A 113,295-nucleotide genomic window follows, 5' to 3' on the forward strand; every position below is an offset into this window, starting at 1 on the left:
TGAACGTACGGGAGAAGTCGCTGTGCTCGGCGACGATCACGGCAGTGGGCATGTGACGCGGATCGCTGTTGATGGCAAAGCCGAACAGCAGCAGCTGCATGATCGGCAGGCCGACGATCATCCCGAAGGTGACGCGATCGCGCCGCAGCTGCAGGAATTCCTTCAGCACGATGCTCCACCAGCGCTGCACCGAGAACACGGTGCGGGTCCGCGCCGGACGGGCCGGTTCCGGCGAGCCGGGCGGGCTTGCCGGGCCGCTCGGGGGAGGGGGGATGGCGGATGCCGTCATGGCGCCTCCTTGCGATCGGGCGCGGGAGGCGTAGCCTTCTTGCGCGCCGCCGGCGGTGCGGCCATGTTGTCCTGCGCGCCGCCCATCATGTGGATGAACACGTCTTCCAGGCTGGTCTCGGTCTGCAGGATCCGTTGATGCGGCCGGGCATATTGCTTCAGGGTCTGCTCGAGCAGGTCCGCATCCTTGCCGGTGACGTGCAGCGCGGTGCCGAACGCCACGGTCTGGTCGACGCCGGGCTTGCCCTGCAACTGCGCGGACAGCTCGGCCAGCTCATCCCCTTCCACGCTCCACGTCGCGAGGTTCTGGCTCGCCACGACTTCCGCCGATGTGCCTTGCGCAAGCAGCTTGCCGTAGGCGATATACGCCAGCTTGTGGCAGCGCTCCGCTTCATCCATGTAGTGCGTGCTGACCAGCACGGAGATGCCGCGCGCGGCCAGCTGGTGCAACTGCTCCCAGAAATCGCGGCGCGCCTTGGGGTCCACGCCGGCCGTGGGTTCGTCGAGCAGCAGCAGACGCGGGTTGTGCAGCAGGCAGGCCGCCAGCGCCAGCCGTTGCTTCCAGCCGCCCGAGAGCGATCCGGCCAGCTGCGCGGCACGCGATTGCAGGCCCAGGTCTTCCAGCGCGCGGTCCACCGCCTCGCGGCGGTTGGGCATGTCGTAGACGCGGGCGACGAAGTCCAGGTTCTCGCGGATCGACAGGTCTTCCCAGTACGAGAAGCGTTGCGTCATGTAGCCGACGTTGCGCTTGATCTCGGCGGCCTGCTTCAGGATGTCGTAGCCCAGGCAGGTGCCGGAGCCGGAGTCCGGCGTCAGCAGGCCGCACATCATGCGGATCGACGTGGTCTTGCCGCTGCCGTTAGGGCCGAGAAAACCGAAGATCTCGCCACGGGCCACCTGCATGGTCAAGTTGTTGACCACGTGCTTGTCGCCAAAGCGCTTGTTCAGGTCATGCACGTCGATCGCGAGCTCGCCATTCCGTCCGTTCCGGCCGTCGTGGTGATTCGTCTGCGGTGAGGAAGCCGGCGTGTTCATGACTGCGTGACCTCCACGGGCTGGCCCGGACGCAGCTTGGGCGCGTCATCGGTGGCGGGCCGGGCCTCGATCAGGAACACGAGCTTGCGGCGCGTCTCGTTGCTGTAGATGACGGGCGGCGTGAACTCGGCCTCGTTCGACACATAGGTGATTTTCGCCGGCACGGGCGCGGCACAGCCATCGCAATGGATCCGCACGGCCTGTCCGTTCTTCAGCGATCCGACCACCGCTTCGGGCACGTAGAAGCGGACCTTCACATTGCCCGGCGGCAACATCCGCACGACGGCGCTGCCCGCCGGCACCCACTCGCCCGGGCGGAACGGCACGTCGTAGACCAGACCCGCCGCGGTGGCATTGACGAACTTGCGCGACAGTTTCCATTCGGCCTGCGCGAGCGCGGCGCGGGCGGACTCCACCTGCGCGGCCTGCGCGGCAAGCTGGTCCTTGCGGCCCGGCAGGCGGGCCACATCGATATCGCGTTGCAGTTCGCGCACGCGCGCCGCGTCGGCGTCGGCGGTGGCGCGGCTTTCATCGAGCTGCGCCTTCGAAATGCCGCCGATCTCGAACTGCGCCTCGTCGCGCTTGCGCTGCGCCGCGCTGCGGACCGCCTGCGCCTGGGCCTGCGCCAACTGGGCCTGGTTGACCGCCACCTCGACGGGCCGCTTGCCCGTCTGGATGTCGGCCAGTTGCGCTTCGGCCACGCGGACCTGCTCGGCAGCCTGCTGGCGGGCGGCGCGCTCGTCGTCGGATTCGAGGATGAACAGCGGCGCGCCGTTGGCAACCTGCTGGCCGCGATCGACGGCGAGTTTCTCCAGGCGGCCCGCGAACGGCGAGGCCACGGCGACGAATTCGCCTTCGACATAGCCTTGCCAGCTAGCGGGCTTGTCGTTGCTGCAGGCGGCCAGCATTGCGCAGGCGGCGAGCACAGCCAGCGCGGGCAGGGGCCGGGCGGATGCGGGGAGGAGGGGGGACGTAAACATACGGGCTCCGTGGCGGCTTTATCGCAAGGCGGATGGGGAGGCGGGAGTCGATGCAGGAGGCGCGGCGGGCGGGGCGCCGGTCAGCCCGTGGGCGAGCAACGCGGTGACGTGGCGCACGAGCGTTTCCGTATCGATGGCAGCGGCGCCGGGTAGCTGTCGCCAGATATGGGTGGTCGCCAGCGGCAGCAGGGTCAGGCCGATCAGGGACACCATGATGAGCGCTGGCTCCAGGCCAGGATTGAGCTTGCCGTGGGCCTGGGCCGCGGCGAACGGGCCGAGGATGAGCGTGGCGCGCTGCAGGGCCACGCGTTGCAGCATGCGTTCGCGCAACTGGCCGTCGGTGCCGACGATCTCCCGGATCCACAGGCCGGGAAACCACGGGGTCGCGGATGCAACGCGGATCAGTCGGGCGGCCAATCCCTGAATCAGCGTCGTGATATCGGGCGCCCCGCTCGCGGCGGTGCTGAACACCTGCTCGATCAGGGGCTGCAGGCGTTCGTCGAATACCGCGTCGAGCAGTTGATCGCGGTCGCGAAAGTAGTAGTGGACCAGCGCGGGGGTGACGCCGGCTTCCGTGGCAATGGCCTTGACGGGTGTCGCGGCCACGCCGTGCTGCGCAAACAGGGTCACGGCGGCTTCAATCAGCCGGTCGCGCTGGCCGGCATCGGTCGCGCGGGAGGTGGGCCGGCCGGGGCGGCGCTGAGGTGGCGCGGCATCGGTGGGCTGGTCGGGAGGCGCGGCGGGTGGAACCGACGGGGTGGGCGGGGCGGACTTGGCGGACATGGATGTTTTCCTTCACTGTCCTGGAATATTAATTTGTGAGTTAATTAATTCAAGGCTCGTTACAATGTCGGATCGCCAGCACTGCTGCGCCGCAACAATGCGCGGTAGACATGTCATGGCGCCGCGGCTATCCTCGCGCCAGTCCAACGGATGTCCGCATGTGGCGCATCCGCTTTTCTCTCGTTTCCCATGTCGCGTTTTCGTCCCCTGGCCGCCTTGATGCGGCTGCGCCCCGGTTTTGCCCTCTGTCTCGCCAGCGTGCTGCTGACGGGTGGATTGATGCCGCCGGTGTTTGCGCAGGAGACGCCGGCGGCCGACAACCAGGCCGGAGCCACAACCGACATCGGCGCCGATTCGAAGGCCGATTCGAAGGCCGATGGCGACGTGGAAAGCCCGTTCGCGATCCACGGGCAGGCGACCTATATCTGGCAGCGCAAGCCGTCGTTCGGCGCCGCCTATTCGGGCGAAAACAGCCTGACTGCGGCGCGCGCCAAGAGCTATTCCTTCACGGCCACGCTCGATCTCGGCCTGCGGCTCTGGCAGGGCGCGGAGTTTCACTTCAACCCGGAAGTCGCGCAGGGGGTGCCGTTCTCGAACCTGCACGGCCTGGGCGGGCTCTCCAACGGCGAGCTGGCCAAGACGGCCAGCACCAGCCCCAAGTTCTATCGCGCGCGGGCGTTTATCCGGCAGACGTGGGGCCTGGGCGGCGGCGAGGAAAAGCTCGAATCGGACTTCAACCAGTTCGCGCGGACGGTCGACAAGCAGCGCGTGGTGCTGACCGCCGGCAATTTCGGCGTGCTCGACGTGTTCGACCAGAACCCCTATGGATCGGACCCCCGTACGCAGTTCATGAACTGGTCGTTCCTCACGCACGGCTCGTTTGACTACGCGGCGGATTCGCGCGGCTACAACTGGGGCGCCGCGATCGAGTACATCGGCGATGGCTGGTCGGCGCGCTACGGCCACTTCCTGCAGCCGCTTGAGTCGAACGGCCGCGAGCTCGACACGCGCATGTTCGAACACTACGGCGACATCATCGAGCTGGAGAAGCGCTATGCGCTGGCCGGGCGGCCGGGGCAGGCGCGGCTGCTGCTGTGGCGGAACAAGGCGAAGATGGGATCGTTCAACGATGCCATTGCCTTCGGGCAGGCCAACGGCGTGACGCCGGATGTGGGGGATGTGCGCCGCGAACACACCAAGCTTGGTGTGGGCGTCGCCGTGCTGCAGGAAGTTTCCGATTCGTTCGGGGTGTTCTTCCGCGCGAATATGTCCGACGACAAGACGGAGACGTACGCCTTCACGGAAATCGGCCGGCAGGTGTCAGGCGGCGGCACGCTGCGGGGAACGTCGTGGGGCCGCCCCAACGATGAAGTGGGTCTGGCCGTCGCGGTCAACATGCTGGGGTCATCGCACCGCAACTACCTGGCCGCAGGAGGCCTGGGCGCATTCCTTGGCGACGGCGCGCTGCGCTACGGGCCCGAACAGGTGTTCGAGATCTACTACAGCCTGGCGGTGTGGAAGACGCTGAGTCTGAGCCCGGACTTCCAGTACATCCGCAACCCCGGCTACAACCGCGACCGCGGACCGGCGAAGTTCATCGGTATTCGCGCGCACGCCGAGTTCTGACGCAAAAAAAAGCCGGCCCAATCGGGCCGGTTTTTTTTGCATGACTGGCAACTATTGCCGCGCGTTGCGCCGGTTATCCGGCCACGGCGTATTGAAGTTGGTGCGGAACGGGTTGATGTCGAGTCCGCCGCGCCGCGTATAGCGTGCGTAGACCGCCAGCTTCACCGGCTTGCACATGCGCATGACGTCCGTGAAGATCCGCTCCACGCACTGCTCGTGGAACTCGTTGTGGTTGCGGAACGAAATCAGATATTTCAGCAGCCCTTCCTGGTCGATCGGCGCACCCACGTAGCGGATCTGCACGCTGCCCCAGTCCGGCTGGCCCGTCACCAGGCAATTGGACTTCAGCAGGTGCGAGACCAGCGATTCCTCCACCGGCGATTCGTCCTGGTCCGCTGACAGCAGGGACGGGTCCGGCTCGTAGATGTCGGTTTCGATATCGAGCCGATCCAGCAACAAGCCTTCCAGTTCGCCCATCTTCTGCGTGCCGAGATCTGCCTCGGTCACCAGCCGCACCTGCACGGTGCCGCCGGTCGCTTCCGAGAGATCGTGGTGCAGCAACTGCTGGAGCGCCTCCGCCGAAGCCACCTTGCTCTGGTTGAACGAATTCAGGTACAGCTTGAACGACTTGGATTCGACGATGTTCGGCGTATCGGCCGGAATGATGAACGTGGCCAGCGCCACCTGCGGCTTGCCCTTCAGGTTCAGCCAGGAGACCTCATAGGCGTTCCAGATGTCCACGCCGAAGAACGGCAGCGCGCGACCTTCGGCCAGGCCGATCTCGGTACGCTTGGGCTGCCGCGGGATCGGGAACAGCAGCGCGGGGTCGTACTCGGTCTTGTAGGCCGAGGGCTTGCCCAGCGGGGAGTGTTCGGGGAGCGTCATGGTCGGGAATCAGGAAAGGAACAGCTTGTAGACGGGGTTGTCAGTCTCGTCCCAGTGTACGTAACCCAGCGTGGAAAGGAAGGCGCGGAACGCGCGCTTCTCGTTCTTCGGAACCTGGATGCCCACCAGGATGTTGGAGGTGTCCGCGCCCTGGTTGCGGTAGTGGAACAGGCTGATGTTCCAGTTCGGGCTCATGCTCGACAGGAAGCGCATCAGCGCGCCCGGCCGCTCCGGGAATTCGAAGCGATACAGCAATTCGTCATGGGCCAGCGGCGAGTGCCCGCCGACCATGTAGCGGATGTGTTGCTTGGCCAGTTCGTCGTTGGACAGGTCCAGCGTATCGAATCCGTGGCGGCGGAAGTTGGCGGCGATCTTGTCGCTCTCCGCGCGGCTGGCGATCTGCACGCCCACGAAGATATGCGCCACGCCCTTGTCGGCGATCCGGTAGTTGAACTCGGTCACGCTGCGCGTGCCCACCTGCTCGCAGAAACGCTTGAAGCTGCCGCGTTCCTCCGGGATCGTGACGGCGAAGACGGCCTCGCGGGCCTCGCCCACCTCGGCGCGCTCGGCGACGAAGCGCAGGCGGTCGAAGTTCATGTTGGCGCCGCACGCAATCGCCACGAGGTGCTGGTTCTTCAGCTTTTCGCGTTCGGCGTAGGCCTTCAGGCCGGCCACCGCCAGCGCGCCCGCCGGCTCCAGGATGCTGCGCGTGTCCTGGAACACATCCTTCACGCCCGCGCAGATCGCGTCGGTGTCGACAAGGATGATCTCGTCGACCAGTTCCCGCGTGATGCGGAAGGTCTCCTTGCCGACCAGCTTCACGGCGGTGCCGTCCGAGAACAGGCCCACGTCCTTCAGTTCCACGCGCTTGCCGGCTTCCACCGAGCGCTTCATCGCGTCGGAATCGAAAGTCTGCACGCCAATCACCTTGATGTCCGGCCGCACCGCCTTGATGTACGACGCGATGCCGGAGATCAGGCCGCCGCCGCCGATGGCCACGAAGATCGCATGGATCGGGCCCGGGTGCTGCCGCAGGATCTCCATCGCGATCGTGCCCTGGCCGGCGATGACCTCGGGATCGTCGAACGGGTGGATGAACGTGAGCTTGTGCTTCTTCTCGAGCTCCGCCGCGTGGTTGTACGCATCGCTGTACGAATCGCCGTGCAGCACGATCTGGACCCAGTCGCCGCCCCGTTCGCGTACGGCGTCGATCTTCACCTGCGGCGTGGTGGTCGGCATGGCGATGATCGCCTTGCACTGCAGGCGTGCGGCGGACAGCGCCACGCCCTGCGCATGGTTGCCGGCCGATGCGGCGATCACGCCGCGTCGGAGTTCCTCGGGCGACAGCGACGCCATCTTGTTGTACGCGCCGCGCAGCTTGAACGAGAACACCGGCTGGGTGTCCTCGCGCTTGAACCAGACCGCGTTGCCGGTGCGCGCGGAAAGCGCGTGCGCATAGGTCAGTTCGGTTTCCTGCGCCACGTCGTACACCTTGGCGGTCAGGATCTTCTTGAGGTAGTCGGGCTTGGCTGGCGTGCGGGTCATGGTGGGCAGGGGCATCACGCGCGCGCGCATGGCAACGCGGGTGGCAAAAAAAGCCGGAAAAATCGGCGGAAACCGCCAATGATAATGGATGGCGCCCATCCGCGACGCGTTGCGGGGGCGTCCCCCGTGCGTTGGCGATGGCACGCGATACGCTCCGCGACGTGGCGCAAGAGCCACTGGCGACTGCGGAAATCGCGGGCGGCGCTGTAGGACAGCGCCCGGTGGACGCTGGTCAAAGTCACGTGCTACGGTGTACCGCGATGCCCTCGCTACCTCTCATCGAACCCAATACCGCGCTGTTTCTGGACTTCGACGGCACGCTGGCCGACCTCGCGCCGCGCCCCGACCTGGTGCAGGTGGAGCCGGAACTGGTTGGCACGCTGCGTGCCCTGCATACCTGCCTGAACGGCGCGCTTGCCATCATCTCGGGCCGGCCCGTGGTCGAGCTCGACTACTTCCTGCAACCCCTGCGACTCCCCGCTGCCGGCGTGCACGGTGCCGAATTCCGTCATGGCGGCGAGCGGATCATCACGCCGCCGGCGCCGGGCATCGGCCCCTTGCTGCCGCATCTGGAGGCCCTGGTGCAACGGCATCCGGGGCTCCAGCTCGAGCGCAAATCCGTGGCCGTGGCCATTCACTACCGCCAGGTTCCGGAACTGGAGCCGCTCGTGCGCGCCGCCGTGGCCGACGTGCTGCGCGATGCCGTAGGCCTGGAAGGATTGCCCGGCAAGATGGTTGTCGAGATCAAGCCCGCCGGCGTGGACAAGGGCGATGCGATTGCATCGTTCATGCGCTCGCCGACGTTTGCCGGCCGCATGCCGCTGTTCGCCGGTGACGACGTCACCGACGAAGCCGGCTTTGCGGTCGTGCGCGAACTGGGCGGCGTCGGCGTGCTGGTCGGGCAGCGCGCCAGCGCCGCGACGGTCAGCGTGACCGGCCCCGCCGCGCTGCGCTGCTGGCTGCACCGCTCCGCGCACGCGCTGACGCATCGCATGGCGAACCGGGACGCCGATCCCTCCGCCGCCGATGCCGAGGCGCGGCTCCACGCGCAGAACCCATCACATCGACGCTAAGGGAGAATTCGCTGTGACCAACCCTGCCAGCCCGGCCACGCACGGGTCCATCGCGCCGGAGACGCCGGCGGTCAATACCGATTCCGATTGTTCCAGCCGCTACGCCGAGCCTTCGCTGTCGCTCGGCATGATCGGCAATTGCGGGTTCTCGGCGCTCGTCGACGGCCGCGGCCGCATCGTCTGGTGCTGCATGCCGCGCTTCGACGCCGACCCGGTGTTCAACAAGCTGCTGGACCCGACCGAAAACGGCGGCCACTTCTCGATCGAGATCGAGGATTTCCACGAAGCCACGCAGTGGTACGAGCCGAACACGGCCATCCTGCGCACGCACCTGATCGACAAGCACGGCAGCTGCCTCGAGATCACCGACTTCTGTCCGCGCTTCTTCCGGCTTGGGCGCTATTTCCGCCCGCTGACGCTGGTGCGCCGCATTCGCCCGGTCCGTGGCGCGCCGCGCGTGCGCGTGACCGTGGCGCCGCGCTTCAACTGGGGCCGCATCAAGCCGGAGATGACGCGCGGAAGCAGCCACGTGCGCTACATCGGCGATGGCCTGACGCTGCGCATGACCACCGACGCGCCGCTGGCGTACGTGCTGTCGAACACGCCGTTCCTGGTGACGCGCGGCTACAACTTCATCCTCGGCCCGGACGAGACGCTGGCGCACGGCGTGGAAGAAATCGCCCGCGATTTCGAGCAGGAAACCACGTCGTACTGGCGGCTCTGGAGCCGGCGCCTGGCGGTGCCGCGCGAATGGCAGGAAGCGGTGATCCGCGCCGCCATCACCCTCAAGCTGTCGCTGTACGAGGAGACGGGGGCCATCGTCGCGGCGATGACTACGAGCATCCCCGAGGCACCCGGCAGCGGCCGCAACTGGGACTACCGCTATTGCTGGCTGCGTGACGCGTTCTTCGTCGTGCGCGCGCTGAACAGCTTGTCCGAGGTCGGCACGATGGAGGACTACCTGCGCTGGCTGTCCAACGTGGTCATGCAGTCGCAGGACGGGCACATCCAGCCGCTCTATGGCATTGGCCTGGAGCGCGAGCTACCGGAAAGCGTGCTCGACCACCTGTGCGGCTATCGCGGCATGGGCCCGGTGCGCGTTGGCAACCAGGCGCAGGAACACTTCCAGCACGATGTCTACGGCAACGTGGTGCTCGGCGCCGCGCAGGCCTTCCACGACCACCGGCTGCTGCATCGCGGCGGGCCCGCCGAGTATCGCCGGCTCGAGGACGTGGGCGAACAGGCCGTGCGCGTATTCGGCACGCCGGACGCCGGCATGTGGGAGTTGCGCACGCGGGCGCGGGTGCATACGTCCTCCGCGCTGATGAGCTGGGCGGCGTGCGACCGGCTGGCCAAGATCGGTGAAAAGCTCGGGCAGCCTGCGCGCGCCGCGTACTGGCACGACCACGCGGACCGCATGAAGAAGCGCATCCTGGAAGAGTCATGGTCCGAGTCGCGGCAGGCGTTTGCGGAGAGCTTCGGCGGCAAGGAGCTCGACGCCAGCGTGCTGTTGATGGCCGAGGTCAATATCATCGATCCGAAGGACCCGCGCTTCATCGCCACGGTCAAGGCGCTGGAGGAATCGCTCTGCGACGGGCCTTACATGCGCCGCTACGAGGCACCGGATGACTTCGGCAAGCCGGAGACGGCATTCAACATCTGCACGTTCTGGCGCATCGACGCGCTGGCGCGCATTGGCCGTCGCGATGAGGCGCGCGAGATCTTCGAGGCCATGCTGGCCGCGCGCAATCCATTGGGGCTGCTCTCGGAAGACACCCACCCGGTCACCGGAGAGATGTGGGGCAATTTTCCCCAGACCTATTCGATGGTCGGCCTGATCAACGGTGCCATGCGCTTGTCCGCGCCGTGGGAATCCGTGATCTGAAGAAGGGATTGGCAACGACAAAAAGCGATCTATGGGAAGACTTGTAGCGGTATCCAACCGGGTCGCCGATCCACGCAACCACGCGGCGGGCGGCCTGGCCGTGGCGCTGGCCGGGGCGCTCAGCAAGACCGGCGGCCTGTGGTTCGGCTGGAGCGGCCGGGCCGTGGAACCCAGCCACGGCGGCACGCCAGGCGAGGGCGAACTGCACCTGTCGCAGGCCGGCAACGTGACGCTGGCCACGGTGGACCTGAGCCGCGAGGACTATGAAACCTACTACCTGGGCTACAGCAACGGCGTGCTCTGGCCGGTGTTCCACTACCGGCTGGACCTGGCTAACTTCGACGTGGGCAGCAACCTGACCGCCTACCGGCGCGTGAACCAGTTGTTCGCGCGCAAGCTGGCGCCGCTGCTGAAGCCCGATGACGTGATCTGGATCCACGACTACCACCTGATCCCGCTGGCGGCCGACCTTCGCGCGATCGGTTGCGGCCAGCGGATCGGCTTCTTCCTCCATATCCCGCTGCCGCCGCCACTGATCCTGGCCGCGATCCCGCAGCACGAGTGGCTGATGCGCGCGTTGTTCGCATATGACCTGCTGGGCTTCCAGAGCCAGGCCGATCTCGATCACTTCTCGCGCTACGTGCAGGGCGAAGCCGGCGCCGAGCCGATGGGCGAATACCGCTTCCGCGCGTTTCACCGCACCGTGCGCGCGCAGGCGTTCCCGATCGGCATCGACGTGGACGAATTCGCCGAACTCGGGCGCGGCGAGGAGGCGCAGGAAACCTACGAGATGATGCTTGCCCAGTACGCACGGCGGAGGCTGCTGCTCGGCATCGACCGGCTCGACTATTCGAAGGGGCTGCCGCAGCGGCTCAAGGCGTTCCACACGCTGCTGACGGAGTATCCGGAGAATCGCTCCAGCGCCACGCTGGTCCAGATTGCCGCACCATCGCGGGAGTCCGTGGATGCCTATGCGGACCTGCGGCGCGAAATGGAAGGCATCACGGGCGCGATCAACGGGGAATTTGGCGAGCTGGACTGGATGCCGGTGCGCTACATCCACCGCTCCACGTCACGGCGGCGGCTGCCGGGGTTGTGCCGTGCCAGCAGCGTGGCGCTGGTGACGCCGCTGCGCGACGGGATGAACCTGGTGGCGAAGGAATACATCGCCGCGCAGGACCCGGACGATCCGGGCGTGCTGGTGCTGTCGCGCTTCGCGGGCGCGGCGGAACAACTGAAGGAAGCCCTGCTGGTCAATCCCTACGACACGCGCGCCACCGCGCAGGCGATCCAGCAGGCGTTGCACATGCCGCTGGCGGAACGCCGTGCGCGGCACCAGAAGTTGCTCGAAGGCATCCGTCATCAGGATGTGCACTGGTGGAGCAGCGAGTACCTGCGCACCCTGATGGAAGCGGAAGGGGGATAAGGCCTACGTCGGGAGATCCCCCGGCGTGTCGATGTCCCGGAACGCGCCGTCGTCCTCGGTCAGGATGCGTGTGACCGGTTGCGACTTCAGCAGTGCGCGCGCGCCCTCGTCGCCATCGAGCCGCAGCAGGTCGTCGCGCCACGCGGCGCCGAATCCCACCGGATGGCCGCGCTGGCCATTGCGCCACGGCGCGGCAATGGTGTCGGGCGTGGTGATTGTCAGCGCCACGGCGCGCACCAGTTCCATCGGCAGCCACGGCATGTCCGCCAGGGCCACCACCCAGCCGCGCGCGTCGGGGCTGGCCGCCACCGCGGCGCGCAGCGCCATGCCCATGCCGGCTTCGGCATCCGGGGCTTCGATGACGCGGCAGCCACCGCGCCGCAATTCCTCGTTCAGGGCCGGATTGCCCGGACGCACCACGGCAATCGAGTTCGGCAGCGCGGCGGCCAGCGTGCGGGCGCTGCGCCACGCTACCGTACGGCCATCGGGCAAGGTCTCCAGCAGCTTGTTGCGCTGGCCGGCCGGGTCGAAGCGCCGGCCAAATCCTGCCGCCAGAAGGACCCCGGTGGGCAGGTCGGTGGTGGTCAGCGGGGCGCGGGCGGGCCGGGTCATGAGTGTGCCGCGGAGGGGCTCGTCGCCCCCGCGGAAGGAGCGGGGGGAATCGGGCAACTGGCTTCGCCCGCGGCAATCTCGCGCGCCGCCTTGGCGCCTTCCACCTGCAGGATGTCCGGCAGCGAGACGTGGTTCTTGGCGGCGATCACCTCGGCCAGGATCGAGATCGCGATCTCCGGCGGCGTGCGGCTGCCGATATAGATGCCGACCGGCCCGTGCAGGCGCGCGAGCTCCAGCTCGGTGAGGTCGAACTCCTTGAGCCGCTCGCGCCGCGCCTGGTTGTTGCGGCGCGACCCCAGCGCACCCACGTAGAACGCCGGCGTGCGCAGCGCCTCCATCAGCGCCAGGTCGTCGAGCTTGGGATCGTGCGTCAGCGCGATCACGGCGCAACGCTCGTCCATCTTCATGTCCATCACGGTGTCGTCCGGCATCGTGCGCACCATCGTCACGCCCGGGATATCCCACGTCTCCGTGTATTCCTCGCGCGGATCGCAGACCGTCACCTGGAAGCCGAGGCCGACGGCGATCTGGCACAGGTACTTGGACAACTGCCCGGCCCCGATCACCAGCATCCGGTAGCGCGGCCCGTGGATGGTGAGCAGCGTCTTGCCGTCGAACGCCAGGCCGTCCGTGGCCTCGGCATGGCCGAGTGTGGCCGCGCCGGTGGCCATGTCGAGCGTGCGCGCCACCAGCCGGCCGCTTTCGACGAACTCCAGCAGATCGGCGATGCCGCTGGCCTTCGACAGCGGCTCCGCCACCAGTTCGATCGTGCCACCGCACGGCAGGCCGAAGCGATGGGCTTCCTCTGCGCTGATGCCGTACTTGATGGCCTCCGGCCGGTTGGCCTTGATGCCTTCGCGCCGCACACGGTCAATGATGTCGTCCTCGATGCAGCCTCCGGAGACCGAGCCCACCACGAGGCCGTCATCGCGTACCGCCAGCATCGCGCCCTCGGGGCGGGGGGAAGAGCCCCAGGTCCTGACCACCGTCACCAGCAATACGGCGTGACCTTCCTGCTGCCATCGCACGCTGCACTTCAGGACTTCGAGATCCACGCTGTCCATGATCGTTTCCGCTTTGTTTCGCTACCCTGTTCTTCGTTGCCGTCGGCCGCTTGCGCGTCGCCGGCTGCTTCGTTCGCGTCGTCATCGCCCGTCGCGCCGCCGCCCACTGCTTCGGTAAAGCGGGTGAAGAAGGCGTCGGCCATCTTTCGCGCGGCGGCGTCCACCAGCCGCGAGCCGATCTGGGCGATCTTGCCGCCCACCTGCGCCTGCACCGCATAGGTGAGCACGGTCTCGTCGCCTTCCGGCGCCAGCGTGACGCGTGCCGTCCCCTTGCCGAATCCGGCCGCACCGCCCTGTCCATCGAACTGGATGGTGTAGCTGTCCGGCGCCTGGATGTCCTGCAGCGCCATGCGGCCCTTGAAGCGCGCCTTGACCGGCCCCACCGCGGCGGTGAGGGCCAGCAGGTAGGCGTTTTCGCCGTCGGGCTCGATGCTCTCACATCCCGGAATACATTGCTTGAGCAGGGCCGTGTCGTTCAGTGCCTCCCAGGCGACCTGCTGGGGCACGGGCAGGCGCTGGGTCTGGTTCATTTCCATGTCGGCATTCCTTGGGTGACGGGCTGGCGGACATCTTCGGCCAGCAGGGATTCCAGCGCAAACAGGCTGTCCAGGTTGTGCGCGGGGCGCAGCGCGTCCACGTGCGGCAGGATGGCCTGAATGCCGCGCGCGCGGGGCGAGAATTCCGCGTAGCGCAACAACGGGTTGAGCCAGATGATGCGGTGCGCAAAGCGGCGCAGGCGAGCCATTTCCGCGTCCAGCAGGTCGATGTGTTCCAGGTCGATGCCGTCGCTGACCAGCAGCACCGTGGCGCGTCCGGCCAGCGTGCGGCGCGCCCACTGCCGGTTGAAGGTGGCCAGCGCGGCGCCGATGCGCGTGCCGCCGGCCCAGTCGCGCACCTGGCCAGCGATCAGGTTGACGGCGTCGTCGGGGTCGCGCTCGCGCAACGCGCGCGTCACGTTGGTCAGCCGCGTGCCGAACAGAAACACGTGCATGCGCTCGCGCGATTGCATCAGCGCATGGCAGAAATACAGCACGGCGCGCGAGTACTGGCTCATCGATCCCGAGATATCGAGCAGCAGGACGACGGGCGGCTTGCGCTCGGCATGCTTGCGGAACTTCCAGCGCAGCCATTCACCGTGTTGCCGGACCGCCAGCCGCGCGCTGGCGCGCAGGTCGGCACGGGTGCCGCAGGCGGCCGCCCGCAGCCGGCGCGTGCGCTGCAGCGCAAGATGGGTGCGGCGCGTGCGGACCATATGCTGCAGCGCACGCCATTCGTCGGCGGTGAGGGTTTCGAAATCGCGCTGCGCCAGCCGCTCCTGGTCGGAGAACGTCAGCGGGGCGGTGAAGCGTTCCTCGCGGCCCGGCTGGTCACGGGAGGGGGCCGGAGGGTTGCGTGCGGCGAGTGCATCGGCCAGCCGGTTGCTGCGCTTCGGCGGCGGCGCGCCGGCATCGACGCGTGGCAACAGCATCGCGCGCATCTTGCCTTCCCAGTCGGGGTCGCGCCAGAACAGATCGAAGGCGGCGTCGAACAACGGGCGCTGGTCGGGGCCGGACAGCACCAGCGCGGCCAGTGCGGCGCGGACTTCCTCGCGCGCGCCGATGTCGACATGGCACAGCGCGTCGAGCGCATCGACGGCATGCGCGGGCGACAGCCCGAAGCCGGCATCGCGCAACAGCCGCATGAAGTGCGTGACGTTGCGCGCCAGCATCGGCAGCGCGGGTGCGGCGCCTTGCAGGACGGTGGGGGCGGCGTGGGGCATCGGCCTAGGGCTCCGGGGCGGTGCCCGCCAGCAGCTCGGCCACGGTCGGGCCGTCGGCGCGGGCCAGGTCGTCCTGGTATTTCAGCAGGACCCCCAGCGTGTCCCGCACCGATTGCGGATCGAGTTCGGTCACGCCGAGCGCCGACAACGCGCGGCACCAGTCGATGGCCTCGGCGATGCCCGGCGCCTTGAAAAGGTCGATGCCGCGCAAGCGGTGGATGAAATCGACGGCCTGGTGCTGCAGCGCCACGGCGGCCTCGGGCGCGCGGGCGGCAACGATCTGCAGTTCGCGGTCGCGCCCGGGGTAGCCCATCCACTGATACAGGCAACGGCGCTTGAGCGCGTCGTGAACCTCGCGTGTGCGGTTGGACGTGACGATGATCAGCGGCGGCCGCTCGGCGCGCACCATGCCGATCTCCGGAATCGATACCTGATATTCGGACAGCACTTCCAGCAGGAAGGCTTCGAACGGCTCGTCGGCGCGGTCGATCTCGTCGATCAGCAGCACGCGCGGCACGTCAGGCGCGGCGGGGTCGGGCAGCAGGGATTCCAGCAGGGGCCGCTTGAGCAGGTAGTCGTCGTGATAGAGCGATTGCTGCTCGGGCCGCTCGCCGCGCGCTTCGGCAAGCCGCAACGCCATGATCTGGCGCGGGTAATCCCATTCATAGAGCGCGCTGGCGGCGTCGAGCCCCTCGTAGCATTGCAGCCGCAACAGGCGCGTGCCCAGCGCGCCAGCCATCGCCTGCGCCAGCGCGGTCTTGCCGACGCCGGGCTCGCCTTCCAGGAACAGCGGCCGTTGCATGCGCAGCGCCAGGTAGAGGACTGTGGCGGTCTCGCGGTCGGCGAAGTACTGCTGGCGTTCCAGGAGCGAGACGGTCTGGTCGATGGAGGTGGGGAGCATGATGAACAGCACTTTGCCGACAGGCGTGAATGGACCGCAGGGCTCGCCCCATTGCGCATGCGGACGCGGGCAGGCGGAAGGGGAGCAAGGACTCGCGGGGCGATGCGTTGGGGTGGTTGCCCGGGTTGTCGTCCGGGTTGTCGCGCGGTCGTCGCTTCGCCTCGCGGGCGCTGGCGACGACCGTCGACGTGGTGGCTACCCTTTCAGCGCCTGCTCCACCGCGCGCGCCGCCAGTACCGGAATCAGATGCGCGCGATATTCGGCTGACGCATGCAGATCGGCATTGAGCCCCGATGGATCCATCTTCACCGCGCGTGCCGCCGCCGGCGTGAAGCTGGCCACGAGCGCCTGCTCCAGTGCCGGCGCGCGGAACACGCTATCCGCCGCGCCGGTCACCGCCACGCGCACCGTCTTGCCCGTGCGCGCCACCAGCACGCCCACCAGCGCAAAACGCGAGGCCGGGTTGCGGAACTTGACGTAGGCGGCCTGGTCCGGCGCGGGGAAGCGCACGGCCGTGATCAGCTCGTCCGGGGCGAGCGCGGTTTCATACAGGCTCACAAAGAAGTTGTCGGCGGCGATGCTGCGGCGATCGGTCACCACCGTGGCGTTCAGGCCGAGCACCGCGGCCGGATAGTCGGCTGCGGGATCGTCATTGGCCAGCGAGCCGCCGATCGTCCCCATCGCGCGCACCTGCCGGTCGCCAATACCATTGGCCAGGGCCGCCAGCGCGGGGATGCGGCGCATGACTTCCGCATTGGCGGCCACGTCGGCATGGCGCGCGGCCGCGCCGATCACGATGTCGTCGCCCTCCACGCGGATGTCGGCCATGCCGGGAATGCGCGAGACGTCGATCAGCGTGGACGGCGCCGCCAGCCGCAACTTCATCGCGGCCAGCAGGCTTTGCCCGCCGGCCAGGAACTTGGCGTCGGCATCGGCCTGCAACTTCGCCACGGCGGCCTTGGCATCCGTGGCGCGTTCGAACTGGAATGCGTACATGGTTGTGGTCCTCCGTGATCAAGCCGGCTGGCCGGACTGCGCGGCCTGGATCGCCTGCCACACGCGGTGCGGCGTGGCGGGCATCTGCACATCGCGTACCCCCAGCGGCGACAACGCATCGACCAGCGCGTTGATGAACGCCGGTGGCGAACCGATCGCCCCAGCCTCTCCGCAGCCCTTTACCCCGAGCGGATTGTGCGTGCACGGGGTGCCCTTGGCGGTTTCCACCGTGAAGTCCGGCAGGTCGGCCGCGCGTGGCATCGCGTAGTCCATGTACGAGCCGGTCAGCAACTGGCCGCTGTCGGGGTCATACACGCACTGCTCCAGCATGGCCTGCCCGAGGCCCTGGCCGATGCCGCCATGCACCTGGCCTTCGACGATCATCGGATTGATGATGTTGCCGAAGTCGTCCACGGCGGTGAACTTCACCACGTGCGATTCGCCCGTGTCCGGGTCCACCTCCACCTCGCATACGTAGGCGCCCGAAGGGTAGGTGAAGTTGGTCGGATCGTAGAACGCGTTTTCGTTCAGGCCGGGTTCCAGCTTGTCGAGCGGGTAGTTGTGCGGCACGTAGGCGGTCAGCGCCACCTCGCCGAACGTCTTGGTGCGATCGGTGCCGGCCACGCGGAACACGCCGTCCTTGAACTCGATGTCGGCGTCGGACGCTTCCAGCAAATGGGCGGCGATCTTCTTGGCCTTGGCCTCGACCTTGTCCAGCGCCTTCATGATGGCCGACCCGCCCACCGCCAGCGAACGCGATCCGTACGTGCCCATGCCGAATGGCACGCGGCCGGTGTCGCCGTGGACGATCTCCACGGCGTCCAGCGCAATGCCGAGCCGGTCCGCCACGATTTGCGCGAACGTGGTTTCGTGCCCCTGGCCATGGCTGTGGGATCCGGTGAACACCGTCACCGTGCCGGTGGGATGCACGCGAATCTCGCCGACCTCGAACAGGCCCGCACGCGCGCCGAGCGCCCCCGCGATGTTGGACGGCGCCAGCCCGCATGCCTCGATGTAGCACGAGTAGCCCAGCCCGCGCAGCTTGCCGCGCTGCTTCGCGGCCTCGCGCCGCGCGGGGAAGCCGGCCACGTCGGCCAGTTCCTCGGCGCGCGCCAGGCAGGGCTCGTAGTCGCCGGTGTCATAGGTCAGCCCGACCGGCGTGGCGTATGGGAAGGTGCGGATGAAGTTCTTGCGGCGCAGCGTGGCCGGATCCATCTTCAGCTCGCGCGCGGCGGATTCCACCAGCCGCTCCACGACGTACGTGGCCTCGGGTCGGCCGGCACCGCGGTAGGCGTCCACCGGCGCGGTGTTGGTGAAGACGGCCTGCACCTCGGCATAGATCGCCGGCGTGGCGTACTGGCCGGCGAGCAGCGTGGCGTAGAGGATGGTCGGCACGCTGCTGGCGAACGTGGACAGGTACGCGCCCATGTTGGCCACCGTGTGCACGCGCATCGCCAGGAACTTCCCGTCTGCGTCCAGCGCCAGCTCGGCGCGGGTCACGTGGTCGCGCCCGTGCGCGTCCGTCAGGAAGGACTCGGAGCGTTCGGCGGTCCACTTGATCGGCCGGCCGACCTTCTTCGACGCCCACGTCAGCGCCACGTCCTCCGGATAGAGGAAGATCTTCGAGCCGAAGCCGCCGCCCACGTCCGGCGCGATGATGCGCAGCCGGGACTCGGGCAGCCCCAGCACGAAGGCGCCCATCAGCAGGCGTTCGACGTGCGGGTTCTGGTTGGCCACGTAGACCGTGTAGCTGTCGTCCTGGCGCGTGTAGCTGGCATTGACCGCGCGCGGCTCGATCGCGTTGGGGATCAGCCGGTTGTTGACGATCTCCAGCGTGGTCACGTGCGCGGCCTTTGCAAACGCGGCATCGGTGGCGGCCTTGTCGCCGTGGCCCCACGTGTAGCACGTGTTGGCGGCCACATCGTCGTGGACCAGCGTGGAGGACGCCGCGGCGGTGCCCGCGCCGACCACTGCGGGGAGCTCTTCGTACTCGACGTCGACGCGCTCGGCGGCGTCGCGCGCCTGTTGCAGCGATTCGGCGATCACCAGCGCGACCTGGTCGCCGACGTGGCGGACCTTGTCGTGCGCCAGCGCGGGATGCGGCGGCTCCTTCATCGGCGTGCCGTCGATGCTGTGGATCAGCCAGCCGCAGGGCAGGCCGCCGACCTTGTCGCCTGCCATGTCCGCGCCGGTCAGTACGGCGATCACGCCCGGGGCGGCCAGCGCCTCGGAGGTGTTGACCGACCGGATACGCGCGTGGGCGTGCGGGGATCGAACGAAATAGCCATAGCTCTGGCGCGGCAGGGTCACGTCGTCCGTGTACTGGCCATTGCCGGTCAGGAAGCGGTAGTCCTCCTTGCGCTTGACCGGGCTGCCGATGAGCGGGTGATTGTCGGGTGCGTTCATGACATCCCCCTTATTCGGCGCTGGCGGCCGCCTGGCCGCTGCGCATGCCCGACTGGCCTTGCTGCACCGCGCGGACGATGTTGTGATAGCCCGTGCAGCGGCACAGGTTGCCTTCCAGCTGGTCGCGGATGGCCTGGGCGTCGGCGTTCGGACGTTCCTTGAGCAGCGCGGTGGCAGCCATCACCATGCCGGGCGTGCAGAAGCCGCATTGCAGGCCATGGCATTCGCGGAACGCTTCCTGCATCGGGTGGAGCTGGCCGTTGGGGGCCAGGCCCTCGATCGTGGTCACGCTGGCGCCGTCCGCCTGGACCGCCAGCATGTTGCAGGACTTGACCGCGCGGCCGTCCAGGTGGACGGTGCAGGCCCCGCATTGCGCGGTGTCGCAGCCCACGTGCGTGCCGGTCAGGTGAAGCTGCTCGCGCAGGAACTGGACCAGAAGGGTGTGAGGTTCGACCTGAGCGTCAACGGGCTTGCCATTGACCGTCAGGCGGATCGGAATCGCCATGCTTGTCTCCATGTGGGTGGACGCGCATGGCCAGCTCCGCCAATCCCGAACAGCGCGGGACGGGCCACGACGCGGTACTGCCGCTTGGTTGAGACGGCTATTTCGTGATATTGGTGCTGCCGGGTTTGCCCGGTTTGCGATGAGGTCTTGAACGATTGACCGCAACAGGCTCTAACAGTTAATCACAAATCCACCGGTGCTGCCATGCGGGTTCCCCCAGCAGGGCGGGGCTGCCGCACAGACGCCGCCAAACGCCGCTTTTCCCTCGACCCTCGACAATGGAAGCCTTCATCGACTGGCTGTTTGGAACGGTTGCCTTGCCGAAAGTGGGCCTGCCCGCCATCTTCCTGGTCAGCCTGATTTCCGCCACGCTGCTGCCGCTGGGGTCCGAGCCGGCCGTGTTCGGCTATATCAAGCTCAATCCGGAGATGTTCTGGCCGGCGATCCTGGTGGCCACGCTGGGCAATACGCTGGGCGGCGCCATTGACTGGTGGCTGGGCTACGCGGCCAAGCTGGCGCTGGTGCGCTATCGTCAGCGGCGCCAGCATCTGCAGCACGAGCAGGAGCATGCCGAACACCGGGGTCACCCGCGCCATCCGCGCAAGCCGAAGCTGGACGCCAGATACTTCCGGTGGATGCGGCGCCTCGGGCCGCCGACGTTGCTGCTGTCGTGGCTGCCAGCCATAGGTGATCCATTGTGCACTCTTGCGGGGTGGCTGAGATTGTCGTTCTGGCCCAGCCTTGGCTATATGGCCATCGGCAAATTCCTGCGCTATCTGGCCATGACCGGGAGCCTGATGTGGATTCCGGACAGCTTTTGGCACGGCGTGGGCCAGCTCATCCGAGGGTGGTTCTGAGCGCAAAGGCGCAGGCAACACCGGCGAACCCCGCGGAAGTCTGGGGTTAAGGCCATGTTGCGGTGCGGCGAATCGGGGCGTTGCAGTACAATCGCCCTTTAATGACGATAATCGCGCACCGTCCCCGTGCGCAGCAGGAAGCGGTCCCGCCATGAACGCCCCACTCGTGCTCGATGCCAAGCTCGCCGCTCAGGACGCCCCGCCGCGCCTGCGCGAGATCCCTTATAACTACACGTCATTTTCGGATCGCGAGATCGTCATCCGCCTGCTGGGCGAGGAAGCCTGGCGCATCCTGGACGAACTGCGCAGCGAACGCCGTACCGGCCGTTCGGCCCGCATGCTCTACGAGGTGCTGGGCGATATCTGGGTGGTCCGCCGCAACCCGTACCTGCAGGACGACCTGCTGGAAAATCCCAAGCGCCGCCAGATGCTGGTGACCGCGCTGCACCATCGCCTGAACGAAATCGAAAAGCGCCGCGCCGCCGACCGTGCCGAGCACGCCGAGCCCGCCGCGGAAGACCGCTCGCATCGCGTGGAGCAGCTGGTCGCCTTCGCCAAGCAGGCGATCGAGTCGTTCAAGCAGGAATTCGCCGACGCCTACGACCTGCGCAAGCGCACGCAGCGCGTGCTGGGCCGCGTCACGCAGAAGGACAACATCAAGTTCGACGGCCTGTCGCGCGTCTCGCACGTGACCGACGCCACCGACTGGCGTGTGGAATATCCGTTCGTCGTGCTGACGCCGGACACCGAGGAAGAGATCGCCGGGATGGTCAAGGGCTGCTTCGAGCTGGGCCTGACCATCATCCCGCGTGGGGGCGGCACCGGCTACACCGGTGGCGCGGTGCCGCTGACGCCGTTCTCGGCCGTCATCAATACCGAGAAGCTGGAACAGCTGGGCCCGGTCGAAGAGACCGATCTGCCGGGCGTGTCGCGCAAGGTGGCCACGATCTTCTCCGGCGCCGGCGTGGTGACGCGCCGCGTGGCCGACGCCGCCGACCGTGCCGGGCTGGTCTTTGCCGTGGACCCGACGTCGATCGACGCGTCCTGCATCGGCGGCAACGTTGCCATGAACGCAGGCGGCAAGAAGGCCGTGCTGTGGGGGACCGCGCTGGACAACCTGGCCTGGTGGCGCATGGTGGATCCCGAGGGCAACTGGCTCGAGATCACGCGCATGGACCACAACCTGGGCAAGATCCATGATGTGCCGGTGGCCACGTTCGAACTGAAGTGGTCGGACGGCAACCGCGATCCGGGCGAGAAGGTATTGCGCACCGAGACGCTGGTCATCGAAGGGCGCAAGTTCCGCAAGGAAGGCCTGGGCAAGGACGTCACGGACAAGTTCCTGGCTGGCCTGCCCGGTGTGCAGAAGGAAGGCTGCGACGGCATCATCACCAGCGCGCGCTGGATCCTGCACCGCATGCCGAAGCATGTCCGCACGGTCTGCCTGGAGTTCTTCGGCCAGCCGCGCGACGCCATTCCGAGCATCGTCGAGATCAAGGATTACCTGGACGGGGAGTCCAAGCGCGAGGGCGGGGCGATCCTGGCCGGCCTGGAGCACCTGGACGAGCGCTACCTGCGCGCCGTGGGGTACGCCACCAAGAGCAAGCGCAATGCCTTCCCGAAGATGGTGCTGATCGGCGATATCGTTGGCGACGACGAAGACGCCGTGGCGCGCGCCACCTCGGAAGTGATCCGCATGGCCAACGGCAAGAGCGGCGAAGGCTTTGTCGCCGTGAGCCCGGAGGCCCGCAAGAAATTCTGGCTGGACCGCTCGCGCACGGCCGCGATCGCCCGCCACACCAACGCCTTCAAGATCAACGAGGACGTGGTGATTCCGCTGCCCCGCATGGGCGAGTACACGGACGGCATCGAGCGCATCAACATCGAGCTGTCGACCAAGAACAAGCTCAAGCTGACGGACGAGCTGGAGGCCTTCTTCGCGCGCGGCAACCTGCCGCTGGGCCGTAGCGACGACGCCAACGAAATCCCCAGCGCCGAGCTGCTCGAGGACCGCGTACAGCATGCGCTGACGCTGCTGCGCGAAATCCGCGCGCGCTGGCGTTACCTGCAGGACCACCTGGACACGCCGCTGGCCACCGCCCGCGCCGCGCTGATCGGGCACGGCCTGGGCCTGCTGGGTCCGGCATTCGAGCAACGCCTGCAACAGCAGCCCGATGCCAGCGTGTTCCATTTGCTGCAGGACCGCACGATCCGCGTGAGCTGGAAGAGCGAGATCCGGGCCGAACTGCGCAAGATCTTCAACGGCGGGGAGTTCAAGCCGATCCTGGACGAGGCGCAGAAGATCCACAAGCAGGTGCTGCGCGGCCGCGTCTTCGTGGCGCTGCACATGCACGCCGGCGACGGCAACGTGCACACCAACATCCCGGTGAACTCGGACGACTACGACATGCTGCAGGACGCCCACCGCGCGGTGGCCCGCATCATGGCGCTGGCCCGGTCGCTGGACGGCGTGATCTCCGGCGAGCACGGCATCGGCATCACCAAGCTGGAATTCCTGACCGAGGAAGAGATCGGCGATTTCCGCGCGTACAAGCAGCGCGTGGACCCGCAGGGGCGCTTCAACAAGGGCAAGCTGCTGCCGGGCGCGGACCTGCGCAATGCGTACACGCCGTCGTTCGGGCTGATGGGGCACGAGTCCATCATCATGCAGCAGAGCGACATCGGCGCCATCGCGGACAGCGTCAAGGACTGCCTGCGCTGCGGCAAGTGCAAGCCCGTTTGCGCCACGCACGTGCCGCGCGCCAACCTGCTCTACAGCCCGCGCAACAAGATCCTGGCGACCTCGCTGCTGGTGGAGGCGTTCCTGTACGAGGAGCAGACGCGCCGCGGCGTGTCCATCAAGCATTGGGATGAATTCTCGGATGTGGCCGACCACTGCACGGTTTGCCACAAGTGCGTGACGCCATGCCCGGTGAAAATCGACTTTGGCGACGTGTCCATGAACATGCGCAACCTGCTGCGCAAGATGGGCCAGAAGAAGTTCAACCCGGGTACCGCGGCGTCGATGTTCTTCCTGAACGCGACTAACCCGCAGACGATCAACATGACCCGCACGGCCATGATCGGCTGGGGCTACAAGGTGCAGCGCCTGGGCAACGAAGTGCTAAAGAAGTTTGCGAAGAAGCAGACGCAGCACCCGCCCGCCACGGTCGGCAAGCCGCCCGTGCAGGAGCAGGTGATCCACTTCATCAACAAGAAGATGCCGGGCAACCTGCCCAAGAAGACGGCGCGCGCGCTGCTGGATATCGAGGACAACGAGATCGTCCCGATCATCCGCGACCCGAAGGCGACCACCGCCGAGAGCGAAGCGGTCTTCTACTTCCCGGGCTGCGGCTCCGAGCGCCTTTTCTCGCAAGTGGGTCTGGCCACGCAGGCCATGCTGTGGCACGTGGGCGTGCAGACCGTGCTGCCGCCGGGCTACCTGTGCTGCGGTTATCCGCAACGCGGCAACGGCCAGTACGACAAGGCCGAGAAGATGGTCAGCGACAACCGCGTGCTGTTCCACCGCGTGGCGAATACGCTGAACTATCTCGACATCAAGACGGTGGTGGTGAGCTGTGGCACCTGCTACGACCAGCTGGCCGGGTATGAATTCGACAAGATCTTCCCGGGCTGCCGCATTATCGACATCCACGAATACCTGCTGGAAAAGGGTGTAAAGCTCGAGGGCGTGACCGGTACGCGGTACATGTACCACGACCCCTGCCACACCCCGATCAAGACGATGGACCCGACCAGGCTGGTCAACGACCTGATGGGCGGCAACACCGGCTTGGGCAAGATCGAGAAGAGCGAGCGTTGCTGCGGGGAATCCGGCACGCTGGCCGTGTCGCGCCCGGACATCTCCACGCAGGTCCGCTTCCGCAAGGAAGAGGAAATGAAGAAGGGTGCGGACAAGCTGCGGACCGATGGCTTCGACGGCGACGTGAAGATCCTGACCAGCTGTCCGTCGTGCCTGCAGGGCCTGTCGCGCTACAACGAGGACGCATCGGTGACGGCGGACTACATCGTGATCGAGATCGCCAAGCACCTGTTGGGTGAAGACTGGCTGCCCGAGTACGTGGCCAAGGCCAACGCGGGCGGCATCGAGCGGGTGCTGGTCTGATTGCGATCGCCATGACCCGCGAGCCGAATTGCCCACTGTGCGAAACCGACGGCGGCGAACTCGTCTGGATGGGGGATCGCGCCCGCGTGATCCTGGTCGAGCATGACCGCTTTCCCGGTTTCTGCCGCGTGGTCTGGAACGACCATTTGGCCGAGCTGACCGACCTCGACGATGCCGACCAGGCCTGGCTGATGCGCCTGGTTGCGCGGGTCGAGCGCCTGGTGCGCGAGGTCATGGACCCGGACAAGGTCAACCTGGCCGCGTTCGGCAACATGGTGCCGCACCTGCACTGGCACATCATTCCGCGCTACCGCTGGGACACCCATTTCCCGGAAGCCATCTGGGCCGCGCCCCGGCGAGCGGAGGATCCGGTGCGCCTCGGCGAGCTGGCCAGCCGGCTGCCGGCGCTGCGCACGGCACTTTCCGCGCTCGAAACCTCCAGCTGATCGCAATCCCGTAGCGCCCGTACGCGACCTTGGGTAATGTGCGGTTGCAGTCTGATACGGAACCCGCCGATGCGGCGGTGCGTCTGACACCCGTCGAACAACAACACGGCTCGCCGGCCAAAAAAGCGTGGCGGGCCAAACCGCTGGCGCCATGTCTTCCACACCGTCTTCCGTCACCGTGCCGGGTCCGGCCGTTCCGGCCGAGGCCCTCAAGATCCAGAGCCGGCTGCGCCTGGGTGCCACCTGGGCGCTGATCAAGCCCTATTGGAAGTCCGAGGACCGCAAGGCCGGGCTCGGGCTGCTGTTCCTGGTGATCGCCCTGAACCTGGGTATCGTCTACATCAACGTGCTGCTGACCGAGTGGAACCGCGTGTTCTACAACGCGCTGGAGCAGCGCGACTTCGTCTCGTTCAAGGCGCTGCTGCTGCGGTTTTCGTGGATCGCGGCCTGCTTCATCGTGCTGGCGATCTCGCGCCAGTACTACCAGATGATGCTGCAGATGCGCTGGCGGACGTGGATGACCGGCACCTTCATGCAGCGCTGGCTCGGGCACCAGGCCTACTACCGGATCGAACAGACCCACACCACGGATAACCCCGACCAGCGGCTGGCCGACGACCTGCGCCAGTTCACCGACGGCGCGCTGACGCTGTCGATGGGGTTGCTCAACTCCGTGGTGACGCTGGTGTCGTTCATCGGCATTCTCTGGGTCGTCTCCGGCCCGATCAGCTTTGCGCTGGGCGGCACCGACCTGACGATTCCGGGCTATATGGTCTGGTTCGCGGTGGGGTACGCCGTGGTGGGCTCGCTGATTGCCCACTTCGTGGGCCGCCCGCTGATCGGCCTGTCGTTCCAGCAGGAGCAATACGAAGCAAATTTCCGTTTCATGCTCGTGCGCTTGCGCGAGAACAGCGAGCCCGTGGCGCTGTATCGCGGCGAGCCGACCGAGCAGGCCGGGCTGCGCGCGCGATTCGAACGGATCCGGGCCAACTGGAACCAGCTGATGCGCTATACGCGGCGTCTTACCTTCGTGAATTCCGGCTACGGGCAGTTCGCGATCATCTTCCCGCTGCTGGTGGCCGCGCCGCGCTACTTCTCGGGCAAGCTCACGCTGGGCGGCCTCATGCAAATCAACTCGGCGTTCGGCCAGGTGCAGGGCGCCTTGTCCTGGTTCGTGGACAGCTACGCCACGCTGGTGGGCTGGAAGGCCGCCGCCAACCGTCTGATCGATTTCCAGGAAGCCATGCGCGTGGCCGAGCGCCAGGACCTGGCGCACGAAGGCCCGGGCGATATCGAGGTGGTGCAGGCCGATGGCGTGGACCGCGCGCTGAACGGCATCACCATTGCCGGCCTGGAATTGGCGCTGCCGGTGCGCGGCGGGACCAGCCAGGACGATGGCGGGGTCGATACGGAGCGTCACCCGGGGCAGCGGCCGCTGGTCGCGCCGTTTTCGCTCTCGATCGCGCCCGGCGAACGCTGGCTTGTCAACGGACCGTCCGGCTGCGGCAAGAGCGTGCTGTTCCGCGCACTGGCGGGGATCTGGCCGTACGGCAGCGGCCGCATCACCGTGCCGGAGAAACGCCTGATGTTCCTGCCGCAGCGCAGCTATCTGCCGATTGGGACGCTGGCCGACGCGCTTTCCTACCCGGACGCCGGCAACGCCCACTCGTGCGAGACCCTGGAGCATGTGCTGCGCCAGGCCCGGCTGGGCATGCTCACGAAGCAGCTCGACGTCTTCGACAACTGGTCGCTGCGGCTGTCGCCCGGCGAGCAGCAGCGGCTGGCCTTCGCCCGCGCATTGCTGCAGAAGCCCGACTACCTGTTCCTGGACGAGGCCACCAGCGCGCTGGATGAGGAGACCGAAGGCGCCATGTACAAGCTGGTGGTCGACACCTTGCCCGCGGCGGCGATCATCAGCATCGCCCACCGCAGCACCGTCGCCGCGTTCCACGACCGACGCCTGCGCTACCTCCCCGTCGATGGCGGCGGTCGTGACGAAAGCGGCGCCGGGCCTCGGGATGGGCAAGGCGGGGGCGGTGGAGTAAGCTATCGGGTCGTACAAGACGCGTGACGGCGCCGTCGCGGCCTGACTCGCATTGCGGGTGGGGCCACGGCGCGGTGCCGTCCCCACCATCATGGCTGGCCTGGAAAAAGATACCCCTCACCCCACCGCGCTGACCGTCCACACGCAGTCTCGCGTGCTGGAAATCGGCTTCGACAACGGCCGCACGTGGCGCCTGCCGTTCGAGTTGCTGCGCGTGTTTTCGCCTTCCGCCGAGGTTCAGGGCCACGGCCCGGGCCAGGAAACGCTGCAGACCGGCAAGCGCGACGTCGGCATCGCGGCCGTGGAACCCGTGGGCAACTACGCGATCCTGATCCGCTTTGACGACGGCCACGACACGGGCATTTACTCGTGGGAGCTGCTGTACCGCCTGGGCGACCAGCAAGACGTGCTCTGGGCCGATTACCTCAAGCGGCTGGAAGCCGCCGGCGTGGACCGCGACACGCCCATGATCGCCGCCGGCGGCCACGCCTGTGGCCATCACCACTGATTTCTGAATCTGGAGTCCGAGAGATGAGCGAAACCCACTTCGGGTTCGAGAAAGTCGACGAAGCGGAGAAGGCCGGCAAGGTTGCGGGCGTCTTCCATTCGGTGGCGAGCAAATACGATGTGATGAACGACCTGATGTCCGGTGGCATGCACCGGATCTGGAAGATGTTCACGATTGCCCAGGCCAATGTGCGGCCGGGCCAGAAAGTGCTGGATATCGCCGGCGGCACGGGCGACCTGGCCAAGGCGTTCGCGAAGCAGGCCGGTCCGACGGGCGAGGTCTGGCTGACCGACATCAACGAATCCATGTTGCGGGTAGGACGCGACCGCCTGCTGGACAAGGGCGTCGCCACCCCGGTGGCGCTTTGCGACGCGGAGAGAATTCCTTTCCCGGACAACTACTTCGACCTGGTTACGGTGGCGTTCGGCCTGCGCAACATGACCCACAAGGATGCGGCGCTGGCCGAGATGCGCCGCGTGCTGAAACCGGGCGGCAAGGTCATGGTCCTGGAGTTTTCCAAGGTCTGGAAACCCCTGGAAAAGGCCTACGACGTCTATTCTTTCAAGGTCCTGCCCTGGCTGGGCGAGCGTGTGGCCGGGGATGCCCCTAGCTATCGCTATCTCGCGGAATCGATCAGAATGCATCCAGACCAGGGTTCACTTGTCCGCATGATGGAACAAGCCGGGCTCGAGAAGGTCGAATACTTCAATCTGACGGCCGGAGTGGTGGCGCTCCACGTCGGGAGAAAGTACTAATTCGCCATGTCCGGCCCTCGATGGGCTGGAAATGACAGGGGATCACAGAATATGTCTTCTTTACGTGGAAAATTCCTGGCCATGTCGCTGATTGCGACGCTGGCCCTCGGGGTCGCGCTGGACGCCAATGCCAAACGGCTGGGCGGCTCGCGCAGCGTTGGCAAGCAGTCGTCCAGCGTGACGCAGCAACGCCAGCAGGCACCGGCGCAGAATGCGCCAGCCCAGCAGCAACCGGCTCAGCAGCCCAATCAGGCAGCGCCCGCCACGGCTGGTGCAGCCGCCGGCGGTGCCGCCGCCGCGGCGCCCAAGCGTAACTGGGGCGGCATGCTGGGTGGCCTGGCGGCCGGCCTGGGTCTCGGCTACCTGCTGTCGCACTTCGGCCTGGGCGGCGCAGCCGCCAGCTTCCTGGCCAACGTGATCATGATCGCGGCCATCGCCCTGCTGGCGCTCTGGCTGTTCCGCAAGTTCCGTGGCGGCAGCGCCCGCCCGCAGCAACCGGCCTACGCCGGCATGGGCAACAACGGATTGGGCGGCGGCATGCCGCGCAGCGCCGAGCCGACACTGCGCGAGCCCGAGCCGGCGCAACCGGCGTCTTACGGTGGCGCGTCGTCGGCACCGGTCATGGCCGGCGCGGCGGCCGGGGCAGCCGGTGTGGCAGCGGCTCCGCAGCCTTGGGGTGTGCCGGCGGACTTCGACACCGAATCCTTCCTGCGTAACGCCAAGGTTCACTACGTCCGCCTGCAGGCCGCGTGGGACGCCGGCAACCTCGACGATATCCGGGAATTCACCACCCCGGAAATGTTCGCCGAGATCAAGATGGACCTGTCCGAACGGGGCGCCGAGGTCAACAAGACCGACGTCGTCACGCTGGATGCGCAACTGCTCGGTATCGAGTCGACGGCGGCCCAGCACATCGCCAGCGTGCGCTTCTCGGGCATGATCCGCGAGCGTGCGGGCGATCCGGCCCAGCCGTTCGGGGAAGTCTGGAACCTCGCCAAGGCCACGTCGGGTACCGGCGGCTGGCTGCTGGCCGGCATCCAGCAGGAGTCCTGAGCATGGCCGCGCCTGCCCGCATCAGGTGATGCGGCGGGCGAGTAGCTTAGAATGGAGGCCCACGCGTGCGTGGGCCTTTTTTATTGGGCATGATCCCCGCAATCCGGACGCCATGAACGCTCTGCCTACCTCGCTGGCCTCGCCGATCGTCGCCGCGCTGAACCACCTGATTGAACAGGAGCCCTGGGCCTGCAGCCTGCTGGCGCCCTTTGCTGGCCGCGTGATCCGCTTTGACGCGGCCGCCTTTGCGCTGTCGCTGAAGGTGACGGAGCAGGGCGGCATCGAACAGGCCCCTGCGGCAGATGGCGCCGCCGTGACGCTGATCGTGCCGCTGCAGCAATGGCCACTGGTGGTGGCCGATGTGGCGGAAGGCGGGCAGGCCGCGGCGATGCGCCATGTCCGGATCGAGGGCGATGCCGAACTGGCCAACGTCGTCTCCACGCTGGCTCGCAACCTGCGCTGGGACGCCGCCGAAGACCTGTCGCGCGCGTTGCGCGGCGTCATGGGCGGCCCGGTCAGCGACAGCGTGGCCCAGCGCATGGTCGACGGCGCCCGTCAGGTGCATGAAGGCGCCACGCGCGTGGGCCGTGCGTTGCTCGACAACGTGACCGAATATTTGCTCGACGAACAGCCGACCCTGGTGCGCCACGCGGCGCTGGATGGGTTTGGCGCCGACGTGGCTCGCCTGCGCGACGACCTGGCGCGGCTGGAAAAGCGCCTGGAGCGGCTGGAGCGGCAATCGCCGGCCACCGGTAGTCCGGGCGCGCTGCCATCCGCCCACCGCTGATCCCGCCAACGCCTTCGCCATGTTGCTTCCCGTTGCCGCGCCGCGCGGCTCCGCTTTCTGAAGACCCCGCATGACCCGCCTCCTGCGTCTCTGCAAGATCATCTTCGTCATCCTGTACTACGGGCTCGATGAACTCGTCCTGTCCGGCTTCAAGAGCCGGCGCATCAAGTTCCTGGTACGCGTCATCACCATCGGACGCAAGCTCGAGCAGCCGCGCGGCGAACGCCTGCGCATGGCGCTGACCGCGCTGGGCCCGATCTTCGTGAAGTTCGGCCAGGTGCTGTCCACGCGTCGCGATCTGATGCCACCGGACATTGCCGACGAACTCGCCAAGTTGCAGGACCAGGTGCCGCCGTTCGATTCGGTGGTGGCCGTGAAGATCATCGAGAAGTCGCTGGGCCGCCCGCTTGCGCAACTGTTCGAGAACTTCGAGCACCAGCCCGTGGCCAGCGCGTCGATCGCCCAGGTGCACTTTGCCACGCTGCGCGGCGGATCGAACCATGGCCGCGAGGTAGCGGTGAAGGTGCTGCGCCCCGGCATGTTGCCGGTGATCGACAGCGACCTCGCGCTGATGCGCGACATGGCCACATGGCTGGAGCGCGTCTGGGTGGATGGCCGCCGCCTGAAGCCGCGCGAAGTGGTGGCCGAGTTCGACAAGTACCTGCACGACGAGCTGGACCTGATGATCGAGGCGGCCAACGCCAGCCAGCTGCGCCGGAATTTCGCGGACAGCAACCTGCTGCTGGTGCCCGAGGTGTTCTGGGACTGGTGCACGAGCAGCGTGTTCGTGATGGAGCGCATGCATGGCATTCCGATCTCGCGCACGGAATCGCTCAAGGCCGCCGGCGTGGACATGCACCAGCTGGCCGAGGAGGGGGTGGAGATCTTCTTCACGCAGGTGTTCCGCGACGGCTTCTTCCACGCGGACATGCACCCCGGCAACATCCTGGTGTCGATCCGGCCGGAGACGTTCGGGCGCTATATCGCGCTGGATTTCGGCATCGTCGGCGCGCTGTCCGAGTTCGACAAGAATTACCTGGCGCAGAACTTCATTGCGTTCTTCCGCCGCGACTATCACCGTGTGGCGCTGCTGCACGTCGAATCCGGCTGGGTGCCGCGCGAGACGCGGGTGGAGGAACTGGAATCCGCCGTGCGCGCGTGCTGCGAGCCCTATTTCGACAAGCCGCTGCGCGAGATCTCGCTGGGCATGGTGCTGATGCGGCTGTTCCAGACGTCGCGCCGCTTCAACGTGGAAATCCAGCCGCAGCTGGTGCTGCTGCAGAAGACGCTGCTCAATATCGAAGGGTTGGGCCGTCAGCTCGATCCCGAACTCGACCTCTGGAAAACCGCCAAGCCGTTCCTGGAACGCTGGATGTACGAGCAGGTGGGCTGGCAGGGCGCGTGGGAGCGCATCAAGGTGGAAGCCCCGCAGTGGGCCAAGATGCTGCCGGATTTTCCGCGCCTGGCGCACCAGTTCCTGGAAAATCGCGCCATGCAGAACAACGGCGAGCAGGAGCGGCTGCTGGCGCAGCTCGTCGTCGAACAGCGGCGGACCAATCGCCGGCTGTCCACGGCGCTGCTGCTGGTCGGCGGCTTCCTGGTGGGTATCGTGCTCGTGCAGGCGCTGGCCTGGGCCGGCTACTGGTAACGGACGATGAGCGCCACCGAGGATTCCAGGCCAGTGTTTGAAACCCGCAATGCCGCCGATGCCGCATTCTGGGACGAACGCTTTGCCCGCAACTTCACCCCCTGGGATGCGCGCGGCGTGCCGGCGGAATTTCAGGCGTTTGCCCAGGCGATGGCGCCGTGCTCGACGCTGGTTCCGGGGTGCGGGAATGGCTGGGAAGCGGGCTGGCTGGCCGAGCGGGGCTGGCCGGTGACGGCCATCGATTTCTCCGCCGAGGCGGTGGCCTCGGCGCGCCGCGCTCTCGGGCCGGCGGGGGCGGTGGTGCAGGAGGCGGATTTCTTCGACTTCACGCCGGAGCCGCCTTGCACGCTGATCTACGAACGCGCCTTCCTGTGCGCGCTGCCGCCGGCCCTGCGCGAATCCTACGGCGAACGGGCGGCGGCGCTGCTACCGCCGGGCGGCCTGCTGGCCGGCTACTTCTTCATTGGCGATGCCCGTGGCGGTCCGCCGTTCGCGATGCCGGAATCGGATCTCAACGCCTTGCTGTCGCCAGCCTTCGAGCAAATCGAGGATCGTCCTTCCGCAGCGCCCCTGCCGGTGTTCACCACCGGGCAGGAGCGCTGGCAGGTCTGGCGCCGTCGTCAGGCCTGAGGCGCCGCTCCCTTAGCCACGCTGGCGGCCGTTGTGCTTTTCGCGGTAAATGCCGCCGCTGGCGTGGTTCTCCGTCCGATCGATGGCGCGCTGCTCGCCCGCGCCGACATGGCCGTTGCGGCCGGCACGTGCCTCCGTGCGATCCACGTGCGCCTGGCCGCGCTCCAGCCGCGCCGTCTCCCGGTTAGTCAGCGAGCCGTTCTGCACCCCGTTGCGAATCCGCGTCTCCTGGTTGATGTTGCGCTGCACATCGGCCTGCGTCCTCTGCGACGACGCGCTGTCCGGATTGCCAATCCTGCCGTTATGGGTGTCGCGGGCGATGTCCTGGCTCACGCGGTTCTGGGCATTCTGGATCCGGGCCTGCTCCTGCGGCGATACCGAGCCGTTCTTCATGGCGTTCGCTTCCATCCGGTCGACCTTGGCGGTCTGCTTTTCCAGGCTGGAGGCTTCCTTCGTGGTCAGCGCGCCGGACTGCAGGCCATTCTCGATGCGCTGCTGCTGGTTCACGTCGCGTTGCACTTCATGGGTGACGGCGCCGGTCTGGGCGCTGGCAATGCCGGACAGGGCGGCGGCCATCAGGCCGGCGAGCAGCAGGGGGGTACGCGTCATGGTGGATTCCTCCGTTGTGGGTTTGCGTTCGGGCCGCCCGCCGCAGGCAAGACGGCGGTGGCCTGCCTGCACTAATGCGGGAGGCCGGATGCCCGCCGACCGGAGGTTTGTAAGCCGTGTAACCGGCGGTTTCGGCGCCCGCGCAACAAGGGGCGCGCCTCCGGTGACCCCGGCGATGCACCGATGTGGGGAAATGCCTGCGTCCGGGAATTTTTTTCTCCCACGAAGGTCTGCGTCGCTATAATCCGCGTTTTGATTCGGCTACGACCGCATTTGCCCGCCCCGGGCGCCCGCGGCCCCGACCGATGAATTGGACTCCGGCTGGTGCCGGCCGCTCAGGTTGCGGCGCACCCGGCCGGCTTTCGGTTTTTCGCCACCAGGGCATTTCTGGGATAGGGCAGCGGCATGCTGATCTGGTTCGTCATCGTCTATTGGGTTATCTCGGTCGGTATCGGCCTGTGGGCGGCGCTGCGCGTCAAGGGCACCGCAGACTTCGCCGTCGCCGGACGCAGCCTCCCGTTCTATATCGTCACCGCCACGGTGTTCGCCACGTGGTTCGGCTCCGAGACCGTGCTGGGCATTCCGGCCGTATTCCTCAAGGAAGGGCTGTCGGGCGTGGTGTCCGATCCCTTTGGTTCCTCCCTCTGCCTGATCCTCGTGGGATTGTTCTTCGCCCGGCCGCTGTACCGGATGAACCTGCTCACGATCGGCGACTACTATCACAACCGCTACGGACGGCTGGCCGAAGTGCTGACCACGCTATGTATCGTGGTGTCGTACCTTGGCTGGGTGGCCGCGCAGATCAAGGCGCTGGGCCTGGTGTTCTATACGGTGTCCGACGGCGCGCTGTCGCAGGACGCCGGCATGATGATCGGCGCAGCCAGCGTGCTGGTCTATACGTTGTTCGGCGGCATGTGGTCGGTGGCCGTGACCGACTTCATCCAGATGATCATCATCGTGGTCGGCATGCTCTACATCGGCTACGAGGTCAGCGGGCAGGCCGGCGGCGTGGCGGCCGTGGTGTCGCATGCGGCGGCGGCTGGCAAGTTCGAATTCCTGCCGTCGCTGGACCTCGTACAGATCATTGGCTTTGCGGCGGCGCTGTTCACGATGATGCTGGGCTCGATTCCCCAGCAGGATGTGTTCCAGCGCGTCACCTCGTCACGCACGGAGCAGATTGCCGGCCGCGCCTCGGTTCTGGGCGGCGTGCTGTACTTCTTCTTCGCCTTCATCCCGATGTTCCTGGCCTACTCGGCCACGATGATCGACCCGACGATGGTGGAGAAATACATCAACGCGGATTCCCAGCTGATCCTGCCGCAGCTCATCCTGACCCACGCGCCGATGTTCGCGCAGGTGATGTTCTTCGGGGCGCTGCTGTCGGCCATCAAGAGTTGCGCCTCGGCCACGTTGCTGGCGCCGTCCGTGACCTTTGCCGAGAACATCCTGCGCCCTTATTTCCGGCACCTGAGCGACAAGCAGTTCCTGCGCGTGATGCAGTGTGTGGTGCTGGTATTCACGACGCTGGTGACGTTGTTCGCGCTGAACTCGCACCTGTCGATCTTCCACATGGTCGAGAACGCCTACAAGGTGACGCTGGTGTCGTCGTTCGTGCCGCTGGCCTTTGGCATGTTCTGGAAGCCGGCCACCCGCCAGGGCGGACTGGCCGCGATCCTTCTGGGCCTGACGTCATGGCTGACGTGCGAGGTGACATTCGCCGACGCGACGGTGCCGCCGCAGATGGTGGGGCTGCTGTTCTCGATTGGCGGCATGGTCGTGGGATCGCTGATGCCGCAATGGATCAGCGATCGGCCCGGTGTCCGGGAAGTGCATATTGCTTAACTTGTGGCGCGTCGGCTGGTCCGGCGCGCAGGCAGGAACCCGATCCGAGGCACTGGAACTCTCGTCCCGCGGCGTCGCTGTGCGATGGCAAAACAGGGCGCGCGACAGCCAACTCGCACCCGGAGACGCTCCAATCGCCGTCCGGGAAGCATTCAAGAGGCGTATGCGCCTCGGAATGGCATCTTTTCCCGGCGATGGTCGGGCCGCCGACAGTTTATAATCCGAGGCTTTGCATCGCCGTGCGGGTTTCTTCCGCGTTTTTGCCATGGCTGCCATTGCAAATGGTGCCGGCGCTGCCACCTTTAGTTTTTCCGATCCAGATTTCCGCGAAAGAACCACGATGCCGATCTATGCCTACCGTTGCGACGCCTGCGGCCACGGGCGCGATGTGCTGCAGAAGATGAGCGATGCCCCGCTCACGGACTGCCCATCCTGCGGCGCTGCCGGGACCTTCAAGAAACAACTGACCGCCGCCGGCTTCCAGCTCAAGGGCTCGGGCTGGTATGTCACGGATTTCCGTGGCGGCAGCGGCGGCACCAGCGCTCCGGCCACGGCCGGCGGCGCGGCAGCGACGGCCGCAACGTCCTCGGCGGCATCGGCTGGCGAGTCGACTGGCGGCAGCACCGCCGCCGCGGCTCCGGCTGCCGGGGGCTGCGCTGGCTCCTGCGCCTGCCACTGAACCCGGACACGTCGTGGTCGCCAAGAAAACCGTCGTGGTCAAGAAGACCTCCGCCCTCAAGACCTGGTTCCTGACCGGTCTGCTCGTGCTGGTGCCGCTGGGCATCACGCTGTGGGTGCTCAACCTGATCATCGGCACGATGGACCAGAGCATGGCCCTGCTGCCGGTGGCATGGCAGCCCGAGAACCTGTTCGGGCGCCGCATTCCGGGCCTGGGCGCCATCCTCACGCTGCTGTTCATCCTGGTGGTGGGCGTACTGGCCCATAACTTCATCGGCCAGCGCCTGGTGCGCTGGTGGGAAGCCCTGCTCGGACGCATCCCCGTGGTGGGCCCGATCTACACCAGCGTGAAGCAGGTGTCGGACACGCTGCTGTCCTCGTCCGGCAACGCTTTCCGCAAGGCGCTGCTGGTGCAGTATCCGCGCGAGGGTTCCTGGACGATCGCATTCCTGACCGGCCGCCCCGGCGGAGACGTGCAGAACCACCTGCAGGGCGAATACGTCAGCGTCTACGTGCCGACCACGCCGAATCCGACTTCGGGCTTCTTCCTGATGATGCCCAAGGCCGACACCATCGAACTCGACATGACTGTCGACGCCGCCCTCAAGTACATCGTCTCGATGGGGGTGGTGGCGCCGACGGAACTGCCCCGCAAGAACGGCATCGCGAGCCGTCCGGCGGATGCGGTGGCCCCTGCGGCCGTGGCCGGCGACGCCGGCGACGACGAAGCGGTCGCGGCCACCGATCCCACCCATACCAATTGAGCGCGGGCCGCATCGCGGCCGCGCATTACCGGGAATCTCTCCTATGTCCTCCATGCGTACTCACTACTGCGGTCTGGTGACCGAACAACTGATCGGCCAGGAAGTGGCCCTGACCGGCTGGGTGCAGCGCCGGCGCGACCACGGCGGCGTGATCTTCGTCGACCTGCGTGACCGCGAGGGCCTGGTGCAGGTGGTGTGCGATCCGGACCGCCCGGAGATGTTCAAGGCGGCCGAGGAAATCCGCAACGAGTTCTGCATCCGCATTACCGGCAAGGTGCGCCCCCGTCCTGCCGGCACCGAGAACGCCAACCTGACTTCGGGCAAGATCGAGGTGCTGTGCCATGAGCTGACCGTGCTGAACCCGTCGGTCACGCCGCCGTTCCAGCTGGACGACGACAACCTGTCCGAGACCACGCGCCTCACGCACCGCGTGCTGGACCTGCGCCGTCCGCAGATGCAATACAACCTGCGCCTGCGCTACAAGGTGGCCATGGAAGTGCGCAAGTTCCTGGACGCCCAGGGCTTCATCGACATCGAAACGCCGATGCTGGGCAAGAGCACGCCCGAAGGCGCGCGCGACTACCTGGTGCCGTCCCGCGTGAACCCGGGCCACTTCTTCGCGCTGCCGCAGTCGCCGCAGATCTTCAAGCAGATGCTGATGGTCTCGGGCTTCGACCGCTACTACCAGATCACCAAGTGCTTCCGCGACGAGGACCTGCGCGCCGACCGCCAGCCCGAATTCACGCAGATCGACTGCGAGACGTCGTTCCTGACCGAACAGGAAATCCGTGACCTGTTCGAAGGCATGATGCGCACCGTGTTCAAGAACGCCATCGACGTGGACCTGGACGCCAAGTTCCCGGTGATGGAGTTCCGCGAGGCCATGGCCCGCTTCGGCTCGGACAAGCCGGATCTGCGCGTGAAGCTGGAGTTCACCGAGCTGACCGACGTGATGAAGGACGTCGACTTCAAGGTGTTCTCGGGCCCCGCCAACAGCGACAACGGCCGCGTGGTCGGCTTGCGCGTGCCGGGCGGCGGTGCGATCTCGCGCGGCGAGATCGATGCCTACACCCAGTTCGTGGCGATCTACGGCGCCAAGGGCCTGGCCTGGATCAAGGTCAACGAAGTGGCCAAGGGCCGTGACGGCCTGCAATCGCCGATCGTGAAGAACCTGCACGACGCGGCGATCGCCGAGATCCTGAAGCGCACCGGCGCTCAGGACGGCGACATCATTTTCTTCGGTGCGGACAAGGCCAAGGTGGTCAACGACGCCATCGGCGGCCTGCGCCTGAAGATCGGCCATTCCGATTTCGGCAAGGCCAGCGGCCTGTTCGAGGACGTGTGGAAGCCGCTATGGGTGATCGACTTCCCGATGTTCGAGTACGACGAGGAAGATGCCCGCTGGGTCGCGATGCACCACCCGTTCACGAGCCCGAAGGACGAGCATCTGCAATACCTGGAAACCGATCCGGGCAAGTGCATCGCCAAGGCCTACGACATGGTTCTCAATGGCTGGGAAATGGGCGGCGGCTCGGTGCGTATCTACCGTGAAGACGTGCAGAGCAAGGTGTTCCGCGCCCTGAACATTGGCGAGGAAGAAGCCCGTGCGAAGTTCGGCTACCTGCTGGACGCGCTGCAGTACGGCGCGCCTCCGCACGGCGGCCTGGCCTTCGGTCTGGACCGTATCGTCACGATGATGGCCGGTGCCGATTCGATCCGCGACGTGATCGCCTTCCCGAAGACCCAGCGCGCACAGGACCTGTTGACGCAGGCCCCGAGCTCGGTGGACGAGAAGCAACTGCGCGAGCTGCATATCCGCCTGCGCGCGCAGGAGCCGAAGACCACGGCCTGAGGACCGGCCCCGTCACAGTCGGCAGTCCGCTGCCGCCGCAAGAAAGCCGCGCCGATGCGCGGCTTTTTTGTTGTCTGAGCAAGGATGCGTTTCCATTTGTTACGACTCGGAACGAAGCCCGATTGCCCAAGGTCTCCTCCTGATGCGCGTGATGCGGGCACACTACGAAGGCCGCCGCGACGTGGGAGGAAAAACCGTGAATATCGATATCGAACAGATTCGCCAGTTCCTGCAGCTGCATGCGGAAACCATCCTGACCTGGCTCGTCGCCGGATTCCTGATGATGCTGCTGGCGCGCTTTGAACTGCGCCGGGCGGTGCGCAAGTCCGCCCTGGCGATGTCCGAATCCGTGGCAACCACCGTGGCCGCCTGTGTGCCGGAAATTGCCCATGCCGCGCAGACGGCGCATCCCGCGCCTGTGGGCGGCGCCGATGCCGTCGAGCCGGTGGCGGCGCAACGTGCCGACGCCCTGCGTCGCCTGGCGCTCGATACGGTCGCCACCGTGATGGCGCGTGGACGGTGGCTCGAGGATGTGGGCAACCTGCGCTTGCCGGAAGATGCGCTGCTGTCCGGCAGCCGCGCCGGCGGCGCCGATCCCTTGCTGGTGGTGGCGCCACAGCCCGTGGTGCAGGCGTACCTGGCTGCGCAGCGCACGTTCGAGGGCGAGGCGACGCGGCTGCAGACCCATCGGCGCGAGGCGTTGCGCCTGCAGGAAGCGCTGCAGGACCTGGCGGCCGAGGCGAGCCACGTCGAACAGGAGACCGCCAGCATCGTGATGCGTTTCGAGCAGGTCAACGCCCAGGCGGCGCAGGGTGTCGAAGCCGGCGACTATCAGCGATTCCTGATCCAGAAGTACAACCAGCTGGGCGTGCGCGAAAAGGAAATCGGCCAGGAACGCGCCGCGCTGGCAGCCCAGGTGCGCGAAAGTGCGGACGCGCTGGCCGAACATGCGCATGTGGCGTCGCAGCGCTACACGCAGTCGCTGGCGCCGCTGATGCAGCAATTGCGATCGGCGTGGGGCCACGGGGATTCTCCCGAGGTCTTCGACACCTGGCTGCGTTCCACGCCTTCACCGGAGGCCGCCACCCCGACGGCCGCGGTCCAGCCGGGCACCGCACGCAGCGCGGCCTGATCGCCCGATCTCGGGATTGCCGATATCCCGCGATACTGGCGAGATTCCACATCCTGGGAAAAGTCTGCAACGTCTTATCGCCGATGCCCCGCGCGGAGTGGAGCCAGGGTCATCGGGCGCGTCACGGGCGTGGCAACGCCACCGGGCTGCGTTATGCTTGGGTTTGTCCTTTTCACTCGCCCCATGCCCTACAAGATTCCCGAATCGGTGCTGGTCGTCATCTACACGCCAGACCTGCAAGTCCTGCTGATCGAGCGCGCCGACCGGCCAGGCTACTGGCAATCGGTCACGGGTAGCCTCGATGCCGACGATGAGCCCCTGCTGGTCACGGCGGCGCGCGAGGTGGCCGAGGAAACCGGCCTCATCGCCGGCAATCACGCGCTGACCGACTGGCAACACACCATCGACTACGAAATCTATCCCCAGTGGCGGCACCGCTATGCGCCCGGTATCGTGCGCAACACGGAGCACTGGTTCGGCCTGTGCGTGCCGGCGCCGGTGCCCGTGACGCTGGCGCCGCGCGAACACCTGCGCTACGAATGGCTGCCCTGGCAGGCGGCTGCGGAGCGCTGCTTTTCCAGCAGCAATGCGGAAGCGGTGCGCCAGCTGGCATGGCGCGCCGCGGCGGGGCTCGACGTCACCTCCGGAGCCGCATGATGAAGTTGCGCGTGGTTACCTACAACATCCACAAAGGGGTGCAGGGGTTTACCGGCAAGCCGCGTATCCAGAACGTTCGCACGGGCCTGCAGGCGATGGACGCCGACATCGTCTTCCTGCAGGAAGTGCAGGACCGCAACGACCGGCTGGTTGCCGCCGAACTGTTCGATCCCGACCACACGCAACTGAACTACCTGGCCACCGACGCCTATCCGCACTCGGTCTACGGCCGCAATGCGGTCTATGACCACGGACATCATGGCAACGCGATCCTGTCGCGCCACCCGATCCTGATGTCCGAGAATCTCGATATTTCCGACCACCGCTTCGAACAGCGCGGCCTGCTGCATGCCGTCGCCGATATCAACGGTGTGGAGGCACACCTGATCTGCGTGCACTTTGGCCTGTTCGCCCGCAGCCGGGCCCGGCAGGCCAGTGCGCTGGTGGAGCGCGTGCGCAGCGTGGTGCCGTCCAATGCGCCGCTGGTGATCGCAGGGGATTTCAACGACTGGAATCACCGGCTCGATGCGCAGATCTGCAATACGCTCGGTGCCGTGGAGTCCGCACACGCGAAGAGCGGGCGGATTCATACGTTTCCCAGCCACATGCCGTGGTGGCAACTCGACCGCATCTACGTGCGCGGTTTTGAGATCGAACGTACGCATGCATTGACGGGCCGCGAATGGGCGCAGCGCTCGGATCACGTGCCGCTGGTTGCCGAACTGGCGCGGCACGTGGCGATTCCGGAAGTCTAGACGCGGCTCAGCCCTTGAGAGCGTCCCGGACCCAGCGGTAAATGGCGTCGACGTCGGCCAGGTCCATGACCGGCAGCGAAGTTTGCGCGGCCACTTCGGCCGGCGCATCGGTCGCCACGGCCACCACGCCCGGCACGTCGTGCCATAGCGGCGCCTTGCCATTGGCGGGCCGATAGATTTCCAGCTTCGGGAAGTCGCTCCACTTGTAGCCTTCCACCAGCACCAGGTCGGTATCGGGCGGCAGCACGGCCAGTGCCTCGCCAATCTCGGGCGAAGCCTTCGATTCCGGATAGTGCCGCATCAGCGTCAGATGCCGCGCACCCACCAGTACCACGTTCTCGCAGCCAGCCTCGCGCATGCGCCACGAGTCCTTGCCGGGCGTGTCGGGGTCGAATCCGTGGTGCGTATGCTTGATGCCGGCCACCCGCAGGCCGTCAGCCACGAAGCGCGCAATCAGTTGGTCCAGCAGTGTGGTCTTGCCGCTGCCCGACGAACCGGCAATGCCGAATACCTTCACAATACTTTCCGTTTTGTGGCGTCAGAATCTAATGACAATAGCAGAGATGACTGCGGCGATGTGCAGGAACCGCCCGTTGGTCGATAATCGAGCCATGTCACGGATCTACGACCGGGTCGACCCCGCTCCCCCGTCCCCCCCGTCTCCTCAGACGCCCACGTCAGGCCTGACGGAGCCTGCGCCGGCGGACGCCGCCACGCCCGCCCGCCTGATGCGCTGGGTGCGACGCCGTGGCAGTCCCGTGCCGGGCAACCTCGTCCATCTTCTTTCCAACGGGCAGGCCTTTTTTCCCGCGCTGATTGCTGCAATCGACGAGGCCAGCATCCATGTTGTGCTGGAGACCTACATCTACGCCGACGATGACGTCGGCGCGCGCGTGACCGATGCGCTGGTCCGCGCCGCGCAGCGTGGCGTGGATGTGCGGGTGGTCGTCGATGGCTTTGGCGCGGGCGACATGTCTGATTCCCTGGCCACGCGCCTGCGCGAGGGAGGCGTCAAGCTGGAGATCTATCGCCCGGTGCGCGGCTTCAAGCTGGCACGGCGACATCTGCGCCGGTTGCATCGCAAGCTTGCCGTCATCGACGGCGAAGTGGCCTTCGTCGGCGGCATCAACATCATCGACGACCACAATCACGGCCCGATCGACTTGCCGGACCTTGGGCCGCGTTTCGACTTCGCCTTGCAGGTACGGGGGCCGCTGGTGGCGCAGATTGCGCTGGCGTCCGCGCGGCTCTGGTTCCGCATTGCACAACGCCGCGGCCTGCGCGAAACCGCCGAGGCGTTCGAGGAAGTCGAGACCCTGGCCACGGCTGCGCGCCAGGCGCGGCGCAGTGTGCAGCCGGGTGGCGTACCGGCCGCGTTGCTGCTGCGCGACAACCTGCGCAATCGCCGCACGATCGAGCGGGAGTACCTGTATGCGCTGGGCTCGGCGCGCCAGGACGTGATCCTGGCGAACGCCTACTTCCTGCCGGGGCACAAGATGCGTCGCGCCTTGCTGGCCTGCCGGAAGCGCGGCGTGCGCGTGCGGCTGCTGTTGCAGGGCATGGTCGAATACCGGCTCCAGCACTACGCCACGCACGCGCTCTACGCCACGCTGCTGGCCGCCGGCGTCGAGATCTACGAGTACGAGGCCAGCTTCCTCCATGCCAAGGTCGCCGTGGTCGATGACACGTGGGCGACGGTGGGGTCCAGCAACATGGATCCGTTCAGCCTGTTGCTGGCGCGCGAGGCCAACGTGGCCGTCTATGACGCGACCTTCGCCAACGAACTGCGCGCCCGGCTGGAGCGGGCCATGGCCCAGCGCAGTGCGCGCGTGATGCCGGAGGTCCATGCCAGGCTTCCCCGCCTGCGCCGGTTTGCCAATTGGGCCGCGTACTACGTGTTGCGCGTGGGCGTCGTCATCGCGGGTGTGACAGGGCGTTACTGAGGCTGCCCGCGCTACCATGCTGCCCTGCCGCACGCCATGTCCCCCGCGTGTTGGCGCAAGACCGTTTTAAGCCGATGCTGCAATGCGCTGCCGTTGCCGTCCGTTTAGAAACCAAGGTCTAATTAATTGCTTGATGCCAATCGGCCCCGCCAGAATAATCTGAACGACCGTTCTTTTTTGGCTTAGACTGCGTGCATTCGCGGTTGTCACGGCATCCGCAATGCCTGTTTCAAAGCAAAGTCAGGGTCATATGCAGCCCCTCGGGGAGGGGCTGCGAGAACGGAGAGAAAACCATGCGACACCAGTCAGTTCGTCTTGAATCCGCCGCCGCACCCACGCCCTTGCGCAAGGGCGAGATGACGCGCGTGGCGATTCTCGATGCCGCACTGGAACTGTCGTCCCGCGACGGGCTGGAAGGGCTGACCATCGGCCTGCTCGCGGAACGCATGCAGATGAGCAAGAGCGGCGTGTTCGCGCATTTTGGTTCGCGCGAAGACCTGCAGGTGGAAGTGGTGCGGGAGTATCACCGCCGGTTCGAGCAAGAGGTGTTCTATCCCTCGCTGCAGGAGCCACGCGGTCTGCCCCGACTGTGGTCGATGGTGCGGCGCTGGATGGAAAAGCGCATCCAGGAAGTGACCACGGGCTGCATCTACATCAGCGGGGCGGTCGAATACGACGATCGCGCGGAAAGCCCGGTGCGGGACGAACTCGTCAAGAGCGTCACCATCTGGCGGGCCGCGCTGATGCGCGCAATCGACCAGGCGAAGGAAGAGGGGCACCTGCGCGCGGACTGCGATCCGCGCACGATGCTGTTCGAGATGTACAGCCTTGAACTAGGCTTGCATCACGACGCCCGTTTCCTGCGCCTGCCCGACAGTGCCGAGCTTGCCATGGTCGCGCTCAACAAACTGATTCAGTCCTACCGTACCTGAAGCCGCCCCCGGGCAACGGCCTCGACCCCTGGTGGCGAGGCATGCGCGTGTGGCGGCATTGAAAACCTCCAAGGAGTCTTTGATGGGCCAGTACACCGCACCGTTGCGCGACATGCAGTTCGTGCTCCATGAACTGCTCGGCGCAGAAGCCGAACTCAAGGCGATGCCGCAACACGCGGACGTCGACGCGGACACCATCAACCAGGTCATCGAGGAAGCCGGCAAGTTCTGCGCCGACGTGGTCTTCCCGCTCAACCAGCCGGGCGACCGCGAGGGCTGCACCTATGTTGGCGACGGTGTGGTGCGCGCGCCCAAGGGCTTCAAGGAGGCCTACCAGCAGTACGTCGAAGCCGGCTGGCCCGCCCTGGCGTGCGATCCGGAATTCGGCGGCCAGGGCCTGCCGATCATCATCAACAACGCGCTGTACGAGATGCTGAACTCGGCCGGCCAGGCGTGGACGATGTACCCGGGCCTGTCGCACGGCGCCTACGAGGCCCTGCATGCCCACGGCACCCCCGAGCTGAAGCAGGCTTACCTGCCGAAGCTGGTCTCGGGCGAATGGACCGGCACGATGTGCCTGACCGAGCCGCATTGCGGCACCGACCTCGGCATCCTGCGCAGCAAGGCCGAGCCGCAGGCCGACGGTTCGTACCTGATCACGGGCACCAAGATCTTCATCTCCGCCGGCGAACACGACCTGGCCGAGAACATCATCCACCTGGTGCTGGCCCGCCTGCCGGACGCGCCGCAAGGCACCAAGGGCATCTCGCTGTTCGTCGTGCCGAAGTTCATTCCCGATGCCAGTGGCAATCCGGGCGAGCGCAATGGCATCAAGTGCGGCTCGATCGAGCACAAGATGGGCATCCACGGCAACGCCACCTGCGTCATGAACCTGGACGGCGCCCGCGGCTGGATGGTGGGCGAGCCCAACAAGGGCCTGAACGCCATGTTCGTGATGATGAACGCCGCGCGGCTGGGCGTGGGCGCACAGGGCCTGGGTCTGACCGAGGTGGCGTACCAGAACTCGGTGGCCTACGCCAAGGACCGCCTGCAGATGCGCGCGCTGACCGGCCCGAAGGCGCCGGAGAAGCCCGCCGATCCGATCATCGTGCACCCGGACGTGCGCCGCATGCTGCTGACGCAGAAGGCCTACGTCGAAGGTGGCCGCGCGTTCAGCTACTGGACCGCCCTGCAGATCGACCGCGAGCTGTCGCACCCGGACGCCGACGTGCGCAAGGAGGCCGGTGACCTGGTGGCGCTGCTGACGCCGGTGATCAAGGCATTCCTGACGGACAACGCCTTCACGTCGACCAACGAAGGCATGCAGGTGTTTGGCGGCCACGGCTACATCGCCGAGTGGGGCATGGAGCAATACGTGCGCGACGCCCGCATCAACATGATCTACGAAGGCACCAACACGATCCAGGCGCTGGACCTGCTGGGCCGCAAGATCCTGGGCGACATGGGCGCGCGGATGAAGGTCTTCGGCAAGATCGTGCAGGCCTTCGTCGAGGAAGAGGGCACCAACGAAGCCATGCAGGAGTTCGTCAATCCGCTGGCGGACATCGGCGACAAGGTCCAGAAGCTGACGATGGAAATCGGCATGAAGGCCATGGGCAACCCGGACGAAGTGGGCGCCGCCGCCGTGCCGTACCTGCGTGTGGTGGGTCACCTGGTGTTCTCGTACTTCTGGGCCCGCATGGCCAAGATCGCACTGGAGAAGGAAGCCAGCGGCGACAAGTTCTACACCAGCAAGCTGGCCACGGCACGCTTCTACTTTGCCAAGCTGCTGCCGGAAACCGCCGCCGAAATCCGCAAGGCGCGCGCCGGTTCCGCCACGCTGATGGCGCTGGACGCAGACCTGTTCTGATTGGCCGGAGGGACGCCCGACCTGCCGCTTCGCTCGATCGCCGCTCCCGTGAACCGGGGCGGCGCGAATAACGAGCGGCGGCCCGGCGCCCCCGGCACACCTCTCATCTCAACGCTCACGACTCAAGGAGCGCGCATGTCCAATTTCATCGTCAAGAAGGTCGCCGTGCTGGGTGCCGGCGTCATGGGCGCGCAGATCGCCGCCCACCTGGTCAACGCCCGCGTGCCCGTGGTGCTGTTCGATCTCCCCGCCAAGGAAGGCCCGAAGAACGGCATCGCCCAACGTGCGATCGAGAACCTGAAGAAGTTGTCCCCGGCGCCGCTTGGCATCAAGGACGAAGCCGGCCTGATCCGTCCCGCCAACTACGAAGACGATATCGCCCTGCTGAAGGAGTGCGACGTTGTCATCGAAGCCATCGCCGAGCGCATGGACTGGAAGCACGACCTGTACAAGAAGGTCGCTCCGCATCTGGCGCCGAATGCGATCTTCGCGACCAACACCTCGGGCCTGTCGATCACCGCGCTGTCCGACGGGTTTGATGCCGATCTGAAGGCGCGCTTCTGCGGCGTGCACTTCTTCAATCCGCCGCGCTACATGCACCTGGTGGAGCTGATCCCCACGGCCACCACGCAGCCCGAGATCCTGGACCGCCTGGAAGCGTTCCTGACCACCACGCTCGGCAAGGGCGTGGTGCGTGCCAAGGACACGCCGAACTTCATCGCCAACCGCGTCGGCATCTTCTCGATCCTGGCCGTGTTTGCCGAAGCCGAGAAGTTCGGCATCCCGTTCGATGTCGTCGACGACCTCACCGGCTCCAAGCTGGGCCGCGCCAAGTCGGCCACGTTCCGCACCGCCGACGTGGTCGGTCTGGACACGATGGCGCACGTCATCAAGACGATGCAGGACAACCTGACCAACGACCCGTTCGCGCCGGTGTACAAGACCCCGGCCGTGCTCAAGGGCCTGGTCGACGCAGGCGCACTGGGCCAGAAGACCGGCGCCGGCTTCTACAAGAAGGAAGGCAAGGCGATCAAGGTGCTGGACGCGAAGACGGGCCAGTACGTGGAGTCGGGCAAGAAGGCCGACGAGATCGTCGTACGCATGTTGAAGAAGGACCCCGCCGAGCGCATCAAGCTGCTGCGCGAGTCGACCAACCCGCAGGCGCAGTTCCTGTGGGGCGTGTTCCGTGACGTGTTCCACTACATCGCCGTGTACCTCGAACAGATCGCCGGTTCGGCGGCCGATATCGATCTGGCCATCCGCTGGGGCTTCGGCTGGAACTCGGGTCCGTTCGAAGACTGGCAGGCCGCGGGCTGGAAGCAGGTGGCCGAGTGGGTCAAGGAAGATATCGATGCTGGCCGCGCGCTGTCGAACGCGCCGCTGCCGGCATGGGTGCTGGACGGTGCCGTGGCTGCGAACCAGGGCGTGCACAGCGCGCAAGGTTCGTGGTCGCCGGCGGCCAGCGCCTTCGTCAAGCGCGCCGCGCTGCCGGTCTATGAGCGCCAGGTGTTCCGCGCCGCGCTCAAGGGCACGGATGCCGCCGATCCGCGCAAGGCTGGCAAGACCGTCGAAGAGAATGATGGCGCGCGCATCTGGACCAGCGAAGGCGCTGACGATGTGCTGATCATCTCGTTCAAGAGCAAGATGAACACGGTCGGCCCGGACGTGCTCGATACGATCGTGCGTGCCGTGGAACTGGCCGAAGCCGACTACAAGGGCCTGGTGGTGTGGCAGCCGACGTCGCTGCAACTGGGCGCGCCGGGCGGCCCGTTCTCCGCCGGTGCCAATCTGGAAGCCGCGATGCCGGCCTTCATGATGGGCGGTGCCAAGGGCATCGAACCGTTTGTGAAGAAGTTCCAGGACACCATGATGCGCGTGAAGTACGCCGCGGTGCCGGTGGTGCCAGCGGTGTCGGGCATCGCGCTCGGCGGCGGCTGCGAGCTGATGCTGCAGTCGGCCAAGCGCGTGGTGGCGCTGGAAAGCTACGTGGGCCTGGTGGAAGTTGGCGTGGGCCTCGTGCCGGCCGGCGGCGGCCTGAAGGAAGCCGCGATTGCCGCTGCCCGGGCCGCACAGGCCGCCGGCAGCACGAACTACCTGAGCTTCCTCACCAACCGCTTCCAGGCGGCGGCGATGGCCAAGGTGTCGACCTCGGCGCTGGACGCCCAGAAGATGGGCTATGTGCAGCCGACCGACACCATCGTCTATAACGTGCACGAGCTGCTGTACGTGGCGCAGAGCGAAGTGCGCGCGCTGGCCAACGCCGGCTACCGTGCGCCGGTGCCGGGCGCGCTGGTGCCAGTGGCGGGCCGTTCTGGCATCGCCACGATCAAGGCGTCGCTGGTCAACATGCGCGACGGCAATTTCATCTCCGCGCATGATTTCCTGATCGCCTCGCGCATTGCCGAAGCCGTCTGCGGCGGCGATGTGGAAGCCGGCTCGCTGGTCAGCGAGGAATGGCTGCTGGCGCTGGAACGCAAGGCATTCATCGAACTGCTGGGCACGGGCAAGACGCAGGAGCGCATCATGGGCATGCTGCAGACCGGCAAGCCGGTGCGCAACTAAGAGGCCAACGAGGAACCGACATCATGAAACAACTGCAAGACGCTTACATCGTCGCGGCTACCCGTTCGCCGATCGGCAAGGCCCCGAAGGGCGCATTCAAGAACACGCGTCCGGATGACCTGCTGGCCACGATCCTGAAGGCTGCCGTGGCCCAGGTACCCGGCCTGGACCCGGCCCTGATCGAAGACGCCATCGTCGGCTGCGCGATTCCCGAAGCGCAGCAGGGCCTGAACGTGGCGCGCATCGGCGCGCTGCTGTCCGGCCTGCCCAACACCGTGGGCGGCATCACCGTGAACCGCTTCTGCGCCTCCGGCCTGTCTGCCGTGGCGATGGCCGCCGACCGCATCCGCGTGGGCGAATCCGACGTGATGATCGCCGCCGGCATCGAATCGATGAGCATGGTGCCGATGATGGGCAACTCGCCGTCGATGTCGCCGTCGATCTTCGAGCGCGACGAGAACGTGGGCATCGCCTACGGCATGGGCCTGACCGCCGAAAAGGTGGCCACCCAGTGGAAGGTCAGCCGGGAAGATCAGGATGCGTTCTCGCTGGCATCGCACCAGAAGGCGATCGCCGCGCAGCAGGCCGGCGAGTTCAGCGACGAAATTACCCCGATTGAGGTAGTCGAGAAATTCCCGGATCTGGCCACTGGCGAGGTCAGCGTAAAGACGCGTACTATTTCGCTCGACGAAGGTCCGCGTCTCGATACGTCGCTGGAAGGACTCGGCAAGCTGCGCCCCGTGTTTGCCAACAAGGGCAGCGTCACGGCCGGCAACAGCTCGCAGACTTCGGATGGCGCGGGCGCACTGATCCTGGTTTCGGAAAAGATCCTCAAGCAGTTCAACCTGGTGCCGCTGGCGCGCTTCGTGTCGTTCGCGGTGCGCGGCGTGCCGCCGGAGATCATGGGGATCGGCCCGAAGGTGGCGATTCCTGCCGCGCTGGCCGCGGCCGGCCTGACCCAGGATCAGATGGACTGGATCGAACTGAATGAAGCGTTTGCCGCGCAGTCGCTGGCGGTGATGCGCGACCTGGAGCTGGACCCGGCCAGGGTCAACCGGATGGGCGGTGCGATCGCACTGGGCCATCCGCTCGGTGCGACGGGCGCGATCCGCTCGGCCACCGTGGTGCACGCGCTGCGCCGCCATAACCTGAAGTACGGCATGGTCACCATGTGCGTGGGAACGGGCATGGGTGCAGCCGGAATCTTCGAGCGCGTCTGAACGCGCCGACGGGACAGCCAGCCGCTGGCTGTCCCACCCTCTGATCAGGTGAAGAAAGTAGTGCGATGGACACGGAGATGCCAACACACTTGAAACGGAGGAAAACAACAATATGCAGGAGACAGCAATTCTGGCCGACGCGGCATGCGACATGCCGCGCGCAATGATGGACGCCCTGGGCGTCCGCACCATTCCTTTCCGCATCCGCGCGGGCGACCGCTTCGTGGTCGACACCCGCGACGAGGAAGCGCTGCCCGATCTGTATCAGCAATACCTGGTCGGCAAGCAGGACCACTACGCCGAATCGATTCCCCTGCTCGAACGCGAGCTGGAGGACCACTTGCTCAGGAATGTGGTGGCCGGCTGCGATCGCGCCATTCTGCTGACCATCGCGAGCACGCGCAGCAAGTTCTACGCGAACGCCACGGGTGCCGTGGTCGGGACCGTCGCACGCAGTTTCAAGCTGCGCAAGGACGCCGGCCGTAGCGGCCTGTTCGATCTGACCGTGATCGACACCGGCGCGATCGGGCCGGGGCAGGCGCTGATCGTGCGCGAGGCCGCGCGCATGCTGGCCGATGGCGCCGATGCCGCTGCCGTGTCGGACGCCGTCGAAACCCGGTTGCGCGACGCCGCCCACATGTTCCTGATTCCCAACGAACTGCTGTACATGTACACGCGCGCCAAGCTCAAGGGCGAGAACAGCATCACATGGAGCCGCTACATGCTGGGTAGCGCGTTCAATATCCGTCCGGTGATCCATATGCACCAGGGGGACACCGCGGCCATCGCCAAGGCGCGCGGCCCCGAAGACGGCATCCGTCGACTGCTGGCCCATACCGAGACCTGCATCCGCAACGGCTGTCTGCTCACGCCGGCGATTTCCGCCGCCTACGCGGGCAATATCGGCGACGTGCGGGCATGGCCCGCGTGGCAGTCGCTGGCCCGGACGGCGCAGACGCATGACGTGGAGCTGATGCTGGCCCCGATGAGCCTGACCGTCGCGCTCAACGTGGGCGCGGGCGCGTTTGGCCTGAGTTACCTTTCCGAAGTGCCGCCACCGTTCGTCTGAGCGGCGCACGATAACCACCGAGCACGATAGAGACGAGGTTTGACATGAGCATTGCCACCCGCATCGACCAGGGCATCCTGACCATTGGCTTCGATCGCATCGACAAGAAGAACGCCATCACCGCGGCGATGTACCAGACGATGGCCGACGCCCTGCGCGCCGCCGAGACCGATACCGCCGTGCGCGTGATCGTGATCGAAGGCAAGCCGGAGATCTTCACGGCCGGCAACGACCTGGAGGACTTCATGAAGCGTCCGCCGACGCACGGCGCGGATGGCACGCCGGCGCCGGTGTTCCAGTTCCTGCACGCGATCAGCCACGCGAGCAAGCCGGTGGTGGCATCGGTAAGCGGTGCAGCGGTGGGTATCGGCACCACGCTGCTGCTGCATTGCGATCTGGTCTATGCGTCGGATTCCGCCAGGCTGTCGCTGCCGTTCGCGCAGTTGGGCCTGTGCCCGGAGGCAGCGTCGAGCCTGTTGCTGCCGCGTCTGGTCGGCTACCAGCGTGCCGCGGAGAAGCTGCTGCTGGGCGAGGCGTTCAGCGCGCAGGAAGCCCACGCGATGGGGTTGGTGACCAAGGTGCTCCCCGTGGCCGAACTGGCGGACTACGTGCGTCAGCAGGCAGCGAAGCTGGCCGCGTTGCCGGCGTCGTCGCTACGGGAGACCAAGCGGCTGATGAAGGGGGATGATGTGGCGGCCGTGGAGAAGAAGATGGCCGAGGAAGGCGAGGTGTTCCGCCAGATGCTGGGAGCGCCGGAAGCGAAGGAGGCGTTCTCGGCGTTCTTCGAGAAACGCAAGCCGGATTTCTCGAAGTTCAGTTGAGCGGCGCGCGCCTCGGTGTTTTCCCGGGCGCCCAAAGCCGATGCTTCGGCGGCGCGCGTCGAAGGCTGAGGTGTGGCCTCGCTCTCCCGCTTGCGGGGCGGCGAGGCCACAGCCGGCGAAGTTCAGGCCGTCGGCAGCGTGCGCGGCTGGCGGCTCTCATCCGTTGCCACGTACGTCAACGTGGCTTCCGTGACCTTCACCACCGCGTGCCTGTGGCGCATGCGTTGCGCGTACACCTCCACGGACACCGTGATCGAGGTCCGGCCCGTCTTCACGATCTCCGCATAGAAGCTCACGAGGTCTCCCACGAACACGGGGTGCTTGAACAGGAACGAATTGACCGCCACCGTGGCCACGCGGCCCTGGGCGCGTTCCACCGCGGGGATGGACCCCGCGATATCCACTTGCGACATGATCCAGCCGCCGAATACATCGCCGTGCACATTGGCATCGGCCGGCATGGGCACGACGCGCAGGGCGGGGTTCTTGCCGGCTGGCAGTTCGGAGAGGGGGGCAGGTATGGTCATGGCGGGCAGGTAGGGTACGGAGGGCTTGATCTGCCGGGCTGTGCGATCTCTGCGACAATCGCGGCATTGGCCCGAATTCTAACGTATGCGCCGCTATTCCACGACCGCCGAGCCCGCCCCCGCCGACCCGGCCAACACGCTGTTCCATAACACCGGTGCGCCTCGCAGCGACTGGCAGACCGTCCGTAACCTCCTGCCCTACGTCTGGCACTACAAGTGGCGCGTGATGCTGGCGCTGACCTGCCTGGTGGCGGCCAAGGTGGCCAACCTGGGCGTGCCCGTGCTGATGAAGAAGCTGGTCGACAGCATGAACATCGGGCCGGGCGACACGGCTGCCTTGCTGGTGGTGCCTGTCGGGCTGATTGTTGCCTATGGCGTGCTGCGACTCTCCGGCACGTTATTCACCGAGTTGCGCGAGATCCTCTTTTCCAAGGTCACGCAGAGCGCCGTGCGCGAGATCGCGCTGCAGGTGTTCCGGCATCTTCATGCCCTGTCGCTACGCTTCCACCTGGAGCGGCAGACTGGCGGCATGAGCCGCGACATCGAGCGCGGCACGCGCGGCATCCAGTCGCTGATTTCCTATTCGCTGTACAGCATCCTGCCCACGCTGGTGGAGATGTCGCTGGTGATCGGCTTCTTCGTCGTGCGCTACGACATCTGGTTCGCGGCCATCACCACCTGCGCGCTGGTGGGCTACATCGTCTTCACGATCGTCGTGACCGAGTGGCGCACGCACTTCCGGCGCAAGATGAACGAGCTCGATTCGCGTGCCAACCAGAAGGCCATCGACTCGCTGCTGAACTTCGAGACCGTGAAGTACTTCGGCAACGAGGAGTACGAGGCGCGGCGCTATGACGAGAACCTGCGCACCTATCGCACGGCGGCCATCCGCTCGCAGAACTCGCTGTCGTTCCTGAACTTCGGCCAGCAGGCGATCATCGCGGTGGGGCTGATCCTGATCCTGTGGCGCGCCACCGTCGGCGTTGCGGCCGGCAAGCTGACGCTCGGCGATCTTGTGCTGGTCAACACGCTGATGATCCAGCTCTATATCCCGCTGAATTTCCTGGGCGTGATCTACCGGGAAATCAAGCAGGCCACCACGGACATGGATCGCATGTTCGTTCTGCTGGGCACGAACATGGAAGTGGCGGACGCGCCCGACGCGCCGGCGCTGCAGGTGACGGGTGCCGAGGTGCGCTTCCGCCACGTTGGCTTTGGCTACGAAAACAATCGCGTGATCCTGAATGATGTGGACTTCACGATCGCGGCGGGCACGACGACGGCCGTGGTCGGGCATAGCGGTTCGGGCAAGTCGACGCTGGCGCGGTTGCTGTTCCGCTTCTACGACGCCAGCAGCGGCGGCATCGAGATCGACGGGCAGGATATCCGCAGCATCCGCCAGGCGAGCCTGCGTGCGTCGATCGGCATCGTGCCGCAGGACACCGTGTTGTTCAACGACAGCATCTACTACAACATCGCCTACGGCCGTCCCGAAGCCACGCGCGACGAGGTCATCGACGCCGCGCGCGCCGCGCAGATCGACAGCTTCATCCGCGAACTGCCACAGGGCTACGACACGCCGGTGGGCGAGCGCGGCCTGAAGCTGTCGGGTGGCGAGAAGCAACGCGTGGCCATCGCCCGGACGCTGCTGAAGAACCCGCCGATCCTCGTGTTCGACGAAGCCACGTCGGCGCTGGATTCCCGCACCGAGCAGGCGATCCAGGCCGAGCTCATGCGGCTGGCGCAGAACCGCACCACGCTGCTGATCGCCCACCGACTGTCCACGGTGGTCCACGCCGACCAGATCCTGGTGATGGATCACGGCCGCATCATCGAACGCGGTACGCACGCCGCGCTGATGCGGGCCAACGGGCGCTATGCCGAGATGTGGCAGATTCAGGCGCGCAGCGCGGCCGAAGGGGCGCCACACTCGGACGCGCTGGCCATCGACGTCGGTGACGCCACGCAGGACGCCTGAGACCGTCCTCGCATCGACCGCGATTGTCGACAATTGCGGTCGGCAACTGCGCTCCACACGCACCTGCGCACAATCATGGTTCGTCAATGGACCACGTTCACGCCCTGCATCGGGGCGCGACGGCCATGTGAATAGCTGGCACGCGCCTTGCGAAAAGCCTTCTCCAGAGAGATCAACTACTGGAGAAGGTTCATGCCGCAATCCCTCGCGCGCCGTCAATGCCTGAAGCTGAGCGCCGCCCTTGGCACTGCGATGGTGCTGTCGACACTCTGCGCAGGCACCGCACAGGCGCAAGCCACCACCAGGATCCGTTTCCAGCTCGACTGGCGCTTCGAGGGCCCGTCCGCGCTGTTCCTGCTGGGCGAGCAGAAGGGCTACTACAAGAGCGAGCGCCTGGATGTGTCGATCGACGCCGGCAACGGGTCCGGCAACGTGGTCAACCGCGTGGCCACCGGCACGTATGACATGGGCTTTGCCGACATGGCGTCGGTGATGGAGTTCTACGGCAACAACCCGGACGCGAAGAACAAGCCGGTGGCCGTGATGATGGTCTACAACAACACGCCCGCGGCCGTACTGGCGCTGAAGAAGTCCGGCATCCGCGCGCCGAAGGACCTGGCCGGCAAGAAGCTCGGCGCCCCGGTGTTTGACGCGGGCCGCCGCGCATTCCCGATCTTCGCCAAGGCCAACGGCTTGCAGGCGTCGTCGTTCAACTGGCAGGCGATGGATCCCACGCTGCGCGAGACCATGCTGACGCGTGGCGATCTCGATGCGATCACGGGCTTCTCCTTCACGTCGATCCTGAACCTCAATGCGCGCGGCGTGAAGGACGAGGACATCGTCGTGCTGCCGTATCCCCAATACGGCGTGAAGCTGTATGGCAACGCGGTGATTGCCTCGGAGTCGTTCCTGAAGAGCAATCCGGAGGCCGTCAAGGCGTTCCTGCGCGCGTTTGCCAAATCCGCGCGCGACGTGATCGCGCATCCGGAGGAGGGCATCAAGGCGGTCAAGGCGCGCGACGGGATCATCGACGAGAAGCTGGAGGTGCGCCGCCTGAAGCTCGCCCTTGATAGCGTGGTGAAGTCGCCGGATGCCAGGGCGGAGGGCTTTGGGCGGGTGAGCAAGCCGCGGCTATCGCTGATGGCGTCGCAGGTGGCCGATGCCTTCGGCACCAAGGGCCGCATCAACCCGGACGCGTTGTGGACCGACGCCTACCTGCCGCCTGCGGCTGACCTGGATGTGCTGCGATGATGGCAAGGCAGGACATTTCCCCCGCCACGGGCGGGGCGCCTACCGAGAGCAAGCCGTTCGTCGATTTCAATCGTGTCTGGCTGGCCTATGACGACGAACTCGCCCGCCGTGGCGAGTTCGCGGTGGAAGACATTTCGCTGCAGGCGGCGGCGGGCGAGTTCATCGCCATCGTCGGCCCGTCCGGCTGCGGCAAGTCGACGTTCATGAAGCTGGCCACCGGCCTGCGTCCGGCCACGCGCGGCGCGGTGAGCATTGCCGGCGAGAAGGTCCACGGCCCGCTCAAGCAGGTCGGCATGGCCTTCCAGGCGCCGACGCTCCTGCCGTGGCGAACCACGCTCGACAACGTGATGCTGCCGCTGGAGATTGTCGAGCCGTACCGGTCGACCATGCGCGCGAAGCGCGATGCATACGTGGCGCGTGCGCGCGAATTGCTGAAGACCGTGGGGCTGTCCGGATACGAGGACAAGTATCCGTGGCAGCTTTCGGGCGGCATGCAGCAACGCGCGTCAATCTGCCGGGCGCTGATCCACCGGCCACGCATGTTGCTGCTGGACGAACCGTTTGGCGCGCTCGACGCGTTCACGCGTGAAGAACTCTGGTGCGTGCTGCGCGATCTCTGGCAGGCGCAACGCTTCAACGTGATCCTCGTCACGCACGATCTGCGTGAGGCGGTGTTCCTGGCCGACACCGTCTACGTGATGAGCGCCCGGCCGGGCCGCATCCTGTTGCGCAAGGAAATCGACCTGGCGCGCCCGCGACCGCTCGAAGTCACCTACACCGAACCCTTTGCCGAACGCGTGCACGAACTGCGCGAGAAGATCGGCCACGTCCGGCAGCATTGATCATGACGACACTGACGTCTTCCCAGGCGAGGCGCGTGCAGCGCGTCGCGCCGTGGCTTCTGCTGGGTGCCTTCCTGCTGCTGTGGCAGGGTGCGTGCCTGATCTTTGATATTTCCGACTTCATCCTGCCGAGCCCGTCGGCCATCGTGTCGTCGCTGACCGAATATGGCGACGTGATCGCGGGCCATGCGTGGCGCACGTTCTGGACCACGATGGTCGGCTTCGGGCTGGCCATCGGCGTAGGCGTGGTGCTGGGGCTGCTGATGGGTTCGTCCAGGCTGACCTATGCGGCCACGTATCCGCTGATGACGGCGTTCAATGCGCTGCCCAAGGCGGCATTCGTGCCCATCCTGGTGGTGTGGTTCGGCCTTGGCGCAGGCCCGGCCATCCTGACCGCGTTCCTGATCTCGTTCTTCCCGATCATGGTCAACATCGCCACGGGCCTGGCCACGCTGGAGCCGGAACTTGAGGACGTGCTGCGCGTGCTCGGCGCCAGGCGGCGGGACGTCCTGTTCAAGGTCGGCCTGCCGCGTGCCATGCCATTTTTCTTTGCGTCGCTGAAGGTGGCGATCACGCTCGCGTTCGTCGGCACGACGGTGTCCGAGATGAACGCGGCGAACGAAGGAATTGGCTATCTGCTGGTGTCCGCCGGTTCGGCGATGAAGATGCCGCTGGCGTTTGCGGGGCTCGTGGTCATCGCCGCGATGGCGATGGGGATGTACGAGCTGTTTTCCGTGCTGGAGAAGCGAATGACAGGATGGGCGCATCGCGGCTGATGAGGCCCGCGATGCGCCGTTCGCGTCTTTGGCGGCTCAGGCGTAGTCGAGCGGCAGTGCCGTGGTGTATTTGATTTGCTCCATCGCGAAGCTCGAGCTGACATCGGCCAGCTCCGCGCCCTGGATCAGCTTCTTGTACACGGCGTCATAGGCGGCGATGTCCGGCACGACCACGCGCAGCAGGTAGTCGGTATCCCCGGCCATCCGATAGAACTCGGTGACCTCGGGAATCGACGCGACCAGCCCGTGAAAGGCCTTCAGCCACTTCACGTTGTGCTGGTTGGTCCGGATCGAGACGAACACCGTCACGCCCACATTGAGCTTGCCGGCATCCAGCAGCGCCACGCGCTTGCGGATGACGCCGGATTCTTCCAGCTTCTGCACCCGGCGCCAGCAGGGCGTGGAGGTCAGTCCGACCTGTTCGCCGATCTCGGCGACGGGCACGGTGGCATCTTCCTGCAGGATGCCGAGGATCTGGCGGTCATAGCGGTCCATGGCGTCTCGCGTCAATGGGTAATGGGCCCCGGGGCGCTGCACACCCGCCGGGGCCCGGCGCCGCGAGTGTCAGGTCGTGACGGTGTCGATCAGCAGGTTGACGCCGGTGGCGATGCGGTCCTGCTCCACGCCGTAGATGTGGAGCGAGATGGCGACCTCGTCGCTGGTGTTGCCCAGCGCGTGGATATGCTGCAAGCCGGCCGGCACGCTGAACGTCGCGCCGGCCTCGCGCGTTACCGCGTTGACTTGTGTGGCGGTCCGGCTCTCGGGATTCCAGCGGTAGTGCCGCTCGGACAGCGTGCCGCGCAGCACGCGGTACGCGCACCAGGTGCGATGGCCGTGGACGGGGCTGAACTGGCCGGGACGCCAGATCAGCAGCATGACGGAGAACCGCTCGTATGGATCGGCATGGACCAGATGGCGCGTGTAGGTCTCGGGGCTGCCGTCCAGCGCGCCGGGCGGCAGCGCTGCCAGCAGCGTATCGGCATCGGACAGGCTGGCTGCCACGTGGGCGGCGACCATGCGGGCGCTCTGGGCCAGCGTGGCTTCCATGCCGGTGGCCAGCAGGTTCAGGGGAGACGTCGTGGGCCCACTGGGGACGCATGGTTGAACGGCGGACGTGTGCGGGGCGGGCATGGCTGGCTCGGATTCGATGTGGTATGCCATCCATCATAGAAGTGCCTCCGGAGCAAGATCATGCATTCTTTGGTCGGAATCGGTTCCAAATTGTAATCCTGTTCTACAGGCTGGCAGAAAATTGGAATCAGCTTGCTCATCGTGCGCTACGACGAGCGGCAAGCGATAATTCGCGCCATGGAAATCAAATGGCTTGAAGACTTCGTCAGCCTGGCCGAGACGCACAGCTTTTCGCGCTCGGCGGAGCTGCGGCACGTGACCCAGCCGGCGTTCTCGCGCCGCATCCAGTCGCTGGAGGCGTGGGTTGGCACCGAGCTGATCGACCGCTCCAGCTATCCCACCAGCCTGACGGCGGCTGGCAAGGTGTTCTACGAGCAGGCCCTGGCGATGCTGGCGCAGGTCAGCGAAACCCGCGCGCTGATGCGCGGCCAGCGTTCCGCCAACGCGCAGGTGCTGGAATTCGCGGTGCCGCACACGCTGTCCCTGACATTCTTCCCGGAATGGCTCAAGGGCGTGGAGCGCAAGGTCGGCACGCTGCCGTGCCGGCTGCGCGCGCTGAACGTCCACGACGCGGTGCTGATGCTGGTGGAAGGGGGGTGCGACCTGGTCATGGTCTATCACCACGCGCGCCAGGCGATCCAGCTTGATCCGGCGCACTACGACATGCTGGTACTTGGTACGGAAAGGCTGTCGCCCTTCAGCGTGCCGGATGCCACCGGGCGGCCATTGTTCCGGCTGCCGGGCACGGACAAGAAGCCCGTGCCGTTCCTGAGCTATACCCCCAATGCCTTCCTGGGCCGGATGGTGGACATGCTGCTGGCGGAATCGGGCGACACGCTCAAGCTCGACAAATGCTACGAGACCGATATGGCCGAGGCCCTCAAGGTGATGGCGCTGGCGGGGCACGGCATGGCCTTCCTGCCCGAGAGCGCGGTGCGCGAGGACGTGGCCGCCGGCCGGCTCGTGCGGGCCGAGGCCGCGCGCGGGTTGCCGCGGTCCATCGACATGGAGATCCGGCTTTATCGGGAACGGCCCTCCGAGGCGTCCAACGACCGGCGCGGTGGCCAGGTCCGGCGCAAGCGCCAACTGGTGGACAAGATCTGGGCGTCCCTGACGGCGTAAGACGCGGCAGGCAAGGTTATGCAAGGGTTGCATAACCGTTCGGGGGCGGATGAGCAATCGGCATTGGATTCGGGGTGCGGGGCGCCGATATGCTCCGTGTCACCTTCACTCGGAACCCAACGATGTCTTCCGCAGCACCGTCCAAGTCGTCCGTCAACTCCCATATCCTGCCTTCCTACCTGAACGCCGAGGCGCTCGGGCCCTGGGGCATCTACCTGCAGCAAGTCGACCGCGTCACGCCCTACCTGGGCTCGCTGGCGCGCTGGGTCGAAACGCTGAAGCGCCCCAAGCGTGCGCTGGTCGTGGACGTGCCCATCGAAATGGATAACGGCACGATCGCCCACTACGAGGGCTATCGCGTGCAGCACAACCTGTCGCGCGGCCCGGGCAAGGGTGGCGTGCGTTTCCACCAGGACGTGACGCTGTCGGAAGTGATGGCGCTGTCGGCGTGGATGTCGGTCAAGAACGCCGCGGTCAACGTGCCGTACGGCGGCGCCAAGGGCGGCATCCGCGTGGATCCGCGCTCGCTGTCGAAGGGCGAGCTGGAACGCCTGACCCGCCGCTACACCAGCGAAATCAACATCATCATCGGACCGAGCAAGGACATTCCTGCGCCGGACGTCAATACCAACGCCCAGGTCATGGCCTGGATGATGGATACGTACTCGATGAATTCGGGTAGCACGTCCACCGGCGTGGTGACCGGCAAGCCGATCTCGCTGGGCGGCTCCCTGGGCCGTCACGAGGCCACCGGCCGCGGCGTGTTCGTCGTGGGCTCGGAAGCCGCCCGCAACCTGGGTATGGACATCAAGGGCGCGCGCGTGGCCGTACAGGGTTTCGGCAATGTGGGCGCGGTCGCCGCCAAGCTGTTCCATGAGGCCGGCGCCAAGGTCGTGGCCGTGCAGGATCACCGCACCACGCTGTACAACCCGGCTGGCCTGGATGTTCCGGCGATGATGGAATATGCCTCGCACAGCGGCACCATCGAGGGCTTCCGCGGCGAGGTCCTGGCGACCGGGCAGTTCTGGGAAGTCGAGTGCGACATCCTGATTCCGGCCGCGCTGGAAGGCCAGATCACGGCGGAGAACGCGCCAAAGATCACCGCCCGGCTGGTGATCGAGGGCGCCAACGGCCCGACCACGCCGGAAGCGGATGACATCCTGCGCGAGCGCAACATCCTGGTCTGCCCGGACGTGATTGCCAACGCCGGCGGCGTGACCGTGTCCTACTTTGAATGGGTGCAGGATTTCTCGAGCTTCTTCTGGACCGAGGAGGAAATCAACGAACGCCTGGTACGAATCATGCAAGAAGCCTTCCGGGCGATCTGGCAGGTTGCCCAGGAAAACAAGGTCACGCTGCGTACGGCTGCGTTCATCGTCGCCTGTACGCGAATCCTGCAGGCGCGCGAGATGCGCGGCCTGTATCCCTGATTGAGGCGGGACTTGGAGCGGAGATAGTGCTGCGATGCAGCATGACTCCGCTTCGGCAAATGGCACAACGCGGCGGCCGGAGAGTTCCGGTCGCCGCGTTTTCGTACCTGTGCGGCCCGCAGCCGAATGGCGCAAGCGTTCGCAGTTGTGTCTCATTTTGACGCATCGCCGCGAAACCATGCCCGAAACGGCACCACTTAGGGGAAAAACCCGTTGTTTTGGGTCACGAGCTAAGCAATACTGTTTCGCTGGTGGGACCTTTTTGCTAGAGTCCCGCCTTTCTCTTCATGGTCAAGGAGATGTTATGAATGTAGCCAAGCTGGCTAGCCTGATGATCGCGGCGGGCGTCCTGTGCGGTACCGCGCAGGCAGCCGAGCCGCTGACGGGCACACTGCAGAAGATCAAGGATACGGGTGTTATCACGCTGGGCGTGCGGGATTCTTCGATTCCGTTCAACTACAACCTGGGCGGCGTGCGCCAGGTGGGCTATTCCTACGATATCAACATGAAGATCGTGGAAGCCATCAAGGACCAGCTGAAGCTGCCGAACCTGCAGGTCAAGGAAATCCCGATCACCTCGCAGAACCGCATCACGCTGCTGCAGAACGGCACGATCGACATCGAGTGCGGGTCCACGACCAATAACCTCGAGCGCCAGAAGCAGGCATCGTTTACCACCAGCATCTTCATCATCGGCACCCGCATCATGGTGAAGAAGGATGGCGGCATCAAGGACTGGGCCGACCTGAAGGGCAAGAACGTGGTGACCACCGCCGGTACCACGTCCGAGCGCCTGCTGCGCAAGATGAACGATGACCAGAAGCTGGGCCTCAACATCATCAGCACCAAGGACCATGGCCAGTCGTTCCTGACGCTGGAATCGGGCCGTGCCGTGGCGTTCATGATGGACGACGCGCTGCTCTACGGCGAACGCGCCAAGGCCAAGAACCCGGCCGACTGGATCGTCGTGGGCAAGGCGCAGTCGCGCGAGTCGTACGGCTGCATGATCCGCAAGGATGACGCACCGTTCAAGAAGCTGTCCGACAACGTGATCACCGGCCTGATGAAGGACGGCTCGATCAACACGATGTATGCCAAGTGGTTCATGCAACCGGTGCCGCCGAAGGGCCTGAACCTGGACTTCCCGCTGTCCGAAGACATGAAGGCGCTCTTCAAGACCCCGAACGACAAGGCACTCGACTGATCTCCGCGATCAGGGCAGTGCGAAACGGAAGGAGAAGTCCTTCCGTTTCTTTTTGAGGACGCAACATGGATTACATCTTTCACTGGGGAGTCTTCCTCGAGCAGGCGGCGCAGAACGAAACGTACCTGGACTGGATGATCTCCGGTCTCAAGGTCACGGTCGCGCTGGGCCTGTCCTCGTGGGTGATCGCCCTTGCCATCGGGTCGGTGCTGGGCGTGCTGCGCACCGTGCCGAACAAGTGGCTGTCGGGGCTGGCAGCCACCTACGTCGAAATCTTCCGGAATATTCCGCTGCTCGTGCAGTTGTTCATCTGGTATTTCGTGATGCCGGAGCTGTTGCCCGGCGGCGAGACGATCAAGCAGATGAACCCGTTCGCGCAGCAGTTCGTCGCTGCCATGCTCTGCCTGGGCACGTTTACCGCCGCGCGGGTTTGCGAGCAGGTGCGATCGGGTATCAATTCGCTGCCGCCAGGCCAGCGCAATGCAGGTCTGGCGATGGGCTTCTCGCTGGCGCAGACGTATCGCTACGTGCTGCTGCCGATGTCGTTCCGCGTGATCGTGCCGCCGCTGACCTCCGAGTTCCTGAACATCTTCAAGAACTCCGCGGTCGCGTCGACGATCGGTCTGCTGGAGCTGGCCGCGCAGGGCCGCCAGCTGGTGGACTACACGGCGCGCCCGTACGAGTCGTTCATTGCGGTCACGCTGATGTATGCGCTGATCAATGTGACGGTGATGCTGATCATGCGCTGGGTGGAACGCCGTACCCGCGTGCCGGGCTTCATTGGCGGCAAGTAAGGGGACGATCATGGCATACGAATTCGATTTCACCTCCATCAATCCCTCCACGCTGCACGTGCTGGGCGAGGGCATGCTGGTGTCGCTCAAGATCACCGTCACCGCGGTGGTCGTCGGCATCGTCTGGGGCACCATCCTCGCGATGATGCGCCTGTCCTCCATCAAGCCGCTGAACTGGTTTGCGCAGGGGTACGTGACTATCTTCCGCTCCATTCCGCTGGTGATGGTGCTGCTGTGGTTCTTCCTGATCATTCCGCAGCTGCTGCAGAAGGTGTTCAACCTGTCTCCCGCGGCCGATTTGCGGATGACCTCCGCGCTGGTGGCGTTTGCGCTGTTCGAGGCCGCGTACTACTCGGAAATCATCCGTGCCGGTATCCAGAGCGTGTCGCGCGGGCAGATGTTCGCCGCACAGGCGCTGGGCATGACCTACGGCCAGACCATGCGGCTGGTGGTCCTGCCGCAGGCGTTCCGCAACATGGTGCCGCTGCTGCTGACCCAGGGCATCATCCTGTTCCAGGATACGTCGCTGGTGTACGTGAGCGCGCTGGCTGACTTCTTCGGCCAGGCCTATGGCATTGGCGAGCGCGACGGCCGCATCGTGGAAATGCTGCTGTTCGCCGGTCTCGTGTACTTCCTTATCTGCTTCTCCGCTTCGCTGCTGGTCAAGCGTTACCAGAAAAAGGTGGCTGTATGATCGAAATTAATGACGTTTCCAAGTGGTACGGCGCCTTCCAGGTGCTGACCGACTGCACCACCAAGGTCGCCAAGGGTGAAGTGGTGGTGGTGTGCGGCCCGTCGGGCTCAGGCAAGTCCACGCTGATCAAGACTGTCAACGCGCTGGAGCCGTTCCAGAAGGGCGACATCCTGGTCGATGGCACCTCGGTGGGCAATCCGAAGACCAACCTGCCCAAGCTGCGATCGCGCGTGGGCATGGTGTTCCAGAACTTCGAGCTGTTCCCGCACCTGTCGATCACCGAGAACCTGACCATCGCCCAGATGAAGGTGCTCGGCCGTTCGAAGGAAGAAGCCACCGCCAAGGGCCTGAAGTACCTGGAGCGCGTGGGCCTGAAGAGCCAGGCGGCCAAGTTCCCCGGCCAGCTGTCGGGCGGGCAGCAGCAGCGCGTGGCCATCGCCCGTGCGCTGTCGATGGACCCGATCTGCATGCTGTTCGACGAACCGACGTCGGCGCTGGACCCGGAAATGGTCAACGAGGTGCTGGACGTGATGGTGCAGCTGGCGCAGGAAGGCATGACCATGATGTGCGTGACCCACGAAATGGGTTTTGCACGCAAGGTGGCCAACCGCGTGATCTTCATGGACGCCGGCAAGATCGTCGAGGACTGCGCGAAGGAAGAATTCTTCGGCAACATCGATGCGCGCTCGGACCGCGCCAGGCAATTCCTGTCGAAGATCCTGCATCACTGATCGACGGCCGGCCTGCAAGGCCTGGAAGCAAGAAGGGACGCCTGCTGGCGTCCCTTTTTTCGTTCCGGCACCCGCATCCGCCGCGGCGCGGGATCAGGTGCAGGCGGTGTTCGCCGCGTTCTTCGCCTGCACCTCAGGCGGAATCGGCACGGTCAGCGTCATCGTCGGCAGGCCGTTCTCGAACATGATCAGCTCTCCCGGCGCAAAGCGCGTCCAGGTCTCGTTGTCCGTCAGCGGCGCGGTGGCGATTACCGCCACGCGGTCGTCGGGCGTGGTCACCTGGGCAAAGTCGATCGACAGGTCGGCATCGATCAGATGCGCCTTGGAGAACGGCCACTGCCGCACGATGTAATACAGGTGCGTGGAGCAATGCGCGAAGAGCGCCTGACCGTTGCAGAGCAGGAAATTGAAGACGCCGTGCAGCGTGATGTCGCGCGTGATGTCCGCCAGCGCATGGCCGAGTTCGTTCAGCGGCGGCTGGGATCCCGGAAACCGCTTGCGCAGGCCCTGCATCAGCGTGCAGAACGCCAGTTCGCTGTCGGTGTCGCCCACGGGCTGGTAGACCCCTGAGAGGAACGGCGCAAAGTTCTTCAGGTCGCCGTTGTGGGCAAAGATCCAGTGCCGGCCCCAGAGCTCGCGCATGAACGGGTGGCAGTTCTCCAACAGGACCGTGCCCTGCGTGGCCTTGCGGATATGCGAGATGACGTTCTTGGACTTGATCGGATATTTCTTGATCAGATCCGCCACGGGCGATGTACCGGCCGACTGGTTGTCGATGAACAGCCGGCAGGCCTTGTCTTCGAAGAACGCCACGCCGAAGCCGTCGGAGTGATGGTCGGTCACGCCGCCGCGGGCGGCGAAGCCGGTGAAGGAGAACGTCACGTCGGTAGGCGTGGCGCAGTTCATGCCTAGCAGCTGGCACATGGCGGGGCACCGGTGCGGCAGGGGGCTGCCGCTTTGCAATAGAATGCGGACATTATCCCGCGCGTGCGGGACGCTGCCAAGCGCGGCGCCCGGGCGCCCCCTCAAGCTGTTCAGCCCCGACCCTTCCCAGCCATGAGCCAATACAAGATCGCTGTCATTCCCGGAGACGGAATTGGAACGGAAGTGATGCCCGAAGGCATCCGTGTCATGGACGCCGCCGCGCGCCGCTTTGGCATCGACTTCCAGTGGGACCACTTCGATTTTTCCAGCTACGCCTACTATGAGCGCCACGGCAAGATGCTGCCGGACGACTGGTTCGATACGCTGACGAAGTACGACGCCATCTACTTCGGGGCCGTGGGCTGGCCGGAAAAGATCCCTGACCACGTGTCGCTGTGGGGTTCGCTACTGCAGTTCCGCCGCTCGTTCGATCAATATGTGAACCTGCGTCCCGTGCGGCTGATGCCCGGGATCAAGAGCCCGCTGGCCGATCGCAAGCCCGGAGATATCGACTTCTACGTCGTGCGGGAAAACACCGAGGGCGAGTACTCCAGCATTGGCGGCCGCATGTTCCCGGGCACGGAGCGGGAAATCGTGGTCCAGGAAACGGTCATGAGCCGCACCGGCGTGGATCGTATTCTCAAGTTCGCGTTTGAACTGGCGCAGAAACGCCCGAAGAAGCACCTGACATCGGCCACCAAGTCCAACGGCATTTCGATCACGATGCCCTACTGGGATGAGCGCGTGGAGGCCATGGCCGCCAACTATCCGGGCCTGAAGGTGGACAAGTACCACATCGACATCCTGACCGCACACTTCGTGCAGCACCCGGACTGGTTCGATGTCGTGGTGGCCAGCAACCTGTTTGGCGACATTCTTTCGGACCTGGGACCGGCCTGCACGGGCACGATCGGCGTGGCGCCTTCCGGCAACATCAACCCGGATCGGACCTATCCGAGCCTGTTCGAGCCGGTGCACGGCTCGGCACCGGACATCGCCGGGCGCGGCGTAGCCAACCCGATCGGACAGATCTGGTGCGGCGCGATGATGCTCGAACATCTTGGCCATGCCGAAGCGGGTGCCGCCGTGCTGAGTGCGATCGAAAAGGTCCTGGCCGCGGGCCCGGGCCACGCCCCGTTGACGCGGGATATTGGCGGCACGGCCAGTACCGCCGACCTGGGCCGCGCGATTGCGGAGGCGCTGTGAGCCTGCATATCGATCCCCGTACATTGCTGCTTGATAGCTTCCGCGCAGCGGTTGCCGCCGCCGATCCGCTCCAGATCGTGGCTGACCATCTGCCGGAACCCCATGCGGGTGGCCGGACGCTGGTGGTCGGTGCAGGCAAGGCCGCGGCGTCGATGGCGCTGGCCGTGGAGCAGGCCTACGCGGGCCGAGCCACGCTGGAAGGCATCGTCGTCACGCGCTATGCCCACGGGTTGCCGACCGCGCATATCCGCGTGATCGAGGCGGGCCATCCGGTTCCGGACGAGGCGGGAGAGCAGGCTGCCGCGGAGATTCTCGCGCGCGTCCAGGCGCTGGGGCCCGATGACCGGCTGATCGTGCTGGTTTCCGGCGGTGGCTCCAGCCTGCTGTCGCTGCCGGCCGAGGGTATTCCGATGGCGGATCTGAAGGCCACCACGCGCGAATTGCTGCGCTGCGGCGCGCCGATCACCGAGATGAACATCGTGCGCAAGCACATTTCGCGGATCCAGGGTGGACGTCTGGCGCAGGCCAGCCGCGCGCCGGTGACGACGCTGATCGTCTCCGACGTGGCGGGCGACGACCCGAGCGCGATCGCCTCGGGCCCGACGGTGGCCGATCCGAGTACCTATGGTGACGCACTCGCCATCCTGAAGCGTTATGGCGCGACCGTGCCGGCCACGGTGCAGTCGCATCTGGAGCGCGGTGCGCGCGGCGAGATCGATGAAACGCCAAAGCCTGGCGACCCGTTGTTCGCCCGCGTGGACAATCGCATGATCGCCACGGCGCACGGGAGTCTGGATGCGGCCGCGGCGCTGTTCCGCAAACAAGGCATCCAGCCGGTGGTTCTAGGCGATACCGTCACCGGCGAAGCCCAGGAAGTCGCGCGCGTCTACGCCGCGCTGGTGCGTGAAATTCGCGCGTACAATGCGCCGTTCGCCGCGCCGGTGGCGCTGATTTCCGGGGGCGAATGCACGGTCACATTGCCGGGCGAAGGCGCGGACAAGGCCCGCGGCGGGCGTTGTTCCGAATTCCTGCTGTCGCTGGTCATCGAGCTGGCGGGGGCGGAAAATGTCCATGCAATCGCGGCCGATACCGACGGCATCGATGGCTCCGAGGACAATGCCGGTGCCCTGGCGGCGCCGGATTCGCTGACGCGGGCCGAGGCCGCGGGCATCTCGGCGCGGCGGCAGCTCGATGCGCACGATGCCTGGGGGTTCTTCGACGCGATTGGCGATCTCGTCGTGACCGGCCCGACACGCACCAATGTGAACGATTACCGCGCCATCCTGATTCTCTAACTTCGCACAGTCCCGTCGCTGCCCTCGCGGTTTCGGGACGCATACCAGCAATGACCCAGAAGCTCACGATCACCCGCCCGGACGACTGGCACCTGCACCTGCGCGACGGCGCGGCGCTGGCCGCCGTGCTGCCTGACACCGCGCGCCAGTTTGCCCGCGCGATCATCATGCCGAACCTGAAGCCGCCCGTGACCACGGTGGAGCAGGCCCGTGCCTACCGCGCCCGCATCCTGGCCGCGCTGCCGACCGGCATGACGTTCGAGCCGCTGATGACGCTGTACCTGACCGACAACACGCCGCCCGAGGAAATCGCGGCTGCCAGGGCCAGTGGCTTTATCCATGCGGTGAAGCTGTATCCGGCCGGCGCCACGACCAACAGCGATGCCGGCGTGACCGATATCCGCCGGTGCTACGCCACCCTGGAAGCCATGCAGCGCGAAGGCTTGCCGCTGCTGGTGCATGGTGAGGTGACCGATGGCGACATCGACATCTTCGACCGCGAGGCGGTGTTCATCGACCGCGTGATGCGCCCGCTGCGCAAGGATCTTCCGGAGCTGAAGGTGGTGTTCGAGCACATCACCACGAAGGACGCGGCCGAATATGTCGCCGAGGCCGAAGGTCCGGTCGGCGCGACGATCACCGCTCACCACCTGCTATACAACCGCAACGCAATCTTTACCGGCGGCATTCGTCCGCACTACTACTGCCTGCCGGTGCTCAAGCGCGAAATCCACCGCGAGGCGCTGGTCAAGGCGGCCACGTCGGGCGATGCGCGTTTCTTCCTGGGCACCGACAGCGCGCCGCATGCGCGTGGCCTGAAGGAACATGCCTGCGGCTGTGCCGGTTGCTATACGGCCCTGCACGCGATGGAGCTGTATGCCGAGGCGTTCGACATCGCCGGCGCGCTGGACAAGCTCGAGGCGTTCTCCAGCTTCAACGGCCCGGCGTTCTACGGCCTGCCGCGCAACACGGGCACGCTCACGCTGGCGCGCGAGGACTGGGAGCTGCCGGCGGAACTGCCGTTTGGCGACACCACGCTGGTGCCGCTGCGTGGCGGCGAAACGCTGCGCTGGAAGGCGCGCTGAGCGCATTGTTTGACGGCATCGATTGGACGCGGCCGTGGTTCCGGCCATTTGCCGCGTCCGGCATGGCACTGGACGGCGGCGATGTCCGGCAGGCACTCAGCCGGCAAGCTGCTGGCCTGACCAATGCCCGGGGGCTGCCCCTACGGTTCGTACCGCAGGCCGCGCTGCCGGACGGTCAGGCCTACGAATCCCACATCTTCGCGACCGGTGAGGTGCCGACGCGCGACAATCTCCACGACGTGTTCAATGCGCTCGTCTGGCTGCATTTTCCCGAGACCAAATCGCTGCTGAACCGGCTGCAGGCCGACGCGATTGATCGGGACGGCATCCAACCCGTGCGCGGAGGGGTGCGTGATGCGGCAACGCTGTTCGACGAGAACGCGGTGATCCTGGTCACAGAGGACGCTGGCCTGGTGGCGGCATTGCGCGGGTTTGCATGGCGCAGTCTTTTTATCGACCGCCGGGCGGCCTGGCCCGAAGCCGTCACCGTAGTGCCGTTCGGCCATGCGTTGCTGCAAAAGCTCGTGCGGCCGTACAAAGCCGTGACGGCTCATGCCTGGTGGATCGCGGCGCCCCCGAATACCCCGCGAGAGGAACTGGACCGGCTGCTGGCGCGGTCGCTCGCCACGGCGGCGGATCAGGGGACATTGCAGGGCGGGCGCTGCTTCGCGCCGCTCCCGGTACTGGGCATTCCGGGCTGGTGTGACGAAAACGCCGAGCCGGCGTTCTATGACGACGTCTCCGTGTTTCGCCCGGGCCGGCGCGGGTCGGCTGCAGTGACGGGCTGACCTGCCGATCCATCAGTGTTAGACTGCGGCCCGCAAAGCAGGCCAGACAACCGCTGCTTGCGTCGCAAGGCGCAAGGGGAGGAAAGTCCGGACTCCACAGGGCAGGGTGTTGGCTAACAGCCATCCACGGCAACGTGCGGAATAGGGCCACAGAGACGAGTCTTGCCGCCAGGTTCGCCTGGCGGGAAGGGTGAAACGCGGTAACCTCCACCTGGAGCAATCCCAAATAGGCAGGCGCTGAAGCGGCCCGCTGAGCCTGCGGGTAGGGAGCTGGAGCCGGCCGGTAACGGTCGGCCTAGAGGAATGGTTGTCACGCGTCGTCCGCCGCAAGGTGGGCGGGGTGCACAGAATCCGGCTTATCGGCCTGCTTTGCTTCTGTTTCCCAAGCCACCCGGCGCGGCCGGGCGGCGTCTTCGGTCGGGGCGTTCAGCCCTCGACGATTTCCATCGTGTGCGTGATCTCGGCGGTCTTGGCCAGCATGATCGAGGCCGAGCAATACTTTTCGTGCGACAGCTCGATCGCGCGTTCCACCTTGACGGGGTCCAGGCCGCGGCCGGTAACCGTGAAGTGGAAATTGATCTTCGTGAAGACCTTCGGATCGGCGTCGGCGCGCTCGGCTTCGAGCCTGACCGAGCAGCCGCGCACGTCCTGGCGGCCGCGCTTGAGGATCAGTACCACGTCATAGGCCGTGCAGCCGCCCGTGCCGAGCAGCACCATTTCCATGGGGCGCGGCGCAAGGTTGTTGCCGCCGCCATCGGGTGCACCGTCCATCGCAACGATGTGACCGCTACCGGTCTGGGCCACAAAGCTCATGCCCTCGGGGCCCATCCATGTCACTTTGCATTCCATTTTGTTCGTTCCTTGGTTCCTGATTGTGTGTTTTCGCTCACGTCCGCGTGATCACGAATCTTGCATTTGCTGAGTATATGACATCGGGGTGCGGCGTCGCGGCCAAGGGATTTCCCGCGCAAATCCGAGGGTTTCCTCTAAGTCGGCGTCTGACTGTCATCCGATGACTTTCCTCAAGCGGTTGTTTTTAAAGAATATTGTGTTCTTGTGTGTATCGTGTAGGGCATTTCGTAATATGCAATGCGATTTCGCAGTGCAAATTTTCTTGCATCCGCGGGACCTGCATGTATAATTCCAGTCATTGAACGACGGCGCATGCAGCGCGCCAGAGTGCGAAAGCGAAAGTCAGGTAATCAACACCTCCATCGCTCGCCGCACCGCCCGCCACGACCGGCACCGTCGATCACCCAGTGTCTCCTCCACCCTCCTCCTTTGGTGGATTCAAACCCAAGTCCAACCGACTTGGGTTTTTTTTCGTCCGTGCTTTTGTCCATGCTTTCGTCGATGGCAAGCGGTGACAGATCTCGAAGACAGGGCTCGCGGAGGCAATTATCCAGGCCCGGCGCACATCGCGTGGCGCCGGAGCCGCATGTTTGCGCGGGTTGCTCGGCATCGGGTCGGACATCTTGACGAAAAGCCACGACTTTGCTTGTGCGTTCCAGTCGTCCGCCAGTATAATCGACGGCTTTTCCGGTCATTGCCCCCGGGAAAGAAGTCAGGGAGAGCCTGCAAATACAAGCAGGAAGGTCAGGTCCAAAGGGCCGGCCGATCGACAGGACGCTAAAACGGCGACCGTCAAATCGGGCAGTATTCAATAGTCAGGAAAAATCATGAAGACCTTTTCCGCCAAGCCTCATGAGGTAAAGCGCGACTGGTACGTGATTGACGCGACGGACAAGGTCCTCGGCCGTGTTGCCAGCGAAGTGGCACGCCGACTGCGCGGCAAGCACAAGCCGGAATTTACTCCGCACGTCGACACCGGTGATTACATCATCATCGTCAACGCAGCAAAGCTGCGCGTCACGGGTACCAAAGAAACGGACAAGAAGTATTACCGCCACTCGGGTTACCCGGGCGGTATCTACGAAACGACGTTCGGCAAGATGCAGCAACGTTTCCCGGGCCGCGCCCTGGAAAAGGCTGTGAAGGGCATGCTGCCGAAGGGTCCGCTGGGCTATGCGATGATCAAGAAGCTGAAGGTTTACGCCGAAGCCGAGCATCCGCATGAAGCGCAGCAGCCCAAGGTGCTGGAAATCTAAGGGGGCCAATCCATGATCGGTAACTGGAATTACGGTACTGGCCGCCGCAAGAGCGCTGTGGCACGTGTCTTCATCAAGTCGGGCAAGGGCGACATCGTCGTCAATGGCAAGCCCATCAATGAGTACTTCGCTCGCGAAACCTCGCTGATGATCGTGCGCCAGCCGCTGGAACTGACGGCTCACGCCGAGACGTTCGACATCAAGGTCAACGTCACCGGTGGTGGCGAAACCGGCCAGGCCGGTGCTGTCCGTCACGGCATCACCCGCGCCCTGATCGACTATGACGCCACGCTGAAGTCGGCGCTGTCGAAGGCTGGCTACGTCACGCGCGATGCACGTGAAGTGGAACGTAAGAAGGTCGGTCTGCACAAGGCACGTCGCCGGAAGCAGTTCTCGAAGCGCTGATGCGCATTCGCAGGTTCGCTCTGGCGAGCCTTGCGAATCCGGAAAAACCGCACGATTCGTCGTGCGGTTTTTTTTTGCCCCGACTCGCGCTGTGGCTCGTGATTCGACTCGAATACGTTACAGAGATGGGTAAGTGTTCCAGTTGTCATACTTGTCATTCGCACAATGACCGTCCGGAGATACAATCACGGGCCTGCGAATGGAGAGGCAAATCATGGAGCACTGGATTGCCGGGCAGTTTGGCGGCCACCGCGCGTCGAGCCGGGTAGCCAGATGGGCCTGAAGTACCGGCCGTTGCGGCCTCGCAAGGGTTTGCGGACGTCGCGCGCGATGCTTCGCGGGCATCGCTCGTGGCGAACATGGGCGCTGAGCGTTGCGCTGTTGCTGTTCGTCGGTACGTGTCTGGCCTTCTGGGCCTACACCGCCAACAGCCGAATGACCGGCGGACAGGAACTGGCCGCGGTCAATGCACAACTGCGCACGCAACTGGCGGACGTAACGGCCGAGCGCGACCGGTTGCGGGCGGGTGCGGACACGGCGGAGGCGCAGCTGGAGATGGCGCATGCGGCGCAGGATCAGCTCGCCCGGCAGTTGAAGACCGCGGAAGCGGAGGCCGGGCAGTTGAAGGAGGACCTGGGATTTTTCGAGACACTCCTGCCTACGTCCGGCGATACCTCGGGCATTCACGTCCGGAGTTTCCGGGTCGCGATGGATGAAACTCGACCGCATGCCATGCACTATCGTTTGCTCGTGATGCAGGGTGGCTCCAAGGCTTTTGTCGAGCAGCCGGAATTTCGGGGTGAATTGCAGTTCATAATTTCAGCAATTCGGAGTGGGAAGCCGTTAACGCTCACGGTGCCTCAGCCGAGCGAGCCGCCCTTGCCGGCGGTTCGGCTCACGCATTACCAGCGCATCGAAGGCGATCTGGGGATTCCCCAGGATGCCGAAGTCCGCGCCGTATCAGTCCGTGTTCTTCAGAACGGGCAGGTGCGCGCGACACAGTCGGTAACGCCGTAGTTCGCGAGAACAAGGAGAAGAACATGCTGTTTTCGAAGAAGAAAGGCCTGTCCATCGATACGCTCGTGGGCCAGGATACCGCCATCGAAGGCGATGTGACGTTTTCCGGCGGGCTGCGGCTGGATGGTCGCGTGCGTGGCAACGTGGTTGCCGCCGACGGTAAGCCCAGCATGCTCGTCATCAGCGAAAAAGGGATCGTCGAAGGGGAGGTTCGCGTTGGCCACCTGATCCTCAATGGCACCGTGACGGGACCTGTTCACGCTGGTGAGTTGCTCGAGCTGCAACCGCATGCTCGCGTCCATGGTGAGGTGCACTATGCTGCGCTTGAAATGCATCAAGGTGCCATCGTCGAAGGTCGTCTGGTGCCGCTGGTCCAGGGCGAAGTGAAGGCACTGCCGAACTTCTCCGGCTCCGCCGAGGCCAAAACAGGCAAGGCGGACAAGGCAACGGATCAATCCCCCGACGCGGCGGCGATGCAGGACGACGACAACGCCCCTGAACGCGCGGGTGTGCCCGCATGAGCATGTGGCGTTAGCGCCCAGAGCCCCTTGAAAACAAAGGGCTTCGGCACGATTTGTGAGTAGCGCTTAGAATACGAGCGTATCTAAACAGGAGAACCCCCATGAACGCAGTCGCAGAGGCACCCGTAACCGAGGACGTGCCGGCACCGTTCGTCTTTACCGACAGCGCCGCCGACAAGGTCAAGCAGTTGATCGAGGAAGAGGGCAATGCCGAGCTGAAGCTGCGCGTGTTTGTGCAGGGCGGCGGCTGCTCTGGCTTCCAATACGGCTTCACGTTTGACGAAGACGTCAACGAAGACGACACCACGATGGTCAAGAACGGCGTCACGCTGCTGATCGACTCGATGAGCTATCAGTACCTGGTAGGCGCTGAGATCGACTACAAGGAAGACATCAACGGCGCCCAGTTTGTGATCAAGAACCCGAACGCTTCGACCACCTGTGGTTGCGGCTCGTCGTTCTCGGTCTGAGACCGCAGCCTTGCTCAGCAAAAAAGCGCACTTCGGTGCGCTTTTTTGTTTCTGGATGCTGACGGGGCCTGAGGGGCTGGCACTCGGCCAGGCAAGCACTGCACGCAGACCCATGTGCAGCGCTTCGCGCGCTCGGTTCAACGCGGGTAAATCGCCCCGAGAACGCGCGAGCCCGTGGCACCAGTGACCGTGGGGACGTTGCCCGGTGCCCGAAGCAGGCACTGGCGCGCCAGCCAGGCGAAGGCGAGGGCCTCCACCTGCGATACGGGCACGCCGAAGTCATCCGTCGTTTGTACGCTGACGCCCGGCAGCAGTCGCGCCAACGTTGCCATGACGAAGCCGTTGCGCGCGCCGCCACCACAGACGATCAGTCGACTCGCATCGGCGGCGTACGCCTGCACATCGCGCGCGATGGCCGTGGCTGTCAGCGTGGCCAGCGTGGCCTGGATGTCCCTGGTCGCCGGCTGCTGTTCGCCGAGTGGCGTGAGTAATGCCTGCAACCATCCGGGATGAAAGAGATCGCGTCCGGTGCTCTTGGGAGGCGCCGCGCGGAAGTACGGCTCCGCCAGGCATTGTTCGAGGAGTGTCGCGTCGACCTTGCCGCTGGCCGCCCATGCACCGTCGTCGTCGTATGGCAGGCCGCGATGGCGAAGGATCCAGTCGTCGAGCAGCGCATTGCCGGGGCCGCAGTCGAAGCCGGTCACCGGACGGCCCGTGCTGGCCGCCGGCAGGATGCTGATGTTGGAGATGCCGCCGATATTGCAGACCACTCGCGTCTCGTCAGGCACGCCGAACAGCGCTGCATGCACCGCGGGCACCAAGGGCGCGCCTTGGCCCCCGGCGGCGATATCGCGGCTGCGGAAGTCCGCCACCACGTCGATTCGCGTGAGCTCTGCCAGCAATGCCGGATGCTGGCTCTGCCGTGTGTAGCCGATGTTGTCGTATTGACCGGGCCGGTGACGGATAGTCTGGCCGTGCGCGCCGATCGCGGCCACCGTTGCGGCGGAGACGCCGGACAGCCGCAGCAGCGTGGCCACGCAATCGGCATAGACGCGTGCCAGGGCGTTGGCTGCCATCGCCTCGCGGTGAATCTCATCGTCGCCGGGCTGCTGGAGCGCGCCAAATGCCTCGCGCACCGCTGCCGGAAACGGCTCGTGGGCCGCTGCCAGTACCAAGGGCTGCTCACCCGAGAAATCGACGAGCACGCCGTCCGCGCCGTCCATGCTGGTGCCCGACATCAGGCCGATGAATCGCTCGCTGGGCACCGGGGGCACGGACATGGTTAGTTGCTGGCGGTCAGGACGTTGTAGGTGCGCAGCATGTTGATGCGGCTCAGCATGGCGCTGGTATAGGTCAGGAACTGCGCGCGTGACTTGCCGGTCAACGTCGGCGCTTCCATCAGCGTGATGGTGAGCGGGTTCTGCGGCACGTCGTTGAAGCGGAACTCGTAGTGCAGGTGCGGGCCTGTTGCCCAGCCCGTGGAGCCGACGAACCCGATCACCTGACCCTGGTTCACGTGCTGGCCCTGGCGCACGCCGGAAAAGCCGGACAGGTGGGCGTAGTAAGTCGAATAGCCGCCCGCATGTTGCAGCACGATGATATTGCCGTAGCCGTTCTGCTGGCCAACGAACTCCACGGTGCCGTCACCGGACGCAAAGACCTTGGTGCCTTGCGGCGCGGCAAAGTCCACGCCCTTGTGCTGCGCCCACCTGTGGTGCAACGGATGATCGCGGCCACCGAAGCCCGACGACACGCGTGAAAACTCCACCGGCGATCGCAGGAACGGGCGCTTCATGCTGCGGCCGTCGAACGTGTAGTAGGCGCCCGGCTCGCCGTCTTCCGGCGCGTACCAGAGCGCCTGGTGCAGGGCGTTGCGGTTGATCAGTTCCACGGCCACCACACGGCCGTTGCGCACGAAGCTGCCATCGCGGAAGCCAGCTTCGTAGATGATGCGGAAGCGGTCGCCGCGTGCAATGTCGTGATGGAAGTCGATGACACCCGAGAAGATCGAGATCATCTGTTCGACGATTTCGTCCGGGACGTTGGCCGCGTCCATCGACTTGAAGAAGCCTGCCGCATCGATGGCGCCGGACGCCATCTCATAGTGCACGTCGTTGTCGACGGTCTGGATGCGGGCCTTGTAGGTGTAGTCGCCGCCTTCGGTCTTCGGCGCCACGCGCTCGATCACCAGTTCGCGGGAAGCGGCGGCATCGCCGCCTAGATTGGCCTGCAACGACACCAGCAGGTTGCTGTCGTCGATTTCCGCCTGCAAGGCCTGGCCCGGGTTCAGGTTGAACAGGCCGCGGGCGGTGGGGTTCTTGAGGATGAAGGACTGCGCATCGGGATCGTCGACGCCCAGGCGGCGCAGCACGGTGGCGATGGTGTCGCCGCGCTGCATGCGATCCTGCCGCACATAAATGCTGGAGTCGGTCTCGGTCAGCTGATCCAGCTGTGCGCGCAGGTCTGGCATGCGCAGGGGTTGCAGCACGCGGGGTGCCTGGGGATCTATATAGGCGTTGCGGGGGGCGACGCCCATCGCCGCTGCCATGCCGAGCGTGAAAACCGTACCGACCGCAACGGTCAGTTGCTTCCGGCGCCGGGCATGCTGGGGGTTGGTCGGGTCGACAAGCACCACCAGCTCGCGCGCGAAAACTTCGCGGAGTCTGGACCACATCACGTAAAATTCAGCCTTAAATTCGGGCTCCGCTGCCGCGACGATGTGTATCGCCTGCCTTCCTCCCCCGAGGTGCGGCGCGGGCCGTGTTGGTTTGCCGCCTGCGTTGCCGCCTACAATGACGGTTTGGCGGTTGGCCGGCGGGTAGTCCCACCAGGCGCAAAGCGCGAATTATACCAGAACGCTGCCAGCCATACTTCGAAGATTTCCTATTTATTTCAACGACTTACGTCATGACTGAAGTGTCCCCGGCCGCCGCGGCCAAATATCCACTTACGCCGTCGGTGATGCGCGCACTTGAGGTCACGAGACGTGGCTGCGACGAGCTGCTGATCGAATCCGAATGGCTGCAGAAGCTAGCCCGCAGCGAAGCCACCGGCGTGCCCCTGCGGATCAAGCTCGGCCTGGATCCGACCGCGCCCGACATCCACCTCGGCCACACCGTGGTCCTCAACAAGCTGCGCCAGCTGCAGGACCTTGGCCACCAGGTCATCTTCCTGATCGGCGACTTCACGTCCACCATCGGCGATCCCTCGGGCCGCAACGCCACGCGTCCTCCGCTCACCCGCGAGCAGATCGAGGCCAACGCCCAGACCTACTACCGTCAGGCCAGCCTGGTACTCGACCCGTCGAAGACCGAGATCCGCTACAACAGCGAGTGGAGCGACCCCCTCGGCGCGCGCGGCATGATCCAGCTGGCGGCCAAATACACGGTCGCGCGGATGATGGAGCGCGACGACTTCACCAAACGGTTCCGGTCTGGGATTCCGATTTCGGTCCATGAGTTCCTTTATCCGCTCATGCAGGGCTACGATTCCGTCGCGCTGAAGTCGGACCTTGAGCTCGGCGGCACCGACCAGAAGTTCAACCTGCTGGTCGGCCGCGAACTGCAGAAGGAATACGGGCAGGAGCCGCAGTGCATCCTGACCATGCCGCTGCTGGTGGGCCTGGACGGCGTGGAAAAGATGTCGAAGTCCAAGAACAACTACATCGGCGTGACGGAAGCCCCGAACGACATGTTCGGCAAGCTGATGAGCATCTCGGACGACCTGATGTGGCAGTACTTCACGCTGCTGTCTTTCCGCCCGATGAGCGAGATCGACCTGATGAAGGAGGAGATCGCGCTGGGCCGCAATCCGCGCGACTGCAAGGTGGCGCTGGCGCAGGAGATCGTCACGCGCTTCCACAGCGCCGCCGATGCCGAGAAGGCCCTGGAAGACTTCAATCACCGCGCGCGCGGCGGCGTGCCGGACGACATTCCCTCGGTAAGCCTCGCCGGCGCGCCGCTGGGCATCGCCCAGCTGCTCAAGCAGGCCAACCTGGTGCCCTCGACCTCCGAGGCCAACCGCAACATCGAGCAGGGCGGCGTGAAGATCGACGGCGCCGTGGTCGGCGACAAGGCGACCAAAGTGGCGGCCGGCACCTACGTGGTCCAGGTGGGCAAGCGCCGCTTTGCGCGCGTGACCCTGGCCTGATGGCGCGATGATTGCCTTGATCCAGCGCGTGGCCCAGGCCCGCGTCACCGTGGAGGGCCGTACCACCGGCGAGATCGGCGCGGGGCTGCTGGCGCTGGTCTGCGCCGAACGCGGCGACACCGAGGCCCAGGCCGAGCGCCTGCTGGCCAAGATGCTCGCCTACCGCGTGTTCTCGGATGCCGACGGCAAGATGAACCTGCCCGTGCAGAACATCGACGGCAATGGGACCGCCGGTGGCCTGCTGGTGGTGTCGCAATTCACGCTCGCGGCCGATACCAACAGCGGCACGCGGCCCAGCTTTACACCGGCGGCGTCCCCCGAGGACGGCCGCCGGCTGTACGACCACTTCGTGACCCGCGCCCGCGCCGCGCATCCGTCGGTCCAGACCGGCGAATTCGGCGCGATGATGCAGGTCAGCCTGACCAACGATGGCCCGGTGACGTTCTGGCTGCGCGTAGCGCCGGCCGGCACGGCATGACGCCACGGCCATCGATACCCTGAAGGAGATCCCCATGAAACTCTGGAGCAAGGCCTTTGCCGACAATGCGCCGATTCCCGGCGAGTTCGCCTTCTGCGTGCCCGATGCGGCGAACCACGTGGCGTTGTCGAACAACCGCAACCCGGACCTGCATTGGGACGACGTGCCGGCTGGCACGCGGTCGTTCGCGCTGATCTGCCATGATCCCGATGTGCCCAGCAAGGGCGACGACGTGAACCAGGAAGGCCGTGAAGTGCCGGCGTCGCTGCCGCGCGTGGATTTCTTCCACTGGGTGCTGGTCGATATCCCGCCCGGCCTGAACACGATCTCGGCCGGCTCGCACAGCGACGGCGTGATCGCGCGCGGCAAGCCGGGGCCGGAGGCGCTGGTCGGCACCGCCACGGCTGGCGGCCTGCGTCACGGCCTGAATGACTACACGGGCTGGTTTGCGAACGATCCGGACATGAAGGGCGACTACTTCGGCTATGACGGCCCGTGCCCGCCGTGGAACGACTCGATCGTCCACCACTATGTGTTCACCGTGTATGCGCTCGATATCGACCGCCTGCCCGTCGAAGGCAACTTCACGGGCGCCGACGCTCGCCGCGCCATCCAGGGCCACGTGCTGGCGCAAGCCAGCGTGACCGGCACGTACACGCTCAACCCCAACGTCGCCAGGTAATTCAACCGTCGCCGGGCGAGAGACCCGGCGCGGACGTCGCCCCAAGGAACCGGCATGTCGCAAAGCACCGGGCCGCAGTCGCTGGCCTTCACCCACCTGATCGTGATCCGCCATGGCGAGACGGCCTGGAACAAGGAACGGCGCCTGCAAGGCCAGATCGACATCCCGCTGAACGACACGGGCCGTGCGCAGGCGCGCGCGCTGGCCGAGGCGCTGGCTGGCGAGCCGATCGACGCGGTCTATTCGAGCGACCTCGGCCGTGCGATGGAAACCGCCGCGCCGCTGGCCGGGACGCTGGGGTTGCCGGTGCGTCCGGAGCCGCGCCTGCGCGAGCGCTGCTACGGCGACCTGCAAGGCATGACGTACGCGGAGGTGGCGGAAAAGCGCCCGGAGGATTTCGCACGCTGGCAGGCACGCGTGCCGGACTACGCGCCACCGGCAGGTGAATCCTTGCTCACCTTTCATGAGCGTGCCGTCGAGATTGCGCTGTCGCTGTCGCGCCGGCATCCGGGCGAGCGCATCGCGCTGGTCGCCCATGGCGGCGTGCTCGACTGCCTCTATCGCGAGGCCACCGGCATGACGCTGGAGGCGCCACGCCAGCACGAACTTCTCAACGCCAGTGTCAACCGGCTGCGTAGCGACAGCACGCACCTGACGCTGCTGCAGTGGGCCGACGTGGCCCATCTGGAGGCGCTGGCGCTGGATGAGGTGGACAAGCGGGTGCCCTGAGCCTGCCTGGACCCGCCCGCGTCCAGCCCCGGCCCGTTCAGACCTTCAGCCGGAACGGCGTGAAGTTGGTGTGGCGATCGAACCAGTCCTCGTTCTCCGCCCGCTTCAGGAAGCCGACTACCTTGTAGGTCACGGGCGTCATCACGACCTCCCAGCCGGTTTTGAGCACGTACTGGGCTACCGCCACCTGGATCACCTTTTCCAGCGGCCAGATGCCATAGAACGCAATCACGTAGAACAAGGACGAGTCGACGAGCTCGCCCGCCAGTGTCGAGCCGATCGTGCGCGTCCACAGCCAGCGGCCACCCGTCCATAGCTTCATCTTGGCCAGCACGTAGCTGTTGGCAAAGCTGCCGCAGCAGAAGGCGATCAGCGACCCCAGTGCAATCCGCCATGTGTTGCCGAACACCTCCTCCAGGCTTTTCTGATAGTCCGCCATGAACGGCGCCACCGGCATCTTCAGCACCACCAGGCTCATGAACGTGGCGAAGGCCAGCGCCGCGAAACCGGCCCAAACCACGCGACGATCCCGCCCATAGCCGTAAACCTCGGTCAGCACGTCGCCGAAGATGTAGGAGATCGGGAAGAACAGCACGCCGGCGCCAAAGACGACCGGCCCCAGCACTGGCAGGTCGACCTGCGCCGCCTTGGCGGCGCCAATCAGGTTGGAGCAGAGCAGCACCGTGACGAATGCCACCATCACGAGGTCGTAGTAGCGATAGACGCGTCCGGTATGTGTGGAGGGGGGCGTGGACGCGTGTGCGGCGGCGTGGGCGGGGGCGGCGTGGGGCTCGGGCATTGTCAGGTTCCGGTCGTCGACACGGTCTTGTCGGTCCGCGACAAGCGACGGCGCGGCGGTTTCGCGCGATTATGCCAGCGAGGCGCCTGACGCGCCGGAGGCTGTGGCCAAAAGAAAGCTCCCGGCCGGAGCCGGGAGCAATGAGCCTGCGACGACAGGGAAAAAACTCAGAGCGACAGCTTGCTGATCTTGGATCCGTCCAGCGAGACATCGAACATCAGGCCGGCATTGGTCTGCACGAAGCCGACCACCGGCTGCTGGCCCGTGACCGTATCCAGCTTGCCGTTGGCGCCCACCTTGGCTATCGCCACGCTGGCGTCCACGCCGGCCGTCCAGCCGCTGGACTGGACGAACTTGTTGTACGCCTCCGGCGTCATGAACATGATGATCATGGCCTTGGACTGGCCGCCCGCGATCAGCCCGAACGATCCGGAGATGGTGCGGTAGTAGCCCACCGTGGCGCCCTTCGAACGCAGCGCACCATCGCCATACTCGGCCCCCACCACCAGGCCGCCGCCAATCACGCGCGGGAAAACGAGGATGCCCTGGGCGCGGCTGGCCAGTTCACGCGAGCCGTCCACGGATGCATAGAGCCGGTTCAGCGCGCCATCCACGCCTGCGTCGATCTCCTGTTTCTTCGCGGCGGAGTCCGTCGGCGAGCTGGTGCCAGTGGTGGTGCAACCGGCAGCGAAGGCCGTGGCCACTACCAGGCCAGACCCGGCAACCCGGGTCACAAAGTGGCGTCGATTCATATGCAACCTCCTGATGGGGAAAAGTACTGCATTCGACTCTTTTTCGGAGAACCCGGACTCAGCCCGCGCTCGGCGACTTCACCGTGATGGCCACGATTTCGCGGACCACGATCTTGGCCATCTGTCCCTGCTTGATGTTGGACAGGTCGATATTGGGGTCGTTGACTTTCACCGTCCGCAGCGTCTCGCGCGGACCGCGGAAGGTGATGGTGCGCTTGGCGGTATCCACCTTGGTGATCTGGGCGGTGATCGTGGTGGTGATTTCCCGCATCACGCCGGGTTTGCCGCCATCGGCCGCGCGGGAGGTGCGTTCCACCTGCTCCACCAGGGCGGTGTCCTTGCTGCCCACCGGCTCCAGCGACGCCACGATGGCGGCGCCGCGGGTGAGCGTGACAATATCGCCCTTGCGCACGTTGCCGATATTCTTGGCTTCGTCACCGGCCACCATTTCCACCACGTTGCCCCGCGGACCCTGGATGATGACGGCCTTGGTGTCGGGATTGACCTCCACGACCTTGCCGCTGATCACGGCTTCCTCCGCCACGCCGATGGGAGCAGGCGTCTTTTGCGCATGCACAGTACCGGCGGTGGCAAAGGCCAGGCTGGCTACGGCGGCTGCAAGGGCGAAGGTCGGGCTTACGCGAATGGTCATGGCTGTCCTTGTCGCCCGCAGGCGTGATCATCGGATTTGATGCAGCCATTGTGGACAAGAGGCCGTGGGCCAAGCAATCCACTTCGAAAAAATTTGGGATGGTGCTTGAAAACGTTTAATTGAGGCGCGTGCGCTGCGGCATGTTGCTGCTGGCGCACCGCAGCAGGCATCGGTTGCCCCGGGTCTGGCGCCCGGGGGCGGGGAGGAATCAGGGTGCGTCGGACGGCGCGCCGCCGGTTTCGCCCTGCGGCGAGGCCAGGCCGAAATGCAGGTATGCGGCCGCCGTGGCCACGCGACCGCGCGGCGTGCGCTGCAGGTAGCCCTGCTGGATCAGGTACGGTTCCAGCACGTCTTCGATCGTGTCGCGCTCCTCGCCGATCGCCGCGGCCAGGTTGTCCACGCCGACCGGGCCGCCGCCAAATTTGTGCAGCACGGCTTCCAGCAACTTGCGGTCCATCAGGTCGAAGCCCACGCGGTCCACGTCGAGCATGGCCAGTGCGGCGTCGGCCAGTTCGCGGGTAATCGTGCCGTCGCTCTTGACCTCGGCATAGTCGCGCACGCGGCGCAGCAGGCGGTTGGCGATCCGGGGCGTGCCGCGCGCGCGGCGCGCGATCTCGAGCGCGCCTTTCGCGTCGATGGTGGCATTGAGCAACTGCGCGGAGCGCGTGACGATGCGCGCGAGTTCCTCCGCGGTATAGAACTCCAGCCGGGCCACGATGCCGAAGCGGTCCCGCAGCGGATTGGTCAGCATGCCAGCCCGCGTGGTGGCGCCCACCAGCGTAAATGGCTGCAGGTCCAGTTTCACGGACCGGGCCGCCGGCCCTTCGCCGATCATGATGTCGATCTGGTAGTCCTCCAGCGCCGGGTACAGGATTTCCTCGACAACCGGCGACAGCCGGTGGATTTCATCGATGAACAGGACGTCGTTGGCTTCCAGGTTCGTCAGCAGCGCGGCCAGGTCGCCCGGGCGCTCGAGCACGGGCCCCGACGTCTGGCGCAGGTTGACACCCATCTCGCGCGCGATGATGTGGGCCAGCGTGGTCTTGCCCAGGCCCGGCGGGCCAAACAGCAGCACGTGGTCCAGCGCCTCGCGGCGGTTGCGGGCCGCATGCATGAAGATGTCCAGCTGTCCGCGCACCTTTTCCTGGCCGACGTACTCGTCCAGCAGCTTGGGCCGGAGGGCGCGCTCGAAGGCCTCCTCGTGGGTGGAGGCGGGCGTGGCCGAAATCACGCGGTCGGGAATGCGGTCGGCGCCGGTCAGCTTGTCGGTTTCAATCATGGCAGTGGAATACGAGTTGCCGCCATTCTACGCTGGCCGCCCTGGGTGGCCCCAAGGCGTCAGAGGCGCTATCAGAATGAAGCAATAGCGTTCTGGCCGGACGCGAGGATCGGATCGATCGTGGCCCCTAGCCCTTGGAGAGCGCCTTGAGGGCCAGCTTGATGCCGTCGGACACGCCGGTGCCGGCTGGCACCTGCTTGATGGCCAGCGCGGCTTCCTTTTCCGAGTAACCCAGTGCCAGCAGCGCGTTGAGGATGTCCACCGCGCTGTCGTGCACCGGCGTGCCGCCCGGTGCGTGACCCAGTTCGGCGCCCAGCTTGCCCTTGAGCTCCAGCAGCAGCCGCTCCGCGGTCTTCTTGCCGATGCCGGGAATGCGCGTCAGCCGGCCGGCCTCCTGCAGCGTGATGGCCTGCGCCAGTTCGGAGACCGAGAGCCCCGACAGGACGGCCAGGGCCATGCGGGCGCCGATGCCGGTGATCTTGATCAGTTCGCGGAACGTGTTGCGCTCCGACGCGGAGCCGAAGCCGTACAGCAGGTGCGCGTCCTCGCGCACGATCTGCTGCGTGAGCAGCGTCACGGGCTGGCCGACCGCGGGCAGGTTGTAGAACGTGCTCATCGGCACATCGATCTCATAGCCGACGCCGTGGCAGTCGACCAGCAGATGCGGGGGATTCTTCTCGAGCAGGGTGCCGGCGATGCGTCCGATCATGATGAAGCGAATGGGGAAGGCGAAAGTGGCCGCAAGTGTAGCGCGGCCAGCCGTATTGCTGGATCGTGTTTATTGGGCGGCGGTGACGGGTGTGTCCACGGCGCGACGTCCCAATGCCGGATCGTCCGTGAAGACGCCGTCCACGCCGGCGGCGACGAAGGCCTGGATCTCGCGGATCATCCCGGACGGACTACGCGTGGCGTCGTCGCCGGCGGCGCGCAGGGGCGTCGGCAGGAAATTGTTCTCGGGCCGGAACGTGTACGGATGGACGACGAGCCCGGCAGCGTGGGCATTGGCCACGAGCGCGGTGGGCGAGGCCAGCCCGCCCTGCGCGTCACGCGGCACGACGCTGTTCTTCTCCGGGCCGATGCCGTTGGCATAGGCGGCCACTTCGCGCAGGCCCAGCGGTGTCAGCATGTCCGCATAGGTGCGGGTGTCGCCGGCCAGGCGCCAGTCGGCGGGCCGGTTGCGCGGGTTGCCGATGAGCTGGACGATCTTCACGTTTGGCATCGACGTGCCCAGCAGTCGCTTCACGGTGCGCAGCGGCCCGACCTCGAACGATTGCACGTAAACCGGTGCCGTGCGGGCGTAGAAGTTGCCTTGCAGCGTGGCCACGACCTTTTCCTCGAGAGGCAGGCCAATGCCGCGGAAGTAGCTCGGATGCTTCAGTTCCGGATAAAGGCCGACGGGCCGCCCACGCTTTTGCGCGGCCTGTTCGGCGAGCTTCAGGATTTCGTCGAACGTGGGCACCTCGAACTGATCGTTCAGCTTGGCGTTGGCGGGGCGCAGCTTGGGAATCCGCTCGCGGGCGCGCAGCATCTTGAGCTCGGCCAGGGTGAAGTCCTCGGTGAACCAGCCCGTCAGCCGCTCGCCGTCGATGACCTTGATGCGCTTGCGGTCGGCAAACTGCGGCAGCTCGGCGACGTTGGTGGTGCCGGTGATGTCGTTCTCGTGCCGCGCCACCAGCACGCCGTCCCGGGTTGGCACCAGGTCTGGCTCGATGATGTCGGCGCCGTCTTCGATGGCCTTGGCGTAGGACGCGAGCGTGTGCTCGGGCCGCAGGGCGCTGGCGCCCCGGTGGCCGATCACCAGCGCTTTGGGCGCCAGCGTGGCGGGTGGGGTGACCGGGTGAGCAGGCGTCGCGGCGGTAGGGGCCCGGGGCGGCGTCACGCAGCCGGCGAACAGCGTGGCGGTGGCGGCGGCGACGGCAAGACGGATAACGATCGGATGGCGCATCGGGACGTTCCTCGTGGACGAACGCCGATTGTAAGAGACGAAGCGGGTGCGGGCCTGTCGGGCAGCTGGCCGACGCGGGAAACCGGACCCCAATGCGCAGCCGGGCAGGTCGGCCAAACGGATCAGGCGGCCTGCAGGCGACGGATCAGGCGACCGGATCGGGCGGATCAGCCGCCGAACAGCCAATCAGCCAATCAGCCAATCAGGCGGCCACGGCGGACGCGCAAGCCCTTGCGGGCCAGTTCGGGCGCCATGCCGGCCAGCGTGCCGAGCGTGTCGCCGCCGTTCGCGTGGCAGATCGCCACGCCGAGCGCATCGGCCGCATCGGAGCTGGGCCGCCCCGACAGCGACAGCAGCCGCATGACCATCTCCTGTACCTGCTCCTTGTTGGCGCGGCCATATCCGACCACCGCCACCTTCAGCTGCAGCGCGGTGTACTCGAACACGGGCAGGCCCTGGCCAACCAGCCCGCAGATGGCGGCGCCGCGCGCCTGGCCGAGCAACAGCGTGGATTGCGGGTTGACGTTGACGAAGACCTTTTCGATGGCCGCGCAGTCGGGCGCATAGGTCCGCGCCACCTCGGAGATCCCGTCAAAGAGCGTCTTCAGCCGTTCGGGCAGGCTGGAGTTGCCGTCGCTCCTGATCGTGCCGGAGGCCACGTAGGCGAGCTTGCTGCCGTGTTTTTCCAACACGCCGAAGCCGGTGGTCCGCAGACCGGGGTCGATGCCAAGGATGCGCATGAATTCAGAGGGAGTTGGCGGGCGTAGTGTAACGGCAATCCCCAAAACAAAAAGGCCTTCGATGCGGACATCGAAGGCCTTCGTGCAAAAACGAGACGCTGATCAGTGGCGGAAGTGGCGCGTGCCGGTCAGCACCATCGCGATGTTCCGCTCGTCGGCGGCGGCGATCACCTCGTCGTCACGGACCGAGCCGCCCGGCTGGATCACGCAGCTCGCGCCGGCGTCCACCACCACGTCCAGACCGTCGCGGAACGGGAAGAATGCGTCCGAAGCCACCGCGGAACCGGCCAGGGTCAGCCCGGCGTTCTGCGCCTTGATGCTGGCGATGCGAGCCGAATCCACGCGGCTCATCTGGCCGGCGCCGACGCCCAGCGTCATGCCGCCACCACAGAACACGATGGCGTTCGACTTCACGAACTTGGCCACGCGCCACGCGAACATCAGGTCGTCCATTTCCTTCGGGGTCGGGTGGCGCTTGGTCACCACGCGCAGTTCGCCCGGCTGGACGTTCTTGGCGTCCGGGCTCTGCACCAGCAGGCCGCCGCCCACGCGCTTCAGGTCGTACTGGTTCACGGCCTTGCCCAGCGGGATTTCCAGCAGGCGCACGTTCTGCTTGGCGGCAAACACCTTGCGCGCCGCGGCGCTGAACGACGGCGCGATCAGCACTTCCACGAACTGCCTGGCCACGGCCTGCGCCGCGGCTTCGTCCAGTTCCACGTTGAAGGCGATGATGCCGCCGAATGCCGAGGTCGAATCGGTCTTGAACGCCTTGTCGTAGGCTTCCTGCGCGTTCACACCCACGGCCACGCCGCACGGGTTGGCGTGCTTGATGATCACGCAGGCGGCGCCGGCGGCGGCGTCGAACGACTTCACGCATTCCCACGCGGCGTCCGCGTCGGCGATGTTGTTGTACGACAGTTCCTTGCCTTGTAGCTGCACGTAGTTGGCCAGCGCGCCGTCCACGGTCTTCAGGTCGCGGTAGAACGCCGCCGACTGGTGCGGATTCTCGCCATAACGCATTTCCTGCACCTTGTCGAAGGCCAGGTTCAGCGTCTGCGGGAAGGCGCTGCGCGCCTGGTGCGACTTGTCCGCGCCCAGGCTGGTGAGGTAGTTGGTGATCGCGCCGTCGTATTGCGCGGTGTGCGCGAACACCTTGGTCGCCAGGTGGAAGTTGGTGTCGTAGCCGACGGTGTTGCCGCTGGCGCGCATTTCGTCCAGCACCACGGCGTAGTCGGCCGGATCGACGATCACGGTCACGTCGCGGTGGTTCTTGGCGGCCGAGCGCAGCATGGTCGGGCCGCCGATGTCGATGTTCTCGATGGCGTCCGGCAGCGTGCAGTCATCCTTGGCCACGGTCTGCTGGAACGGGTACAGGTTCACCACCAGCAGGTCGATCGTCGGGATGTTGTGCTCGGCCAGCGCGGCCATGTGCTCGGGCAGGTCGCGGCGCGCCAGGATGCCGCCGTGCACCTTGGGGTGCAGCGTTTTCACGCGGCCGTCCAGCATTTCGGGGAAGCCGGTGTAGTCGGCCACTTCCGTCACGGGCAGGCCGGCGTCGGCCAGCAGCTTGGCGGTGCCGCCGGTGGAAAGCAGCACCACGCCGAGCGCGTTCAGTTCGCGCGCGAAATCGACGATGCCGGTCTTGTCAGAAACGGAGAGAAGGGCTTGCTTGATCATGGCTTGGGGGAACGCTTCAAAGTAAACCGTGTTGCTGCAGCTTCTTGCGCAGCGTGTTGCGATTGATGCCGAGATACGCGGCCGCCAGCGACTGGTTGCGCTCGGCGCGCACCATCACGGCTTCCAGCAGGGGGCGCTCCACGGCCTCCAGCACCATGTTGTACATGTTGGACGGCTCTTCGCCGTCCAGGTCGCGAAAGTAGGTATCCAGGCTGTCCCGGATGCATTGGTCGATGGCGTTGCGGCTCATGCGGCAAGCAGTTCCCGTTTCTTGTTGTTTTCAGATTTGTTTTTATCCGGCGCGCCTTCGGCGTCGTCCGTTACTGCGGCGTTCTCGTCGACATAAACCAGGCGATCGGAAATCATCGCCTGTTCGTCAAAGAACGCATTGACCGCTTCCAGCTGCGCGTCGGTCGATTCCAGCGTGTTCATGCGATGCCGGAACAGGTTGGCGCCCTTGAGCCCGCGGGTGTACCACGCGATGTGCTTGCGCGCGGTGCGCACCCCGGTGAATTCGCCGTAGAAGTCGTAGTGATCGGCCAGGTGGTGGTTCATGATCGCGCGGATCTCGGCCACCTCGGGCGGCGGCAGCATCTCGCCGGTCGCCAGGAAGTGTTCGATCTCGCGGAACAGCCACGGCCGGCCCTGCGCCGCGCGGCCGATCATGATCGCATCCGCGCCGGTCACCGCCAGCACGTGCTTCGCCTTCTGCGGCGTGGCGATGTCGCCGTTGGCGACCACCGGAATGCGGATCGATGCCTTGACCGCGGCGATCGTCTCGTACTCGGCCTCGCCGTGATACAGGTCCGCGCGCGTGCGGCCGTGGATCGTCAGCATGCTGATGCCGGCGTCTTCCACCAGGCGCGCCACGCGCAGCGCATTCTTGTGCTCGCGATCCCAGCCCGTGCGGATCTTCAGCGTCACCGGCACGCGGTCGCCCACGGCGGCCACCACGGCTTCGACGATGCGCACCACCAGCGGCTCGTTCTGCAGCAGCGCCGACCCGGCCGCGACGTTGCAGACCTTCTTGGCCGGGCACCCCATGTTGATGTCGATGATCTGTGCGCCGCGGTCCACGTTGTAGCGGGCCGCCTCGGCCATCATGCCGGGCTCGGCACCGGCGATCTGCACCGAGATGGGTTCCACCTCGCCGGCATGATTGGCACGGCGCATGGTCTTCTCGCTCTTCCAGAGCTGGGCGTTGGACGCCACCATCTCCGACACCGCATAGCCCGCCCCCAGCTGCTTGCAGAGCTGGCGGAACGGCCGGTCCGTCACCCCGGCCATGGGGGCGACAAACAGGTTGTTGCGAAGGCGATGCGGACCGATCTGCACGATAGGAGAAGCCCCGGGATGGGCGGCGGGATGCAAAGACATGCCCCGGCCGAGCTTGCGGTCGGCGTGAGTCGGGTCATGTGCGAGGGCGGGATTTTACCGCCAAACCGGACGGGTTGCTCAAGAAATGAGCAAATATCATGGACCGGCCCGGCCCCGTCGGCTGCGGGCCACGGGGCCGGCGACCATCGACGGCTGGAGACGAGAGCTGCCCGTGCCGATGGTCGGGTACGCGTGCCGGCAACAATCACCGGGCCGAAAGCCGAACCGTTGTCGCCACCGCCGCGTGCGGCGGGGCGACGTGCGCGCTACCGGCGTGCGCCGTACATCATCTGGCGCGCCAGGGCGTCCTTGAGCGGGGCGATGCAGGCCAGCGCCGCCAGCGACGCTCCACGCGCATGGGCAGCCAGCGGTCCGCCGATGCCAAACACGCGCGGCAGCAGGTCGGTCACGCCGATGGTCATCGCGCGATCCACGCGGTGGCGGCTGGCAAATGCCTGCAGCGCCTGCGGCGTGCAGCCGCCGCGCAGCGAATCCGCCAGCGCAAAGGCATCGCGCAGACCGAGGTTCAGTCCTTGCCCGGCCACCGGGTGCAGCGTCTGGGCCGCGTTGCCCACGGCGGCGATACGGCCCTTCACCGTCACCGGCGCGGCATTGAGCCCGAGCGGAAACGCGTGGCGCTTGCCGATCAGGGTGAACCGGCCCAGCCGCGTGCCGAATGCCTCGCCGAGTTCCTCGGCAAAGGCGGCCTCCGGCAGCGCCAGCCGGCGCACGGCCTGCTCGGGTGCACAGCACCACACCAGCGCATAGCCCGGCGTGCCGTGTTCGTCATGGGGCAGCAGCGCCAGCGGGCCTTCCTCGGTGAAACGCTCCCATGCCCAGCCGGGTTGCGGCTGCGTACAGGTCACATGGCCGATGATCGCGGTCTGCTGGTAGTCGCGGCGCCGTGTCGATTCCGCTGCACCCGACAGGCGCTGGACCTGTTGATGGAAGAGGCCGCCTTCGGCCTGCACGGCGATGCTCGCCGCGAAGCTGGCGGGCAGGCCGTCGTGGTCGGCGTGCGACGTTCCGGTCAGCCGCACGCCGGCGCTCTCAAGCTTGTTGCGCGGGTCGCTCTCGACGATCTCGTCGATGCGCGTTTCGAACGCGCGTTCGAGTCGTCCGGGTGCGGCTTCCGCCGCGCGAGCCAGTGCGCGCTCAAGCGTCTGGCACAGGTCGCCGTACTTCACGACGTAGCCGAGCGCGGGCACGCAGTAGTCGTCATGGTGCAATTTCACGTGGCCGAAACGCCCGCGCTGCGACACGTGGATATGCCCGATCGGCTGCATTGGCATGGGCCACGCGCCGATCTGCTCCAGCAGCTGGCGGCTGCCATGGGACAGCGCAATCGCGCGCGGATCGCGTGCGGCCCGCGCGGGCGTGGCGGCATCGATCAGCGTGATGCGCCAAGGTGTAGTGCGCAGCAACTGGCTGGCCAGCGCCAGGCCGACGGGGCCACCGCCGACGATGGCGATGTCGCGGGGTTCAGTGCTGTCCGGCTGAGTCATGGCTGGGCTCCTCGCGCGCGCCAGGGGCGGGCGTCGCGGCTTCCGTGCTGGCGGCGGCGCGCTTCCACAGGATCGCGTCCGAGCGCGATTTGCCGGCGGCGGCGTCGCGCATCGCGTTGTCCAGTTTCTGCTGGTTGAAATCGGGCAGCGCCTGCAGCCGTTCCACGAGCGAATCGTGGTTGGCGGCATCGAGCGGCACCACGCAACCCTGCTGGCTGGCGGCGTCGCCGGCGAGGATCAGCCAGGCGGTGCCGGCCCACGGCGCGCGGTCGGACACGCGCACGACCACGCGTTCGAGCGCATCCCACGAGATTTCCTCGCGCTGGGCGTCAGGGCGATGCACGACCACATGGTCGTCAAACATATTGATCACGAACGGCACGTTCGGGTCGACGCGCCGTGTCGCGGGCTTTGCACTGCCCGCATTGAAAAACCGGTTGCGCAGCCAATCCATCATTGCAATGCTCCCTCCTTGTCGCGCATCAGCGCTTCGATCTCGTCGGCCTTCACCGGCACGCCGCGCGTCAGGATCTCGCAGTCGCCTGCGGTGACCACGGCGTCGTCCTCGATGCGGATGCCGATATGCCAGTAGCGTTCAGGTACGTCTTCCGACGGACGCACATAGATGCCGGGTTCGACGGTCAGGACCATGCCCGGCTGCAGCGGCCGCCACGGGCGCTCGCCTTCGTGCCCCGCGGGCAGCGGGCCCGGCACGCGGTACTCGCCCACGTCGTGCACGTCCATGCCGAGCCAGTGGCCCGTGCGGTGCATGTAGAAACGGCGGTAGCTGCCGCTTGCCAGCACATCGTCCAGCGAGCCTTCCTTGTTGCGGTCCAGCAGGCCGGTATCGAGCATGCCCTGCGCCAGCACGCGCACGGCGGCGTCGTGCGGCACGTTGTAAGGCACGCCGGCACGCGTCTCGGCAATGGCGGCTTCCTGCGCGGCCAGCACCAGGTCATAAAGCTCGCGTTGCGCCGGCGAGAAGCGGCCGGAGACCGGGAAGGTGCGCGTGATGTCCGACGCGTAGCCGTCCAGTTCGCAGCCGGCATCGATCAGGCAGAGATCGCCGTCGCGCAGTTCGGCGGGGCCGGCGCGGTAGTGCAGCACGCAGGCGTTGGCGCCAGTGGCGACGATCGAGTTGTAGGCCACGCTTTGCGCGCCGTGGCGACGGAATTCATAGAGCAGCTCCGCCTCCAGGTGGTACTCGCGCAGACCCTGGCGCGACGTGCGCATCGCGCGGACGTGGGCCTGGGCCGAGATCTCGCCGGCGCGGCGCATGGTGGCGATCTCGCCGGCATCCTTGAACAGGCGCATCTCGTCCAGCAGCGTGCGCACGTCCAGCGCCACGGGCGGGGCGGCCACGCCAGCCCGGCCTTGCGTGCGCACGGCATCTAGCCAGCGGCGCACCTTGAGGTCCGTCTCCGCCGATGCGGCCAGCGGGTAGGCCACCTGGGCCCGGTTTGCCAGCAGCGGCGGCAGTTGCGTGTCGATGTCCTCGACGGAGTACGCATCGTCAAAGCCGAATGTGGCGCGCGCGCCTTCCGGGCCGTAGCGGAAACCGTCCCAGATCTCGCGCTCCTCATGCTTGGGGCGGCAGAACAGGATGCTGCGGTCGGCGCCGTCGCCGGGCCCGCCGGCCACGAGCACCAGCACGGCCTCGGGTTCCGTGAAGCCGGTCAGGTAATAGAAATAGCTGTCGTGCCGGTACGGGTAGTCGCTGTCGCGATTGCGCATGGCTTCGGCCGCGGTGGGCACGATGGCCACGCCGCCACCGCCGGCACGCAGGTGTTGCAGCACACGGGCGCGGCGGTCGCGGCACGCGCCAAGGAGAGCGGAGTCGGGTGCGGACATGGGATGAAAGCGGTGAGGGGGAATGTGCCGATTCTAAACCCGTCGGCGCGTGATGCGGGCTGCCCGCGGCCCGGGATGGCACGCGGGCGCGGGGAGCGGGGCGCTCAGGCCCCGCGCGTACCGGTGGCGGGGGCGGTCAGTGCCGCGTCCAGTGCGGCCAGCTGCGCCGGGGTGCCAACGTTCTCCCAGCGACCGTCGAAGCGCTCGCCGGTAGCCGTGCCGTCGGCAATCGCCGCGCGGTAGTACGGCGACATCGCCACCTTCTCGCCGGGCTCGATGTCGCGGAACAGGCGGGTGTCGTACAGGCCGATATTGCCAAACGTCAGCGCCTCGCCGGGGTTCGCGGCATCGGGCATGTGCAGCCGCCCGTCCGGGCCCAGCGCAAAGTCGCCGCGCGGATGAAACGGCGGATTCGGCACCATGACCAGATGCATGCGCGGGCGCGCCGCGCCGGCCATTTCACGGGCGCGGGGCAGCAGCGTGCGGAAGTCGAAATCGCAGAAAATGTCGCCCGAAACCGCCAGGAAGATGCCGCCATCCGCGGGACCGGCCGTCAGCAGCGGCAACGCCCGGGCAATCCCGCCGGCAGTCTCCAGCGCGCTGCCTTCGGCCGACCAATGGATGCGCACGCCGTGGCGCGCGCCATCGCCAAGTGCGGCTTCCAGCTGCTCGCCGAGCCACGCGTGATTGATGACGATATCGGTGAAGCCGGCGCGGGCCAGCGCTTCGATCTTCCAGACGATCAGCGGCTTGCCACCCACCGGGAGCAACGGCTTGGGGCAGGTGTCGGTCAGCGGCCGCATGCGGTCGCCGCGGCCGGCGGCAAAAATCATCGCTTTCACAGCAGGAACTCCAGTGCAATCAGGGTGGCCATGCCGCCGGCGATCGTCCAGCCGACGCTGCGCGTGCGGGCCGCGATGACGATGGCCACCAGCCCGGCCAGCAGCCGCGTGTTATGCGGGCTCAGATAGAGGGTGCCATCGCGCATCAGCAGATCGGGTGCGATCAGCGCCGAAAGCATCGCGGCCGGCACGAACTGCAGTGCGACCCGAAACCATGCCGGCAACCGCACGCGGCCTTCGATGGCGATAAAGGACAGGCGGATCAGGAACGTGGCCATTCCGGCGCCAAGGAACACCCAGAGCAGCGTCATCGGGCTCATGCGGCGGGCTCCTTGTGCTCCGTGCGGCCCGGCGCGGCATGTCCGCGGCCGAGCAGCAGCATGCCCACGGCAATCCCGCCGAGTGCCGCCACCATGATGCCCAGCTTGTGCGGCAGGCTGAAGCAGACCACCGCCAGCGCCGTGGCCGCCAGCGCCGCCGCCACCTGGGCACGATGCTTCAGGTTGGGCACGATGATCGCGATAAAGGTCAGCGGCAGGAAGAAATCGAGCGGCCAGTCGCGGGGCACCTGCGCGCCCACCAGTACGCCAGCCAGCGTGGAGAGCTGCCAGCTGGACCACAACGCGAAGCCCGCGCCGAAATAGAACCAGTGGCGGTAGCGCTGGTGGTCACCGGTGTCTCCCAGGCGGCGCGTCATCGCGGCAAAGGCTTCGTCGGTCAGCAGATAGGCGATCAGCGCTTTCCACCGGCGCGGCAGCGGTGCCAGCGAGGCGGCGATCGTGGCGGAGTACAGCGCGTGGCGCAGGTTCACCATTGCCACCGTGAAGGCGATCACGAGCGCGGGCGTGCCCGCCGACCACAGTTGCGTGAGGATCATCTGCGAGGCGCCGCCGAACACGATCGCGCTCATCGCGCAGGCGAGCCACGCCGGCATGCCCGCATTGACCGCCAGCACGCCATAGATCAGGCCGAACGGCACCACGCCCAGCAGCATGGGCGCCAGCGCGCGCACGCCGGCCCACCACTCGCCGCCGCGGGTGGGCGGCAGGGGAGCGGTCGACAACAGGGAGGGTGGGGGCGGCGAGGGGAGTGGCACGCTCAGAACGTGTAGCCGGCCGGGCGCTCGGCGCCTTCCAGCGCATCCAGCAGTCGCATGAGCTTGCGCAGTTCGCTGTAGCGGCCGGCGACGTTACGCGTGTACTTGAGCACCAGCGGCAGGTTGGCCAGGTAGCCGTCCTTGCCGTCGCGGTGATACAGGCGGGCGAAGATGCCCAGGACTTTCAGGTGGCGTTGCAGGCCCATCCACTCGTAGTCGCGGTAGAAATCGCCAAAATCGGCAGCCACGGGCAGGCCGGCCTTGCGTGCGCGTTCCCAGTAGCGGATCAGCCAGTCGAGCTGCTGTTCCTCGTCCCACTCGATATAGGCGTCGCGCCACAGCGACACCGCGTCATAGGTGATCGGGCCGATCACCGCGTCCTGGAAGTCCAGGATGCCGGGATTGGCGCCATCCGGCATCACCATCAGGTTGCGGGAGTGATAGTCGCGGTGCACATAGACCTGCGGCTGGGCCAGGTTGTTGGCCAGGATGCTGCCGAAGACCTCGTGCAGGTCCGCCTGCTGGGCCTCCGTGAGCGTGACGCCAAGATGCTTTGCCACATACCACTGCGGGAAGAGGTCCAGCTCCCGCTGCAGCAGCGCGCGGTCGTAGGCGGGCAGGGTGCCGGGGCGCGTGCCGGCCTGGATCTTCACCAGCGCGGCGGCGGCATCGCCATACAGGCCGTTGGCCGACGTTTCGTCCAGCCGGGACAGGTACGTCTGGCTGCCCAGGTCGGCCAGCAGCAGGAATCCCTGCGCCAGGTCCTGCGCCAGCACGGTTGGCACGGTCACGCCGGCCTCGCCGAAGAGCGCGGCCACATGGATGAAGGGCCCGCAGTCCTCATGCGTCGGTGGCGCATCCATCACGATGGCGGTGGGATGCGCCGCGTGGCCGGTGCGGACGCGGAAGTAGCGCCGGAAGCTGGCGTCGGCGGATGCCGGGGCGCAGGAATCAGGGTCGATGGACCATGCGGCGCCAAGTCCGGCAACCCAGGATTTGAGTTGTGTGATGCGCGGGTCGTGGCCCGGGTCGTGAAGAAGTGCTGCCATGCCGGAAAGGGAGGATACGATGCCCCGTATAATACCCGACCAGACCCGGGCGCCGGGTGGCCCCCGGGAGGGGCCTATGTTGCCCCGCAGCCCGCTCCGGCAAGGGCTGGCGGGAGATATGGACCGTCCGCGGTCCGTCAGCAGCGCCCGACGCCGAGCCGACCGACAACCGCTCGAATGACCGAACAAGAACGATCACCGCATCATCCGGCCACCCGACCGCCTGAGCCACCGGGCCGGCTCCGGCGCGTGCGCGCCGTCCTGCCGCCCGCCAGCGCGCTGCGCCCGCTCGTGCTGGCCATGGCTGGCCTGTCGGTGAGCGTGCACGCCCAGTACAACGCCGGCTCTGCCATTCCCGGTATCGATGTGGCGGAGCCGACCGTCACGCAAACACCGGAGCCCCCTCCGCCACCGCCGGAATCCGGCGAACTGGTGCCGCGGCTGGCCGAGCCGGGCGGTCGGGCCGCGCCGACCGGAAGCAGCATCAGCGTCACGCCGTCCGCGCCATCCAACCCCAGCGCGCCCGCCTATGTGTCTGGCGATCGTCTTGACGGCTACAGCGAAAAGGGTGTGGCGCTGGAAGGCAATGCGGAACTGCGCCGTGACGGCGCCGTGATCAAGGGCGACAAGCTGACCTACGACCAGGACACCGATGAGGCATTCGCCACCGGCAATGTCCGCATGTCCAAGGGCGGCACGCTGGCCGTGGGCCCCGAGGCCCGCATGCGCGTGGAAGCCAACGAAGGCTACATGCTGTCGCCGGACTACTACTTCAAGCAGACTGGTGGCGCGGGCAGTGCGGAGCGGATCGACTTCATCGACCCGGACCGGAGCACGCTGAAGAAGGCGTCGTACACGACCTGCTCGCCGGACAACGCGGACTGGTATTTCAGCGCCAACAAGCTGGATATCGACAACGACCGCCAGGTGGGCACCGCCTATGGCGGTGTGCTGCGTTTCTTCGATGTGCCGATTGCCGGTGCGCCCGCGTTCACGTTCCCGCTCAATGACGAGCGCCGCAGCGGCGTGCTGGCGCCGCTGTTCGGCTACAGCTCGAAATCGGGCCTGGACCTGACCGTCCCGTACTACTTCAACCTCGCGCCGAACCGGGACCTGACGCTCTATCCGCGCCTGCTGTCTTCGCGCGGCGTGCAACTGGGTGAAGATTTCCGCTACCTCGGCGACGGCTACAGCGGCCGTATCCGGGGCGAGTTCCTGCCGGACGACAAGAAGGCGGGCCGCGACCGCTGGGCCTACTCGATCCAGCACACCCAGCGGATCATCCCGGGCCTGACGGCCTACGCCAACGTCAGCAAGGTTTCGGACGACCAGTACCCGGACGATCTGACGCGCTCGGTGTCGCAATCGACGCTGCGCCAGTACACGCAGGAAGGTGGCGTCGTCTACGCCTGGCAGGACTTCGTGTTCCTCGCCCGGGTGCAGAAGTTCCAGACGCTGCGGCCCAGCGAACCGTCGTACGAGCGTGAGCCGCAGTTGAACGGCCGCTACACGCGCTATGACTTCCATGGCTTCGATATCTCGGTGGAAGCGGACTACACGCGCTTCCGCATTCCGCTGACCAGCACCGGCATCCAGCAGCCGGAAGGCAGCCGCGCGTTCATCCAGCCGGTGATCAGCTACCCGATCATCCGTCCGGGCTGGTTCGTGACGCCGAAGGTCATCTTCAACGCGGCGCAGTACAACATGGACCAGGGCACCAATACGACTGGTGCGTCCAATACGCTGAACCGGACGGTGCCGACCGTGAGCCTGGACACGGGGATGACGTTCGACCGCTCGGCGCCGAGCGTGAGCAAGCTGTTCGGCGTGAACTACACGCAGACGCTGGAGCCGCGCCTGTTCTACGTCTATACGCCGTTCCGCGACCAGAGCGCCTTCCCGCTGTTCGATACCGTGCAGTCGGACTTTGGCTACGGGCAGATCTTCAGCGAGAATCCCTTCACCGGTAATGACCGGGTTGCGGACAACAACAAGCTGACGGCGGGTGTGACCACGCGCCTGATCGAATCCGACACCGGTATCGAGCGCTTCCGCGGCACGATCGCGCAGCGCTTCGATTTCACCGGCCAGCGCGTGCAGATCAGCGGCACCACGCAGGACACCAAGCCGAGCTATTCCGACCTGCTGGCCGCCACGACAATCCAGCTGTTTCGCGGCTACTATCTCGATGCGGGTATCCAGTACAGCCCCGAAGACAACCGCATGAACTACTCGAACGTGGCGTTCTCGTGGCGCCCGGAGTCGCGCAAGCTGGTGAACTTCGGCTACCGCTACCGGCGCCCCACGTCGGTGACGGACAATTCCGCCATCGACCAGCTCGAAGTGTCCGGCCAGTGGCCGCTGACACGCCGCACCTACGGCGTTGGCCGCGTGGCGTTCGACAAAGAGGCGAATCAGCTCGTCGATGCGCTGGCCGGCATCGAATATGCCGCCGACTGCTGGGTGGGCCGCGTGGTCTACCAGCGTTTCCGCAACACCACGCAGGGCTACACCGGCCGGATTTTCCTGCAGGTGGAATTCCGCGGACTGTCGAAAATCGGCTCGAACCCGCTGGACATGTTGCGCCTGAACGTGCCAGGCTACGAGCCCGTCACCGCACGTCCGGTGCCGACGTCCCAGTACGATCACTATGAATGACGGACCAAGATGAAACGTCAAGCTTTCTCCGCGTTGTCCCGCATGAACCCCTGGCACCGCCTGTTGCTGTCCACGGTGCTCGCCACGCTGGCATTGCCGGCCGCGGCCCAGCTCCGTGCTCCCGGTGCCTCCGGTGCCGCCGGCCGGACCAGCGGCATCTTCCTGCCGCAGGCCGGCCAGGAAACCGCGGTGCCGTCGAGCCAGCCGCAGCTTGGCGTGCCGCAACCCACGCAGAAGCGATCGCAACTGGTGGACGAGGTGGTGGCGATCGTCAACAACAGCGTGATCACGCGCCGCGAACTGCTTGACCGTGCCGACGAGATCGAAAGCCAGCTGCGTACCGCGAATCGCGAAGTGCCGCCGCGCGCCGACCTGCTCGGTGAAGTGCTGGAGCGCCTGGTGATGGAGCGCGTGCAGACGCAGGCTGCCCAGGATGCCGGCATCCGCGTGACGGACCAGGAAGTGGACCGCGCCATCGAATCCGTGGCGCAGCAGAACCGCCTGTCCGCCACCGACCTGCGCCGGCGGGTGGAAGCCACCGGCATGAGCTGGACCAAGTACCGCGACGAGCTGCGCAAGCAGGTGCAGGTGATCCGTCTGCGCGAGCGCGAGGTCGATTCCAAGGTCCAGGTCTACGACGGCGAGATCGACAACTACATTGCCGCACGCAGCGGCAAGGGCACCGCCACCGGCCCGACCGAATTCAACGTCGCCCAGATCCTGGTGCGTGTGCCCGAGGACGCGTCCGACGCCCAGAAGGCCCAGCTCAAGACCAAGGCCGAGGGCTTGCTGAAGCAGGCACTGGGCGGTGCCGACTTTGCCGAGCTTGCCAAGGCCAATTCCGAGGCGCCCGAAGCGTCGCAAGGCGGCGCGCTGGGCTTCCGCGAGATCGGCCGTCTTCCGGCCGTGTTCGCCAACGCCGTGGTCGACCTGCAGCCGGGCGCCGTGGCACCCGAGCTGGTGGAGTCCGCAAACGGCTTCCACGTGGTCAAGCTGAGCGCCAAGCGCACGGCGCCGGCGCAGCAGCCGCAGGCGAGCGACCGCATCACCCAGACGCAGGTGCGCCACATCCTGATCCGCACCGGCCCCAACATGCCGGAAGCGGAAGCCAGGCGCCAGATGACGACGATCCGTGACCGCGTCACGCACGGCGGCGATTTTGCCGACGCGGCGCGCCGCTTCTCGCAGGACGGTTCGGCGGCCCAGGGCGGTGACCTCGGCTGGGTGTCGCCGGGAGAACTGGTGCCCGAGTTCGAGCAGGCGATGAACCGCCTGCGGCCGGGCGAGATTTCCGATCCCGTCGTCTCGCAGTTCGGCGTGCACCTGATTCAGGTCATGAACCGCCGCGAGACCGAAGTGTCGCCCGAGAAGCAGCGCGATTTCGCCCGTGCGGAAGTGCGCGAGCAGAAGCTGCGCTCGGCCTATGATGACTGGGTGCGCCAGCTGCGCAGTGCGGCGTACGTGGAATACCGGATCAACCGCCAGCGCTGACGCGCGGCCCCAGGACCATGCCCGCCCCTCTCGCGCTAGCCATCTCCACCGGCGAACCCGCCGGCATCGGCCCCGATATCACCATCGGGGCACTGCTGCAGCTTGCGGGTGGCAATGGCAAGCGCAACGGGCACTATCGCTTCCATGTGCTGGGCGATGCCCGGCTGCTGGCCGACCGGGCCGCGGCGCTGGGCGTGGCCCACGCCTGGGCGCGCCTGATCGCCGAGGCCGCGGTGGTGGTGGAAGACATCCCGCTGGGTGTGCAGGCCGAGCCTGGCCGGCTGGATGCCCGCAACGGCCGGTATGTGCTGGCGCTGCTCGATGCCGCGGTGGATGGCCTGGAGGCCGGCCGCTATGCGGCCATGGTCACCGCGCCGGTGCAGAAGAGCACGATCAACGATGCTGGCGTGCCCTTTACCGGCCATACCGAATACCTGGCGGCGCGCGCCGCCGTGCCGCGCGTGGTGATGATGCTGGCCGGCCCGCAGCCGGCGCATGACAACGCCATGCTGCGTGTGGCCCTGGCGACCACTCACCTGCCGCTGCGCGCAGTGCCCGACGCCCTCACGATTCCCTTGCTGGTGGAAACGCTGACGATCGTCGATGACGACCTGAGGCGCCACTTCGGCATCGCGCGGCCACGCATCCTGGTGACCGGGCTGAACCCGCATGCCGGCGAGGCCGGTCACATGGGCCGCGAGGAAATCGACGTCATCGCGCCCGCGCTGGCCCAGGCCTGCGATGCCGGCATCGATGCGCGCGGGCCGTACCCGGCCGACACCCTGTTCCAGCCCCGCCACCTGCGCGACGCCGACTGCGTGCTGGCGATGTACCATGACCAGGGGCTGGCGCCGCTGAAGTACGGCACCTTCGGCCATGGCGTCAATATCACGCTGGGGCTGCCCTTTATTCGCACATCGGTGGACCACGGCACCGCACTCGACCTGGCCGGCACCGGCCGCGCCGAGCACGGCAGCATGATCGAGGCCATCCGGTGCGCCATTACCATGGCTGGCCATGCCAACGGGCGCCACGACGACGGCAATGCCGGCGCGCGGCCCGCAACCCGCTGACGGCCAGCGCAGACACCATGCGTTCAAACGTACATCAGGGCCATGTGGCCCGCAAACGATTCGGTCAGAATTTTCTGGTCGACGACAGCATCATCCACGGCATCGTCAACGCCATCGATCCGCAGCCTGACGACATCCTGGTCGAGATCGGGCCGGGCCTCGGGGCGTTGACCGATCCGCTGCTGGAGCGCCTGCCGCAGATGCAGGTGGTGGAGCTGGACCGCGATCTCGTGGAACGGCTGCGCCGCCGCTACAGCGACCGCCTGATCGTGCATGCCGGCGACGCCCTCGCGTTCGACTTCGGCAAGCTGCAGGAGTCCGGCCGTGCGCTGCGCATCGTCGGCAACCTGCCCTACAACATTTCCAGCCCGCTGCTGTTCCACCTGATGGCGTTCGCGGACCATGTGCGCGACCAGCACTTCATGCTGCAGAAGGAAGTGGTGGAACGCATGGTGGCCGAGCCCGGCAGCAAGGCGTTCGGGCGACTGTCGATCATGCTGCAGGTCCGCTACCACATGGAGCACGTGCTGGACGTGCCGCCGGGTTCGTTCAACCCGCCGCCGAAGGTGGATTCCGCGGTCGTGCGCATGATCCCGTGGCCGCGCACCGAGGATGGCCGCCTGCGCTCGCCGTATCCCGGCTGCGATACCGGCGTGCTGGGCGACGTGGTGGCAGCTGCGTTTTCGCAGCGCCGCAAGGTGCTCCGCAACACCTTGTCGTTCCTGCGCGACCAGGTCGATTTCGACGCCCTTGGGTTTGACCTGGGCCGCCGCGCGGAGGAAGTCCCCGTGGCCGAATATGTCGAACTCGCCCGACTGGTCGGCGAAGGCGCCGCGCCGCGTGCGCGCGGCACGGCCTGACCGCACCAACCTTATTCCGAAATATCCTGAAGTCTCAGTGACGCACATGACCGCCAATACGCAAACCGATACGCGTCCCGTCATCCTGACGGGTGACCGTCCCACCGGCCCGCTCCACCTGGGCCACTACGTCGGCTCGCTCAAGAGCCGCGTATCCCTGCAGGACTCGCACAAGCAATATCTGCTGCTGGCGGACACGCAGGCCATGACCGACAACGCGCACGATCCGGACAAGGTCCGCCGCAACGTGCTCGAAGTGGCGCTGGACTACCTCGCCGTGGGCATCGACCCCGCCAAGACCACCATCACCGTGCAGTCGCACCTGCCGGCGCTGGCGGAGCTGACGCTGATGTATCTGAACTTCGTCACGGTGTCGCGCCTGGAGCGCAACCCGACGATCAAGGAAGAAATCCAGGCGCGCGGCTTTGGCCGCGACATCCCGGCTGGCTTCCTGTGCTACCCGGCGTCGCAGGCCGCGGACATCACCGCCTTCAAGGCCGTGCTGGTGCCGGTGGGCGAGGATCAGGCGCCCCTGATCGAACAGACGAACGAGATCGTGCGCCGTATCAACCACCAGGTGGGCCGTGACGTGCTGCCGGAGGCCACCGCGCTGATCCCGAAGCATGGCCGCCTGCCGGGCGTGGACGGCAAGGCCAAGATGAGCAAGTCGCAGGGCAACGCGATTTCGCTGGGCGCTTCGCCGGAGCAGATCAAGGCGGCGGTGCACAGCATGTACACCGATCCGAACCACCTCAAGGTGTCCGACCCGGGGCAGGTGGAAGGCAACATGGTGTTCACTTACCTGGACGCGTTCGATCCGAACGTGGAGGAAGTGACGGCGCTGAAGGAACACTATCGCCGCGGCGGCCTGGGCGACATGGTGCTCAAGCGTCGTGTGGAAGGGCTCCTGCAGGATCTGCTGCAGCCGATCCGCGAGCGCCGCGAGCAACTGGCGAAGGACCCGGGCTATGTGTTCGACATCCTGAAGAAGGGCACCGCCGAAGCGCGCGAGATCACCCAGCAGACGCTGGAGGAAGTGCGCGCCGCGCTGGGCATGTTCTCGTTCGAAGCACGCCAGTAAGACGCCACGCCGGCTTTCCTCTCCCGAGCGCGGAAGAGGAAGCCCGCGGCAAGCAGGCGCCGCCCCGCAGGGCGGCTGCCTTAGAGGTTGTTTCAAAATGAAGCGAAGCGGTCCTGGCTAGGCGCGCGGCCGCAGACAGTACAACTAGTACGGCAAGGCCGCGCAACGACGCCAGGATCGTTTTGAGGCGACCTCTCAAGCCTTGCGATTCACCAGCACGATCCCCAGCAGCACCAGCACGGCCGCCACGGCAAACCGCATGCCGACGGCATCGTGCATCAGCACCACGCCAAAGGCCACGCCGAACAGCGGCGTCAGGAACGAAAACACCGACAGGCGCGACGCCAGGTACTGACGCAGCAGCCAGAACCACGTCAGGTAGCTGGCAAATGCGATCAGCACGGACTGGTAGAACAGGCTCGCGAGCACCAGGCTGTTCACTTCCACGCGTGCGGCCTGGCCGGCAGCCAGCGCCATCGCCAGCAGCAATACCGCCGACACCGCCAGTTGATAGAGCAGCGTCTTGCTGGCCGGCGCGCTCGACAGCTTGCTGCCGCGCACCACAATCGTCGTGGCCGCCCACAGCGCGCCCGCCAGGATGCCGAGGCCATCGCCCACCAGCGTGCTGCCATGCGCGGAAGGCGACACGATGCCATCCGCGAACGCCAGCGCCATGCCGCAGAATGCCAGGACCACGCCGAACCACTGGCCGCGTTGCAGATGCTCGCCCGGCACGAATACGTGCAGGCCCAGTGCCGTGAAGATCGGCGCCGTGTAGAGAAACACCGCCATGCGCGATGCCGTGGTGTGGCCGAGCCCGACAAAGATGCAGAAGAACTCGGCACCGAACAGCAGTCCGGCCACCAGGCCCGGGCGCAACGTCCCGTCGCGCTGCCAGAGCGGGGTGCCGCGCCACGCGGCAAAGCCAAAGACGAGCAATGCCGCCACGGCGGAGCGGACGCCCGCCTGCAGCACCGCACCCATCAGCGGCGCGGTGACCTTGATGACCACCTGCTGGAGTCCCCACGCGGCGCACAGCAACACCATCAGGCCGATGGCGGTACCGTCCAGCGGACGCCGCGTGATGCTTTGCGCGCTCATCGCTGCGTCGCTTACGGACGCGCGGCGTCGCGCGTGGTGTGGCGCTCGATGAGTTCGATCTTGTAGCCGTCCGGGTCTTCGACGAATGCAATCACCGTGGTGCCGCCCTTGACCGGGCCGGCCTCGCGCGTGACCTTGCCGCCAGCGGCGCGGATACGGTCGCAGGCCGCGGCCGCATTGTCCGTTTCCAGCGCGATGTGACCATAGGCAGTGCCCAGGTCGTATTGGTCCACGCCGTAGTTGTAGGTGAGTTCGAGGACCGCGGTCTCGCTCTCGGGGCCATAGCCGACAAAGGCCAGGCGGTACTTGTATTCGGGATTGTCGCTCTCGCGCAGCAGCGTCATGCCCAGCACGCGCGTGTAGAAGTCGATGGAGCGCTGGTAGTCGCCAACGCGGAGCATGGTGTGGAGGAGTCGCATGGGGCCTTCTTCTCGTGGATGTTGTCACTGCAGAGGCCGCCATTTTAGACCTCTTGCCGGACATGCGCCGCTTGCATGCCACCCGCACGCCTCCCACACTCCGCAAACGCGCCCGGCCAGCGCCGGACCAGTGCGGGCAGGCGTGGCCAGGACCGCGCCGGCTAGAACGTCGGCAGCAGCTCGGGCGGATGCGCGCGCAGTTGCGCGCGGGCGTCGCGGAACTCGGGGAAGATCGACTCCACGGTTTCCCAGAAGCGCGGGCCGTGGTTCATTTCCTTCAGGTGGGCCAGTTCATGCGCGGCCACATAGTCGATCATCGACAGCGGGAAATGCATCAGCCGCCAGTTCAGGCGGATCTTGCCGTCGGCCGTGCAACTGCCCCAGCGCGTGGCGGCGGAGGTCAGCGCAAAGCCGGTGTGCCGCACGCCCAGCTTGTCGGCATAGATCTCGAGCCGCTCGACCAGCAGGCGGCGGGCCTGGTGCTGCAGCCAGCCCTGCACGCGATCCTTGATCTGCTGCTCGTCGGCGTGCGTGGGCAGCGCCAGGTGCAGCACGCGCGTATCGGCATCGAACAGCAGCGCGCCGGCGGGCGATTCCAGCTGGAGCGTGATCGGCTTGCCAAGGAACGGCAGGCTTGCGCCTTCGCGCCACTGCACGGTGGGCAGTACCCGACGCGCTTCGCGGTGCCGCCATTCGCCCAGCTTGTTGAAGATCCAGCGCTGTTTTTCGAGGATGGCCGCTTCGACATCGGCCAGCGTCACCCAGCGCGGTGCGGTAATGGACAGGCCGCGGTCATCGACGGTAAAGCCGATGGTCCGCCGCGACGACCGCTTGAGCGTGTAGTGCAGCGTGCGTTCCCCCACGTGCAGGGCTCGGGCATTGGGCTGCGCGGGCGGCCACGCCAGGATCTCGGGCGACAGCGTCTCGCCGGGGGGCGCCAGCAGGGCCGCGTCCTTGGGGGACTCGGCGGCCGCGGCGGATGACTCCGCCAGCGGCAGCTCCAACTGGGCACCGGGCGTGTCGGGGACGGGACGCAGCAGCTTCATGCGGCGGCCCGGTGCGCTGTGCTGCGATAGCTGTCCGGGTCGATGCGGCGCATTTCGGCCTCGATCCAGATGGCAACTTCCTGGTTCAGCTGGTCGGCGGTCTTGTTGGCCGACGAAACCGGCTGGCCGATCGAAATCGTCACCATGCCCGGATACTTCATGAATGAATTGCGCGGCCAGAGGCGGCCCGAGTTGACGGCCATGGGGATGACCCAGGCGCCCGTCTCGACGGCCAGGCGCGCACCGCCGCTCTTGTAACGGGGGTGTTCCAGGCCGGAGGGCGTGCGGGTGCCTTCGGGGAACATGATGATCCACGCGCCTTCGGCCAGGCGTTCACGGCCCTGGCGCGCAGCCGACGCAAACGCCCGCGTGCCTTCCTTGCGGTTGATGTGGACCATCTTGAGCATGCCCAGCGCCCAGCCGAAGAACGGCACCAGGAGCAGCTCGCGCTTGAACACGAAGCACAGCGGCTTGGGCATCAGCGCCACGTAGGCGACGGTTTCCCATGCCGACTGGTGCTTGGAGAGCAGCACCACCGGCTTGTCGAGCATGCCGTCGAAGTGTTCGGCCCCTTCGATGCGGTAGCGGATGCCGCAGATCCCGCGCGCCGCCCAGATCACGAGTCGGGTCCAGCCGCGCACGAAGCGGAAACGGCGCTCGGCGCTCATGAAAGGAAAGACGATAAAGCAGGCGCACGCGTACGGCGGCGTCAGAACCAGCAGGTATAGCGAGAGCAGCAGGGAACGGATAAAAGTCATCGGGGGCGACAGGTAAATCAGGGGGCGGGCGACTTGTGCGCGTGATCGCCTGCAATCAGCCATTGTGCAAAGGCGGCCAGGTCGTCGTGGACGCGTGTGCCGGCGGGCAGGCCGCCTTTCGCCAGCGTCTTTGCGCCCTTGCCGGTGCGGACCAGGTGCGGAATGCAGCCCACCGCCACACCTGCCTCCAGGTCGCGCAGCGAATCGCCGACGACCGGCACGGCACGCAGTTCGACACCGAAGCGCTCGCCGATCTGCTCGAACAAGCCCGGCTTCGGCTTGCGGCAGTCGCAGTTGTCCGCCGCCGTGTGGGGGCAGAAGAACACCGCTTCCACACGGCCGCCCAGGTTGGCCAGCGCCTTGTACATCTTCTCGTGCATGGCGTTGAGCGCGCTCATCTCGAACAGGCCGCGGCCGATGCCCGACTGGTTGCTGGCGATCACCACGCGGTAGCCGGCCTGATTCAGCGTGGCGATGGCCTCCAGGCTGCCCGTGATGGGCACCCATTCATCGGGCGTCTTGATGAAATGGTCGCTGTCGAGGTTGACCACCCCGTCGCGATCGAGGATGACAAACTTGGGCTGGGACTGTGGCATGGGGGCGCTCCGGTTCGGGCAGGCTGTTGACTACGCCGCCAGCTTGGAGATGTCCGCGACGCGGTTGGCCAGGCCGTGCAGCGTGGACAGCAGGGCCAGGCGGTTGGCGCGCAGCCGCGCGTCTTCGGCCATCACCATCACGTCGTTGAAGAACTGATCCACGGCGTCGCGCAGTTGTGCCAGGTCGCGCAGCGCGCCAGTGAAATCGCCGTCGGAGAAGGCAGCTTCCACACCCGGTCGCACGCGCTCGATGGCGCCGTGCAGCGTGCTTTCCGCCGCTTCCTGGAACAGTGCCGGATCGACGTTGCCGATGGCCTCGTCGGTCTTGCGCAGGATGTTGGTGATGCGCTTGTTGGCGGCGGCGAGGGCCTCGGCTTCCGGCAGCGCGGCAAACGTACGCACGGCTTCCATGCGGCCCAGGATGTCGTGCAGCGTCTGCGGGCGCAGGCTGACCACGGCCTCGACTTCATTGGTCGTATAGCCCTTGTCCTTCAGGTAGCCGCGCACGCGGTCGTACAGGAAGTCGGTGATGGCCTCCTGCGACGGCTTGACAGCGGCAATGCCGGCGAATGCCCGACCGGTCAGGGCCAGCAACGTGTCCAGCGACAGCGCCAGCGGCTTTTCGATCAGCATGCGCAGGATGCCCAGCGCATGGCGGCGCAGCGCGAACGGGTCCTTTTCGCCGGTCGGCTGCAGGCCGATGCCCCAGATGCCGACCAGCGTTTCCAGCTTGTCGGCCAGCGCCACGGCGGTGCTCACGGCGCCTTCAGGCAACGCGTCGCCGGCAAAGCGGGGGCGGTAGTGCTCGGAACAGGCCAGCGCGACGTCGTCGGCTTCATCGTCATGACGGGCGTAGTACGTGCCCATCGTGCCCTGCAGCTCGGGAAACTCGCCGACCATGTCGGTCAGCAGGTCGGCCTTGGCCAGTTCGGCGCCGCGCATCGCGGCGGCCTTGTCAACGGACACGCCGGCGGCGTTCATCGCGTCGGCGATATGGCCGGCGATCTGCTGCAGGCGCTGCACGCGGTCAAGCTGGCTGCCAATCTTGTTGTGGTAGACCACGTTGCCCAGCTGCGGCACGCGCGAGGCCAGCGTCTTCTTGCGGTCCTGGTCGAAGAAGAACTTGGCGTCGGCCAGGCGCGGGCGCACCACGCGCTCGTTGCCGGTGATGATCGACTGCGGCGTGTCGGTGGCCAGGTTCGAGACGATCAGGAAGCGGTTGCGCAGGTGGCCGGCGGCGTCGGTCAGTGCGAAGTACTTCTGGTTGGTCTGCATTGTCAGGATCAGGCACTCCTGCGGGACGGCCAGGAACGCTTCCTCGAAGTGGCAGGCATAGACCACGGGCCATTCCACCAGCGAGTTCACTTCGTCGAGCAGCGCGTCCGGCATGACGACCTGGTCGGCGCCCGCTTCCCGGAGCAGCGCGGCGCGGATGCGCTCGCGGCGTTCCGCATAGCTCGTGATGACGCGGCCCTGGCTTTCGAGCAGGCTGGCGTATTCGGTGGCATGCGGCACCTCGATCGTGCCGTGCGACAGGAAACGGTGACCCTGCGTCACGTTGCTGGCCGCAAGGCCCAGCACGGATACCGGCACGATCTCCGCGCCGTGCAGCGCGATCAGGCTGTGCGCCGGGCGCACGAAGTGCACCGTGGTGCCGTCCGGCCGCTGGTAGCTCATCAGCTTCGGGATCGGCAGCTTTGCCAGCGTGTCGTCCAGCGCGGCCTGCAGGCCGTCGGCCAGGGTGGCGCCGCGGGCGGTGTAGCGATAGAAGAACGCGTCGGCCTTGCCATCGGAGGCACGCTCCAGCGTCTGCCAGTCGATCTCGGTCACGCCGACGGACTTGGCCAGCGCGGCCAGCTTCTTGGCCAGCGGAGCGGTCGGGGCGCCGTTGGCGTCCAGGGCGACGGTCAGGGGCAGGACCTTCTCGCGCTGCTCGCGGTCCGGTGCGCCGTGGCGCACGCCGGTCACCAGCGCGGCCAGGCGGCGCGGCGTGGCGAACGGCGTCACCGTCGCGCCGGCCTCCAGCAGGTCGCGGGCGCCGAGGCCGTCAAGGAGGCCCTGCGCGAAGGACTCGCCCAGGCGGGCGAGGGCCTTGGGCGGCAGCTCTTCGGTGAACAGTTCGATCAGCAGCGAGTCGGTGATGGGTTGCGACATGAATCGTATCCAGCAGGTATGAGTGCGCGCGCTGTCAGCAGCGCGGCGCGAGATTGGGTTCTACGCCAGACAGCAGCCACAGGCCGTTCTGCTGGCGGAATTGCAGCGTGGTGTAGGCGCATTGCGCCGCCACGCCGGAGGCGCCGCGGCTGCCTGCGGCCGGGAAGCGCGCGTCGATCCGCTGCGCACGACGGTCATAGCGGATCTCGTCGATGCGGCCGCCGATCCAGAAATCGATCTTCGGCGGCAACTGGGTGGCCGAGTAGTACATGCGCACCGTGCGGCGCGAGCGGCCGTTGCGGTCTTCCCACTCGGCCCACTGCAGCGGGTAGCGGATGGCGCTTTCATAGGCGCGCAACGGCACGCGATGCCAGCCCAGATCACGCGATCCGGACAGGTCGCACGAGAAGGAGCGCACCAGCTGCGTCCACTGGTCCACGGCATTGAGCGACGGGCGCCAGTGGCGCGCGATGGCCTGCTGCAGTGCCTGCGGATCGGCCTCGCAGATATTGGACAGTTCCGCGGGCAGGTACAGCGCCTGCGGGGTGGGCGGTGTCGCCGTACGCGCCGCGGCGGCACTGCCGGCAAACGGCAACGAGGCCAGCGCGGCGAACGCGAGCACGCCGCGCATGCGGGGCATCATGCGCGAGCCCCGGTGTTGCACATCGGAAAGCCCAGCGCTTCACGCGAATCGTAGTAGGCCTGCGCCACCTGGCGGGACAGGTTGCGGATGCGGCCGATGTAGGCGGCGCGCTCCGTAACCGAAATGGCCCCGCGGGCATCGAGCAGGTTGAACGTGTGCGCGGCCTTGAGCACCTGCTCGTAGGCGGGCAGGGCCAGGCGCGTGCCGGCCGCCTTGTCCTTCGCAACCTCGTCGCCCTCGGCCTTCTCGCCGGTATCGCCCATCAGGCGCCGGGCTTCGCCCTCGTGCTCGGAGAAATGGCGGAACAGGATTTCCGTGTTGCTGTGCTCGAAGTTGTAGGTGGACTGCTCCACCTCGTTCTGGTGATAGACGTCGCCGTAGGTCAGGCGGCGGGTCTCGCCGTTCTCCTCCCACTCGGTCCAGACCAGGTCATAGACGTTTTCCACCTTCTGCAGGTACATCGCCAGCCGCTCGATGCCGTAGGTGATTTCGCCGGTGATGGGCTTGCAGTCGATGCCGCCGACCTGCTGGAAGTACGTGAACTGCGTGACTTCCATGCCGTTCAGCCAGACTTCCCAGCCCAGGCCCCAGGCGCCGAGCGTGGGGTTCTCCCAGTCGTCCTCGACGAAGCGGATGTCGTTCTGCTTCAGGTCCAGGCCCAGCGCCTCCAGTGAGCCCAGGTAGAGCTCCAGGATGTTCTCCGGGGCGGGCTTCAGCACCACCTGGTATTGGTAGTAATGCTGCAGACGGTTCGGGTTCTCGCCGTAGCGGCCGTCCTTGGGGCGGCGCGACGGCTGCACGTAGGCTGCCCGCCACGGCTCCGGGCCGATCGCGCGCAGGAACGTGTGCACGTGCGACGTCCCCGCGCCGACCTCCAGATCGATCGGTTGCAGCAGTGCGCACCCTTGCCGGTCCCAGTAGGCCTGCAAGGTGAGAATCATTTGTTGGAAGGTCAGCATAGGAAGACGAAAAAAGAAGCTGGCGGGCAAGTGCGCGAGGCGTCTCGCGCCGGGTTTGCCAAACCTTGGATTCTATCGGGTTTTTGGGCGTCACCCGCCCGGAAATGGCCGGGAATGGGTCGCCTGGACCGCGGATCGACCGTTCGGAGGTGTTGTCGGCCGGTGTCGGGCTTTCGCAACGGGTCGGGTAAATCCTGACATGGGTTTCAGAGTCGGCTGATAGGTGCCGATACCATTTTTGTATACAGTGGAACTACGCAGCTGCTTCAAACGGTGGCCGCGTCCGGACAACCCCTTTCGGGGGGACAACCGCTCAAAACAGGAGTCCGGGAATTCGATAACATTTTTGGGGATTGGTCATGACGCTGCTTTCTCGCAAACCATATCTTGTCGCCCTGGCCGTGATGGCCGCCGCCGCAGCGGTTTCCGTCGCGACATCGCTCCTGGGTTAAGCCCCCGGGACGCATTAAAAAACGGGCCCAACCGGCCCGTTTTTTCGTTTACCTCGCCAACCGCATCGGCGCCAGCCGGCACCGGACCCGGTGGGCCCTAGCGGCGTGCCCGCCGTACCTGAACCGCCAGCAGCAGCACCAGCAGGCTGCCAAGCAGCACCGGCGCATTCCCCCAGCGGACATAGGGTGTCAGCCCCTGCGTGCCCTGCACGGACGCCGCCAGCGTGCCCACCTGGAACGTCGGCAGCCGCGCCTGCACCGTGCCATCGGGCTTTACCACCGCCGTCATGCCGGTGTTGGTGGCCCGCAGCATCGGGCGGCGGGTTTCCAGCGCGCGCATCCGCGAAATCTGCAAATGCTGGTCCAGTGCGATGGTGTCGCCAAACCAGGCCAGGTTGGTCACGTTGGCCAGCATATTGGCCGGCGTGTCCTGCTGGCGAAGGGTCTCGGCGATTTCCTCGCCGAACAGATCCTCGTAGCAGATATTGGGGGCCACCCGGATGCCGCGCACCGGCACCGCCGGCTGGTCCAGCCCGCCGCGGCGGAAATCGCCCAGCGGCATCTTCATCATGTTTACGAACCAGTGGAAGCCGAATGGGATGAACTCGCCAAACGGCACCAGATGGTGCTTGTTGTAGCGGTACAGCCTGGGCTGTTCCGGCCCGATCGCAAACACGCTGTTGGTGAAGTCCACCGGCGAGTCGGCACCCGCTGCGCCAAACAGCACGGTGCTGCCAGTCGACTCCATGTACTTGCGCACGGCCTGGGCGATATCGACGGGCAGCTCCTGCAGGATGACCGGGAACGCCGTCTCGGGCGTGACCACCAGGTCCGCCGGCGCCGCCGTGATCAGGTCACGATAGAGCTCCAGCGAGCGCTGGATGCCGATGGGCTCGAACTTGATGTCCTGGGCTACATTCCCTTGCAGCAGCCGGACGGAGACGGGTTGGCCGACGGGCGAAGTCCAGCCGATCGGCGCCAGTGCGGCGCCAGCCAGCGGCAGTGCCACGGCCAGCCCGAGCGCCAGCGCGGTCGTGCGCGCAGCGCCAGGCTCTCCGCGCCGGCAGGCGGCGCGCACGCCGGTCACCAGCAGTGCGGCGATTGTGCCCGCCAGCGCGGCGATGCCGTAGACGCCGATCAGCGGCGCAAAGCCGGCCAGCGGGCCGTCCGTATGGGGATAGCCGCTACCGAGCCACGGAAAGCCCGTGAAAATCACGCCGCGCAGCCACTCGGACAAGGCCCACACGGCCCCGAACGCCAGCGCCGGCAACACGCCGTCCCGGCCGCGACCGGTCAGCCAGTGCCACGTGGCGCTGGCCAGCGCAGGCCAGATCGACAGGTAGGCCGCAAACAGCACGACGGCCAGTGCCGCCATCCACGCCGGCATTTCGCCGTAGACGTGCATGCTGATATAGAGCCACCAGATGCCTGACAGGAACCAGCCGAGGCCGAACGCATAGGCCGTGGTGGCGGCCGCGCGTGGCCGCGGGGCGCCGGCCACCAGCGCCACCAGTCCGGCCAGCGACAGCAGTTGCAGCCACCACCAGTCGTGCGGGGCGTAGGCCTGCGTGTGCGCCACGCCCAGCACGGCGGCGATCAGCAGCCGGAATACCGTACTGGCGCGCGATGCAGGACGCAGCGATTCGGAAGGGAAGGGGGTGGCGGTACCGACACTGCCATCGGTACGGCGGACGCCTGTGGCGCCCGATTGATCGACACGCTTCATGCGTCGGCCGTTGCCGGAGATTCGACGGGTGCCTCGCGGCGCACCAGTAGCAGGTGCACCTGCCGCGCATCCGCGCGCAGGACCTCGAAACGGATCGGCGGCAGCGTGATGATCTCGCCACGATGCGGCACGTGGCCCACGTGGTTGGTCAGCAGGCCGCCCACGGTGTCGACATCGTGATCGGAAAACGCGGTGCCGAAGGACTCGTTGAACTGTCCGATCTCGGTCAGGCCGTGCACGCGCCACGCACCATCGGTGGTGGGCAGGATGTTGTCCTGGTCTTCATCGAGGTCGAATTCGTCCTCGATGTCGCCGACGATCTGTTCCAGCACGTCCTCGATCGTCAACAGGCCGGCCACGCCGCCGTATTCGTCCACCACGATGGCGATGTGGTTGCGGTTGATGCGGAACTCGCGCAGCAGGATGTTCAGACGCTTGGATTCCGGGATGAAGACCGCTGGGCGCAGTGTTTCACGCAGGTCGAAATTCTCGTCGGTGTAATAGCGCAGCAGATCCTTGGCGAGCAGGATGCCGATGATGTTGTCGCGGCTGCCCTCGTAGACCGGAAAGCGCGAATGCGCCGTCTGCTGCATGTAGGGGATGAAGGCCTCGGGCGCGTCGGCGATGTTGACGGCGTCCATCTGGGCGCGCGGCACCATGATGTCGCGCGCGGTGAGTTCCGAGACCTGGAACACGCCCTCGATCATCGAGAGCGATTCGGCATCGATCAGGTTGCGCTCGTGCGCGTCCTGCAGCACTTCGAGCAGTTCGGCTCGGGTGTCCGGCTCGGGAGAGATGAAATCTGAAAGGCGTTCGAGAAGGGATCTGGGGCGATCCGCCTGCTTGTGATTGGCAGGTTTCGAACTGGGATAGGGGTCGTTCATGTCGCGGCGAGCGCGTGGTGGAGATCGTCTGAAGCATACACTAAAAGCATTCCAGCCCCGTGACGGGGCCGGATGACATGCCATTGCGTGCTGCCCGCGCCACTTGGAGGTTGCTTCAAAACTGGACCGCTTCACTTCATTCTGAAACAACCTCTTTGGAAGAG

At 66.2% G+C, this 113,295-nt stretch carries 106 protein-coding genes and 1 other RNA gene (1 of these 107 running past the window's edge); 57 read left to right on the forward strand and 50 right to left on the reverse strand.

From position 1 onward, the window contains the following. The 4 genes in view from BLR29_RS07425 to BLR29_RS07440 are tightly spaced (at most 18 nt apart) and all read right to left on the reverse strand, a layout consistent with a single transcriptional unit that may run on beyond the window. Window positions 1–289 carry the beginning of an ABC transporter permease gene (locus tag BLR29_RS07425; protein ID WP_255371131.1) on the reverse strand. 929 nt of this gene lie to the left of the window's left edge, so only the first 289 of its 1,218 coding nucleotides appear in the window; the start codon lies at window positions 287–289; its stop codon lies off the left edge, out of view. Next, window positions 286–1,323, reverse strand: a complete 1,038-nt coding sequence (locus tag BLR29_RS07430) for an ABC transporter ATP-binding protein (RefSeq protein WP_092135857.1) — start codon at window positions 1,321–1,323, stop codon at window positions 286–288. Before BLR29_RS07430 ends, BLR29_RS07425 begins: the two co-directional genes overlap by 4 nt. Continuing rightward, window positions 1,320–2,303, reverse strand: a complete 984-nt coding sequence (locus BLR29_RS07435) for an HlyD family secretion protein (protein ID WP_092135859.1) — start codon at window positions 2,301–2,303, stop codon at window positions 1,320–1,322. The genes BLR29_RS07430 and BLR29_RS07435 overlap by 4 nt, the downstream gene beginning before the upstream one ends. An 18-nt stretch (window positions 2,304–2,321) precedes the next feature. Then, a complete protein-coding gene (locus BLR29_RS07440) occupies window positions 2,322–3,086 on the reverse strand; it encodes a TetR/AcrR family transcriptional regulator (protein WP_092135860.1) in 765 nt (254 codons plus the stop codon). 279 nt (window positions 3,087–3,365) lie between these two features. Here BLR29_RS07440 and BLR29_RS07445 point away from each other — a divergent pair, with 279 nt between their 5' ends. Then, a complete protein-coding gene (locus BLR29_RS07445) occupies window positions 3,366–4,712 on the forward strand; it encodes a carbohydrate porin (RefSeq protein ID WP_369804577.1) in 1,347 nt (448 codons plus the stop codon). 51 nt (window positions 4,713–4,763) lie between these two features. Here the strand turns inward: BLR29_RS07445 and queF are convergent, their stop codons facing one another. Next, window positions 4,764–5,597: an NADPH-dependent 7-cyano-7-deazaguanine reductase QueF gene (gene queF / locus BLR29_RS07450; RefSeq protein WP_092135862.1), complete on the reverse strand. Its 834-nt coding sequence runs from the start codon at window positions 5,595–5,597 to the stop codon at window positions 4,764–4,766. A gap of 9 nt (window positions 5,598–5,606) precedes the next feature. Continuing rightward, a complete protein-coding gene (gene ilvA, locus BLR29_RS07455; RefSeq protein WP_092136653.1) occupies window positions 5,607–7,142 on the reverse strand; it encodes a threonine ammonia-lyase, biosynthetic in 1,536 nt (511 codons plus the stop codon). Between the two features lie 260 nt (window positions 7,143–7,402). On the opposite strand from ilvA, the gene otsB reads away from it, so the two are divergent. Genes otsB through BLR29_RS07470 form a run of 3 tightly spaced genes read left to right on the forward strand, consistent with a single transcriptional unit; the run spans window position 7,403 to window position 11,526 of the window. Then, window positions 7,403–8,215 (forward strand): trehalose-phosphatase, encoded by an 813-nt coding sequence (otsB, locus tag BLR29_RS07460; protein ID WP_092135863.1) that lies wholly within the window; start codon window positions 7,403–7,405, stop codon window positions 8,213–8,215. 13 nt (window positions 8,216–8,228) lie between these two features. After that, entirely contained in the window at window positions 8,229–10,100 is a 1,872-nt protein-coding gene (locus tag BLR29_RS07465; RefSeq protein WP_092135865.1) for a glycoside hydrolase family 15 protein, read from the forward strand. Between the two features lie 31 nt (window positions 10,101–10,131). Beyond that, window positions 10,132–11,526, forward strand: a complete 1,395-nt coding sequence (locus BLR29_RS07470; RefSeq protein WP_092135866.1) for an alpha,alpha-trehalose-phosphate synthase (UDP-forming) — start codon at window positions 10,132–10,134, stop codon at window positions 11,524–11,526. A gap of 3 nt (window positions 11,527–11,529) precedes the next feature. On the opposite strand, the gene BLR29_RS07475 is transcribed toward BLR29_RS07470, so the two are convergent. From BLR29_RS07475 to BLR29_RS07510, 8 genes are all read right to left on the reverse strand, one after another. After that, window positions 11,530–12,138, reverse strand: coding sequence for a nucleotidyltransferase family protein (locus BLR29_RS07475; RefSeq protein WP_092135868.1), 609 nt, complete (start codon window positions 12,136–12,138; stop codon window positions 11,530–11,532). Continuing rightward, the gene (locus tag BLR29_RS07480; protein WP_092135870.1) at window positions 12,135–13,202 is read right to left on the reverse strand and encodes an XdhC family protein; all 1,068 of its coding nucleotides are present in this window, start codon (window positions 13,200–13,202) and stop codon (window positions 12,135–12,137) included. The genes BLR29_RS07475 and BLR29_RS07480 overlap by 4 nt, the downstream gene beginning before the upstream one ends. Next, entirely contained in the window at window positions 13,175–13,738 is a 564-nt protein-coding gene (locus tag BLR29_RS07485; RefSeq protein WP_092135871.1) for a CoxG family protein, read from the reverse strand. The genes BLR29_RS07480 and BLR29_RS07485 overlap by 28 nt, the downstream gene beginning before the upstream one ends. Further along, window positions 13,729–14,961, reverse strand: coding sequence for a vWA domain-containing protein (locus BLR29_RS07490; protein ID WP_092135873.1), 1,233 nt, complete (start codon window positions 14,959–14,961; stop codon window positions 13,729–13,731). The genes BLR29_RS07485 and BLR29_RS07490 overlap by 10 nt, the downstream gene beginning before the upstream one ends. Before the next feature lie 4 nt (window positions 14,962–14,965). Continuing rightward, window positions 14,966–15,862, reverse strand: coding sequence for an AAA family ATPase (locus BLR29_RS07495; protein WP_092136655.1), 897 nt, complete (start codon window positions 15,860–15,862; stop codon window positions 14,966–14,968). A gap of 195 nt (window positions 15,863–16,057) precedes the next feature. Beyond that, window positions 16,058–16,858, reverse strand: a complete 801-nt coding sequence (locus BLR29_RS07500; RefSeq protein ID WP_092135875.1) for an FAD binding domain-containing protein — start codon at window positions 16,856–16,858, stop codon at window positions 16,058–16,060. An 18-nt stretch (window positions 16,859–16,876) separates the two neighbouring features. After that, the gene (locus BLR29_RS07505) at window positions 16,877–19,264 is read right to left on the reverse strand and encodes a xanthine dehydrogenase family protein molybdopterin-binding subunit (protein ID WP_092135876.1); all 2,388 of its coding nucleotides are present in this window, start codon (window positions 19,262–19,264) and stop codon (window positions 16,877–16,879) included. Between the two features lie 10 nt (window positions 19,265–19,274). Further along, a complete protein-coding gene (locus tag BLR29_RS07510; protein WP_092135878.1) occupies window positions 19,275–19,769 on the reverse strand; it encodes a (2Fe-2S)-binding protein in 495 nt (164 codons plus the stop codon). Between the two features lie 278 nt (window positions 19,770–20,047). On the opposite strand from BLR29_RS07510, the gene BLR29_RS07515 reads away from it, so the two are divergent. The 10 genes from BLR29_RS07515 to BLR29_RS07560 all read left to right on the forward strand — a co-directional run bounded on the left by BLR29_RS07515 (window position 20,048) and on the right by BLR29_RS07560 (window position 32,623). After that, window positions 20,048–20,626, forward strand: coding sequence for a YqaA family protein (locus BLR29_RS07515; protein ID WP_092135879.1), 579 nt, complete (start codon window positions 20,048–20,050; stop codon window positions 20,624–20,626). A 151-nt stretch (window positions 20,627–20,777) separates the two neighbouring features. Next, window positions 20,778–24,752: a DUF3683 domain-containing protein gene (locus BLR29_RS07520; RefSeq protein WP_092135881.1), complete on the forward strand. Its 3,975-nt coding sequence runs from the start codon at window positions 20,778–20,780 to the stop codon at window positions 24,750–24,752. Window positions 24,753–24,763: 11 nt separating this feature from the next. Continuing rightward, window positions 24,764–25,198 (forward strand): HIT family protein, encoded by a 435-nt coding sequence (locus BLR29_RS07525; RefSeq protein ID WP_092135883.1) that lies wholly within the window; start codon window positions 24,764–24,766, stop codon window positions 25,196–25,198. A gap of 151 nt (window positions 25,199–25,349) precedes the next feature. After that, window positions 25,350–27,269, forward strand: a complete 1,920-nt coding sequence (locus tag BLR29_RS07530) for an ABC transporter ATP-binding protein/permease (RefSeq protein WP_092135884.1) — start codon at window positions 25,350–25,352, stop codon at window positions 27,267–27,269. 64 nt (window positions 27,270–27,333) lie between these two features. Next, window positions 27,334–27,750, forward strand: a complete 417-nt coding sequence (locus tag BLR29_RS07535) for a gamma-butyrobetaine hydroxylase family protein (protein WP_092135886.1) — start codon at window positions 27,334–27,336, stop codon at window positions 27,748–27,750. Between the two features lie 23 nt (window positions 27,751–27,773). Next, the gene (ubiE, locus tag BLR29_RS07540; protein WP_092135887.1) at window positions 27,774–28,505 is read left to right on the forward strand and encodes a bifunctional demethylmenaquinone methyltransferase/2-methoxy-6-polyprenyl-1,4-benzoquinol methylase UbiE; all 732 of its coding nucleotides are present in this window, start codon (window positions 27,774–27,776) and stop codon (window positions 28,503–28,505) included. A 51-nt stretch (window positions 28,506–28,556) separates the two neighbouring features. Next, window positions 28,557–29,558, forward strand: a complete 1,002-nt coding sequence (locus BLR29_RS07545) for a Tim44 domain-containing protein (RefSeq protein ID WP_092135889.1) — start codon at window positions 28,557–28,559, stop codon at window positions 29,556–29,558. Between the two features lie 112 nt (window positions 29,559–29,670). Continuing rightward, window positions 29,671–30,345, forward strand: coding sequence for a ubiquinone biosynthesis accessory factor UbiJ (locus BLR29_RS07550; RefSeq protein WP_092135891.1), 675 nt, complete (start codon window positions 29,671–29,673; stop codon window positions 30,343–30,345). A gap of 70 nt (window positions 30,346–30,415) precedes the next feature. Beyond that, a complete protein-coding gene (gene ubiB, locus BLR29_RS07555) occupies window positions 30,416–31,993 on the forward strand; it encodes a ubiquinone biosynthesis regulatory protein kinase UbiB (protein ID WP_092135892.1) in 1,578 nt (525 codons plus the stop codon). 6 nt (window positions 31,994–31,999) lie between these two features. After that, complete coding sequence (locus tag BLR29_RS07560) at window positions 32,000–32,623, forward strand: methyltransferase domain-containing protein (RefSeq protein ID WP_092135894.1); 624 nt, start codon at window positions 32,000–32,002, stop codon at window positions 32,621–32,623. Window positions 32,624–32,635: 12 nt separating this feature from the next. Here BLR29_RS07560 and BLR29_RS07565 read toward each other — a convergent pair whose 3' ends face one another. Further along, window positions 32,636–33,232, reverse strand: a complete 597-nt coding sequence (locus BLR29_RS07565) for a hypothetical protein (RefSeq protein WP_092135896.1) — start codon at window positions 33,230–33,232, stop codon at window positions 32,636–32,638. Window positions 33,233–33,637: 405 nt separating this feature from the next. Here BLR29_RS07565 and BLR29_RS07570 point away from each other — a divergent pair, with 405 nt between their 5' ends. From BLR29_RS07570 to BLR29_RS07600, 7 genes are all read left to right on the forward strand, one after another. Next, complete coding sequence (locus BLR29_RS07570; protein ID WP_092135898.1) at window positions 33,638–35,074, forward strand: high affinity choline transporter 1; 1,437 nt, start codon at window positions 33,638–33,640, stop codon at window positions 35,072–35,074. Window positions 35,075–35,414: 340 nt separating this feature from the next. Further along, a complete protein-coding gene (locus tag BLR29_RS07575; RefSeq protein WP_092136657.1) occupies window positions 35,415–35,753 on the forward strand; it encodes an FmdB family zinc ribbon protein in 339 nt (112 codons plus the stop codon). A 34-nt stretch (window positions 35,754–35,787) separates the two neighbouring features. Then, the gene (locus BLR29_RS07580) at window positions 35,788–36,516 is read left to right on the forward strand and encodes a DUF502 domain-containing protein (protein ID WP_092136659.1); all 729 of its coding nucleotides are present in this window, start codon (window positions 35,788–35,790) and stop codon (window positions 36,514–36,516) included. Between the two features lie 43 nt (window positions 36,517–36,559). Next, a complete protein-coding gene (aspS, locus tag BLR29_RS07585; RefSeq protein ID WP_092135899.1) occupies window positions 36,560–38,368 on the forward strand; it encodes an aspartate--tRNA ligase in 1,809 nt (602 codons plus the stop codon). Between the two features lie 196 nt (window positions 38,369–38,564). Then, window positions 38,565–39,500, forward strand: a complete 936-nt coding sequence (locus BLR29_RS07590) for a hypothetical protein (protein ID WP_092136661.1) — start codon at window positions 38,565–38,567, stop codon at window positions 39,498–39,500. A gap of 183 nt (window positions 39,501–39,683) precedes the next feature. Further along, a complete protein-coding gene (nudB, locus tag BLR29_RS07595; protein WP_092135901.1) occupies window positions 39,684–40,157 on the forward strand; it encodes a dihydroneopterin triphosphate diphosphatase in 474 nt (157 codons plus the stop codon). After that, window positions 40,154–40,912 carry an endonuclease/exonuclease/phosphatase family protein gene (locus BLR29_RS07600; protein WP_176860899.1) on the forward strand — a complete coding sequence of 253 codons (759 nt, stop codon included), beginning with the start codon at window positions 40,154–40,156 and terminating at the stop codon, window positions 40,910–40,912. Before nudB ends, BLR29_RS07600 begins: the two co-directional genes overlap by 4 nt. 7 nt (window positions 40,913–40,919) lie before the next feature. On the opposite strand, the gene mobB is transcribed toward BLR29_RS07600, so the two are convergent. Next, window positions 40,920–41,429: a molybdopterin-guanine dinucleotide biosynthesis protein B gene (gene mobB, locus BLR29_RS07605; RefSeq protein WP_092135904.1), complete on the reverse strand. Its 510-nt coding sequence runs from the start codon at window positions 41,427–41,429 to the stop codon at window positions 40,920–40,922. Window positions 41,430–41,523: 94 nt separating this feature from the next. Here mobB and clsB point away from each other — a divergent pair, with 94 nt between their 5' ends. From clsB to BLR29_RS07640, 7 genes are all read left to right on the forward strand, one after another. Beyond that, a complete protein-coding gene (clsB, locus tag BLR29_RS07610) occupies window positions 41,524–42,855 on the forward strand; it encodes a cardiolipin synthase ClsB (RefSeq protein WP_369804567.1) in 1,332 nt (443 codons plus the stop codon). A gap of 341 nt (window positions 42,856–43,196) precedes the next feature. Next, the gene (locus BLR29_RS07615) at window positions 43,197–43,787 is read left to right on the forward strand and encodes a TetR/AcrR family transcriptional regulator (RefSeq protein WP_092135905.1); all 591 of its coding nucleotides are present in this window, start codon (window positions 43,197–43,199) and stop codon (window positions 43,785–43,787) included. Window positions 43,788–43,869: 82 nt separating this feature from the next. Then, a complete protein-coding gene (locus BLR29_RS07620; RefSeq protein ID WP_092135907.1) occupies window positions 43,870–45,657 on the forward strand; it encodes an acyl-CoA dehydrogenase C-terminal domain-containing protein in 1,788 nt (595 codons plus the stop codon). Window positions 45,658–45,792: 135 nt separating this feature from the next. Continuing rightward, window positions 45,793–48,219 carry a 3-hydroxyacyl-CoA dehydrogenase/enoyl-CoA hydratase family protein gene (locus BLR29_RS07625; RefSeq protein WP_092135909.1) on the forward strand — a complete coding sequence of 809 codons (2,427 nt, stop codon included), beginning with the start codon at window positions 45,793–45,795 and terminating at the stop codon, window positions 48,217–48,219. Window positions 48,220–48,239: 20 nt separating this feature from the next. Then, window positions 48,240–49,439, forward strand: a complete 1,200-nt coding sequence (locus BLR29_RS07630) for an acetyl-CoA C-acyltransferase (RefSeq protein ID WP_092136665.1) — start codon at window positions 48,240–48,242, stop codon at window positions 49,437–49,439. Between the two features lie 112 nt (window positions 49,440–49,551). Further along, the gene (locus BLR29_RS07635; protein WP_092135910.1) at window positions 49,552–50,508 is read left to right on the forward strand and encodes a DegV family protein; all 957 of its coding nucleotides are present in this window, start codon (window positions 49,552–49,554) and stop codon (window positions 50,506–50,508) included. A 44-nt stretch (window positions 50,509–50,552) separates the two neighbouring features. Further along, complete coding sequence (locus BLR29_RS07640) at window positions 50,553–51,329, forward strand: enoyl-CoA hydratase (RefSeq protein WP_092135912.1); 777 nt, start codon at window positions 50,553–50,555, stop codon at window positions 51,327–51,329. A gap of 122 nt (window positions 51,330–51,451) precedes the next feature. Here the strand turns inward: BLR29_RS07640 and BLR29_RS07645 are convergent, their stop codons facing one another. Further along, window positions 51,452–51,856, reverse strand: a complete 405-nt coding sequence (locus BLR29_RS07645; RefSeq protein ID WP_092135914.1) for an acyl-CoA thioesterase — start codon at window positions 51,854–51,856, stop codon at window positions 51,452–51,454. 85 nt (window positions 51,857–51,941) lie between these two features. On the opposite strand from BLR29_RS07645, the gene BLR29_RS07650 reads away from it, so the two are divergent. The 4 genes from BLR29_RS07650 (at window position 51,942) to BLR29_RS07665 (ending at window position 56,703) form a co-directional block, all read left to right on the forward strand. Continuing rightward, the gene (locus tag BLR29_RS07650) at window positions 51,942–53,834 is read left to right on the forward strand and encodes an ABCB family ABC transporter ATP-binding protein/permease (RefSeq protein WP_092135915.1); all 1,893 of its coding nucleotides are present in this window, start codon (window positions 51,942–51,944) and stop codon (window positions 53,832–53,834) included. A gap of 192 nt (window positions 53,835–54,026) precedes the next feature. Beyond that, window positions 54,027–55,085 carry an ABC transporter substrate-binding protein gene (locus BLR29_RS07655; protein ID WP_092135917.1) on the forward strand — a complete coding sequence of 353 codons (1,059 nt, stop codon included), beginning with the start codon at window positions 54,027–54,029 and terminating at the stop codon, window positions 55,083–55,085. Then, window positions 55,082–55,927, forward strand: a complete 846-nt coding sequence (locus BLR29_RS07660; protein ID WP_092135919.1) for an ABC transporter ATP-binding protein — start codon at window positions 55,082–55,084, stop codon at window positions 55,925–55,927. The genes BLR29_RS07655 and BLR29_RS07660 overlap by 4 nt, the downstream gene beginning before the upstream one ends. Window positions 55,928–55,929: 2 nt before the next feature. Next, the gene (locus tag BLR29_RS07665) at window positions 55,930–56,703 is read left to right on the forward strand and encodes an ABC transporter permease (RefSeq protein WP_092135920.1); all 774 of its coding nucleotides are present in this window, start codon (window positions 55,930–55,932) and stop codon (window positions 56,701–56,703) included. A gap of 36 nt (window positions 56,704–56,739) precedes the next feature. Here BLR29_RS07665 and BLR29_RS07670 read toward each other — a convergent pair whose 3' ends face one another. Then, window positions 56,740–57,198, reverse strand: a complete 459-nt coding sequence (locus BLR29_RS07670) for an Lrp/AsnC family transcriptional regulator (RefSeq protein WP_092135922.1) — start codon at window positions 57,196–57,198, stop codon at window positions 56,740–56,742. Window positions 57,199–57,267: 69 nt separating this feature from the next. After that, the gene (locus BLR29_RS07675; RefSeq protein ID WP_092136667.1) at window positions 57,268–57,834 is read right to left on the reverse strand and encodes a cysteine dioxygenase family protein; all 567 of its coding nucleotides are present in this window, start codon (window positions 57,832–57,834) and stop codon (window positions 57,268–57,270) included. Window positions 57,835–58,011: 177 nt separating this feature from the next. Here BLR29_RS07675 and BLR29_RS07680 point away from each other — a divergent pair, with 177 nt between their 5' ends. The 6 genes from BLR29_RS07680 to BLR29_RS07705 all read left to right on the forward strand — a co-directional run bounded on the left by BLR29_RS07680 (window position 58,012) and on the right by BLR29_RS07705 (window position 63,809). Continuing rightward, window positions 58,012–58,956, forward strand: coding sequence for a LysR substrate-binding domain-containing protein (locus tag BLR29_RS07680; protein ID WP_092136670.1), 945 nt, complete (start codon window positions 58,012–58,014; stop codon window positions 58,954–58,956). A gap of 122 nt (window positions 58,957–59,078) precedes the next feature. Next, window positions 59,079–60,386, forward strand: a complete 1,308-nt coding sequence (locus BLR29_RS07685; protein ID WP_092135923.1) for a Glu/Leu/Phe/Val family dehydrogenase — start codon at window positions 59,079–59,081, stop codon at window positions 60,384–60,386. Window positions 60,387–60,690: 304 nt separating this feature from the next. Further along, window positions 60,691–61,590, forward strand: a complete 900-nt coding sequence (locus tag BLR29_RS07690; RefSeq protein ID WP_092135925.1) for a glutamate/aspartate ABC transporter substrate-binding protein — start codon at window positions 60,691–60,693, stop codon at window positions 61,588–61,590. A 65-nt stretch (window positions 61,591–61,655) separates the two neighbouring features. Continuing rightward, window positions 61,656–62,384, forward strand: a complete 729-nt coding sequence (locus BLR29_RS07695) for an amino acid ABC transporter permease (protein WP_092135926.1) — start codon at window positions 61,656–61,658, stop codon at window positions 62,382–62,384. A gap of 10 nt (window positions 62,385–62,394) precedes the next feature. Further along, a complete protein-coding gene (gltK, locus tag BLR29_RS07700) occupies window positions 62,395–63,078 on the forward strand; it encodes a glutamate/aspartate ABC transporter permease GltK (RefSeq protein WP_092135928.1) in 684 nt (227 codons plus the stop codon). After that, a complete protein-coding gene (locus BLR29_RS07705) occupies window positions 63,075–63,809 on the forward strand; it encodes an amino acid ABC transporter ATP-binding protein (protein WP_092135929.1) in 735 nt (244 codons plus the stop codon). Before gltK ends, BLR29_RS07705 begins: the two co-directional genes overlap by 4 nt. A 93-nt stretch (window positions 63,810–63,902) precedes the next feature. On the opposite strand, the gene BLR29_RS07710 is transcribed toward BLR29_RS07705, so the two are convergent. Continuing rightward, complete coding sequence (locus tag BLR29_RS07710) at window positions 63,903–64,733, reverse strand: class II glutamine amidotransferase (RefSeq protein WP_092135930.1); 831 nt, start codon at window positions 64,731–64,733, stop codon at window positions 63,903–63,905. A 132-nt stretch (window positions 64,734–64,865) separates the two neighbouring features. Here BLR29_RS07710 and BLR29_RS07715 point away from each other — a divergent pair, with 132 nt between their 5' ends. The 5 genes from BLR29_RS07715 to rnpB all read left to right on the forward strand — a co-directional run bounded on the left by BLR29_RS07715 (window position 64,866) and on the right by rnpB (window position 69,482). Continuing rightward, window positions 64,866–65,939, forward strand: coding sequence for a tartrate dehydrogenase (locus tag BLR29_RS07715; protein WP_092135932.1), 1,074 nt, complete (start codon window positions 64,866–64,868; stop codon window positions 65,937–65,939). After that, window positions 65,936–67,234: a glycerate kinase type-2 family protein gene (locus BLR29_RS07720; RefSeq protein ID WP_092135933.1), complete on the forward strand. Its 1,299-nt coding sequence runs from the start codon at window positions 65,936–65,938 to the stop codon at window positions 67,232–67,234. Before BLR29_RS07715 ends, BLR29_RS07720 begins: the two co-directional genes overlap by 4 nt. Window positions 67,235–67,284: 50 nt before the next feature. After that, a complete protein-coding gene (gene pyrC / locus BLR29_RS07725; protein WP_092135935.1) occupies window positions 67,285–68,319 on the forward strand; it encodes a dihydroorotase in 1,035 nt (344 codons plus the stop codon). A gap of 5 nt (window positions 68,320–68,324) precedes the next feature. Further along, a complete protein-coding gene (locus BLR29_RS07730) occupies window positions 68,325–69,107 on the forward strand; it encodes a DUF3025 domain-containing protein (protein ID WP_092135936.1) in 783 nt (260 codons plus the stop codon). A 34-nt stretch (window positions 69,108–69,141) separates the two neighbouring features. Further along, an RNA gene (gene rnpB, locus BLR29_RS07735) (RNase P RNA component class A) lies at window positions 69,142–69,482 on the forward strand. Window positions 69,483–69,533: 51 nt separating this feature from the next. Here the strand turns inward: rnpB and BLR29_RS07740 are convergent. Then, window positions 69,534–69,956: an OsmC family protein gene (locus BLR29_RS07740; RefSeq protein WP_092135938.1), complete on the reverse strand. Its 423-nt coding sequence runs from the start codon at window positions 69,954–69,956 to the stop codon at window positions 69,534–69,536. An 830-nt stretch (window positions 69,957–70,786) separates the two neighbouring features. Between BLR29_RS07740 and rplM the strand changes: the two genes are divergently transcribed. The 5 genes from rplM (at window position 70,787) to erpA (ending at window position 73,628) form a co-directional block, all read left to right on the forward strand. Continuing rightward, window positions 70,787–71,215 (forward strand): 50S ribosomal protein L13, encoded by a 429-nt coding sequence (rplM, locus tag BLR29_RS07745; protein WP_092135939.1) that lies wholly within the window; start codon window positions 70,787–70,789, stop codon window positions 71,213–71,215. A gap of 12 nt (window positions 71,216–71,227) precedes the next feature. Further along, entirely contained in the window at window positions 71,228–71,620 is a 393-nt protein-coding gene (rpsI, locus tag BLR29_RS07750) for a 30S ribosomal protein S9 (RefSeq protein WP_092135941.1), read from the forward strand. A 273-nt stretch (window positions 71,621–71,893) separates the two neighbouring features. Next, the gene (locus BLR29_RS07755) at window positions 71,894–72,637 is read left to right on the forward strand and encodes a DUF6776 family protein (RefSeq protein WP_092135942.1); all 744 of its coding nucleotides are present in this window, start codon (window positions 71,894–71,896) and stop codon (window positions 72,635–72,637) included. 23 nt (window positions 72,638–72,660) lie between these two features. Further along, window positions 72,661–73,158 carry a bactofilin family protein gene (locus BLR29_RS07760; RefSeq protein ID WP_092135944.1) on the forward strand — a complete coding sequence of 166 codons (498 nt, stop codon included), beginning with the start codon at window positions 72,661–72,663 and terminating at the stop codon, window positions 73,156–73,158. Window positions 73,159–73,259: 101 nt separating this feature from the next. Continuing rightward, window positions 73,260–73,628, forward strand: coding sequence for an iron-sulfur cluster insertion protein ErpA (gene erpA, locus BLR29_RS07765; RefSeq protein ID WP_092135946.1), 369 nt, complete (start codon window positions 73,260–73,262; stop codon window positions 73,626–73,628). Window positions 73,629–73,765: 137 nt separating this feature from the next. On the opposite strand, the gene BLR29_RS07770 is transcribed toward erpA, so the two are convergent. Both BLR29_RS07770 and BLR29_RS07775 read right to left on the reverse strand, forming a co-directional pair. Continuing rightward, complete coding sequence (locus BLR29_RS07770) at window positions 73,766–74,908, reverse strand: anhydro-N-acetylmuramic acid kinase (protein WP_092135947.1); 1,143 nt, start codon at window positions 74,906–74,908, stop codon at window positions 73,766–73,768. A gap of 2 nt (window positions 74,909–74,910) precedes the next feature. Then, a complete protein-coding gene (locus tag BLR29_RS07775) occupies window positions 74,911–76,302 on the reverse strand; it encodes a M23 family metallopeptidase (RefSeq protein ID WP_092135949.1) in 1,392 nt (463 codons plus the stop codon). A gap of 233 nt (window positions 76,303–76,535) precedes the next feature. On the opposite strand from BLR29_RS07775, the gene tyrS reads away from it, so the two are divergent. The 4 genes from tyrS to BLR29_RS07795 are packed head-to-tail and all read left to right on the forward strand — an operon-like array spanning window position 76,536 to window position 79,666. Next, complete coding sequence (gene tyrS, locus BLR29_RS07780) at window positions 76,536–77,777, forward strand: tyrosine--tRNA ligase (RefSeq protein ID WP_092135951.1); 1,242 nt, start codon at window positions 76,536–76,538, stop codon at window positions 77,775–77,777. 7 nt (window positions 77,778–77,784) lie between these two features. Next, the gene (gene dtd / locus BLR29_RS07785; protein ID WP_092135952.1) at window positions 77,785–78,255 is read left to right on the forward strand and encodes a D-aminoacyl-tRNA deacylase; all 471 of its coding nucleotides are present in this window, start codon (window positions 77,785–77,787) and stop codon (window positions 78,253–78,255) included. A 34-nt stretch (window positions 78,256–78,289) separates the two neighbouring features. Then, window positions 78,290–78,937, forward strand: coding sequence for a YbhB/YbcL family Raf kinase inhibitor-like protein (locus tag BLR29_RS07790; protein ID WP_092135954.1), 648 nt, complete (start codon window positions 78,290–78,292; stop codon window positions 78,935–78,937). 54 nt (window positions 78,938–78,991) lie between these two features. Continuing rightward, window positions 78,992–79,666 (forward strand): histidine phosphatase family protein, encoded by a 675-nt coding sequence (locus tag BLR29_RS07795; protein WP_092135956.1) that lies wholly within the window; start codon window positions 78,992–78,994, stop codon window positions 79,664–79,666. Between the two features lie 37 nt (window positions 79,667–79,703). Here the strand turns inward: BLR29_RS07795 and BLR29_RS07800 are convergent, their stop codons facing one another. The 17 genes from BLR29_RS07800 to BLR29_RS07880 form a co-directional block, all read right to left on the reverse strand. Continuing rightward, entirely contained in the window at window positions 79,704–80,366 is a 663-nt protein-coding gene (locus BLR29_RS07800) for a queuosine precursor transporter (RefSeq protein ID WP_255371160.1), read from the reverse strand. A 266-nt stretch (window positions 80,367–80,632) separates the two neighbouring features. After that, the gene (locus tag BLR29_RS07805) at window positions 80,633–81,217 is read right to left on the reverse strand and encodes a BPSL1445 family SYLF domain-containing lipoprotein (RefSeq protein ID WP_092135959.1); all 585 of its coding nucleotides are present in this window, start codon (window positions 81,215–81,217) and stop codon (window positions 80,633–80,635) included. Between the two features lie 58 nt (window positions 81,218–81,275). Next, window positions 81,276–81,869, reverse strand: a complete 594-nt coding sequence (locus BLR29_RS07810) for a hypothetical protein (protein ID WP_092135960.1) — start codon at window positions 81,867–81,869, stop codon at window positions 81,276–81,278. Between the two features lie 208 nt (window positions 81,870–82,077). Next, complete coding sequence (ruvB, locus tag BLR29_RS07815; protein WP_092135962.1) at window positions 82,078–83,148, reverse strand: Holliday junction branch migration DNA helicase RuvB; 1,071 nt, start codon at window positions 83,146–83,148, stop codon at window positions 82,078–82,080. Between the two features lie 127 nt (window positions 83,149–83,275). Next, entirely contained in the window at window positions 83,276–83,857 is a 582-nt protein-coding gene (gene ruvA, locus BLR29_RS07820; protein WP_092135963.1) for a Holliday junction branch migration protein RuvA, read from the reverse strand. 69 nt (window positions 83,858–83,926) lie between these two features. After that, the gene (locus BLR29_RS07825; RefSeq protein WP_092135965.1) at window positions 83,927–85,093 is read right to left on the reverse strand and encodes a glycerophosphodiester phosphodiesterase; all 1,167 of its coding nucleotides are present in this window, start codon (window positions 85,091–85,093) and stop codon (window positions 83,927–83,929) included. Window positions 85,094–85,287: 194 nt separating this feature from the next. Then, on the reverse strand, window positions 85,288–85,833 hold the full coding sequence (gene ruvC / locus BLR29_RS07830) for a crossover junction endodeoxyribonuclease RuvC (RefSeq protein WP_092135966.1): 546 nt from the start codon (window positions 85,831–85,833) through the stop codon (window positions 85,288–85,290). Window positions 85,834–85,935: 102 nt separating this feature from the next. After that, a complete protein-coding gene (gene purH / locus BLR29_RS07835; RefSeq protein ID WP_092135968.1) occupies window positions 85,936–87,510 on the reverse strand; it encodes a bifunctional phosphoribosylaminoimidazolecarboxamide formyltransferase/IMP cyclohydrolase in 1,575 nt (524 codons plus the stop codon). 16 nt (window positions 87,511–87,526) lie between these two features. Continuing rightward, on the reverse strand, window positions 87,527–87,760 hold the full coding sequence (locus BLR29_RS07840) for a Fis family transcriptional regulator (protein ID WP_019447044.1): 234 nt from the start codon (window positions 87,758–87,760) through the stop codon (window positions 87,527–87,529). Next, complete coding sequence (gene dusB / locus BLR29_RS07845) at window positions 87,757–88,845, reverse strand: tRNA dihydrouridine synthase DusB (RefSeq protein ID WP_092135969.1); 1,089 nt, start codon at window positions 88,843–88,845, stop codon at window positions 87,757–87,759. The genes BLR29_RS07840 and dusB overlap by 4 nt, the downstream gene beginning before the upstream one ends. Before the next feature lie 308 nt (window positions 88,846–89,153). After that, window positions 89,154–90,392 carry a UbiH/UbiF/VisC/COQ6 family ubiquinone biosynthesis hydroxylase gene (locus tag BLR29_RS07850; RefSeq protein ID WP_092135971.1) on the reverse strand — a complete coding sequence of 413 codons (1,239 nt, stop codon included), beginning with the start codon at window positions 90,390–90,392 and terminating at the stop codon, window positions 89,154–89,156. Continuing rightward, window positions 90,370–90,849 carry a hypothetical protein gene (locus tag BLR29_RS07855; protein WP_092135972.1) on the reverse strand — a complete coding sequence of 160 codons (480 nt, stop codon included), beginning with the start codon at window positions 90,847–90,849 and terminating at the stop codon, window positions 90,370–90,372. Before BLR29_RS07855 ends, BLR29_RS07850 begins: the two co-directional genes overlap by 23 nt. Next, window positions 90,846–92,243 carry an aminopeptidase P N-terminal domain-containing protein gene (locus BLR29_RS07860; protein ID WP_092135974.1) on the reverse strand — a complete coding sequence of 466 codons (1,398 nt, stop codon included), beginning with the start codon at window positions 92,241–92,243 and terminating at the stop codon, window positions 90,846–90,848. The genes BLR29_RS07855 and BLR29_RS07860 overlap by 4 nt, the downstream gene beginning before the upstream one ends. A 104-nt stretch (window positions 92,244–92,347) precedes the next feature. Then, window positions 92,348–93,085, reverse strand: coding sequence for an N-acetylmuramate alpha-1-phosphate uridylyltransferase MurU (murU, locus tag BLR29_RS07865; RefSeq protein WP_092135975.1), 738 nt, complete (start codon window positions 93,083–93,085; stop codon window positions 92,348–92,350). Next, window positions 93,082–93,405 carry an AzlD domain-containing protein gene (locus BLR29_RS07870; RefSeq protein WP_092135977.1) on the reverse strand — a complete coding sequence of 108 codons (324 nt, stop codon included), beginning with the start codon at window positions 93,403–93,405 and terminating at the stop codon, window positions 93,082–93,084. Before BLR29_RS07870 ends, murU begins: the two co-directional genes overlap by 4 nt. Next, on the reverse strand, window positions 93,402–94,079 hold the full coding sequence (locus tag BLR29_RS07875) for an AzlC family ABC transporter permease (RefSeq protein ID WP_255371161.1): 678 nt from the start codon (window positions 94,077–94,079) through the stop codon (window positions 93,402–93,404). The genes BLR29_RS07870 and BLR29_RS07875 overlap by 4 nt, the downstream gene beginning before the upstream one ends. A gap of 104 nt (window positions 94,080–94,183) precedes the next feature. Continuing rightward, window positions 94,184–95,230 (reverse strand): aminoglycoside phosphotransferase family protein, encoded by a 1,047-nt coding sequence (locus BLR29_RS07880; protein WP_092135978.1) that lies wholly within the window; start codon window positions 95,228–95,230, stop codon window positions 94,184–94,186. Window positions 95,231–95,407: 177 nt separating this feature from the next. Between BLR29_RS07880 and BLR29_RS07885 the strand changes: the two genes are divergently transcribed. From BLR29_RS07885 to trpS, 5 genes are read left to right on the forward strand one after another with little or no spacing between them, the layout of a single operon-like run. After that, window positions 95,408–97,888 (forward strand): LPS-assembly protein LptD, encoded by a 2,481-nt coding sequence (locus tag BLR29_RS07885; RefSeq protein WP_092135980.1) that lies wholly within the window; start codon window positions 95,408–95,410, stop codon window positions 97,886–97,888. 9 nt (window positions 97,889–97,897) lie between these two features. Beyond that, a complete protein-coding gene (locus BLR29_RS07890; RefSeq protein ID WP_092135981.1) occupies window positions 97,898–99,379 on the forward strand; it encodes a peptidylprolyl isomerase in 1,482 nt (493 codons plus the stop codon). A gap of 17 nt (window positions 99,380–99,396) precedes the next feature. Further along, complete coding sequence (gene pdxA, locus BLR29_RS07895; protein WP_092135983.1) at window positions 99,397–100,452, forward strand: 4-hydroxythreonine-4-phosphate dehydrogenase PdxA; 1,056 nt, start codon at window positions 99,397–99,399, stop codon at window positions 100,450–100,452. A 17-nt stretch (window positions 100,453–100,469) separates the two neighbouring features. Then, window positions 100,470–101,312, forward strand: a complete 843-nt coding sequence (gene rsmA, locus BLR29_RS07900; protein ID WP_092135985.1) for a 16S rRNA (adenine(1518)-N(6)/adenine(1519)-N(6))-dimethyltransferase RsmA — start codon at window positions 100,470–100,472, stop codon at window positions 101,310–101,312. A 46-nt stretch (window positions 101,313–101,358) separates the two neighbouring features. Beyond that, the gene (trpS, locus tag BLR29_RS07905) at window positions 101,359–102,393 is read left to right on the forward strand and encodes a tryptophan--tRNA ligase (RefSeq protein ID WP_092136675.1); all 1,035 of its coding nucleotides are present in this window, start codon (window positions 101,359–101,361) and stop codon (window positions 102,391–102,393) included. Between the two features lie 195 nt (window positions 102,394–102,588). Here the strand turns inward: trpS and BLR29_RS07910 are convergent, their stop codons facing one another. From BLR29_RS07910 to BLR29_RS07955, 10 genes are all read right to left on the reverse strand, one after another. Further along, window positions 102,589–103,494 carry a DMT family transporter gene (locus BLR29_RS07910; RefSeq protein WP_092135986.1) on the reverse strand — a complete coding sequence of 302 codons (906 nt, stop codon included), beginning with the start codon at window positions 103,492–103,494 and terminating at the stop codon, window positions 102,589–102,591. Window positions 103,495–103,505: 11 nt separating this feature from the next. Next, complete coding sequence (gene gloA, locus BLR29_RS07915; RefSeq protein ID WP_092135988.1) at window positions 103,506–103,913, reverse strand: lactoylglutathione lyase; 408 nt, start codon at window positions 103,911–103,913, stop codon at window positions 103,506–103,508. A gap of 161 nt (window positions 103,914–104,074) precedes the next feature. Then, a complete protein-coding gene (locus BLR29_RS07920; protein ID WP_092135989.1) occupies window positions 104,075–104,959 on the reverse strand; it encodes a M48 family metallopeptidase in 885 nt (294 codons plus the stop codon). Further along, window positions 104,956–105,717, reverse strand: coding sequence for a lysophospholipid acyltransferase family protein (locus BLR29_RS07925; RefSeq protein ID WP_092135991.1), 762 nt, complete (start codon window positions 105,715–105,717; stop codon window positions 104,956–104,958). Before BLR29_RS07925 ends, BLR29_RS07920 begins: the two co-directional genes overlap by 4 nt. A gap of 17 nt (window positions 105,718–105,734) precedes the next feature. Further along, a complete protein-coding gene (gene gmhB / locus BLR29_RS07930) occupies window positions 105,735–106,313 on the reverse strand; it encodes a D-glycero-beta-D-manno-heptose 1,7-bisphosphate 7-phosphatase (RefSeq protein WP_092135992.1) in 579 nt (192 codons plus the stop codon). A 30-nt stretch (window positions 106,314–106,343) separates the two neighbouring features. Further along, window positions 106,344–108,467 (reverse strand): glycine--tRNA ligase subunit beta, encoded by a 2,124-nt coding sequence (gene glyS, locus BLR29_RS07935; protein ID WP_092135994.1) that lies wholly within the window; start codon window positions 108,465–108,467, stop codon window positions 106,344–106,346. A 34-nt stretch (window positions 108,468–108,501) separates the two neighbouring features. Next, window positions 108,502–109,110, reverse strand: coding sequence for a hypothetical protein (locus tag BLR29_RS07940; protein WP_092135995.1), 609 nt, complete (start codon window positions 109,108–109,110; stop codon window positions 108,502–108,504). Beyond that, a complete protein-coding gene (gene glyQ / locus BLR29_RS07945) occupies window positions 109,107–110,069 on the reverse strand; it encodes a glycine--tRNA ligase subunit alpha (RefSeq protein ID WP_092135997.1) in 963 nt (320 codons plus the stop codon). The genes BLR29_RS07940 and glyQ overlap by 4 nt, the downstream gene beginning before the upstream one ends. A gap of 549 nt (window positions 110,070–110,618) precedes the next feature. Beyond that, window positions 110,619–112,247: an apolipoprotein N-acyltransferase gene (lnt, locus tag BLR29_RS07950; RefSeq protein WP_092135999.1), complete on the reverse strand. Its 1,629-nt coding sequence runs from the start codon at window positions 112,245–112,247 to the stop codon at window positions 110,619–110,621. Continuing rightward, window positions 112,244–113,131 (reverse strand): HlyC/CorC family transporter, encoded by an 888-nt coding sequence (locus tag BLR29_RS07955; RefSeq protein ID WP_092136001.1) that lies wholly within the window; start codon window positions 113,129–113,131, stop codon window positions 112,244–112,246. The genes lnt and BLR29_RS07955 overlap by 4 nt, the downstream gene beginning before the upstream one ends. Between the last annotated feature and the right edge of the window lie 164 nt (window positions 113,132–113,295).

The organism is Cupriavidus sp. YR651 (assembly GCF_900101625.1).
Taxonomy (GTDB): Bacteria; Pseudomonadota; Gammaproteobacteria; order Burkholderiales; family Burkholderiaceae; genus Cupriavidus.

Bases quoted from the DNA above. Each gene is read 5' to 3' on its own strand.
- BLR29_RS07675 (WP_092136667.1), bottom strand. From the start codon at position 57,834: ATGCCCGCCCCGCACACGTCCGCCGTTCAACCATGCGTCCCCAGTGGG.
- aspS (WP_092135899.1), top strand. From the start codon at position 36,560: ATGTCCTCCATGCGTACTCACTACTGCGGTCTGGTGACCGAACAACTG.
- BLR29_RS07490 (WP_092135873.1), bottom strand. From the start codon at position 14,961: ATGCCCCACGCCGCCCCCACCGTCCTGCAAGGCGCCGCACCCGCGCTG.
- BLR29_RS07530 (WP_092135884.1), top strand. From the start codon at position 25,350: ATGTCTTCCACACCGTCTTCCGTCACCGTGCCGGGTCCGGCCGTTCCG.
- erpA (WP_092135946.1), top strand. From the start codon at position 73,260: ATGAACGCAGTCGCAGAGGCACCCGTAACCGAGGACGTGCCGGCACCG.
- BLR29_RS07445 (WP_369804577.1), top strand. From the start codon at position 3,366: ATGCCGCCGGTGTTTGCGCAGGAGACGCCGGCGGCCGACAACCAGGCC.
- ilvA (WP_092136653.1), bottom strand. From the start codon at position 7,142: ATGACCCGCACGCCAGCCAAGCCCGACTACCTCAAGAAGATCCTGACC.
- BLR29_RS07710 (WP_092135930.1), bottom strand. From the start codon at position 64,733: ATGTGCCAGCTGCTAGGCATGAACTGCGCCACGCCTACCGACGTGACG.
- BLR29_RS07940 (WP_092135995.1), bottom strand. From the start codon at position 109,110: ATGATGCCCCGCATGCGCGGCGTGCTCGCGTTCGCCGCGCTGGCCTCG.
- BLR29_RS07925 (WP_092135991.1), bottom strand. From the start codon at position 105,717: ATGACTTTTATCCGTTCCCTGCTGCTCTCGCTATACCTGCTGGTTCTG.
- BLR29_RS07500 (WP_092135875.1), bottom strand. From the start codon at position 16,858: ATGTACGCATTCCAGTTCGAACGCGCCACGGATGCCAAGGCCGCCGTG.
- BLR29_RS07690 (WP_092135925.1), top strand. From the start codon at position 60,691: ATGAATGTAGCCAAGCTGGCTAGCCTGATGATCGCGGCGGGCGTCCTG.
- BLR29_RS07885 (WP_092135980.1), top strand. From the start codon at position 95,408: ATGACCGAACAAGAACGATCACCGCATCATCCGGCCACCCGACCGCCT.
- BLR29_RS07740 (WP_092135938.1), bottom strand. From the start codon at position 69,956: ATGGAATGCAAAGTGACATGGATGGGCCCCGAGGGCATGAGCTTTGTG.
- lnt (WP_092135999.1), bottom strand. From the start codon at position 112,247: ATGAAGCGTGTCGATCAATCGGGCGCCACAGGCGTCCGCCGTACCGAT.
- BLR29_RS07695 (WP_092135926.1), top strand. From the start codon at position 61,656: ATGGATTACATCTTTCACTGGGGAGTCTTCCTCGAGCAGGCGGCGCAG.
- BLR29_RS07635 (WP_092135910.1), top strand. From the start codon at position 49,552: ATGCAGGAGACAGCAATTCTGGCCGACGCGGCATGCGACATGCCGCGC.
- BLR29_RS07715 (WP_092135932.1), top strand. From the start codon at position 64,866: ATGAGCCAATACAAGATCGCTGTCATTCCCGGAGACGGAATTGGAACG.
- BLR29_RS07855 (WP_092135972.1), bottom strand. From the start codon at position 90,849: ATGATGGATTGGCTGCGCAACCGGTTTTTCAATGCGGGCAGTGCAAAG.
- BLR29_RS07910 (WP_092135986.1), bottom strand. From the start codon at position 103,494: ATGAGCGCGCAAAGCATCACGCGGCGTCCGCTGGACGGTACCGCCATC.
- rplM (WP_092135939.1), top strand. From the start codon at position 70,787: ATGAAGACCTTTTCCGCCAAGCCTCATGAGGTAAAGCGCGACTGGTAC.
- BLR29_RS07485 (WP_092135871.1), bottom strand. From the start codon at position 13,738: ATGGAAATGAACCAGACCCAGCGCCTGCCCGTGCCCCAGCAGGTCGCC.
- BLR29_RS07810 (WP_092135960.1), bottom strand. From the start codon at position 81,869: ATGACCATTCGCGTAAGCCCGACCTTCGCCCTTGCAGCCGCCGTAGCC.
- ruvC (WP_092135966.1), bottom strand. From the start codon at position 85,833: ATGCGCATCCTTGGCATCGACCCCGGTCTGCGGACCACCGGCTTCGGC.
- BLR29_RS07645 (WP_092135914.1), bottom strand. From the start codon at position 51,856: ATGACCATACCTGCCCCCCTCTCCGAACTGCCAGCCGGCAAGAACCCC.
- otsB (WP_092135863.1), top strand. From the start codon at position 7,403: ATGCCCTCGCTACCTCTCATCGAACCCAATACCGCGCTGTTTCTGGAC.
- tyrS (WP_092135951.1), top strand. From the start codon at position 76,536: ATGACTGAAGTGTCCCCGGCCGCCGCGGCCAAATATCCACTTACGCCG.
- BLR29_RS07545 (WP_092135889.1), top strand. From the start codon at position 28,557: ATGTCTTCTTTACGTGGAAAATTCCTGGCCATGTCGCTGATTGCGACG.
- BLR29_RS07790 (WP_092135954.1), top strand. From the start codon at position 78,290: ATGAAACTCTGGAGCAAGGCCTTTGCCGACAATGCGCCGATTCCCGGC.
- BLR29_RS07770 (WP_092135947.1), bottom strand. From the start codon at position 74,908: ATGTCCGTGCCCCCGGTGCCCAGCGAGCGATTCATCGGCCTGATGTCG.
- BLR29_RS07840 (WP_019447044.1), bottom strand. From the start codon at position 87,760: ATGAGCCGCAACGCCATCGACCAATGCATCCGGGACAGCCTGGATACC.
- BLR29_RS07550 (WP_092135891.1), top strand. From the start codon at position 29,671: ATGAACGCTCTGCCTACCTCGCTGGCCTCGCCGATCGTCGCCGCGCTG.
- BLR29_RS07435 (WP_092135859.1), bottom strand. From the start codon at position 2,303: ATGTTTACGTCCCCCCTCCTCCCCGCATCCGCCCGGCCCCTGCCCGCG.
- purH (WP_092135968.1), bottom strand. From the start codon at position 87,510: ATGATCAAGCAAGCCCTTCTCTCCGTTTCTGACAAGACCGGCATCGTC.
- trpS (WP_092136675.1), top strand. From the start codon at position 101,359: ATGACCGCCAATACGCAAACCGATACGCGTCCCGTCATCCTGACGGGT.
- BLR29_RS07800 (WP_255371160.1), bottom strand. From the start codon at position 80,366: ATGGTGGCATTCGTCACGGTGCTGCTCTGCTCCAACCTGATTGGCGCC.
- BLR29_RS07620 (WP_092135907.1), top strand. From the start codon at position 43,870: ATGGGCCAGTACACCGCACCGTTGCGCGACATGCAGTTCGTGCTCCAT.
- BLR29_RS07515 (WP_092135879.1), top strand. From the start codon at position 20,048: ATGGAAGCCTTCATCGACTGGCTGTTTGGAACGGTTGCCTTGCCGAAA.
- ubiB (WP_092135892.1), top strand. From the start codon at position 30,416: ATGACCCGCCTCCTGCGTCTCTGCAAGATCATCTTCGTCATCCTGTAC.
- BLR29_RS07760 (WP_092135944.1), top strand. From the start codon at position 72,661: ATGCTGTTTTCGAAGAAGAAAGGCCTGTCCATCGATACGCTCGTGGGC.
- BLR29_RS07475 (WP_092135868.1), bottom strand. From the start codon at position 12,138: ATGACCCGGCCCGCCCGCGCCCCGCTGACCACCACCGACCTGCCCACC.
- BLR29_RS07650 (WP_092135915.1), top strand. From the start codon at position 51,942: ATGCGCCGCTATTCCACGACCGCCGAGCCCGCCCCCGCCGACCCGGCC.
- BLR29_RS07875 (WP_255371161.1), bottom strand. From the start codon at position 94,079: ATGCTGCTGGGCGTGGTGCCGTTCGGCCTGATCTATGGCGTGCTGGCG.
- BLR29_RS07870 (WP_092135977.1), bottom strand. From the start codon at position 93,405: ATGAGCCCGATGACGCTGCTCTGGGTGTTCCTTGGCGCCGGAATGGCC.
- pyrC (WP_092135935.1), top strand. From the start codon at position 67,285: ATGACCCAGAAGCTCACGATCACCCGCCCGGACGACTGGCACCTGCAC.
- BLR29_RS07520 (WP_092135881.1), top strand. From the start codon at position 20,778: ATGAACGCCCCACTCGTGCTCGATGCCAAGCTCGCCGCTCAGGACGCC.
- BLR29_RS07795 (WP_092135956.1), top strand. From the start codon at position 78,992: ATGTCGCAAAGCACCGGGCCGCAGTCGCTGGCCTTCACCCACCTGATC.
- BLR29_RS07600 (WP_176860899.1), top strand. From the start codon at position 40,154: ATGATGAAGTTGCGCGTGGTTACCTACAACATCCACAAAGGGGTGCAG.
- BLR29_RS07480 (WP_092135870.1), bottom strand. From the start codon at position 13,202: ATGGACAGCGTGGATCTCGAAGTCCTGAAGTGCAGCGTGCGATGGCAG.
- BLR29_RS07705 (WP_092135929.1), top strand. From the start codon at position 63,075: ATGATCGAAATTAATGACGTTTCCAAGTGGTACGGCGCCTTCCAGGTG.
- BLR29_RS07510 (WP_092135878.1), bottom strand. From the start codon at position 19,769: ATGGCGATTCCGATCCGCCTGACGGTCAATGGCAAGCCCGTTGACGCT.
- BLR29_RS07625 (WP_092135909.1), top strand. From the start codon at position 45,793: ATGTCCAATTTCATCGTCAAGAAGGTCGCCGTGCTGGGTGCCGGCGTC.
- BLR29_RS07850 (WP_092135971.1), bottom strand. From the start codon at position 90,392: ATGACTCAGCCGGACAGCACTGAACCCCGCGACATCGCCATCGTCGGC.
- glyQ (WP_092135997.1), bottom strand. From the start codon at position 110,069: ATGCTGACCTTCCAACAAATGATTCTCACCTTGCAGGCCTACTGGGAC.
- BLR29_RS07825 (WP_092135965.1), bottom strand. From the start codon at position 85,093: ATGCGCCATCCGATCGTTATCCGTCTTGCCGTCGCCGCCGCCACCGCC.
- BLR29_RS07440 (WP_092135860.1), bottom strand. From the start codon at position 3,086: ATGTCCGCCAAGTCCGCCCCGCCCACCCCGTCGGTTCCACCCGCCGCG.
- BLR29_RS07565 (WP_092135896.1), bottom strand. From the start codon at position 33,232: ATGACGCGTACCCCCCTGCTGCTCGCCGGCCTGATGGCCGCCGCCCTG.
- BLR29_RS07860 (WP_092135974.1), bottom strand. From the start codon at position 92,243: ATGTCCGCACCCGACTCCGCTCTCCTTGGCGCGTGCCGCGACCGCCGC.
- ruvB (WP_092135962.1), bottom strand. From the start codon at position 83,148: ATGATTGAAACCGACAAGCTGACCGGCGCCGACCGCATTCCCGACCGC.
- BLR29_RS07920 (WP_092135989.1), bottom strand. From the start codon at position 104,959: ATGAAGCTGCTGCGTCCCGTCCCCGACACGCCCGGTGCCCAGTTGGAG.
- BLR29_RS07640 (WP_092135912.1), top strand. From the start codon at position 50,553: ATGAGCATTGCCACCCGCATCGACCAGGGCATCCTGACCATTGGCTTC.
- rpsI (WP_092135941.1), top strand. From the start codon at position 71,228: ATGATCGGTAACTGGAATTACGGTACTGGCCGCCGCAAGAGCGCTGTG.
- BLR29_RS07775 (WP_092135949.1), bottom strand. From the start codon at position 76,302: ATGTGGTCCAGACTCCGCGAAGTTTTCGCGCGCGAGCTGGTGGTGCTT.
- BLR29_RS07805 (WP_092135959.1), bottom strand. From the start codon at position 81,217: ATGAATCGACGCCACTTTGTGACCCGGGTTGCCGGGTCTGGCCTGGTA.
- BLR29_RS07660 (WP_092135919.1), top strand. From the start codon at position 55,082: ATGATGGCAAGGCAGGACATTTCCCCCGCCACGGGCGGGGCGCCTACC.
- BLR29_RS07685 (WP_092135923.1), top strand. From the start codon at position 59,079: ATGTCTTCCGCAGCACCGTCCAAGTCGTCCGTCAACTCCCATATCCTG.
- BLR29_RS07430 (WP_092135857.1), bottom strand. From the start codon at position 1,323: ATGAACACGCCGGCTTCCTCACCGCAGACGAATCACCACGACGGCCGG.
- BLR29_RS07495 (WP_092136655.1), bottom strand. From the start codon at position 15,862: ATGCTCCCCACCTCCATCGACCAGACCGTCTCGCTCCTGGAACGCCAG.
- BLR29_RS07680 (WP_092136670.1), top strand. From the start codon at position 58,012: ATGGAAATCAAATGGCTTGAAGACTTCGTCAGCCTGGCCGAGACGCAC.
- BLR29_RS07665 (WP_092135920.1), top strand. From the start codon at position 55,930: ATGACGACACTGACGTCTTCCCAGGCGAGGCGCGTGCAGCGCGTCGCG.
- clsB (WP_369804567.1), top strand. From the start codon at position 41,524: ATGTCACGGATCTACGACCGGGTCGACCCCGCTCCCCCGTCCCCCCCG.
- ubiE (WP_092135887.1), top strand. From the start codon at position 27,774: ATGAGCGAAACCCACTTCGGGTTCGAGAAAGTCGACGAAGCGGAGAAG.
- BLR29_RS07655 (WP_092135917.1), top strand. From the start codon at position 54,027: ATGCCGCAATCCCTCGCGCGCCGTCAATGCCTGAAGCTGAGCGCCGCC.
- BLR29_RS07570 (WP_092135898.1), top strand. From the start codon at position 33,638: ATGCTGATCTGGTTCGTCATCGTCTATTGGGTTATCTCGGTCGGTATC.
- BLR29_RS07525 (WP_092135883.1), top strand. From the start codon at position 24,764: ATGACCCGCGAGCCGAATTGCCCACTGTGCGAAACCGACGGCGGCGAA.
- BLR29_RS07535 (WP_092135886.1), top strand. From the start codon at position 27,334: ATGGCTGGCCTGGAAAAAGATACCCCTCACCCCACCGCGCTGACCGTC.
- gloA (WP_092135988.1), bottom strand. From the start codon at position 103,913: ATGCGACTCCTCCACACCATGCTCCGCGTTGGCGACTACCAGCGCTCC.
- BLR29_RS07470 (WP_092135866.1), top strand. From the start codon at position 10,132: ATGGGAAGACTTGTAGCGGTATCCAACCGGGTCGCCGATCCACGCAAC.
- BLR29_RS07880 (WP_092135978.1), bottom strand. From the start codon at position 95,230: ATGGCAGCACTTCTTCACGACCCGGGCCACGACCCGCGCATCACACAA.
- BLR29_RS07890 (WP_092135981.1), top strand. From the start codon at position 97,898: ATGAAACGTCAAGCTTTCTCCGCGTTGTCCCGCATGAACCCCTGGCAC.
- dtd (WP_092135952.1), top strand. From the start codon at position 77,785: ATGATTGCCTTGATCCAGCGCGTGGCCCAGGCCCGCGTCACCGTGGAG.
- gltK (WP_092135928.1), top strand. From the start codon at position 62,395: ATGGCATACGAATTCGATTTCACCTCCATCAATCCCTCCACGCTGCAC.
- pdxA (WP_092135983.1), top strand. From the start codon at position 99,397: ATGCCCGCCCCTCTCGCGCTAGCCATCTCCACCGGCGAACCCGCCGGC.
- glyS (WP_092135994.1), bottom strand. From the start codon at position 108,467: ATGTCGCAACCCATCACCGACTCGCTGCTGATCGAACTGTTCACCGAA.
- BLR29_RS07560 (WP_092135894.1), top strand. From the start codon at position 32,000: ATGAGCGCCACCGAGGATTCCAGGCCAGTGTTTGAAACCCGCAATGCC.
- BLR29_RS07955 (WP_092136001.1), bottom strand. From the start codon at position 113,131: ATGAACGACCCCTATCCCAGTTCGAAACCTGCCAATCACAAGCAGGCG.
- BLR29_RS07670 (WP_092135922.1), bottom strand. From the start codon at position 57,198: ATGGACCGCTATGACCGCCAGATCCTCGGCATCCTGCAGGAAGATGCC.
- queF (WP_092135862.1), bottom strand. From the start codon at position 5,597: ATGACGCTCCCCGAACACTCCCCGCTGGGCAAGCCCTCGGCCTACAAG.
- nudB (WP_092135901.1), top strand. From the start codon at position 39,684: ATGCCCTACAAGATTCCCGAATCGGTGCTGGTCGTCATCTACACGCCA.
- gmhB (WP_092135992.1), bottom strand. From the start codon at position 106,313: ATGCCACAGTCCCAGCCCAAGTTTGTCATCCTCGATCGCGACGGGGTG.
- BLR29_RS07755 (WP_092135942.1), top strand. From the start codon at position 71,894: ATGGGCCTGAAGTACCGGCCGTTGCGGCCTCGCAAGGGTTTGCGGACG.
- ruvA (WP_092135963.1), bottom strand. From the start codon at position 83,857: ATGATCGGACGCATCGCCGGCACCCTGCTCGAGAAGAATCCCCCGCAT.
- BLR29_RS07575 (WP_092136657.1), top strand. From the start codon at position 35,415: ATGCCGATCTATGCCTACCGTTGCGACGCCTGCGGCCACGGGCGCGAT.
- rsmA (WP_092135985.1), top strand. From the start codon at position 100,470: ATGCGTTCAAACGTACATCAGGGCCATGTGGCCCGCAAACGATTCGGT.
- BLR29_RS07505 (WP_092135876.1), bottom strand. From the start codon at position 19,264: ATGAACGCACCCGACAATCACCCGCTCATCGGCAGCCCGGTCAAGCGC.